Annotated in this window: 101 protein-coding genes, 2 tRNA genes, 6 pseudogenes and 1 riboswitch (1 of these 110 only partly in view); of the genes and pseudogenes, 83 read left to right on the forward strand and 26 right to left on the reverse strand. The window is 38.4% G+C overall.

Features of this window, described 5'->3' with window-relative positions; all coding sequences use genetic code 11:
• Positions 1–347: 347 nt before the first annotated feature.
• Positions 348–947 (reverse strand): YhcN/YlaJ family sporulation lipoprotein, encoded by a 600-nt coding sequence (locus NSQ84_RS07730; RefSeq protein ID WP_063389657.1) that lies wholly within the window; start codon positions 945–947, stop codon positions 348–350.
• Between the two features lie 271 nt (positions 948–1,218).
• Between NSQ84_RS07730 and NSQ84_RS07735 the strand changes: the two genes are divergently transcribed.
• Positions 1,219–2,547, forward strand: a complete 1,329-nt coding sequence (locus NSQ84_RS07735; protein ID WP_066250245.1) for a PhoH family protein — start codon at positions 1,219–1,221, stop codon at positions 2,545–2,547.
• 284 nt (positions 2,548–2,831) lie between these two features.
• Here NSQ84_RS07735 and NSQ84_RS07740 read toward each other — a convergent pair whose 3' ends face one another.
• Positions 2,832–3,329: a hypothetical protein gene (locus tag NSQ84_RS07740; protein WP_063389659.1), complete on the reverse strand. Its 498-nt coding sequence runs from the start codon at positions 3,327–3,329 to the stop codon at positions 2,832–2,834.
• Between the two features lie 280 nt (positions 3,330–3,609).
• Here NSQ84_RS07740 and NSQ84_RS07745 point away from each other — a divergent pair, with 280 nt between their 5' ends.
• The 5 genes from NSQ84_RS07745 (at position 3,610) to NSQ84_RS07765 (ending at position 13,187) form a co-directional block, all read left to right on the forward strand.
• Positions 3,610–3,894 (forward strand): YlaN family protein, encoded by a 285-nt coding sequence (locus tag NSQ84_RS07745; RefSeq protein ID WP_063389660.1) that lies wholly within the window; start codon positions 3,610–3,612, stop codon positions 3,892–3,894.
• Between the two features lie 227 nt (positions 3,895–4,121).
• A complete protein-coding gene (locus NSQ84_RS07750) occupies positions 4,122–5,294 on the forward strand; it encodes an FtsW/RodA/SpoVE family cell cycle protein (RefSeq protein WP_130158289.1) in 1,173 nt (390 codons plus the stop codon).
• Positions 5,295–5,363: 69 nt separating this feature from the next.
• The gene (pyc, locus tag NSQ84_RS07755) at positions 5,364–8,807 is read left to right on the forward strand and encodes a pyruvate carboxylase (RefSeq protein ID WP_063389662.1); all 3,444 of its coding nucleotides are present in this window, start codon (positions 5,364–5,366) and stop codon (positions 8,805–8,807) included.
• Between the two features lie 443 nt (positions 8,808–9,250).
• The gene (locus NSQ84_RS07760; protein ID WP_339211403.1) at positions 9,251–12,856 is read left to right on the forward strand and encodes a dynamin family protein; all 3,606 of its coding nucleotides are present in this window, start codon (positions 9,251–9,253) and stop codon (positions 12,854–12,856) included.
• A gap of 64 nt (positions 12,857–12,920) precedes the next feature.
• On the forward strand, positions 12,921–13,187 hold the full coding sequence (locus tag NSQ84_RS07765; RefSeq protein ID WP_063389664.1) for a YpbS family protein: 267 nt from the start codon (positions 12,921–12,923) through the stop codon (positions 13,185–13,187).
• Between the two features lie 303 nt (positions 13,188–13,490).
• On the opposite strand, the gene NSQ84_RS07770 is transcribed toward NSQ84_RS07765, so the two are convergent.
• Together NSQ84_RS07770 and NSQ84_RS07775 are read right to left on the reverse strand one after the other, a co-directional pair.
• Entirely contained in the window at positions 13,491–13,658 is a 168-nt protein-coding gene (locus NSQ84_RS07770) for a hypothetical protein (protein WP_157727946.1), read from the reverse strand.
• The gene (locus NSQ84_RS07775; RefSeq protein ID WP_339211405.1) at positions 13,636–14,055 is read right to left on the reverse strand and encodes a reverse transcriptase-like protein; all 420 of its coding nucleotides are present in this window, start codon (positions 14,053–14,055) and stop codon (positions 13,636–13,638) included. The genes NSQ84_RS07770 and NSQ84_RS07775 overlap by 23 nt, the downstream gene beginning before the upstream one ends.
• Positions 14,056–14,408: 353 nt before the next feature.
• Between NSQ84_RS07775 and NSQ84_RS07780 the strand changes: the two genes are divergently transcribed.
• Positions 14,409–14,627, forward strand: coding sequence for a zinc-finger domain-containing protein (locus tag NSQ84_RS07780; RefSeq protein ID WP_339211407.1), 219 nt, complete (start codon positions 14,409–14,411; stop codon positions 14,625–14,627).
• Positions 14,628–14,697: 70 nt separating this feature from the next.
• On the opposite strand, the gene cspD is transcribed toward NSQ84_RS07780, so the two are convergent.
• The 3 genes from cspD to metA all read right to left on the reverse strand — a co-directional run bounded on the left by cspD (position 14,698) and on the right by metA (position 17,388).
• Entirely contained in the window at positions 14,698–14,901 is a 204-nt protein-coding gene (gene cspD, locus NSQ84_RS07785) for a cold-shock protein CspD (protein WP_063389667.1), read from the reverse strand.
• Positions 14,902–15,279: 378 nt separating this feature from the next.
• The gene (locus NSQ84_RS07790) at positions 15,280–16,419 is read right to left on the reverse strand and encodes a diglucosyl diacylglycerol synthase (RefSeq protein ID WP_063389668.1); all 1,140 of its coding nucleotides are present in this window, start codon (positions 16,417–16,419) and stop codon (positions 15,280–15,282) included.
• Between the two features lie 60 nt (positions 16,420–16,479).
• Positions 16,480–17,388 (reverse strand): homoserine O-succinyltransferase, encoded by a 909-nt coding sequence (gene metA / locus NSQ84_RS07795; protein ID WP_063389669.1) that lies wholly within the window; start codon positions 17,386–17,388, stop codon positions 16,480–16,482.
• Positions 17,389–17,569: 181 nt separating this feature from the next.
• Between metA and NSQ84_RS07800 the strand changes: the two genes are divergently transcribed.
• From NSQ84_RS07800 to NSQ84_RS07860, 13 genes are all read left to right on the forward strand, one after another.
• Entirely contained in the window at positions 17,570–18,043 is a 474-nt protein-coding gene (locus tag NSQ84_RS07800; RefSeq protein WP_063389670.1) for a glutathione peroxidase, read from the forward strand.
• 97 nt (positions 18,044–18,140) lie between these two features.
• On the forward strand, positions 18,141–19,265 hold the full coding sequence (locus tag NSQ84_RS07805) for a conserved virulence factor C family protein (protein ID WP_066250259.1): 1,125 nt from the start codon (positions 18,141–18,143) through the stop codon (positions 19,263–19,265).
• Between the two features lie 59 nt (positions 19,266–19,324).
• Positions 19,325–19,759, forward strand: coding sequence for a BrxA/BrxB family bacilliredoxin (locus NSQ84_RS07810; RefSeq protein WP_063389672.1), 435 nt, complete (start codon positions 19,325–19,327; stop codon positions 19,757–19,759).
• 373 nt (positions 19,760–20,132) lie between these two features.
• Complete coding sequence (locus NSQ84_RS07815) at positions 20,133–20,714, forward strand: YpjP family protein (protein WP_339211409.1); 582 nt, start codon at positions 20,133–20,135, stop codon at positions 20,712–20,714.
• Positions 20,715–20,729: 15 nt separating this feature from the next.
• Positions 20,730–21,245 (forward strand): phosphatidylglycerophosphatase A, encoded by a 516-nt coding sequence (locus tag NSQ84_RS07820; protein ID WP_063389674.1) that lies wholly within the window; start codon positions 20,730–20,732, stop codon positions 21,243–21,245.
• Between the two features lie 207 nt (positions 21,246–21,452).
• Positions 21,453–22,247 carry a thymidylate synthase gene (locus NSQ84_RS07825; RefSeq protein ID WP_066250264.1) on the forward strand — a complete coding sequence of 265 codons (795 nt, stop codon included), beginning with the start codon at positions 21,453–21,455 and terminating at the stop codon, positions 22,245–22,247.
• Positions 22,244–22,735, forward strand: a complete 492-nt coding sequence (locus tag NSQ84_RS07830) for a dihydrofolate reductase (RefSeq protein WP_094245658.1) — start codon at positions 22,244–22,246, stop codon at positions 22,733–22,735. The genes NSQ84_RS07825 and NSQ84_RS07830 overlap by 4 nt, the downstream gene beginning before the upstream one ends.
• A gap of 269 nt (positions 22,736–23,004) precedes the next feature.
• Entirely contained in the window at positions 23,005–24,273 is a 1,269-nt protein-coding gene (ilvA, locus tag NSQ84_RS07835) for a threonine ammonia-lyase IlvA (protein WP_063389677.1), read from the forward strand.
• Positions 24,274–24,360: 87 nt separating this feature from the next.
• The gene (locus tag NSQ84_RS07840) at positions 24,361–24,612 is read left to right on the forward strand and encodes a DUF2535 family protein (protein ID WP_063389678.1); all 252 of its coding nucleotides are present in this window, start codon (positions 24,361–24,363) and stop codon (positions 24,610–24,612) included.
• 213 nt (positions 24,613–24,825) lie between these two features.
• Positions 24,826–25,674, forward strand: coding sequence for a DegV family protein (locus tag NSQ84_RS07845; protein ID WP_144596977.1), 849 nt, complete (start codon positions 24,826–24,828; stop codon positions 25,672–25,674).
• A 107-nt stretch (positions 25,675–25,781) separates the two neighbouring features.
• The gene (locus NSQ84_RS07850; protein ID WP_094245660.1) at positions 25,782–26,354 is read left to right on the forward strand and encodes an SCO family protein; all 573 of its coding nucleotides are present in this window, start codon (positions 25,782–25,784) and stop codon (positions 26,352–26,354) included.
• Between the two features lie 131 nt (positions 26,355–26,485).
• The gene (locus NSQ84_RS07855; RefSeq protein WP_144596979.1) at positions 26,486–27,313 is read left to right on the forward strand and encodes an SGNH/GDSL hydrolase family protein; all 828 of its coding nucleotides are present in this window, start codon (positions 26,486–26,488) and stop codon (positions 27,311–27,313) included.
• A 5-nt stretch (positions 27,314–27,318) separates the two neighbouring features.
• The gene (locus NSQ84_RS07860) at positions 27,319–27,897 is read left to right on the forward strand and encodes a YpmS family protein (protein ID WP_066250274.1); all 579 of its coding nucleotides are present in this window, start codon (positions 27,319–27,321) and stop codon (positions 27,895–27,897) included.
• 32 nt (positions 27,898–27,929) lie between these two features.
• On the opposite strand, the gene NSQ84_RS07865 is transcribed toward NSQ84_RS07860, so the two are convergent.
• Positions 27,930–29,309, reverse strand: a complete 1,380-nt coding sequence (locus NSQ84_RS07865) for an RsmF rRNA methyltransferase first C-terminal domain-containing protein (protein ID WP_130157591.1) — start codon at positions 29,307–29,309, stop codon at positions 27,930–27,932.
• Between the two features lie 172 nt (positions 29,310–29,481).
• Between NSQ84_RS07865 and ypmT the strand changes: the two genes are divergently transcribed.
• The 16 genes from ypmT (at position 29,482) to NSQ84_RS07945 (ending at position 43,649) form a co-directional block, all read left to right on the forward strand.
• Complete coding sequence (ypmT, locus tag NSQ84_RS07870; protein WP_063389739.1) at positions 29,482–29,676, forward strand: protein YpmT; 195 nt, start codon at positions 29,482–29,484, stop codon at positions 29,674–29,676.
• Between the two features lie 151 nt (positions 29,677–29,827).
• Complete coding sequence (locus NSQ84_RS07875; RefSeq protein ID WP_130157589.1) at positions 29,828–31,033, forward strand: MFS transporter; 1,206 nt, start codon at positions 29,828–29,830, stop codon at positions 31,031–31,033.
• A gap of 165 nt (positions 31,034–31,198) precedes the next feature.
• Positions 31,199–32,170: a peptide-methionine (R)-S-oxide reductase MsrB gene (gene msrB / locus NSQ84_RS07880; protein WP_063389685.1), complete on the forward strand. Its 972-nt coding sequence runs from the start codon at positions 31,199–31,201 to the stop codon at positions 32,168–32,170.
• 293 nt (positions 32,171–32,463) lie between these two features.
• Positions 32,464–33,402: a magnesium transporter CorA family protein gene (locus tag NSQ84_RS07885; RefSeq protein WP_063389686.1), complete on the forward strand. Its 939-nt coding sequence runs from the start codon at positions 32,464–32,466 to the stop codon at positions 33,400–33,402.
• Positions 33,403–33,767: 365 nt separating this feature from the next.
• Complete coding sequence (locus NSQ84_RS07890) at positions 33,768–33,917, forward strand: YjcZ family sporulation protein (protein ID WP_082829556.1); 150 nt, start codon at positions 33,768–33,770, stop codon at positions 33,915–33,917.
• Between the two features lie 124 nt (positions 33,918–34,041).
• Positions 34,042–35,040, forward strand: a complete 999-nt coding sequence (gene bioB / locus NSQ84_RS07895; RefSeq protein WP_117016921.1) for a biotin synthase BioB — start codon at positions 34,042–34,044, stop codon at positions 35,038–35,040.
• A gap of 218 nt (positions 35,041–35,258) precedes the next feature.
• A complete protein-coding gene (locus NSQ84_RS07900) occupies positions 35,259–35,486 on the forward strand; it encodes a YozE family protein (protein WP_063389688.1) in 228 nt (75 codons plus the stop codon).
• 148 nt (positions 35,487–35,634) lie between these two features.
• Positions 35,635–36,249: a hypothetical protein gene (locus NSQ84_RS07905; RefSeq protein ID WP_235600520.1), complete on the forward strand. Its 615-nt coding sequence runs from the start codon at positions 35,635–35,637 to the stop codon at positions 36,247–36,249.
• Positions 36,250–36,424: 175 nt separating this feature from the next.
• On the forward strand, positions 36,425–36,613 hold the full coding sequence (locus NSQ84_RS07910) for a hypothetical protein (RefSeq protein ID WP_063389690.1): 189 nt from the start codon (positions 36,425–36,427) through the stop codon (positions 36,611–36,613).
• 2 nt (positions 36,614–36,615) lie between these two features.
• Complete coding sequence (locus NSQ84_RS07915) at positions 36,616–37,425, forward strand: protein kinase (protein ID WP_063389691.1); 810 nt, start codon at positions 36,616–36,618, stop codon at positions 37,423–37,425.
• Entirely contained in the window at positions 37,426–38,196 is a 771-nt protein-coding gene (locus tag NSQ84_RS07920; protein ID WP_327855927.1) for a sporulation protein, read from the forward strand. It abuts the gene before it with no gap.
• 1,293 nt (positions 38,197–39,489) lie between these two features.
• Entirely contained in the window at positions 39,490–39,813 is a 324-nt protein-coding gene (locus tag NSQ84_RS07925; RefSeq protein WP_158640156.1) for a phosphatase PAP2 family protein, read from the forward strand.
• A 73-nt stretch (positions 39,814–39,886) separates the two neighbouring features.
• Positions 39,887–40,201, forward strand: a complete 315-nt coding sequence (locus NSQ84_RS07930; RefSeq protein WP_066250298.1) for a YodL domain-containing protein — start codon at positions 39,887–39,889, stop codon at positions 40,199–40,201.
• A 98-nt stretch (positions 40,202–40,299) separates the two neighbouring features.
• Positions 40,300–41,004, forward strand: coding sequence for a purine-nucleoside phosphorylase (gene deoD, locus NSQ84_RS07935; RefSeq protein WP_066250301.1), 705 nt, complete (start codon positions 40,300–40,302; stop codon positions 41,002–41,004).
• A 236-nt stretch (positions 41,005–41,240) separates the two neighbouring features.
• Positions 41,241–42,080 (forward strand): M15 family metallopeptidase, encoded by an 840-nt coding sequence (locus NSQ84_RS07940; RefSeq protein WP_130157584.1) that lies wholly within the window; start codon positions 41,241–41,243, stop codon positions 42,078–42,080.
• 225 nt (positions 42,081–42,305) lie between these two features.
• Positions 42,306–43,649 carry a S41 family peptidase gene (locus NSQ84_RS07945; protein WP_232515754.1) on the forward strand — a complete coding sequence of 448 codons (1,344 nt, stop codon included), beginning with the start codon at positions 42,306–42,308 and terminating at the stop codon, positions 43,647–43,649.
• A gap of 537 nt (positions 43,650–44,186) precedes the next feature.
• Here the strand turns inward: NSQ84_RS07945 and NSQ84_RS07950 are convergent.
• Entirely contained in the window at positions 44,187–44,600 is a 414-nt protein-coding gene (locus NSQ84_RS07950; protein WP_063389698.1) for an Hsp20/alpha crystallin family protein, read from the reverse strand.
• 138 nt (positions 44,601–44,738) lie between these two features.
• Here NSQ84_RS07950 and rarD point away from each other — a divergent pair, with 138 nt between their 5' ends.
• The 13 genes and pseudogenes from rarD (at position 44,739) to NSQ84_RS08015 (ending at position 61,227) form a co-directional block, all read left to right on the forward strand.
• Complete coding sequence (gene rarD / locus NSQ84_RS07955; RefSeq protein WP_339212576.1) at positions 44,739–45,638, forward strand: EamA family transporter RarD; 900 nt, start codon at positions 44,739–44,741, stop codon at positions 45,636–45,638.
• Positions 45,639–45,672: 34 nt separating this feature from the next.
• Positions 45,673–45,939 (forward strand): hypothetical protein, encoded by a 267-nt coding sequence (locus NSQ84_RS07960; protein WP_063389700.1) that lies wholly within the window; start codon positions 45,673–45,675, stop codon positions 45,937–45,939.
• 14 nt (positions 45,940–45,953) lie between these two features.
• Positions 45,954–46,301 (forward strand): YojF family protein, encoded by a 348-nt coding sequence (locus NSQ84_RS07965; RefSeq protein ID WP_063389701.1) that lies wholly within the window; start codon positions 45,954–45,956, stop codon positions 46,299–46,301.
• Positions 46,302–46,318: 17 nt separating this feature from the next.
• Positions 46,319–46,987 (forward strand): bacillithiol biosynthesis deacetylase BshB2, encoded by a 669-nt coding sequence (bshB2, locus tag NSQ84_RS07970; protein WP_063389702.1) that lies wholly within the window; start codon positions 46,319–46,321, stop codon positions 46,985–46,987.
• A 183-nt stretch (positions 46,988–47,170) separates the two neighbouring features.
• The gene (locus NSQ84_RS07975; protein WP_311067245.1) at positions 47,171–48,253 is read left to right on the forward strand and encodes a LysM peptidoglycan-binding domain-containing protein; all 1,083 of its coding nucleotides are present in this window, start codon (positions 47,171–47,173) and stop codon (positions 48,251–48,253) included.
• 977 nt (positions 48,254–49,230) lie between these two features.
• A riboswitch (Lysine riboswitch) is annotated at positions 49,231–49,423 on the forward strand.
• Between the two features lie 138 nt (positions 49,424–49,561).
• Positions 49,562–49,865, forward strand: a pseudogene (locus tag NSQ84_RS07980) (group II intron maturase-specific domain-containing protein); the annotation flags it as partial.
• A gap of 119 nt (positions 49,866–49,984) precedes the next feature.
• Positions 49,985–51,451, forward strand: coding sequence for an amino acid permease (locus tag NSQ84_RS07985; RefSeq protein ID WP_130157596.1), 1,467 nt, complete (start codon positions 49,985–49,987; stop codon positions 51,449–51,451).
• Positions 51,452–52,275: 824 nt separating this feature from the next.
• The gene (locus tag NSQ84_RS07990; RefSeq protein WP_066250323.1) at positions 52,276–53,157 is read left to right on the forward strand and encodes a MoxR family ATPase; all 882 of its coding nucleotides are present in this window, start codon (positions 52,276–52,278) and stop codon (positions 53,155–53,157) included.
• A gap of 10 nt (positions 53,158–53,167) precedes the next feature.
• A complete protein-coding gene (locus NSQ84_RS07995) occupies positions 53,168–55,084 on the forward strand; it encodes a hypothetical protein (protein ID WP_339212577.1) in 1,917 nt (638 codons plus the stop codon).
• Between the two features lie 250 nt (positions 55,085–55,334).
• The gene (gene sucA / locus NSQ84_RS08000) at positions 55,335–58,178 is read left to right on the forward strand and encodes a 2-oxoglutarate dehydrogenase E1 component (RefSeq protein WP_063389707.1); all 2,844 of its coding nucleotides are present in this window, start codon (positions 55,335–55,337) and stop codon (positions 58,176–58,178) included.
• Between the two features lie 16 nt (positions 58,179–58,194).
• On the forward strand, positions 58,195–59,454 hold the full coding sequence (odhB, locus tag NSQ84_RS08005; protein ID WP_130157576.1) for a 2-oxoglutarate dehydrogenase complex dihydrolipoyllysine-residue succinyltransferase: 1,260 nt from the start codon (positions 58,195–58,197) through the stop codon (positions 59,452–59,454).
• Positions 59,455–59,528: 74 nt separating this feature from the next.
• Entirely contained in the window at positions 59,529–59,735 is a 207-nt protein-coding gene (locus NSQ84_RS08010) for a DUF6501 family protein (RefSeq protein WP_063389709.1), read from the forward strand.
• A 49-nt stretch (positions 59,736–59,784) separates the two neighbouring features.
• Entirely contained in the window at positions 59,785–61,227 is a 1,443-nt protein-coding gene (locus NSQ84_RS08015; RefSeq protein WP_130158013.1) for an NAD(P)H-hydrate dehydratase, read from the forward strand.
• Between the two features lie 5 nt (positions 61,228–61,232).
• On the opposite strand, the gene NSQ84_RS08020 is transcribed toward NSQ84_RS08015, so the two are convergent.
• Both NSQ84_RS08020 and NSQ84_RS08025 read right to left on the reverse strand, forming a co-directional pair.
• Positions 61,233–62,090, reverse strand: coding sequence for a superoxide dismutase (locus NSQ84_RS08020; protein WP_339212759.1), 858 nt, complete (start codon positions 62,088–62,090; stop codon positions 61,233–61,235).
• Between the two features lie 1,460 nt (positions 62,091–63,550).
• Positions 63,551–65,035 carry an aldehyde dehydrogenase family protein gene (locus NSQ84_RS08025; protein ID WP_130158011.1) on the reverse strand — a complete coding sequence of 495 codons (1,485 nt, stop codon included), beginning with the start codon at positions 65,033–65,035 and terminating at the stop codon, positions 63,551–63,553.
• Positions 65,036–65,274: 239 nt separating this feature from the next.
• Between NSQ84_RS08025 and NSQ84_RS08030 the strand changes: the two genes are divergently transcribed.
• The 4 genes and pseudogenes from NSQ84_RS08030 to NSQ84_RS08045 all read left to right on the forward strand — a co-directional run.
• The gene (locus NSQ84_RS08030; RefSeq protein ID WP_063389713.1) at positions 65,275–65,514 is read left to right on the forward strand and encodes a spore coat associated protein CotJA; all 240 of its coding nucleotides are present in this window, start codon (positions 65,275–65,277) and stop codon (positions 65,512–65,514) included.
• 5 nt (positions 65,515–65,519) lie between these two features.
• Positions 65,520–65,780 carry a spore coat protein CotJB gene (locus tag NSQ84_RS08035; protein ID WP_063389714.1) on the forward strand — a complete coding sequence of 87 codons (261 nt, stop codon included), beginning with the start codon at positions 65,520–65,522 and terminating at the stop codon, positions 65,778–65,780.
• Between the two features lie 45 nt (positions 65,781–65,825).
• Positions 65,826–66,395: a spore coat protein CotJC gene (gene cotJC, locus NSQ84_RS08040; RefSeq protein WP_063389715.1), complete on the forward strand. Its 570-nt coding sequence runs from the start codon at positions 65,826–65,828 to the stop codon at positions 66,393–66,395.
• 831 nt (positions 66,396–67,226) lie between these two features.
• Positions 67,227–67,580, forward strand: a pseudogene (locus NSQ84_RS08045) (transposase); the annotation flags it as partial.
• Between the two features lie 347 nt (positions 67,581–67,927).
• On the opposite strand, the gene NSQ84_RS08050 reads toward NSQ84_RS08045, so the two are convergent.
• The 3 genes from NSQ84_RS08050 to NSQ84_RS08060 all read right to left on the reverse strand — a co-directional run bounded on the left by NSQ84_RS08050 (position 67,928) and on the right by NSQ84_RS08060 (position 70,585).
• Positions 67,928–68,599 (reverse strand): ATP-binding cassette domain-containing protein, encoded by a 672-nt coding sequence (locus NSQ84_RS08050; RefSeq protein ID WP_144597000.1) that lies wholly within the window; start codon positions 68,597–68,599, stop codon positions 67,928–67,930.
• Between the two features lie 3 nt (positions 68,600–68,602).
• The gene (locus NSQ84_RS08055; RefSeq protein WP_144597002.1) at positions 68,603–69,889 is read right to left on the reverse strand and encodes a sugar transporter; all 1,287 of its coding nucleotides are present in this window, start codon (positions 69,887–69,889) and stop codon (positions 68,603–68,605) included.
• A 138-nt stretch (positions 69,890–70,027) separates the two neighbouring features.
• Complete coding sequence (locus NSQ84_RS08060; protein WP_063389719.1) at positions 70,028–70,585, reverse strand: hypothetical protein; 558 nt, start codon at positions 70,583–70,585, stop codon at positions 70,028–70,030.
• 919 nt (positions 70,586–71,504) lie between these two features.
• On the opposite strand from NSQ84_RS08060, the gene NSQ84_RS08065 reads away from it, so the two are divergent.
• Together NSQ84_RS08065 and NSQ84_RS08070 are read left to right on the forward strand one after the other, a co-directional pair.
• Positions 71,505–71,873, forward strand: a complete 369-nt coding sequence (locus NSQ84_RS08065; RefSeq protein ID WP_063389720.1) for a helix-turn-helix transcriptional regulator — start codon at positions 71,505–71,507, stop codon at positions 71,871–71,873.
• 15 nt (positions 71,874–71,888) lie between these two features.
• Positions 71,889–73,586: an ABC-ATPase domain-containing protein gene (locus NSQ84_RS08070; protein ID WP_063389721.1), complete on the forward strand. Its 1,698-nt coding sequence runs from the start codon at positions 71,889–71,891 to the stop codon at positions 73,584–73,586.
• A 185-nt stretch (positions 73,587–73,771) separates the two neighbouring features.
• Here NSQ84_RS08070 and NSQ84_RS08075 read toward each other — a convergent pair whose 3' ends face one another.
• Together NSQ84_RS08075 and NSQ84_RS08080 are read right to left on the reverse strand one after the other, a co-directional pair.
• Positions 73,772–75,007 carry an MFS transporter gene (locus NSQ84_RS08075; RefSeq protein ID WP_339212580.1) on the reverse strand — a complete coding sequence of 412 codons (1,236 nt, stop codon included), beginning with the start codon at positions 75,005–75,007 and terminating at the stop codon, positions 73,772–73,774.
• Between the two features lie 258 nt (positions 75,008–75,265).
• Positions 75,266–75,484 carry a hypothetical protein gene (locus tag NSQ84_RS08080; RefSeq protein ID WP_063389723.1) on the reverse strand — a complete coding sequence of 73 codons (219 nt, stop codon included), beginning with the start codon at positions 75,482–75,484 and terminating at the stop codon, positions 75,266–75,268.
• 164 nt (positions 75,485–75,648) lie between these two features.
• Between NSQ84_RS08080 and yunB the strand changes: the two genes are divergently transcribed.
• From yunB to NSQ84_RS08125, 9 genes are all read left to right on the forward strand, one after another.
• Entirely contained in the window at positions 75,649–76,395 is a 747-nt protein-coding gene (gene yunB, locus NSQ84_RS08085) for a sporulation protein YunB (RefSeq protein ID WP_063389724.1), read from the forward strand.
• A gap of 100 nt (positions 76,396–76,495) precedes the next feature.
• Positions 76,496–76,702 carry a DUF1657 domain-containing protein gene (locus tag NSQ84_RS08090; protein ID WP_063389725.1) on the forward strand — a complete coding sequence of 69 codons (207 nt, stop codon included), beginning with the start codon at positions 76,496–76,498 and terminating at the stop codon, positions 76,700–76,702.
• Positions 76,703–76,758: 56 nt separating this feature from the next.
• Complete coding sequence (locus NSQ84_RS08095; RefSeq protein ID WP_063389726.1) at positions 76,759–77,205, forward strand: YhcN/YlaJ family sporulation lipoprotein; 447 nt, start codon at positions 76,759–76,761, stop codon at positions 77,203–77,205.
• A 13-nt stretch (positions 77,206–77,218) separates the two neighbouring features.
• Positions 77,219–77,698: a stage V sporulation protein AC gene (gene spoVAC, locus NSQ84_RS08100; protein ID WP_063389727.1), complete on the forward strand. Its 480-nt coding sequence runs from the start codon at positions 77,219–77,221 to the stop codon at positions 77,696–77,698.
• A 1-nt stretch (position 77,699) separates the two neighbouring features.
• On the forward strand, positions 77,700–78,707 hold the full coding sequence (gene spoVAD, locus NSQ84_RS08105) for a stage V sporulation protein AD (protein WP_063389728.1): 1,008 nt from the start codon (positions 77,700–77,702) through the stop codon (positions 78,705–78,707).
• Positions 78,708–78,712: 5 nt separating this feature from the next.
• On the forward strand, positions 78,713–79,069 hold the full coding sequence (gene spoVAE / locus NSQ84_RS08110) for a stage V sporulation protein AE (protein ID WP_063389729.1): 357 nt from the start codon (positions 78,713–78,715) through the stop codon (positions 79,067–79,069).
• A 5-nt stretch (positions 79,070–79,074) separates the two neighbouring features.
• Positions 79,075–79,281 carry a DUF1657 domain-containing protein gene (locus NSQ84_RS08115; protein ID WP_063389730.1) on the forward strand — a complete coding sequence of 69 codons (207 nt, stop codon included), beginning with the start codon at positions 79,075–79,077 and terminating at the stop codon, positions 79,279–79,281.
• 14 nt (positions 79,282–79,295) lie between these two features.
• A complete protein-coding gene (locus NSQ84_RS08120; RefSeq protein ID WP_063389731.1) occupies positions 79,296–80,156 on the forward strand; it encodes a DUF421 domain-containing protein in 861 nt (286 codons plus the stop codon).
• Positions 80,157–80,232: 76 nt separating this feature from the next.
• Complete coding sequence (locus tag NSQ84_RS08125) at positions 80,233–81,084, forward strand: NAD(P)/FAD-dependent oxidoreductase (protein ID WP_063389743.1); 852 nt, start codon at positions 80,233–80,235, stop codon at positions 81,082–81,084.
• A 490-nt stretch (positions 81,085–81,574) separates the two neighbouring features.
• Here NSQ84_RS08125 and NSQ84_RS08130 read toward each other — a convergent pair.
• Positions 81,575–82,469, reverse strand: a pseudogene (locus NSQ84_RS08130) (DMT family transporter).
• 741 nt (positions 82,470–83,210) lie between these two features.
• Between NSQ84_RS08130 and NSQ84_RS08135 the strand changes: the two are divergent.
• Positions 83,211–83,990: a TIGR00266 family protein gene (locus NSQ84_RS08135; protein WP_063389744.1), complete on the forward strand. Its 780-nt coding sequence runs from the start codon at positions 83,211–83,213 to the stop codon at positions 83,988–83,990.
• A gap of 163 nt (positions 83,991–84,153) precedes the next feature.
• Entirely contained in the window at positions 84,154–85,830 is a 1,677-nt protein-coding gene (gene ilvD, locus NSQ84_RS08140) for a dihydroxy-acid dehydratase (RefSeq protein WP_063389594.1), read from the forward strand.
• 481 nt (positions 85,831–86,311) lie between these two features.
• On the opposite strand, the gene NSQ84_RS08145 is transcribed toward ilvD, so the two are convergent.
• The 4 genes from NSQ84_RS08145 to NSQ84_RS08160 all read right to left on the reverse strand — a co-directional run bounded on the left by NSQ84_RS08145 (position 86,312) and on the right by NSQ84_RS08160 (position 89,382).
• Complete coding sequence (locus NSQ84_RS08145) at positions 86,312–87,850, reverse strand: cation acetate symporter (protein WP_094245693.1); 1,539 nt, start codon at positions 87,848–87,850, stop codon at positions 86,312–86,314.
• A gap of 20 nt (positions 87,851–87,870) precedes the next feature.
• The gene (locus NSQ84_RS08150) at positions 87,871–88,203 is read right to left on the reverse strand and encodes a DUF485 domain-containing protein (RefSeq protein WP_063389591.1); all 333 of its coding nucleotides are present in this window, start codon (positions 88,201–88,203) and stop codon (positions 87,871–87,873) included.
• A 276-nt stretch (positions 88,204–88,479) separates the two neighbouring features.
• Complete coding sequence (msrA, locus tag NSQ84_RS08155) at positions 88,480–88,956, reverse strand: peptide-methionine (S)-S-oxide reductase MsrA (protein WP_232515756.1); 477 nt, start codon at positions 88,954–88,956, stop codon at positions 88,480–88,482.
• Positions 88,957–89,061: 105 nt separating this feature from the next.
• Positions 89,062–89,382 carry a hypothetical protein gene (locus NSQ84_RS08160; RefSeq protein WP_130157230.1) on the reverse strand — a complete coding sequence of 107 codons (321 nt, stop codon included), beginning with the start codon at positions 89,380–89,382 and terminating at the stop codon, positions 89,062–89,064.
• A 552-nt stretch (positions 89,383–89,934) separates the two neighbouring features.
• Between NSQ84_RS08160 and NSQ84_RS08165 the strand changes: the two genes are divergently transcribed.
• Both NSQ84_RS08165 and NSQ84_RS08170 read left to right on the forward strand, forming a co-directional pair.
• Positions 89,935–90,669, forward strand: coding sequence for a glucose 1-dehydrogenase (locus NSQ84_RS08165; RefSeq protein ID WP_066246619.1), 735 nt, complete (start codon positions 89,935–89,937; stop codon positions 90,667–90,669).
• A 147-nt stretch (positions 90,670–90,816) separates the two neighbouring features.
• Complete coding sequence (locus NSQ84_RS08170; RefSeq protein ID WP_339212584.1) at positions 90,817–92,157, forward strand: MATE family efflux transporter; 1,341 nt, start codon at positions 90,817–90,819, stop codon at positions 92,155–92,157.
• Between the two features lie 24 nt (positions 92,158–92,181).
• On the opposite strand, the gene NSQ84_RS08175 is transcribed toward NSQ84_RS08170, so the two are convergent.
• Positions 92,182–92,811: a CoA pyrophosphatase gene (locus NSQ84_RS08175; protein ID WP_339212587.1), complete on the reverse strand. Its 630-nt coding sequence runs from the start codon at positions 92,809–92,811 to the stop codon at positions 92,182–92,184.
• 151 nt (positions 92,812–92,962) lie between these two features.
• Between NSQ84_RS08175 and NSQ84_RS08180 the strand changes: the two genes are divergently transcribed.
• Complete coding sequence (locus tag NSQ84_RS08180; protein WP_165381921.1) at positions 92,963–93,106, forward strand: hypothetical protein; 144 nt, start codon at positions 92,963–92,965, stop codon at positions 93,104–93,106.
• A 317-nt stretch (positions 93,107–93,423) separates the two neighbouring features.
• A pseudogene (locus NSQ84_RS08185) lies at positions 93,424–94,613 on the forward strand (MFS transporter).
• A 36-nt stretch (positions 94,614–94,649) separates the two neighbouring features.
• On the opposite strand, the gene NSQ84_RS08190 reads toward NSQ84_RS08185, so the two are convergent.
• Positions 94,650–95,507 carry a TetR/AcrR family transcriptional regulator gene (locus tag NSQ84_RS08190; protein ID WP_130157236.1) on the reverse strand — a complete coding sequence of 286 codons (858 nt, stop codon included), beginning with the start codon at positions 95,505–95,507 and terminating at the stop codon, positions 94,650–94,652.
• A 149-nt stretch (positions 95,508–95,656) separates the two neighbouring features.
• On the opposite strand from NSQ84_RS08190, the gene NSQ84_RS08195 reads away from it, so the two are divergent.
• Positions 95,657–98,803, forward strand: coding sequence for an efflux RND transporter permease subunit (locus tag NSQ84_RS08195; protein WP_063389585.1), 3,147 nt, complete (start codon positions 95,657–95,659; stop codon positions 98,801–98,803).
• Positions 98,804–98,972: 169 nt separating this feature from the next.
• On the opposite strand, the gene NSQ84_RS08200 is transcribed toward NSQ84_RS08195, so the two are convergent.
• Positions 98,973–99,060: transfer RNA gene (locus NSQ84_RS08200), tRNA-Ser, on the reverse strand.
• A 1-nt stretch (position 99,061) separates the two neighbouring features.
• Positions 99,062–99,138, reverse strand: a tRNA-Pro gene (locus tag NSQ84_RS08205).
• 147 nt (positions 99,139–99,285) lie between these two features.
• Between NSQ84_RS08205 and NSQ84_RS08210 the strand changes: the two genes are divergently transcribed.
• From NSQ84_RS08210 to NSQ84_RS08220, 3 genes and pseudogenes are all read left to right on the forward strand, one after another.
• A complete protein-coding gene (locus NSQ84_RS08210; protein ID WP_311067257.1) occupies positions 99,286–100,248 on the forward strand; it encodes an MBL fold metallo-hydrolase in 963 nt (320 codons plus the stop codon).
• A gap of 61 nt (positions 100,249–100,309) precedes the next feature.
• Positions 100,310–100,987 (forward strand): annotated as a pseudogene (locus tag NSQ84_RS08215) (pirin family protein).
• A gap of 304 nt (positions 100,988–101,291) precedes the next feature.
• A complete protein-coding gene (locus NSQ84_RS08220; protein WP_339212762.1) occupies positions 101,292–102,671 on the forward strand; it encodes a methyl-accepting chemotaxis protein in 1,380 nt (459 codons plus the stop codon).
• A gap of 600 nt (positions 102,672–103,271) precedes the next feature.
• Here NSQ84_RS08220 and NSQ84_RS08225 read toward each other — a convergent pair.
• Positions 103,272–103,547: a hypothetical protein gene (locus tag NSQ84_RS08225; protein ID WP_063389581.1), complete on the reverse strand. Its 276-nt coding sequence runs from the start codon at positions 103,545–103,547 to the stop codon at positions 103,272–103,274.
• Positions 103,548–103,684: 137 nt separating this feature from the next.
• On the opposite strand from NSQ84_RS08225, the gene NSQ84_RS08230 reads away from it, so the two are divergent.
• The 9 genes and pseudogenes from NSQ84_RS08230 to NSQ84_RS08270 all read left to right on the forward strand — a co-directional run.
• Complete coding sequence (locus tag NSQ84_RS08230; protein WP_063389580.1) at positions 103,685–104,002, forward strand: helix-turn-helix transcriptional regulator; 318 nt, start codon at positions 103,685–103,687, stop codon at positions 104,000–104,002.
• A gap of 652 nt (positions 104,003–104,654) precedes the next feature.
• The gene (locus NSQ84_RS08235) at positions 104,655–106,115 is read left to right on the forward strand and encodes an aldehyde dehydrogenase family protein (protein ID WP_339212592.1); all 1,461 of its coding nucleotides are present in this window, start codon (positions 104,655–104,657) and stop codon (positions 106,113–106,115) included.
• Positions 106,116–106,515: 400 nt separating this feature from the next.
• Positions 106,516–106,791: a metal-sensing transcriptional repressor gene (locus tag NSQ84_RS08240; protein ID WP_063389602.1), complete on the forward strand. Its 276-nt coding sequence runs from the start codon at positions 106,516–106,518 to the stop codon at positions 106,789–106,791.
• A gap of 12 nt (positions 106,792–106,803) precedes the next feature.
• Positions 106,804–109,200 carry a heavy metal translocating P-type ATPase gene (locus NSQ84_RS08245; RefSeq protein WP_339212595.1) on the forward strand — a complete coding sequence of 799 codons (2,397 nt, stop codon included), beginning with the start codon at positions 106,804–106,806 and terminating at the stop codon, positions 109,198–109,200.
• 57 nt (positions 109,201–109,257) lie between these two features.
• Complete coding sequence (gene copZ / locus NSQ84_RS08250; RefSeq protein ID WP_094245704.1) at positions 109,258–109,461, forward strand: copper chaperone CopZ; 204 nt, start codon at positions 109,258–109,260, stop codon at positions 109,459–109,461.
• A gap of 698 nt (positions 109,462–110,159) precedes the next feature.
• Positions 110,160–110,609 (forward strand): DinB family protein, encoded by a 450-nt coding sequence (locus NSQ84_RS08255; RefSeq protein WP_063389576.1) that lies wholly within the window; start codon positions 110,160–110,162, stop codon positions 110,607–110,609.
• 69 nt (positions 110,610–110,678) lie between these two features.
• A pseudogene (locus NSQ84_RS08260) lies at positions 110,679–111,043 on the forward strand (PH domain-containing protein).
• Between the two features lie 444 nt (positions 111,044–111,487).
• Complete coding sequence (locus NSQ84_RS08265; protein WP_311067259.1) at positions 111,488–114,073, forward strand: PAS domain S-box protein; 2,586 nt, start codon at positions 111,488–111,490, stop codon at positions 114,071–114,073.
• A gap of 738 nt (positions 114,074–114,811) precedes the next feature.
• Positions 114,812–115,343: the 5' portion of an EAL domain-containing protein gene (locus NSQ84_RS08270; RefSeq protein ID WP_066246638.1), read on the forward strand. It continues 197 nt past the right edge of the window; 532 of the gene's 729 nt are visible here — the first part of the coding sequence; its start codon is at positions 114,812–114,814; the stop codon falls past the right edge of the window.

Below are 115,343 nucleotides of genomic sequence, written 5' to 3' on the forward strand. Positions count from 1 at the left end.
ATAGGACTTACACACAATACAATTTCTATAAGAAAAGACAGAAAAATAAGCTATTGAGCCACTTTCGAGCATTGCAAAAAACATTGTGAGACAGGTCAATACTCTTTATCCAAACCAGAGCCATTTGCATTTCCGTTCCGACTTGGGATCGTGAATCATCCGGCGATAGTCAAGCTATTATTAAAATGAATAGACATACTGATCTTCAGCCGAGCAGGTCGATAGTGAAACAATGTTTTATGAGTTGTTATTTTATTAAATATGACAAAATATCATCGGATTTTGACTAAAAGGTGTTGAAAGCAATGAAAAACGCTTAAGCTTCGGACTTAAGCGTTTTAATGTCTTTATTGTTGTTTTTGGTTTGATTGATCACGCTGTTCTTTATTCAGCTCTTGATTTTTTGACTTCGGAAGCTGATCTTTTTCATTCATCGGCTGCTTTTGTTGATTGTCTGTCGCGTCACCAGGAAGATCCGGCATCAATCTTCCGACAATTTGAGCGAGCTCATCTAGAATGCCGCCAATGGGCCGGCCGTTTTGAATTTCCTCTCCAATTTGGCGGATTCGTTCATTTGTGTCTGGATCGGCAATAACTACAGCATAAGCCCCGTAAGGATCGTTTTTTAATGATTCTGCAACGGAATACTTAATCGATTCAACTTTTGAACGATCCAGCTTTTTGTCGACATCAATTCCGACGACTGCATAATTTCCAAGAACAACTGCAGTTGCATCATTTACATCTGGAACATTTTCGGCTATTTTTGCCAAGCGGCGGGCGATTTCCTGGCCGGATTTGCGATCAACATTTTCCCGCACGGAATCTTTGACAGTAATTGTTCTTGAATAGTTTTCACCACGATTTTCCTCTCGTGCATTTTCGTTTGTGGAACAACCGTTTAAAATAAAGCCGACAAGCAAAATAAACATCAAAAAGCTGCGCATGCTATCACTCCTTTTCTTACAAGTAAGGTGTAAAGTAATCCATTACTTATTTCGTGCTTCCGTCTTTGACGAATAACATTGGTTCTAGTTACAAAACTTATAAAGAAGCCTGAATCTTTCGGAGTTAACTCCCGACTGGATTGTAGAAGACATCGGCTTAGGCAGCATCTTTCTTTATTTATTGTTTAATAAACCTTCTATCTTTATTCATAAAGACATATATTTTAGCTAAGGAAGCCTCCAATAATTTCGGATGAGGGAGGAAGAAAGATTGGGCAAGATATATGTGCTGGATACGAATGTTTTGTTGCAGGATCCGAATTCCATTTTTTCCTTTGATGAGCACGAAGTTGTAATACCTGCCGTTGTTCTTGAAGAGGTGGATTCCAAAAAAAGATATATGGATGAAGTTGGACGAAATGCGCGCCAAGTTTCAAAAATCATTGATCAGTTGAGGGAACAAGGGAAATTGCACGAAAAAATTCCTCTGCCAAACGGCGGATCTTTAAGAATTGAATTAAATCATCGTTCGTTTCATGATCTGCAGGAGATTTTCGTGGAAAAAACAAATGATAACCGAATTTTGGCAGTAGCCAAAAATTTATCATTGGAAGAGCAATCAAAGAAAGATGGAAAATCGGTAATTTTAGTCAGCAAAGATGCTTTAGTGAGAGTGAAGGCAGATGCGATTGGACTTCATACTGAAGATTTTCTGAGCGATCGTGTAGTAGAAATTGACCATATCTATACAGGGTTTCTTGACCTTTACATAAGTATGGAAAACTTAAACCGATTTTATGAGAAAAATGAGCTGCTGCTGTCGGAAATAACCAATCATCCTTTTTATCCGAATCAATTTATTTTGCTGAAGGATGCTTTAGGAGGCAAATCATCTGCCATTGGGATTGTCGATAAAACAGGGAAAAGATTGAAAAAGCTTGTTTTTCAGCATGACCATGTTTGGGGAATTCAGCCGAGAAATGTTCAACAAACGATGGCATTCGAACTATTAATGAGACACGATATTCAGCTCGTGACTTTGATCGGCAAAGCAGGTACAGGAAAAACGCTTTTGGCTTTAGCGGCCGGGCTGATGCAAACAGAAGACATGGAATCATATAAAAAGCTTCTTGTCGCCAGACCAATTGTTCCAATGGGAAAAGATATCGGTTTTTTGCCGGGAGAAAAAGAAGAAAAACTGAGGCCTTGGATGCAGCCGATATGGGATAATTTAGAATATTTATTTAATACGAAAAAAGCTGGCGAGCTTGATGCGATTTTAGCAGGTATGAATTCGATCGAGGTGGAGGCGCTGACTTATATTCGCGGCAGGAGCATCCCGGAACAATTTATCATCATCGATGAAGCGCAAAATTTGACGAAACATGAAGTGAAGACGATTTTAACAAGAGTTGGCGAAAAAAGCAAAATTGTGTTGATGGGGGATCCAGGACAAATTGATCATCCTTATTTAGACGAATATAACAATGGGTTGACCTATGTAGTGGAAAAATTTAAAGATCAAGCAATTGCGGGACATGTAAAATTACTGAAAGGCGAACGATCCCAATTGGCGCAAATAGCAGCAGATTTGTTATGAAAAAGTGAGATGTTGTAGTTTCAAAAGCCTCAGGGGTCAGAGATAAAAGTGTGAGCTTTGCAGAAGCTGATTTATCTTAGGCTCTTTGCAGCATCCAAAAAGATTTTTTGCGCTAACATTTGCGATTCTACTCAAATTGTGAGCGATGGAAAAAAAGGGACTGTCCAGAAAGTCAAATCGCCATTGAAAACAAAAAATCATAAACACCGATATATCAACGTTTCTAAAACATTAATGGGGGCGTCAATAAGCCGTAAAAACGACTTATTAGACACCCCAAAAAATTATTTTACGATTATTGCTCTCACCTTTTTAATTGGATCATTGCGGTTCGAGCCATCTCCGTAAATGATGTGGACAGGGCCGTCTTCTTTTAGCGGTTTTCCTTCCTTGCTAAATGCCAAAATGCATTCTTCTGCTTTTTCAATCGGCATTTCGACTTCGCCGTTTTCGGTTTCAAAAACGACCGTTTTGGCGTTCGTTAACGGTTCAGCATTTGATAAAAACGGTTTAAGCGGCATGCCAAAAGTCCCGGTAAGCACCTTTTCTTTTTCAAATTTTTGTTCCGTTTTTAAAGTAGGCGGAAATACAGCTCCCTCCTGAATCTCCCGTTGCCATTGATTTGCTGTTTTTTTCACATAGTCCTCTTCTATGTTTTCCTCTTTGCGGCCTTGATCAAAATATGTATTTAAATCAATGCGGCGGTCATCAAAGATCCAAACACCTGGGTCCAAAGTAATTGGAAATTTTACATTCCCTTTTATTTGAATAATATCGCTCATGAGCATCCCTCCACGTTAAAGTATAAGCGCTTTTATGGATTTTGTCACATTCCGTTGTCCATTTCAGTTCAAAAAGGCGACAGTCAGGCGGCTGAGTCCAGACGCGGCAAATCAATCAGACAAATTCTTCTAGCATTTTTTTGGAAGGTTCATACATATATATGAACAACTTTAAAATTATTAGGGAAGGAGGGTGCGTGTTTCCTTGCAATTTTCCTTTATAACATTTAATATTAATAGATAGAATAGGGATTCCTTAATGGGGAACGGAGGGATTCAGATGGCATCATTTGAAATGGTTCTTAGTCACCGGGAAAAGGCTCTTTCGCTTTTAAAGGCGGATGCAGATAAAATCATGAAATTGATTAAAGTACAAATGGACAATTTGACAATGCCTCAATGTCCTCTTTATGAAGAGGTTTTAGATACGCAAATGTTCGGATTATCTCGGGAAATTGACTTTGCTGTCAGACTAGGACTGATTGAAGAACGCGAGGGAAAAGCTCTGCTTGATGAGCTTGAGCGTGAGCTGTCAGCTCTGCACGAGGCATTTGTACGAAAATAAAAAGCTTGCTCAAACCGGTAAAAAAAAGGTTTGGGCTTTTATTTTATCTTTTCCATTTCTCATATCGACCTTCCACAATAGGTGTTCCTTCGTAATTTTTATTTTGCCATTGAGAAAATGAATTGTTCAAAGTATAATAGAAAATAAATTTTCTTTACACTTATGAAAACAATGACTGTGTATTTATTTTGCAACAAGAAGAGCAGCAAGTCGTAAGGAAGATGAACATGTTGAAACGAATTTTAAAATCATATGATTATTCGCTTATTTTAGCAGTTTTCTTATTATGCGGTTTCGGCTTGGTCATGGTGTACAGTTCAAGTATGATCATGGCAGTCACGAGGTATTATACGGAAAGCGATTATTTTTTTCGCAAGCAATTGTCCTCGCTCCTGCTTGCAACGATAGCCTTTCTAGTTATGATGTTTTTTCCGTACCGCGCTCTGCTGAACGGAAAATTTATAAGAATTTTGTTTTTTGGATCGATTGCTGTTCTCGGGCTGTTATTTATTTTTGGACATGTTGCCGGCGGTGCGCAAAGCTGGTTTAAAGTTGCCGGAAGAGCCATTCAGCCGGGAGAATTTGTCAAGCTTTCCGCCATTATTTATTTATCAGCTGTATACGAAAAAAAGCAATCGTACATATGGCACTTCGGAAAGGGAGCATTGCCTCCGGTAATCTTTACCGTATTGATTTGCGTTTTTGTTATGCTTCAGCCTGACATTGGGACATCATTCATTATTGGAATGATAGCCTTGTCTATTATTTTATGTTCAGGTATGGGCATCAAAAACATGTTAAAGTTAGTATTGCTTGCTTTATTTTTCTTATTGCTGCTAAGTCCGCTCATTTTATTTAAGGCCGATGATATTTTTAGTAAAGAACGTCTTTCCCGCTTTACAGGGTATACGGATCCATTTGAACATGAAGACGGAGCAGGTTATCAGCTCGTCAATTCATATATTGCGATCGGATCCGGAGGTCTTACTGGACTGGGACTGGGGGAAAGCGTGCAAAAATACGGATATTTGCCGGAAGCGCACACTGATTTTATTATGGCCGTTGTAGCGGAAGAGCTAGGTATTTTCGGTGTATTATTTGTTCTTACGCTTTTGGCGTTTATCGTTTTAAAAGGCCTCTATATTGCAAGAAAATGCACCGACCCGTTTGGTACATTGATTGCTGTAGGAGTTTCAAGCATGATCGCTATTCAAACGGCCGTCAACTTGGGAGGAGTGACAGGGCTGATCCCGATCACTGGTGTTACATTGCCGTTTGTCAGCTATGGAGGCTCATCGTTATTAGTACTATTAATATCGATGGGATTGTTAGTGAATGTTTCAATGTTTGTCAATTACCGGGAGCAATATAAAAAAGAAAAAGAAATTGCAAGCATGTAATCGTTCCGCCATATGCTGCTCTAGTTTTATTTTCTTGAAAATCTAATATACACTGCAAGGGGGATTTATATGACGAACAGAAAAATTGAAAAAATCTTAGTAGCAAATCGTGGAGAAATCGCGATTCGGGTATTTCGAGCTTGCAATGAATTGAATATCCGAACCGTTGCAATTTATTCCAGGGAAGATTCAGGTTCTTATCATCGATATAAAGCAGATGAAGCTTATTTAGTTGGCGAAGGAAAAAAACCGATCGAAGCATATCTCGATATTGACGGTATCATTGAAATTGCAAAAGCTCATGACGTGGATGCTATTCATCCCGGATACGGTTTTTTATCTGAAAATATCGAATTTGCTAGAAAATGCGAAGAAGCCGGAATCATTTTTATCGGCCCTAGAACAGAGCACTTAGATATGTTTGGCGATAAAGTGAAAGCTAGACATCAGGCGGAAAAGGCCGGAATTCCAGTCATTCCAGGCAGCAACGGTCCAGTCAAAAGCTTGGATGAAGTGATTCAGTTTGGTGAAGAATACGGGTATCCGTTTATCATTAAAGCTGCTCTTGGCGGCGGAGGCCGGGGAATGCGCATAGTCCGTTCAAAGGCTGGAGTAAAGGATTCTTATGAACGGGCTAAATCGGAAGCAAAAGCAGCATTCGGCAGCGACGAAGTGTATGTAGAAAAGCTGATCGAAAATCCGAAGCATATTGAAGTGCAAATCATTGGTGACCACGATGGAAACATTGTTCATCTTTATGAGAGGGACTGTTCTGTTCAACGTCGTCATCAAAAAGTCGTGGAAGTTGCTCCAAGCGTTTCTTTAAAGCAGGAATTAAGGGATAAAATTTGCGAAGCGGCTGTACGGTTAATGAAAAATGTCAACTATGTCAATGCAGGTACGGTGGAATTTTTAGTTTCCGGCGATGACTTTTATTTCATCGAAGTAAATCCGCGTGTTCAAGTAGAACATACAATTACTGAAATGATTACGGGGATAGATATCGTTCAAACACAAATTCTTGTGGCAGAAGGCCACTCAATTCACAGCCCGGAAGTTGGAATTCCAAGACAGGAAGACATTAAAACATGGGGATATGCTATTCAAGCAAGGGTGACGACGGAAGATCCGCTGAACAATTTCATGCCGGACACTGGAAAAATTATGGCGTATCGTTCCGGAGGCGGCTTTGGCGTTCGATTGGATACCGGAAACAGCTTCCAAGGCGCTGTTATTACACCTTATTATGATTCATTGCTTGTAAAAGTATCGACATGGGCGCTATCGTTTGAGCAAGCTGCCAGAAAAATGATTCGAAATTTAAGAGAATTTCGAGTTCGCGGAATAAAAACAAATATTCCTTTTTTGGAAAATGTCATTAAACATGAGAAATTTTTATCTGGAGAATATGATACGTCCTTTATTGATTCGTCGCCTGAGCTGTTCGTTTTCCCGAAACAACGAGATCGGGGAACAAAAATGCTCACATATATTGGGAATGTGACGGTGAACGGTTTTCCAGGCATCGGGAAAAAGAAAAAACCAGTATTTGATGAGCCACCGATTCCGCACGTAAAATTATCGGAGCCTATTCCAGAAGGAACGAAACAAATTTTAGAGAAAGAAGGAGTCGACGGCCTTGTTAAATGGGTAAAAGAACAAAAACAAGTGCTGTTGACGGATACGACTTTCCGAGATGCTCATCAATCATTGCTGGCAACTCGCGTGCGTACAAATGACATTAAAAAGATTGCTGAACCTACTGCGAGATTGCTTCCAAACCTGTTTTCGCTTGAGATGTGGGGAGGAGCAACGTTTGATGTTGCCTATCGCTTTTTAAAAGAAGATCCGTGGGAAAGACTTCAAATTGTCAGAAAGCATGTGCCAAACTTGCTTCTGCAAATGCTTTTGCGCGCATCGAATGCTGTCGGATATAAAAACTATCCAGATAATGTAATTAAAGAATTTGTCGAAAGATCAGCGGAAGCAGGCATTGATGTGTTCAGAATCTTTGACAGCTTAAACTGGGTAAAAGGGATGACCCTTGCCATCGATGCTGTCCGAAAAACCGGAAAAATTGCCGAAGCAGCCATCTGTTATACAGGGGATATTCTCGATCCAACAAGAAGAAAATATGATTTGAATTATTACAAACAGATGGCAAAAGAATTGGAAGCATCAGGCGCACAAATTTTAGGCATTAAAGATATGGCAGGATTGTTGAAGCCACAGGCGGCATATGAGCTTATTTCAGTGTTAAAAGAAACGGTCGATCTGCCAATTCATTTGCATACACATGATACGAGCGGAAACGGCATTTACACATATGCCAAAGCGATCGAAGCAGGGGTCGATATTATAGATACGGCGTTGAGCTCAATGGCCGGTTTAACTTCTCAGCCAAGTGCCAATTCTTTATATTATGCGCTTGAAGGTTCGGAAAGAAGACCGAATGTTAACATTCAATCATTGGAAAAGCTGTCTCAATATTGGGAAGAAGTGCGCAAATATTATCAAGACTTTGAGAGCGGCATGAAAGCTCCTCATTCAGAAGTTTATGTACATGAAATGCCTGGCGGACAATACAGCAATTTGCAGCAGCAGGCGAAGGCTGTAGGTTTGGGTGACCGCTGGGAGGAAGTGAAAGAAATGTACAGCCGCGTCAACCAAATGTTTGGTGATATTGTCAAAGTAACTCCGTCATCAAAAGTTGTTGGTGACATGGCGCTCTTTATGGTTCAGAACAATTTAACGGAAGAAGACGTATATGAGCGTGGAGAATCGCTTGACTTCCCAGATTCAGTCATTGAATTTTTTGCCGGATATCTCGGCCAGCCGTACGGAGGCTTTCCGAAAGAGCTCCAGCGCGTGATTTTAAAAGGCCGTGAGCCGATTACAGTTAGACCTGGTGAGCTATTGGAGCCGGTTAATTTCCAAGCATTAAAAGAAGAGCTGGAGCAGCTGCTCCATCGTGAGCCGACGCCTTACGAGACGATCGCTTATGCACTGTATCCAAAAGTGTTCACGGAATATTTGAAAACATATGAACAATATGGAAACATTTCTGTTTTAGATACACCGACATTCTTCTACGGAATGCGTTTAGGCGAAGAAATTGAAGTGGAAATTGAAAAAGGAAAAACGCTGATTGTGAAGCTAGTTTCCATTGGCCAACCGCAGCCTGATGGAACGCGGATCGTGTACTTTGAATTAAACGGCCAGCCGCGTGAGGTTGTCATTAAAGACGAGAGCATCAAATCAACTGTTCAGCAAAGAGTCAAAGCAGATCCGCAAAACCCTGAACATATTGGAGCATCTATGCCTGGAACAGTAATTAAAGTCTTGGTAGAAAAAGGCGAAAAAGTAAATAAAGGCGATCATTTAATGATCACTGAATCAATGAAAATGGAAACGACTGTTCAAGCTCCGTTTGCAGGTGTTATTAAAGATATTTATGTGAAGAGCGGAGAAGCTATTCAAACAGGTGATTTGTTAATCGAAATCACTAAATAATAAATTTTGTGCCAGCCATTTTTGGCTGGTTTTTTTATGTAAAATTTTAAAATTTAAAACTTCGTTTCGAAAAAACTATTGAAAATGATTTTCACTCATGTTATTCTTTAATTAATGATGAAAATCATTCTCAAGAAAGGCTGTGACGACATGACAATGCTTTTTGTCGGTAGTACGGTTTTGATTTATAGCATTTTAATCGGATATGTTTTGAAGCGAGTCGATTCAAATTCATAAATAAATTTTTCATATATTACATAGCGGGGATTGGCAAAAAACAGTCAATCTCTTTTTTATGGGAAAACTGAGCTTTTTAACAGTCGCTTGGGAGGAAGCGAAGCGGGTTTTTTCTTGTCCAGGCTCCTGAAAATAATTTTTTTGCCTTCATTTACGGGCAATATGGTAAAATCAACATGAGGAATTGACGAAAAGGAGCCTGAGGTATGGGAAATGTAGTTGAGCAAGAACGAATCAGCAGCTTGATTCAAATATTTGAAAAGCTTCCTAAAGAAGTCAAAGCTTCCTATAAACAAAAATGGAAAGAATTAATTGAAAAAGAAATGCAGGATCAAATCCAAATTGCATTTATGGGCCATTTTTCGGCAGGAAAATCATCGCTGTTAAACAAGCTTGCAAACGGAACCATTTTGCCTTCGAGTCCGCTTCCGACCAGCTCCAATATCGTCATGCTGGCGAAAGGCGAACGTTTGACCCGTGTGCATCTGTTTAATGGCAAAATGTATGAATCGAAAGACGATTTGGATAATGAGCTGATCAGCAAGCTGTGCAAACAAGAAAATGAAATTGAAAAAGTATTTATTCAACGGCCTTATTTTACGATTCGTGAACATCTGATTTTAACAGATTCGCCGGGAATTGATTCGACGGATGACGATCATCGCAAAAGAACAGAATCGGCGCTCCATTTAGCGGATTACATCGTATATGTGACGGATTATCATCACGTTCAGTCGGAGCTGAATTTTTCTTTCTTGTCAAAGCTGAGGGGGATGAATAAACCGATCATCGTCATCATCAACCAAATTGATAAGCATCAAGAAGATGAAATACCTTTTTCAACGTTTAAAACAAACATTGAAGCCTCGCTGACAGCTATCGGAATTGAAAAGGAAAATATTTATTATACGACAACGAAATCGCCTGAGCATCCTTTAAACGAATTTAAGCAGTTAGAGGAGCGGTTAAATGGGCTAGTCGATAATAAAAAGCATTTAGTGCGAAAAAATGTATTGGAGCAGGCAAAAATTTTGCTTCAACAAATGAAGGAGGATTTGTCTAAAGAGAAAGCGGAGAGCCTTCATCTCTCATTGGATGAATGGAATCAGCTTGATCAGCTGCTTCAAAACAGCCAGCAAAAATTGTCGGAAATAGAACAGAAGCTCAAACTGATAGATGAAGACATTAAACAGTTTGAAGCAGCATTTGATCAAGAACTTGATGGTTTGTTGAGAAACGCCAATCTTATGCCTTATGATACAAGGGAAAAAGCGGCAAAATTAATTGAAACCCAGAAAAAAGATTTTAAAGTTGGTTTGTTTTTCTCAAAAAAGAAAACAGAAGAGGCAAAACGAAATGCACTTATTCAATTTTATGAAGAGCTGGCCAAAAATGTGGAATCGCAAATTGTATGGCACATCATCAATATGGCGAAAAAATATTACGAAAAGCATCATATCGACCAACCTTCTCTTTTACAGCAAATACTAAGCTTTTCGATCGAATTTGATGAAAATATGCTGCTTGACGTGATCAAACCAGGGGCTGAATTAAACGGTCAATATGTGCTCCAGTATGGGAAAGATGTTTCAAATGCTGTACAGCAATTGTGCAAACGAGAAGCTCAAAGCTTGCGCGATCACATGATCAAAGCGTTACACAAGATGAATCAAACAGAAAGAGAACGGATGAAGCAGGAGCGGGAACAGCTTACAGTCAAACTGATGCAAATGTCTAAAGCGATTGATGAGAAAGAACAATTTATGAATGAGTTTAAACAGCTTTCCGACATATTAAATGGTCAAGGAACTGTTGACAATATTGATATCGAGCGATGGAAAGCCGAACATCTGCAAAAACAAATCATGGAATGGAATTCTCTTCAATTCCTTATTTCGAATGAAAAGCAAAGAAAAGATAAAAAAATAGAGAAAAAAGAAACCGAACGAAAACATGAAGCGGCGAAGAAAGATCAAATGATAAATAAGCTGCAAAAAGGGATTGAAATTTTAAATGAGACTGGGCTGGAGCATTCAGCCAACCGCTTAAAAGAAAAACTTTCTCAAATTGAGAACCGCTCCTTTCAAATTGCAATTTTTGGCGCGTTTAGTGCAGGAAAATCGAGCTTTTTAAATGCCTTGATTGGTGAAAAAATTTTCCCTTCCTCGCCAACTCCAACAACCGCTGTTATCAATAAATTAACCGGTGTTAAAGATGGCAAAAAACACGGGGATGTGGAAGTAGTCTTTAAAAATGAGCAGCAAATTTTAGAAGAAATTAATGAATTGCTAGCACCGCTTTCTCTTAAGGCGGAGCGATTTTCCGGTTTGCGCGAAGCGATGCTTCAAGCAATGAAACGAACGGAAGATGAAATGGTTCAACGAAGGCTGAACACCTTTTTAGAAGGAATCTCATTTTATGAAAAAGAAGATCAAAAAGTGAAATGGATCAAGGCAGATGAGCTTGAGTCATTTGTTGCAAAAGAAGAACGGTCATGTATGATTCAGGATGTAACGATTTATTATGATTGTGATCTGACTAGAAAAGGGATTACTCTTGTTGATACTCCAGGTGCGAGTTCATTTCACGGCCGGCATACAGAACTTGCTTTCCAATATATAAAACATGCGGATGCCATTATCTTTTTAACTTACTACAACCATCCATTTTCAAAAGGAGATCAGCAGTTTTTGGATCAGCTTGGTCTTGTAAAGGACGCCTTTACGTTAGATAAAATGTTTTTTATCATCAATGCAATTGATTTGGCGGAACATGATCAAGATGCAGAAGATGTTCGAAATTATGTCGAGCAAATGTTATTGTCCCATTCAATCCGAGAGCCGAAGCTTTTTCAAGTTTCAAGCTTACAGGCATTGGAAAAGAAAAAGATTTCAAAGGTTCGAGACGAGTTTCCGCATTTTCTTAAGTCGTTTGAACATTTTATCCATCATGAATTGATGACCGTTTTAATTCAAGCGGCTGAACATGAATTTCAACAGGCGGTCTCAGAACTTTCAGATATGATCAAGCTTTTGGAGCTTGATGAAAGCGAACGCGATCAGAAAATTCGCGAATTGAAGGATCAGCTCAATCGCATGCAGGAATTAATTCGTACGCAATCAGTTGATGAATACGTTATAACATTCCAACAGGAAACGGAAGAATTGAACTATTACGTAAAACAGCGGCTTCTTCATAAACTTCCGGAGCTGTTTAAAGAGGCGTATCATCCTGGCAAATTTACAAACAACACAAAGGGAGAAGCAGCCATTTTAATGGATTGTTTTAACGAAATGATAGAAGGACTGAATATTCAGCTCCAGCAGGAAATGAACGCTACAACACTTCGTATTGAAAATTATTTAAACGGAATATTGCAAAAAATCAATCAGAACCTTTCCGACATGGTTGCTAAACAATGTGAAGCAGTTCCGTTTTCAAATATAGAAGAGGTTCAATGGGAAGAAATCCGGATCCAAGTTTCCGTTTTCCCTTACATTCAATTTGATGTTTCAAAAGCACATAAAGTGTTCCGAAATACGAAATCATTTTTCGAGCAGAACGAAAAGCAAAAGCTGTTTGATATTTTAGAACAGAATTTGAAAGATACGATTGACATGTCGGTGAGAGCTTTTGAAGAGCATCTGGCTCGCCATTACGAAGCATTATTGAAAAAGGAAATCGAACAGCTGAAGGAAAAAATGATTCAGGAAGGGGAACAATTTATTCAAGCTAGATTAAAAACGTTGACAGCACCAAATGATGTACAATGGATGAAAGAAAAATTCAATGAATTAACATCGCTTTCATAAAGAGGGGCAGAAGCTCCTCTCTTCCTTTGAAAGTGCTCGAACTTAAAAATTAGGGGGAAAAAAGATGGCAGAAGTACATAAAGAGATAACAAAGCATTCAAACCGACAGCACGAGATCGTGAAAAGGTTTTTGCATCTAGAAGAAAAACGGGAGCAGGCAATCGATGAAGCTGTAATGCTTTGCGAAAAGGGGCTTCATTTTTCCGTGCAAACGATTAACGAAATTACAAAAGAAATGAATGAGCTGGCCAGAACCACCGGAATCGTTCCGCAGCGAAAATACGTAACGGAAGAAATGGTAAAAGAATATGTAAGTCGGAAGCAAAGCTAAAAGGAACTGGATGACCCAGTTCCTCATAAAATTTATGGAAGAGTCTTTATTTTCTGGATGCTAACAGAACGTGCAAAATGGTTTGTGGAAATGTTTTTTGCCGGGAGAAGCCGCAAAAACAAAGCTCATCCCTCTGATCAAAAAGCGGATGATCTCATGGGGCCCCGCTCTTGATGGAACGCTCATAAACGTTGTTAGTATATTGTGTTCTAATATTAAAGGTCCCGGTGAATGTTCACAAACGTTGTTAGTTTATCGCGCTAATACATTAAGGTCCCGCTGAACGCTCCGAACGTTGTTAGTTTATTGCGTGCTAATACAATAAAGGGTTCCAATGAAAGACCAGAACGTTGTTAGTTCTTCTTCAATAATATGAGTTAACACATAAAGCCCTCCGAACGATAAAAAATGCTGTTTCCAAATATAAGCAACGCGAAAAAACTTAAAATCAGCCGCTTGTTGTTCCTTCATGATCAATCCCTTTTTGAAGCTGCAATGCTTTTTTGGCTAATTCATCAGCCGTTTTGTTTTGCTTTTCGGGAATCCATTTAATAAAAAACAAATCCAATTGATCGATGAGCTTTAACGCTTCTTGAAGATGGCTGTTATAGCGTTGATTTTTTGCATAACGTTTAAGCACTGCTTGCTCCACTGCCTGTGAATCGGTTCTGAAAGAGACGATCTTATATCCTTTTTCAAGGCAGATCATAAGTCCTTTGACTAATGCAGCAAATTCAGCTTCATGATTATCCATGACGCCAAGGGGGAAAAAATATTTTTCTTGAATGTTCGATCCTTTTATATAAATACCGGCGCCGGAAAGTCCGGGATTTCCTTTTGCCGCACCATCTATGTAGACTTCTACCAATCAATTTCACTCCCTTAGAGGAATTTTTTTAAAAATGAAGAATATAACATGTCATCAAGATCATGATATGGATGAAAAAAGCTTAAAATAGATGTGAGGAACTTTTGATCTTATTAAGTAAAACATCTATTTGACTGCCTTTTTCTTTTTAAAAAAATCGATGTGATTATACCATACAATTCGATCAATGTCTGTAAAAACCCTTTTGAGTGAATCGGTTGCAAGGTTGAACAGAATATGGTATAAAAAATTAGTCTCTTCAATTGAGAATGCGAAAGATACATTTTCGAGAAAGTACAATCTCTTTTTGTGAAACAGCATAATGATAAATAAAAAACAGTGGAGATGGAATGATGAAAGATCGTGCGGCTATATTTGAAAAAGTGACTGAATTAATGGATGAATATTGCGTAAATTGTTTTTTAAAAGCTCATTTTCGAAAAGAATACGGAAAAACATATGCCCATTCATTTTGTATTAATAAATGCACGGTGGGACAGCAAATTAAAGAGCTGGGGAAAAATTTGAGGGGGACACGCAAACGCGTCGATCGAAAATTCAGTAATAAATAAAAATTCCGAAAATAAAAAATAAAAAGAGGCAAAAGCCTCTTTTTATATTTGAAGATCAAATGATCATCGATTATAATTTTACAACGTTCGCTGCTTGTGGTCCACGATTTCCTTGGACAATTTCAAAAGATACCGCTTGACCTTCTTCTAAGGTTTTGAAACCTTCGCCTTGAATTGCAGTGAAGTGGACAAAAACATCGTCTCCGCCTTCAACTTCAATAAAACCATAACCTTTTTCATTGTTAAACCATTTTACTTTACCATTTTGTTGCATATTTCGATTTCCTCCTAATACTTTCCGCACAAAGCCGTGCTTAAAAAATTTTTTATCATTTAACAGGAATATAATGCAACAAGCAAGGTCTCAAAACCTTAGGCTGCCTATATTCAGCTAAATGATATATCTACTATACACTAACCAATTATTGAAAGTCAAGTTTATTCCAATGATTCGAATTTTTGTCAAAACGCTAAGATGGAAATTGATTGGGAATAAATCAGCTTAATTGCCGGCTACATGACAAGGATGCTTTCACCGTGAAAATCGGTGCTGTTTTCTCGTAAAAAAAAGCATTTTCCAGGTAATACGAGGAAGTTAATACGATAAAGCGACATCATTTTATAAAAAAACGAATGTCTTATTGACACTCGTTTATGAAATATGTTCATGAATATATTTAGACATTCGTTCACTTTCTAACTTTATGTCGTCTAAAATGGTGTCCACAGCGTTTGGATGGTACAGTTGAAAAATATTTTTACGCATTCGTTTTAATTTATCAGGTGAATGCAATAATTTGTTCACCTCATCAATCATATCAGATACATTGTTGACGATGACCGCAGCGCCGTGTTTTGCAAAGAATTCCGCGTTTTCTTTTTCCTGCCCAGGAACCGGGTTGTATAAAACGAGAGGAACCGAAAGGGAAGAAGCTTCTGTTAACGTAATTCCTCCGGGTTTTGTAATCAACAAGGAAGCAATTCGAAACAGCTCGTCCACTCTTTCGACGTAACCCAAAACTTTCAATTGATCTCTGCTTGCTTTAGCAAGAGGGGCTAAGCGGTCTTTGAGCGCATGATTGTTTCCGCATACAACAACGGTTTGGACGTTTTCTGAATAGCGCATCGCTTCGCAAATTTCTTTCACATTTTTTAAGACGCCGTGAGCACCTGCCATAATAAGCAAAATATGTTTGTTCTCACTTAATCCATATTTGCGGTACAACGGTTCTATCTCAATATTTTCTTCAAATCGGCTGCGTATAGGAATTCCGGTAACTTTTACGTCTTTTTCGTCGATCCCTAAGCTGAGAAGTTTTTCTTTTACATCTTCACATGCAACATAATATTTATCTATGTTTTGATGCACCCAAATTTTATGTAAACAAAAATCTGTCATGACATTAAAGGTCGGAATCACGTGACCGGTGCGTCTCCGGTATTCGGGTACGACGATCATTGGAAACGTATTGATGATGATATCGGGTTTTTCAGCAGCAATCACTTGTTCGAGTTTTTTTCTGCCCATTGTGTAATAAACATTCATGACTCGTTTATTGTACATTTTATCTACACCATAATAAAACAAACGGTAAAACTGTTTTCCAAACGAAAAGCTCTTTAAATACAGGTATTTTGTGAATTCAGTAATGAGTGGATGAGACTCTTGATATAGATCGCAAACGATGACGTCCATACCCCGTTCCATACATCGCTTTTCCAGCGTCTTTGCCACTTGAATATGCCCGTTTCCGTACTTTGCTGTCAAGATCAAAATTTTCTGCTTATTCATAAACGATTTCATCACCTCAATTTCAGAACGTCGTATTTTAATCCGACCAGGTTGCTATTATTATTCCCAAATATAAGGAGTTTCTTGATATACATAATAGTTAAGCCAGTTGACAAACAGCAAATTCGCATGTGACCGCCAGCGATTGTAAGGCGATTTCGTCGGGTCGTCATTAGGGAAATAATTTTTTGGGATTTCGATGTCAAGTCCTCTCGCCAAATCTCGTTCATATTCATCTCTTAATGTTGTTGCATCATATTCAGGATGTCCGGTTAAAAAAATAAATCTCCCGTCTTTCGAAGAAATAAGACATACACCCGCTTCATCCGAATAAGACAAAATCTCTAAATCTTTTTGTTTTTTCACTTCTTCCACATCGATGTCCGTATGGCGAGAATGGGGAACGTAATAGATTTCATCGAAACCTCTTAACAGCTTGACGGAAGGATCTGATATTTTATGTTCAAAAACGCCGAAGCATTTTTTCGGCAGCATATATTTATCGATGCCGTAATGATAAAATAGGCCTGCTTGAGCACCCCAACAAATATGCAAAGTAGATGTCACATTTTCTTTCGTCCATTCAAAAATGTTTGTCAACTCTTCCCAATAATTAACAGCATTAAAAGGCATTTTTTCAACAGGAGCCCCTGTTACAATCAACCCGTCGAATTTTCGATGCTTGACTTGATCAAACGTTGTATAAAATTGTTCTAAATGCTGCTTTGCCGTTGTTTTTGGCGTATGGGTTTTCGGACGCAAAAACGTGATATTAACTTGAAGCGGAGAATTTCCTAAAAGTCTGAGAAGCTGGGTCTCCGTTTTTTCTTTTTCTGGCATTAAATTTAAAATGGCAATATTTAATGGGCGGATATCCTGAGTGTAAGCCCTTTTTTCATCCATCACGAAAATGTTTTCCTTCTCCAATATTTCTTTTGCCGGCAAATTTGCTGGTATATTAATTGGCATGTATGTGCACCTCCGGAATGTAATCGAAAAACAAAAAAATGAATCATGTGCAGAGCGAAACAGAACATGATCAGACTAAGTTTTGCTAATATTATAGATAGTTTAAAATGATATTTCAATTTTAGATTTGTTATTATTATGACTGTAATGTAAAATCAACGTAAATGGAGGGGGAGGCGTGATGACTGTTTATGACTTTGATGTAAAAACCGCAGATGGGCAAACAATATCACTATTACAGTATAAAGGAAATGTCATGCTCATTGTCAATACTGCAAGTTATTGCGGCTTTACGGAGCAATACAAAGATTTGCAAAATTTATATGAAACATACAAAGAAAAAGGATTTGTCGTACTGGCGTTTCCGTGTAATCAGTTTGGCAATCAGGAGCCGGGAACGGACGAAGAAATCCAAACATTTTGTGAAAATTATGGTGTGACATTTCCCGTCTTTTCAAAAATTGATGTGAGAGGCCCGAATGCCCATCCTTTATTTGTGTATTTGACCGAACAAATTCCAGGCGTGTTTGGAACAAAGATGATTAAATGGAATTTTACAAAATTTTTGATCGACCGCGACGGCAATCCGGTAGAGCGATTTGTTCCGCAAACAAATCCGAAAGACATCGCTCCTTATATCGAAAAGCTTTTGTAAATTCTCCATTATTTCACTGCAAGTGCTTTTGGAAAGAATTTTGCAGACTGGCATGTTAAAATGGAACTAGCTAAGAGGAAGTAGGGAGTGACATCTTGTGAACATTAAGTCGATTGAACCTACCCCAAGCCCTAATACGATGAAAGTAATTCTCGACCAAGAGCTTCCGGCAGGTAAAAGGAACAATTATAAAAAAGAAAATGCTCATGAAGCACCAAAGGAAATCCAATCCATTTTAGCAATTGAAGGGGTGAAAGGGGTTTATCATGTTGCAGATTTTATGGCCATTGAACGAAACAGCAAATATCATTGGCAGGATATTTTATCAGAAGTAAGAAGCATTTTCGGCGAGCAGGTTGAAGATAACAGCCAGGACGCCTATTCTCCTGAAGAAGGATATGGCGAAGTAAAAGTGTTTATTCAAATGTTTCACGGCCTGCCGATGCAAGTAAAGCTGACAGACGGACATGAGGAGCGCCGCTACGGGCTGCCTGAACGCTTCCGAAACATGATCATGGAAGTTCAAAAGCATGCGAACAACGTTGTTTTAGAAAGGGAATGGAAGGAGCATGGCGTCCGCTACGGAGATTTGGATGCAATCGGCCAGGAGGTTGTCGATGAAATATCAGCAGCCTATCCGGATGACAGGCTGGAACGCATAAAAAATAGAATCATTCATCAAAAGGATGAAAAGGAAACGTTTAAGCGATTCAGCTACAAAGTAACGGTTGACATGCTTGATGATCCTGATTGGCAAAAGCGGTTTGCCCATTTGGAGCAAATGGATCCAACGCTTGAAGATTTAGATGTGCTGGAAAAAGCGTTGAATGATGAGAAAGCATCGATACGAAGACTTGCAACGGTCTATTTAGGAATGCTCGAAGATCCGGCTGTCCTTCCTTTGCTCTATAAAGCGTTAAAAGATAAAAGCGTTACTGTTAGAAGAACAGCAGGTGATGCGCTATCTGACATCGGGGACAAAGCGGCTATTCCTGAAATGGCGAAAGCATTGAAGGACAAAAGTAAACTTGTTCGTTGGCGAGCAGCCATGTTTTTGTACGAAGTAGGAGATGAATCTGTTTTAAAGGAACTGAAGGAAGCGGAAGACGATCCAGAATTTGAAGTGAAAATGCAAATAAAGATGGCAATAGAAAGGATCGAAAAAGGAGAAGAAGCAAAAGGATCCGTTTGGAAGCAAATGACCGAAAGCCGGCAAAAGTAGCATATTTCTGTTTCATAAACGAATAATGTTAAATATAGTAAAAATTAGGGGGATTGAAAATGTCAATGGCTTATGAAGAGTATATGCGTCAGCTCGTTCAACCGATGAGAGATGAGTTGACAAATGCCGGATTCCGCGAATTAGTTACACCTGAAGAGGTGGATCAATTTATGGAATCAGCGGAAGGGACAACGCTCGTCTTTGTGAATTCCGTTTGCGGCTGCGCAGCGGGACTTGCAAGACCAGCGGCAACACAAGCTTTAGTAAGAAGCGAAAAAACTCCTGACCATCTCGTAACAGTTTTTGCGGGTCAAGATCGGGAAGCGACGGCAAAAATGAGGGAGTATTTTATCGGTTATGAACCGTCGTCGCCGTCAATGGCTCTTTTAAAAGGAAAAGAAGTTGTCCATTTTATCCCAAGACATGACATTGAAGGCAATACGCTGGAAGGAGTTATGGAAAATCTTCTTCAAGCATTTGAAAAGCATTGCTAATGATATTCAGCTTCTTAAAAGTAAAAGAGCTCATGGTCTTCCATGAGCTTTTAGTCTGTAAGTTCCATTACAATTAAATATGCAAGTGTAATAAAGCTACCTATTATAAACATTGCATCATACATATGTACTTTCCTCCAATCAACTAGAAAAAATTTTGCAGGATGAGTTGAACGGTCATTTTCTGCCGGTTTCCCAAATTGTCGGCTTCCGATCTGCTGCCTCCAACTTCTGATTTTTATTTTACCCTTTTTTCTCGTTTTTTTGAACCCATTTCTTTTCAGTCAAAAAACTCTATCAAATATCTATTTTGATTAAAATATGATAGAATGATAGTATCGTTTGTTCATTTGGCGGAAAGGATGTTGGGAACTTGAAAAATTGGATTCGAAAATCGCTTGTCGTTTTATTTACACTCGCAACATTCGGGCTTGTAGCGCCTCCGTCCGCCTTAACCGTCAATAAACAGGCTCCTGACGCAAACTATGCACCGGAGGCCGAAGAGAAAAAACTATTACTGCATCGTGATTCACAAGATCAGTCAGCAATAGAACAGCCAAACATTGTCGATCAATTTTTGTTTGAAGCGGAAAAACAATCATTTGAAAAATTCGGTAAAAAAATCAGCGGTGTGATAGAAGATGAGTTTCGCAACTTAGTTTTGCCGCAAATGGAAGAAGTGATCAAAACCTTCTTGGCAACGGAGAAGGAAAAATTTGCAGATTTGGCTATATCCCAAAAACCTGCGAATGGAAAAGGAGAAAAAATTTTTCACATTTATGATCGTATGAGCGGAAAAGACTTGATACGATTTCATGTTCGCGTCGATCATCCGCCAAAACAGGGCTATTGGTTTGATTTTCATTACCATACATACCATGACCACTTTCAAACCCATTATGCATTGGGGAAAATTTATTGGGACACAAACACACCTCCAAATTGGTTGCAGTAAAGGAAGTGATTGAATATGGCGTATTCACTTGAAAAGCTCCAAAAAAAAGCGATTGAATTGTTGGAAGATCGGGGAGTAACATTAAAAGACATTGGACAAATCGTGTTGGAGCTGCAAAAAAAATACATTCCCGATCTGTCTCTTGAAGAATGCACATACCATGTTGAAAAGATTTTAAGAAAACGAGAAATCATTCATGCTGTCTTGACAGGAATTGCTTTAGACAAGCTTGCGGAACAAAAATTGCTTCCTGAACCGCTTCAGCAAATTATCGAATCAGATGAACCGCTATATGGAATTGATGAAATTTTATCGTTATCGATTGTAAATGTTTATGGGTCAATTGGATTTACGAATTATGGCTATTTAGACAAAGAAAAATTTGGAATCATCAAAGAGCTGAACAATAGCCATGACGGGAAAGTCAATACATTTTTAGACGATATCGTGGCAGCCATTGCTGCAAGTGCAGCTAGCCGCATTGCTCATAATAACGAAGATGTAAATGATAAGCTGGAAGAGATAAAATAATTTCAGAAAGTGTGCAGCGGGAAATAATTGGCGATTCGCCAATTTTTCCATTTTTAAAGATGGAGATTGCAAAAATAAGCTGCATGAGACGGCTTTTTCGATCCGGATTTTGAAAAAATTTTTTCGTTTGACAAACGGTTTAATAGCAATGGGAGAACGAGCCGATTGTAAATTAAAGTAACATTTCAACTAAAGGATGTGTCATCAATGGAACAATACTTAAATTTATGCAGACATGTGCTTGAGCACGGGGTTAAAAAACAGGATCGGACGGGGACAGGAACCATCAGCACATTTGGATATCAAATGCGTTTTGATTTGGCTAAAGGGTTTCCTCTTGTTACGACGAAAAAAATTCATCTAAAATCGGTCATTTATGAGCTGTTATGGTTTTTAAAAGGTGATACAAACGTAAAATATTTACAAGAACACGGCGTCCGAATTTGGAACGAATGGGCAGATGAGAACGGCGACTTGGGCCCCATTTACGGCTACCAATGGCGTTCGTGGACAGGTGCAGACGGAAATACCATCGACCAAATCTCAAATGTAATTGAACAAATTAAAACGAATCCACATTCACGGCGATTGATTGTAAGTGCTTGGAACGTCGCTGATTTAGATAAAATGGCCCTCCCGCCGTGCCATGCGTTTTTCCAATTTTATGTTGCGGAAGGAAAGCTTTCGTGTCAGCTTTATCAACGATCCGCAGACCTTTTTTTAGGTGTGCCGTTCAATATTGCTTCCTATGCGCTTTTAACGATGATGATTGCTCAAGTTTGCGACTTGGAGCTCGGGGAGTTTATCCATACATTCGGCGATGTTCATATTTATAACAACCATATTGAGCAAGTAAAATTGCAGCTGACGAGGGAGCCGCGGCCTCTTCCGACAATGAAATTGAATAAAGAGGTAAAATCCATTTTTGATTTTACTTATGAAGATTTCACGCTGGAAGGGTATGATCCTCATCCTCACATTAAAGGTGAGGTGAGTGTATGATTTCCTTTTTGTTTGCGATGGATGAAAACCGGCTGATCGGAAAGGACAATAAGCTTCCTTGGCATCTTCCGAATGATTTAAAATATTTTAAAGAAACAACGATGAACAAAAAGATCGTCATGGGCCGTAAAACCTTTGAATCGATTGGACGGCCCCTTCCCGGAAGAGAAACGATTGTGTTAACAAAGAATGAAAAGTTTTCTTGCGAAGGCTGTCTCGTTTTTCATTCGATAAATGAATTTTTGCAATTTGCCCAAAACAATAAGGAAGAAGAAATGTTTGTAATTGGTGGAGCGAAGATTTTTGAAGCGCTGCTTCCGTTTGCCGATCGGCTCTATGTAACAGAAATTGAGGAGGAGTTTGAAGGCGACACATATTTTCCAAAAATTGATTTTTCTGAATGGAAGCTTATTTCCCAAAAAGATGGAGTAGTTGATGAAAAAAATGTTTATCCGCACCGCTTCCTTGTGTACGAGCGAAATAAATAAGAACGGTCTGAGTCAATTTGAAGTCAAGGAAGCATTGCTTCTTTCGCAGGCTTCTATAGGACATTAAAAAAGGCGCTCAAGCGTCTTTTTTAGTTGTGCCATATCTTGCAAGTAATACATATAAGAATCATATAATTTCACATGTAAAATTGGATTCAATCGGTCAAAAAAGCCGATTTCTAAATAAAAACAATAGATGTAATTTTATTTTTATTTGAATCGTGTTATAATTTAAAAATTAAGAAATTGTTTAAGGGCAGGGATGTACGATGACGAATTTGACAAAAGTTGAAGCATTCGTCCAAGTAGAAGATATATTAAAAGCGCATCAATCATTAAAGGATGTTGTGACACATACTCCATTGGAATTTAACCAAAGATTATCTGAAAAATATGGTTGCCGGGTATACTTGAAAAGGGAAGATTTGCAAGTTGTACGCTCTTTTAAAATAAGAGGAGCTTACAACAAAATGAAACATTTGACTCCTGAGGAAACGAAAAATGGAGTTGTCTGTGCAAGTGCTGGAAATCATGCGCAAGGAGTCGCATTTTCGTGCAGAGCGTTAAAAGTGCATGGAAAAATTTTTATGCCTTCCACAACTCCAAAACAAAAAATATCTCAGGTGGAATTGCACGGAAGAGAGTACATTGAAATTGTGTTGACAGGCGATACATTTGATGATGCGTATAAAAAAGCGCTTGAATGCGCCGAAAAAGAAAACCGTACGTTCATCCATCCGTTTGACGATAAAGATGTCATTGCGGGCCAAGGCACCATTGCTGTTGAAATTTTAAATGACAGCGATGAGCCAATTGATTTTTTGTTTGCTGCTATCGGCGGCGGAGGGTTAATGTCTGGCATCGGCACATACTTTCAAAGCGTATCGCCGGAAACAAAATTAATCGGCACGGAACCTTCCGGAGCACCAGCTATGGCGAAATCACTCGAAAAAGGCGAAGTAGTCGAACTGGATGAAATTGAAAAATTTGTGGATGGAGCGGCGGTCCAGCGGGTAGGAAATCAGACATTTTCCATTTGCCGGACAATTTTGGACGATCTTTTACTTGTGCCGGAAGGAAAAATTTGTACAACGATCTTGAACTTATATAATGAAAATGCAATTGTAGCAGAACCAGCAGGTGCGCTTCCAATCGCAGCGCTTGATTTTTACAAAGATCAAATAAAAGGAAAAAATGTCGTTTGCATTCTTAGCGGAGGCAATAACGATATTGAGCGCATGCAGGAAATTAAGGAGAGATCCTTAATTTATGAAGGCTTGCAGCATTATTTTATCGTTAATTTTCCGCAGCGTGCGGGTGCTTTACGTGAATTTTTAGATGAGGTATTAGGTCCGACGGATGATATCACTCGCTTTGAATACACGAAGAAAAATAATAAAGACAGCGGTCCTGCGCTTGTCGGCATCGAAGTCAAGCATCGGGAAGATTACCGCGGATTAGTCGAAAGAATGAAAAAGAAAGGTTTTCCTTTTACAGAGGTTAACAAGGACAGCAACTTATTCAATTTGTTAATTTAAAATATTTTTGTATATGACAAATTTTTGCAAAATTCGCTCCTATTTTGTTGTATAATAGAAGAAACGGGTAAAAAGAGGATTGATACTTTGCTATTTAAAAGCCTAGAGTTCAAACTTGAAAATGGACAGAAGGTGAAGATTGTTGAAATCCCAGTATTGGAGGAGGATAACTCTTACCGTTTCATGTTAAATATTCATTTGCAGCTTTTTATAGCGAACATTTGCAAAGAATCAAAGCCAAAAAGCCTTTATAATTTTCGAAGCTATTTGAAGCATGCTTTAAAGTGGAAAGATTATGAATCAATTTTTCAAGACAACCGATTAAAACATAACGCTTAAAGAAATATCCCTTGCAGATATTTGATTATCGGCAAGGGCTTTTTATTTTTTTAAGCGTTTTGGAGAAGAAGGAGAGATCTGCGAAATTGACCGTTTTTGAATTTTTAAGTTTCAAAATATGTTAGGACGGGTAAAGATTAGAGACTGTTTCTTTTCTTTTGATCAGAAACGTGATAAGGTTGAAATATTATTGTTTGATAGGAAGTGAATGTATTGACACAAAAGGTAAGGATCGTTACCGATTCAACAGCAGATTTAGATAAAAATATTTTGGAGGAATACAATATTGAAGTTGTTCCGTTAACCTATACATTGAATGGTGTATCTTATACGGACGGTATTGATTTTGAACCAGCGGAATTTATTGAAAAAATGATGGAATCAGCAGAAATACCGAAAAGTTCTCAGCCTTCTCCGATCCATTTTAAGGAAGTGTATGATCGCCTTCATGCAGAAGGTTTTCAAGTGCTATCCATTCATATGTCCGGTAAACTGAGCGGAACAGTGCGCGCCGCACAGCAGGGGGCAAGCCTGACCGGGGGAGAAGTTACGGTCATAGATTCCAACTATATATCTAGCGCTTTAGGTTTTCAAGTGATTGAAGCGGCAAAAATGGCAAAAAAGGGAGCAATGTTAGACAAAATAATCTCTCATATAGAACAAGTACGAAAAAACACTTTTCTTTATGTATCAGTAGACACTCTCGAGCATTTGGAAAAAGGGGGACGGATTGGAAAGGGAAAGGCTCTATTAGGATCGTTATTGAATATTAAACCGATCGCTTCTTTACAAGACGGGATCTTTACGCCAATCACAAAAGTTAGAAGCCATTCGCAAGTTGTTAAATTTTTTATGAAGCAATTGATTCAAGATATAAAAGATCGCGATTTGCTGAGGATTGGGGTGGCGCATGCCAATGCATTAGATTTGGCGCTGCGCTTAAAAGAGGAATTGTTGAAGATCACAACCGCCGATAAAATTGATATTTGCACAACGACACCCATCATTTCCATTCATACCGGCAAAGGAGCTTTAGGAGTTTCTTACTATGTGAAGCCATAAGTAAAAGCTAGTTTTTTGAATCTTTTATGAATCATTTTGGAATTTGTTTTCACTTGAATGAAAATTTGATACACTTTCGATGAGAATAGGTGAAAGGTGAATGATCGATGAAGAAGAAAATGTTCATTTCCTGTTTTCTGTTATTGATCTTTTTAACGGCTTGCAGTGGAAATAAAATAAAAGATCCGTTGAATTATAAAGTGGAAAATTTTGAATTTACGGATCAAAACGGACAGCCCTTTGCTTTAGCAGATTTAAAAGGGAAGGTTTGGGTAGCTGATTTTGTTTTTACAAGCTGTGAAACCGTTTGTCCGCCGATGACAGCCCATATGGCTCAATTGCAGGAAAAAGCGGAAAAAGAAGGTGTTGAAGTCGAGTTTGTATCATTCAGCGTTGATCCGGAAGTAGATACACCAGAGAAACTGAAACAATTTGCAAATCAATTTTCCGATTCTCTTGACAACTGGCATTTTTTAACCGGATACAGCCAAGAGACAATTGAAAACTTTGCAAAAAACAGTTTTAAAACGATCGTTCAAAAACCGGAAAGCGATGATCAGGTCATTCATGGAACGAGCTTTTATTTAGTGGATCAAAACGGAGTTGTTTTAAAAAGCTACAACGGTGTTGAAAATACGCCGTATGACGAAATCATCAACGATATAAAAGCTGTTCAATAAAGTTTAAAGTTGGCCTAAAGCGTCTGACAGCAGGGGGAAAGGACCCTCTGTACATGATGCCTTTGGGTCAATTTTAAACTTTTTTTCGTATGATATAATAAAAAGAAAGAGATCGTCACAAGGTGATAGGAATGCTGTCGAAAAAATTTTCTCTTCTTATTATGACTTTTTTCTTATTAACCGGATGTGTCCAAAAATCCACTGCTTCTCCTTCAAATCAAGCGAAGGCGGAAGAGGAAGAGAGCAAACCGATTGAAACTGAAATCGCTGTCGCGGGGAATGAAAGTAGGTCCAGCTCTTTTCAATTGCAAGGAGATATCAAAATTGTTGCACTTGGCGACTCCCTGACAAAAGGAGTGGGCGACCGAACAAAAGAAGGCTATGTTGGTCTCGTTTCAGATGAATTAGAAAAAAAGGAAGACATTTCATCTGTTTCAACAGTCAATTTTGCAGCGATGGGGCATTCAACGGAAAATTTGTTAAAAAAGCTTGATGAAGATCAAGTAAAAAAGGAATTGGAAGATGCCGATCTCATTTTCATGACGATTGGTGCCAATGATTTAATGAAAGTCGTGCGGGAAAATATTTTTGAATTAACAGTTGAACTTTTTCAAGAAGAACGCCTTCTTTATGAACAACGTTTAAGAGACATTATGAACAAGATCCGGTTGACAAATGAACAGGCAGTGATTGCGTTTATTGGGCTTTATAATCCGTTTGCGTGGAAATTGGCAGAATTTCCGGAAATTGATATGATTATTTCGGAATGGAACGAGCGGACGAAACAAATTTTGCTCGGAGATGGACGTGCGGTATTCGTTTCAATTCAGGATATTTTTCAAGAAGGAGAGGACAAAAACCTCTTATATACAGATGAATTCCATCCGAACGAGAACGGATATGTATTGATTGCGGCAAGGGTTATGGAAACATTGGAAAATGGAACAAAAAAGGATTGAAGTAAATGAATAAATGGAAGCTTGCATTTTTTATCTTGTTGTTTTCCAATTTTTTGATTATTCTCATCTCCTCTGGTCTTCTGCTTATGCCTGGGGAAAAACCGCCTCTGAAAAAGGAAGCGGAAGGTAGTAAAGATTTTGCTGTCTTTAAAGTGGAAACAGATAAACAGACAGTAACTAAGGTCATCAATGATTATTTAAAAAAGGAAGCCGTTCATCAGCCTCTCACATACTGGGTTGAAATTACGGATGATATTAAACTGTACGGCAGCCTTCTCGCTTTCGGCCGAGATTTGGACATGGTCATGTCTTTTGAACCGAGTGTACAGCAGGGAAACGTCATTTTAAAGGTGAAAAGCTTATCGGTTGGGAGACTTTCCGTTCCGGTCTCTTATGTGTTGAAATATATTGATTCCCAATACCACTTTCCAAAAGAAGTGCAGATTGATGCAAAAAATCGCCAGATTGTAGTCTTTCTTGATCAGCTGGCATTGGAAAACGGGTCTAAAATTCAAGCTGAAAAAATTGATTTGGAGGAAGGGGTAATTTCAGCAAATTTGTATGTTCCGCTCCCTCTCAAATAAGTAAGCGGGTATCAAAACCCGCTTTTGTTTTGTCAAAATTGAACACGAAGACCTTTTGGATAAAAGTTTTTAATGGTTCCTTTCGTTTCTTTTCCCCAACCGATCGATTCGCCGTCTATTGTCATTAATATCCATCCCCTGTCTACACCCAATGGAGATGAAATCGTTTCTCCCGTTAAATAAGCTTGCCAATCTTTTTCGTTCGTTGAGAAGGAATAACTGTATTTCACATCATTTGGTGTGAGTGACAGGGCAAGATGATGATTCGGTTCAAATCGTTTCTTTTTGATTTCTCCAAGATGGAGACCCGCCCGCAAAACGTTCAACGAAGTAATATCTGGGCATTTTTCAGGTAATACATACAGCTGTTGTTTTTTTAAGAAAAATGCCCCGGTTATTCTTTTCTTTAAAAAAGAATGTTCGAATTGCTGAAACTCAGCTAATTGCTGTTTTTTGACATTTGATTTTAAATATGAAACGCTGCTTCTCGTATTGTTTTCGCCATTTTTGATTAATTTCGCAACGAAATGCCCTTCACCTTTGATTTTATGCGGCCAAAGGCGGATGCATTTTGAAATTTCTTCAAAATTCGTTTTTGTCCATTCCACTCTTCCTCGATCAAAACCTTCACGTTTAGGAATTTCAACAAGAGACATTTCTGGATGCATGCTTACAAATGCCTCAATAACCTGTTCATTTTCTTCAGGAGAAAACGTGCAGGTGGAATAGACGAGAGTTCCGCCGGGTTTTAACATTTGAAACGCTAAAGATAACAGCTTTTTTTGCGTGTACGAGCATTTTTCAACAAGATCCTCGCTCCAAAATTCGATGGCGTTATCATCTTTTCGAAACATTCCCTCTCCAGAGCACGGGGCATCAACTAAAATTTTGTCGAAATAATTCGGAAAGTGTTGAACCAGTTTTTCGGGCCGTTCATTTATCACAATAGCGTTTTGAATTCCGAAACGTTCAATATTTTCCGATAGTGCTTTCGCTCGTTTGAAATGAATTTCATTTGAGATAAGAATTCCTTCATTTTCCATCGCCGCGGCAATTTGCGTCGATTTTCCTCCTGGCGCAGCGCACAAATCTAATATTTTTTCTCCAGGTTTTGCCTGAAGCACTTCAGCAGGAACCATAGCACTCGGTTCTTGTATATAATAGAGCCCAGCTGCATGAAAAGGGTGTTTTCCGGGCTCGTCTTGTTTTTCATCGTAATAAAATCCGTCTTCACAAAAGGGAACTGAAGAAAGAGAAAAAGGTATTTTCCGAATGAACGTTTCTTTTTCGATTTTTAGACGATTGAAGCGCAGTCCCTTGATCGGTTCATCTCGCAAAGCAGAAAAAAAATCATCTGCTTCATTTTTTAACAATTGTTTCATTTTCCGGCAAAAATCATCAGGTAATGCCATATTTCAGATCTCCTTTCCTAAAATATTATAGCGGAATATGAAACATAATGGCGAAAATTCTTTCTGGCGAATTCTTGACGGAGAGGTGAAGATAAGAGAAAATAAATTGTTAGAGATGAAACATTTTTATAGAAAAAGAAAAGCAAGGGAATTTGGTGTAGGGGTGATGTATTTGAAAAAAATATATTTAATTGCTAGCATCGTCATGTTCCTCCTTGCTGTTTATTTTGGCGGTATGGCATATAAACAATACCTTGCTGGAAACTTAGATTACAATTTAGACAAAGTTTACATAAATGTCGGTTACTGCGCCTTGTTTTTAAGCATTGCTGTATATGTACTTCATTTGCGCGAGCATAAAAGTTAAAGAAAAGCGAGATAGAAAGGGGATCCAGAAGGATGAAAAACGTCCTTTGATGGATCGCCTTCTTTCTTTCCTGTAAAAGTAAAAATTTTACATCGTAGTTGATTCTTGATACATAAAAATTTAAAGTCAAAGATATGCAGGTGAAGTTATCATGTTACGTTCAAATAAACAAAATATCTCCCTCATATTGCTGCTTTGCAATGTTTTTATCGCTTTTTTAGGAATCGGACTCGTTGTTCCGGTTTTGCCTGCTTATATGAATGAACTAAATTTATCGGGCGTTTATATGGGATATCTCATAGCAGCATTTTCAACTGCCCAGTTGTTTTCCTCGCCGGTCACGGGGATTTTTACTGACCGTTTTGGCAGAAAGATTATGATTGTCATCGGTTTAGTTTTGTTTGCTGTATCCGAATTTTTATTTGCAATAGGTTCTGCGTTCTTCTTGCTTTTGATTTCAAGAATAATTGGCGGAATCAGCGCGGCATGTATTATGCCCGCTGTTACTGCGTTTATTACAGATATCACCACTTTAGAGGACAGGCCGAAAGCGCTTGGATATTTGTCTGCCAGCATTAACGCAGGTTTTATTATCGGGCCCGGCATCGGAGGATTTGCAGCAGAATTCGGCATTCGGGTGCCGTTTTTTCTTGCGGCATTTATTGCGCTTGTCGCAGCCGTTTTTTCCATTCTCCTTTTAAAAGAACCGCTTCCAAATGATAGCATTCAACAATTAGATGAAAAACAAACTCGTCTTCAATTTTTCAGCGAATTAAGCAAATCGATCAAACCTCCGTATGTTGTACCGCTATTGATCGTGTTTGTTTTAGCATTTGGTCTTTCCGCATATGAAACGATGTTCGGTTTGTTTGTCGATAAAAAATTCGGTTTTTCACCGAAAGATATTTCCATCGTCATAACAACAGGAACGATTTTTGGACTCATCGCCCAAATCGTTTTCTTTGACAAGCTAGTGAAGTATCTTGGCGAGAAAAGGTTGATTGAAATTTGTTTATTAGGCGCTTCCGTCTTTATTTTTCTGTCAACCTTAGTTGACGGCTACTTTTTCATTATGGCTGTAACGTTTGCTGTATTTTTAGCATGCGATCTTCTTCGACCAGCTGTCACCACTCTATTATCCAATATGGCAGGAGATGAACAAGGGTTTATTGCCGGCATGAACTCTACTTATACAAGTTTAGGAAACATTGTCGGTCCTGCGATTGCAGGAATTTTGTTTGATATCGACGTCGATTTTCCATACGTTTTAGCTTCCATCGTTTTGCTTTTAGCCTTCATGATGGCAGCGTTATGGCCATTTCGTGATAACATGGAGCAAAAAAGGAAAAATTCTTAATGGAACGAATATACTAGTTTTTGCACTTCGCTATGCTTGAGTTGCAAATCAATTGTTTTGTTCTTTTTAATCGTTTTATAATGTATTGTAGGAAGAACAAGTTGATCTTTACTTTTGCGATGAGAATGAGCAGGCAGGAAAATTAGCTAAAGGGAGGGAAAAATGATGAGCAATGAAAAATATGAATTGGCTACTTTTGCGGGTGGCTGCTTCTGGTGCATGGTCCAGCCTTTTGATGAGCTTCCGGGAATTATTAAGGTTGTTTCCGGATATACGGGAGGACATAAGGAAAATCCGACATATGAAGAAGTGTGCTCGCACACGACGGGTCATGTAGAAGCTGTGCAAATTACCTTTGATCCGAACGTGTTTCCATATAAAAAGCTTCTGGATATATTTTGGCAGCAAATTGATCCGACTGATCCGGGCGGACAATTTTATGACAGGGGAGAATCTTACAAAACGGCTATTTTTTATCATTCGGAGGAACAGCGCGAGCTCGCGGAACAATCGAAAGAGCTTTTAGAAAAAAGCGGACGTTTTGAAAAACCGATTGCGACCGAAATATTGCCGGCAAAACCTTTTTACCCAGCCGAAGACTATCATCAAGATTACTACAAAAAAAATCCTTTTCACTACAAACGGTATCGTCAAGCGTCTGGACGGGATGAATTTATACGCAAGCATTGGAGCGACTGGGATAAAGAAGAGCTGAAGAAACGATTGACTCCGATGCAATATGAGGTGACGCAAAACAACGGGACGGAGCCTCCATTTCAAAATGAATATTGGGATCATAAAGAAGAAGGGATTTATGTCGACATCGTCTCGGGAAAACCGCTTTTCAGCTCGCTCGATAAATTTGATTCAGGCTGCGGATGGCCAAGTTTTACAAAACCGCTTCATCAGCATGAGATCGTCGAAAAATTAGATACATCTTACGGCATGATCCGTACAGAGGTTAGAAGCAAAACGGCGGATTCGCACCTTGGACATGTTTTCCCTGACGGTCCAGAACCGACAGGCCTTCGCTACTGCATTAACTCGGCTGCGCTTCGCTTTATCCCGAAAGATCAGCTCGAACAAGAAGGCTATGGTGAATATAAAAAACTGTTTGAAGACGATCAAACAGAGTAAAGATTATATGTAAACGAATGGGCACAAAAACATGTGCCCTTTTTTTATTAAATGTTCAAATTTATGTAAAATTCCGTTAAAACCTATATACATCGTAAAACAAAATTAGTATCATATATTAGGTTGAATTTTTATGGATGAAGGAGGGTGAAAATCGTTTATGAATAGCGGTTCTTTTTTAGATCCGGACGGACCCGAGATAGGTAAGGCAGTATGTATGCGGAAAGAGGCGCTGTTCGTAAGCGATGACACTCTTGCGCGTGCAGACTGCCTCTAGCAAAGGAGGTTAAAGCATGCTGAACATTTATATGTCAAGCGCGAACGGCCAATTGAAGGAAATTGAAGATATTCAAAACGGTTGTTGGATCAACATGGTGGCACCGACTGAGGAAGAAGTTCATTTCGTTTCAGAACGGCTGCAAATTCCAATAGACTTTTTTAAAGATGCACTGGATGATGAGGAAAGATCCCGGATTGAAAAAGAGGACCACAATGTGTTGATTATTGTTGACATTCCGGTTATCACGGTAGATGACATCGGGCAAACGTTTTATGAAACGATCCCGATCGGAATGATCATTACTGACAGTTGTTTTATTACAGTATGTTTGCAAGGAAACCCAATCTTTGAACAGTTTGCCAGAAACAAAGTTAAAGGTTTTTATACGTTTATGAAAACGCGTTTTGCTTTTCAAATTTTATATTTAACTTCAACATATTATTTGCGATATCTGAAACAAATTAATCGCAAAACGAGCGAAGTAGAAAAAGAGCTTCATCAATCGATGAAAAATAAAGAATTTTTTTCATTGCTCAGTCTGGAAAAAAGCTTAGTTTATTTTACGACATCGCTGAAATCTAATAATATTGTCATGGAAAGGCTGCTGCGATTAAATTACTTGAAAATGTATGAGGAAGATCAAGATCTTTTGCAAGATGTCATTATCGAAAACAAACAAGCAATTGAAATGACAGAGGTATATTTAAGTATTTTAAGCGGAATGATGGACGCATTTGCATCAGTCATTTCCAACAATGTCAATATTGTCATGAAATTTTTGACGGCAATTACGATCGTCATCTCTATTCCGACATTAGTAGCGAGCTTGTATGGAATGAATGTGCCGATACCGTTTCAAAATCATCATTTTGCGTTTTTTATTCCCATTTCCATTTCATTGCTCATGTCAAGTTTAACAGCTTATATTTTTTGGAAAAAAAGATATTTTTAAACTTGTACAACCATAACTGGTCAGATGACTCTGAACTAATACTAGCAGCTTATGTCGGAAAAAGACGAATTTGCCCACTCCTTTTCTTTCGTTGACCGCTGCCATGTCTATAGTAATCTCAAATAATCTAAAATTTGTAAAATTGATTTTTTAAGACAATCAAAATGCGGTCGCAGATGAAGTTCCTCCTCATGTTTCTTATAGGACGATATCATCTGCCCGCTTGCACAACTGGTGTTTCCAATTTCCAACTGCAGGGCGTTTGTTCCAAAGAATTTGGAAAAATAGGCATGTGCACATACCTGAAAGTCCAAAAAAACATAATGTAAACTGAAACCTAGATTAAAAAATGAGGAGTGGGGCAAATGCATTTTCACCATCACGATTTTCACCATTGTGGACATGGATACGGTTATCCGGTACATGGTGCCGGATATGGCTGCGGATCTTCATTCGTTTTGATCGTAGTATTATTTATACTTTTGATCATTGTCGGCTGCGCTTATGTAAAATAAAAAAATCCTGCCTGTTCGGGCAGGATTTTTATCTGCATTTTATGTAAACTTAATTCAAAAAATAGTTGACATATATCCTTTCTTTTTTTACCATTTAAGTATTACAGAAAAGGGGGATTACGAAATGAGAATCGATTGGGTTGAATTAGCCGAAAACGTACTATTTGGACATAAAATAACTTATGAGGAAGCTGCTGCAATTTTGGACTGTCCTGATGAAGAATTGCTGCTTCTTCTGCATGGTGCTTACAAGATTCGAAAAGCATTTTACGGGAATAAAGTGAAGTTAAATATGATCATGAATGTAAAATCAGGATATTGTCCTGAAAACTGTTCCTACTGTTCCCAATCTTCCGTATCAACGGCTCCGATCAACAAATACCCGCTGCTTTCAAAAGAAGCCATTTTAGAGGGGGCCAAACGGGCACAAGAGTTGAAAGCTGGAACTTTCTGCATCGTTGCAAGCGGAAGAGGGCCTACAAACCATGAGGTAGAAAAAATATGCGAATCTGTACGCGAAATAAAAGATACATACAACTTGACGGTTTGCGCATGTTTAGGAATTTTAAAAGACGAACAGGCGGAACGATTGAAGGAAGCTGGTGTCAATCGATACAATCATAACTTGAACACATCAGAAAGATATCATGAACATATAGTCACTAGTCATACATATGAAGATCGCGTAAACACAGTTGACAAAGTCAAACGTGCAGGGATTTCTCCTTGCTCCGGTGTGATTATCGGGATGGGTGAATCGAAACAAGATGTTATTGAAATGGCTGCTGCTTTAAAGAAGATCGACGCAGATTCTATTCCGGTTAATTTTCTTCATCCTATTGAAGGAACTCCGTTGCAAGGAGAAAATAATCTTAATCCTCGATATTGTTTAAAGGTGCTTGCCTTATTCCGCTACATGCTGCCGACAAAAGAAATACGCATTTCCGGAGGAAGGGAAGTAAACTTGCGCTCGCTACAGCCTTTTGGGTTATATGCGGCTAATTCTATTTTTATCGGAGACTATTTAACAACTGAAGGACAGGAAATGTCAAAAGATCACGAAATGTTAAAAGATTTAGGCTTTGAGATTGACTTAAATCCGCTTCCAGAAACCGTTCAATAAGGAAACGGTGTCTTGGCATAATGGATCGTTGTTTTTTAATCAGTGGAGAATAAATATGGTCCATTCTATAAAACAATAAAAAATCTTTTTCCAGCTGCAGCTGAAGAAAGAGCATTTTTTCTCTTTAAAACCGCTCCATAAAAAGGCGGTTTTTTTATTTTCGAAAATTTATCAAAACGTTATAATGAAACAAGCAAATTTTTTAGGAAGGTGGAAATATGAGTTCTTTTTATCATTATTTGATGACGTTCAGACATCCTAAACCGAAGGACAAAATCAGCAAGTTTGCAAACGATGCTTATCTTGACCACAGCTTTCCGAAAAATTCAACTGATTATGATGAACTCAGCAATTACTTGGAATTAAATGGATCATATTTGGAAAACATGTCTGTTTTTGATGAAGCTTGGGAAAAATATGTTCAATTGATTGAACAAAAACATTGACTGAGCCTTCAAAATAGTCCGCCCAACTCAAACAAGTTGATGATGCATATAATGTGATAATCGAAAGAGTGATGGCATTAAAGGGGGTGCCTTCATACTGAAAAGAAAAAAACCGAAGTTCAATATTGGCGATCAAGTCGTTATTACTTTGTACGGTACTTTGGGGACGATTACAAACATCCATACGATGGACGAAGAGTTTTTATATGAAATCAATTACAGTGAAATTTTATATTTTGAACATTCATTACAGTTTTTATCAGAATATGATGGGACTGTGTTTGAGTCAGAAACGGTTGAAGTGGAACTGATGTTTGGAATTGGCGATCTTGTTTATGTGAAAGGCTATGGTGATGAAATTTTCAAAATTGTCGGGTACCGGACGGAATTGTGGAGGTATAAAGACGATGCGTGGGAGGAAGTGATTTATGAATTAGTGCGGGTGCGCGACGGGGAATGGATGGAATCATCTGCGGATGAATTAAAGCTGGCCGTTTCGAAAAAAGAAGCAGATCAACATTTGCAAAATATTCATATTATCCAACATATTGCTGGGATGGGCGCACAGAAAAATGCTTCTGCTCCGATGAACAGCCAAAAAAACGAAAAGAAAACAAAGCCTATGCAGCAGGAAATCATTGATTCCCTCCTTGATCTGTATAATGATTACAAAGGTCTTTACGATTTATTTGGGGATAAAAAATATAAGGAAATGATGGACGTTGTCATTCAATATTTGAAAAAAATGAGCCGCTTACCATGATCTTTTTTTGAAAAATTTTCTAATGAAAAAACTGCAATGGATGACAAGTAATAGAAATAGAGGAATGGAAGATTACCAGGTCTTCCAATCTTTTTATTCAAAAAATTTTTTAAACTGAAACCAATGCAGAGTTTTTTCGTAAAAACAAGTAATACAAGAAGGAGGGAAAAGGTGTATGTTGAGAAAATTCATCAAATCGTTTTTAGGCCATCGCCCTTACCATTATTCCAGCAGCAGCCACTACCACAAAAAGCATTATCCTAAGTCAAAATACAAACATGATCCAACTTCTTACGGCCATCATTATTATAAAAGAAAACATCGCTCTGGGTTTGGATTCTTTTCCGGTTCGTATAGCAGCTGATGATGGAAGTTTGGAAAAAGTTTTGGAAGCCGTTTCCGCTTTGGGGTGAGCGGCTGCATAAACCAGGATCTGTTATCGAACGATACGTAGTCCAAAAATTTTTAGGAGTAGGGAGCTACGGAATCACGTATCTTGCAGAAGATTTGTCCACACATCAAAAAGTCGTTTTGAAGCAGCTCCGAAAGCGAAGAAAAACAACGGGTGAACGGCCTTTTCAAAAAGAAAGGGAAATATTGCAAAAATTAAGTCATCCTGCCGTTCCAGCTTTATATGCTGAAATCAATGATGGTAGCCATCAATATCTTGTCATGGAATACAAAGAAGGGCTAACATTTGAGCAATTAATCTTTCAATTTGGAAAAAAATATTCCGAAAAAGATGCTTTTCATTATTTAACAAAAATTCTCGAAGTTGTCCAGTATATACATGATCAAAACGTTGTCCACCGTGATTTAAGAATACCGAACATTCTTCTTTACAACGACAGTATTTCCATCATTGATTTTGGCTTGTCCCGTTTGATTACAGATGAAGAAGAGGAGAGTTTTCATAAATGGGAGCCGGAAAAGCAAAGGATGCGTAAAATTAGCTTTCAGACGGATTTTTATGCGCTGGGGCATTTCGTATTGTTTTTGCTTTATTCATCATTTGATCAAAAGGGAAAAAAAGAAAAAAGTTGGGAAGAGGAGCTAGATATTTCCGTAGAATCAAAGAATATTATAAAAAAGCTGTTTGGAATGGATGGTTCATACAGATCAGCAGAGGAGATTCTAGAGGATATTCAGAAAAATTCCGAAATAGGGGGAGAATAAATGTCTCTATTTAATAAAATTTTCGCGGGCATTGGGATTGGAGCGGCAAAAGTAGATACGAAGCTTACCTCCTCAACGTTCTATCCCGGCGAAGAGGTGAAAGGCATTGTTGTCATTAATGGAGGAAACGTTGAACAAAAAATTGACGAAATTTACTTGTCCGTTCTTACGCATTATATAAAAGAAGTAGATGAGCGTAGAGAGAAGAGGCAAGCAGAAATCGCTAAAATACAAATCAATAAACCTTTCGTCATACTGCCGAATGAAACGAAAGAAATTCCGTTTTCATTTCAGCTTCCGCTTGATACTCCAATTACTATCGGAGCATCCAAAGTATGGATTCATACCGGATTGGATATTAAAGGAGCGATCGATCCGAAAGATACGGACTATATCGACGTTGTTCCCGGCGGCTTAATGAAGGAAGTATTAAACAGTATAAACCGAATCGGATTTAAGCTCCTTCAAGTTGAAAATGAAGCAGCGCCATATCGTTTAAGAAAAAGGCTACCGTTCATTCAAGAGTTTGAATTTTATCCGACTTCCGGTCCATTTAGAGGCCGTTTAAAGGAGCTTGAAATTGTTTTCTATTCGATAGGCGAACACGATATTGAAATGATTATGGAAATTGATCGAAGAGCAAGAGGACTTTCCGGGTTTCTCGCCGAAGCGCTAGATTTGGATGAAAGCTACGTTCGAGTTCGTGTAAGCAGGCAGGACGTGCCGAATCTTGATAGCAAGCTTATCAATATCATTCGCCAATATAGCTGATAAACAAGGAGAGCCTAGTTTTTTTGTATGAAAATTTTTCAATCATGTCCAATTTAAAAGGCTGTTGTCATAAAATCCGACGGGGAATAGAATCAGTCGGTTATGGCGTAAGTAGGTGTATAACAAAGCTCTCATATTAGCGACAACGGAGAAGACTATTCCGTTTAGAAAAGCTGTCAAAGTAGCTGTGCAGTCAAATTACGCGGCATTTTTAACTAGCTAAATTTATTGTGGCCGCGATAAAATCGGACCAACCCAAAATGGGAGGAAGAGGGCGCATTAAGGCTGCGAAAATGGAAGGGGTGTTGGGCAGCACATATCGTCACCCCTCTGCTTTTGCTGCTCAGAAATAGAAGCCAGCTATCAAAAATTTATGGCGATGAAGAACTTAAAAATCAAAGCTCTCTATGTATATAAAGACGGAAGGAAATGTATCCAGTTCACACACTCTCTTGAAAAGATGAATGAACGGATTTATCAATGCGCGGCAACAGTAAACTTCTTAACTTGAATAAGAAAATACCAGCAGCACGCAAAGGAAATTCTCCTCCACCTTATTAAAAGGCGGCCATCACTACTATTTAACATCAAAAAGAAGCATCATTCTTTTATTGCTTTGCTCGGTTAATTTTACTATTGTTCATGAACCCATAAATAGTTAAGAAAACAAAAAATATACATAAGACTGTAAAAGTGATGCTATAACCTATATTATGTTCGCTGTATTTGTCATAAGCAAACATCCCCAACACGATCGAATTGATCAACAAATTTAATAGTATGAATGGATGTATTTTTTTATCCACTGTTTTCCACCACCTCCCCAACTATCATTCTATCATAGGTTTCAGCAAAAATTGTTTCGAATATCAGCGATAAAAAGAATAAGACGTTTTAAACGATTTGCGTTTTTCCTATTTTTTACTATACTAAGAAATACAACGAAACGAAGGGAGGAAAAAGCGATTACCTTTCCCACTTTCGCTAAAAAGTGGCATATCTTCGCTGCCTTAGATGAATAAAACATATATATTTTTCATCCTGCTTTTTTATTTGATAACGAGTTCCTTTGCGATTAAAAATGAGACAGTTCGCCATGTTGACGATACAATTGTTCAATCAATCGAAGGGGTTCGAAATGATCCATTTACTTCCATTATGTTCTTTTTTACAGAAATTGGTTCATATCATATTCTTCTCCCTGTCACTATTTTCATAAGTATTTATTATATATTTCGAAAAAAATGGATCACGTTCATTATTCTTTACATAAATTTATACGGAGTTCGTTGGATGAATGAAATGATAAAAGAAATGGTGAAAAGAGAGCGCCCTGATTTTGATCGACTGACCGATATTTCCGGCTACAGTTTTCCAAGCGGTCATACGATGAATTCAACAGCTGTCTACGGTTTGATCGCTTATTTAATCAGCACCCGCATAAAAAAAGGAAAGCGGGTCGTTTTTGCTGTTTCCAGTATTTTATGTCTGTTGATTGGATTAAGCAGAATTTATTTGGGAGTTCACTATTTAACAGATGTTTTGGCGGGATTTGCGGTTGGATTGTGCTGGCTTATGTTTATCTTGACAATATCAGAAAAGGTTCGACAAAAGTAGTTGACATTCGCAGCAGGAATTCCCTCCATTGACAGCAAATAAGTTTGGAAAATTGTATTTGGAGGGGACAAGGTTGGCACTGAATCTTCTTAAATTGTCTAATCCATCGACCGATTATGATGTGACGATCTTTCAAACACCAAACATCGGGGAGAAAAAAGGGTATCGGCCCGTATACCGCTTAACTGTCCGTGCAAAAAATCATCAGGAAGTGCTCAAAAAAATTTTTCGGAAATTTAATATTTCGGAAGCGATCCCTCCGGATTATAACGGACGTTATATTTGGACAGGAGACATTGTTTTTATTGATGAAGGAAAAAATGGAACAAAGTATTATAAATTAGTGACCGGTGGGTGGGAAAAAATTCACCGCATTCACGTCCGGTGATTGGAGGATGCAAAATATGCTGCACGGATTCTCATGAAAAATCTGCTATGTTATGATAATATTACTTCAATTATTTTTAAATGAAGGGGCTTGATAACATGAGCATTCATATTGGTGCGAAAAAAGACGAGATTGCTGACAAAATATTGCTTCCCGGTGATCCCCTTCGGGCCAAATATATTGCGGAAACTTTTTTAGAAAATGCTGTATGCTACAACAAAGTTCGAGGAATGTACGGTTTTACCGGAACTTACAAAGGAAAGCGCATCTCTGTCCAAGGAACAGGAATGGGGGTTCCATCGATTTCGATTTACATTCATGAACTCATGCAAGAGTACGATGTGCAAACGCTTATTCGCGTTGGCTCCTGCGGTTCCATTCAAAAAGACGTCCACATCAGAGACTGCATTTTAGCTATGAGCGCATCAACGAATTCCCAAATGAACCGCATAACGTTTGGCTCTGTTGATTATGCGCCTACCGCTAATTTTGATTTGTTGAAAAAAGCTTATGATGCTGCAGTATCAAAAGGAATCGACGTCAAAGTCGGAAGCGTGTTCACGACGGATTTATTCTATAATGATCAAGCGGAGCACGAAAAATGGGCTGAATACGGAATTTTGGCACTTGAAATGGAAACGGCTGCTCTTTATACACTTGCTGCGAAATTCGGCAGAAGAGCATTATCTGTTTTAACGGTCAGCGACCATGTCCTGACTGGGGAAGAAACATCTGCTGCCGAAAGGGAATCGACCTTTAACGAAATGGTTGAAATCGCTCTTGAAGCTGCTATACAGGAATAAAACGGCATGTGCGGCGTCATGCCGCTTTTTATTTTTTAAAACATGTTCACAAAAATTGAAGGAAACGGCTTAGCTCCATTTATTACATTCACTCTCTTGTTTTAGTTTTTGAAAGATCGTCATCTGCTCCTTTCTTTTATTGAACGTTATGATAAGTTATAATGTAAGAACCGTTTTTCTTCTGTTTGGACAAGTGTTAAAATAGGAGTGAGAGATTATACAAGGTGGGAATTTTTATGCATAAAATCATCGCAGTCACGATTCTTGCAGCTTTGATGCTTGCCGGATGCTCAATGCCATTTGATAAGCTTCCCTTTTTTCATGGAAGCGACTATGTTGAAGAGAATGAACCGCAAGCAAAAACAGTAGAAAACAAAGAACTCGTCCAAACAACGGAAAAAACCGTCCAAACAGAACAAATTGATCCGGAATTTTTGCTTGAGGAGCAATATTTTAATGTCGTACAAACGGTTAACGGTCAACCCGTTATTCAAAATCCTGACAATATTTTAGTTCTTGTCAATAAAGATTTTTTCCTTCCTGTCGACTATAAACCAAATGATTTGACAGTGCCAAATATACAGTTTTCATTCGGGGACGCGGATGTTCCGAAGCGTTATTTGCGCAAGGAAGCAGCTGCGGCACTTGAACAGCTTTTTGCAGCTGCGAAAAAAGACGGCGTGATTCTTTTCGGAGCCTCAGGCTTTCGTTCGTACGATCGGCAGGTTGAGCTGTTTGAAGCAGAAAAAAAACAAAAAGGGGAGCAAAAAGCAGTTCAAGCAGTAGCAAAACCTGGTCAAAGTGAGCATCAGACAGGGTTATCTATTGATGTGACGAGTGAAAGTGTAGATTTTCAAATTACTGAAAAATTTGGGGAAACGAAGGAAGGAAAATGGCTTCAACAAAACGCCCATAAATTTGGCTATATTATCCGCTATCCGAAAGGGAAAGAAGCGATCACAAAATATAAGTATGAGCCTTGGCATATTCGCTACGTTGGAAAGAAAGCTGCAAAAGTCATATATGAAAATAATTTAACACTTGAAGAATATTTCCAAAAAGTAAAGAAAATTTAACCGAAGCTCTCCCGCTGAAGCGGGATTGATTTTTTCATAAACAAGAGATGAAGGATGAAAGAGCGTTGATTTAACGTTTTGACTTGCCATTTCTTTGCCGACAGAAACACATAGATCGTTTGACGATATTGTAATTGTCGGACATAATGAAATGGATGGATTAAAGGGGGAGTTGTGTTGTATATTAAAAAACGAAATTTTTTCATCGCAATTGTACTGACGGTCATAATAACTTGCGGTTTTACGCTCACATTACTCAACTTTACGTCAGCATCTGAAAAAGAAAATGATAGTTTTGAGAAGCTTTATTCAGCATATGATACGTTAAAGCAAGAATATTATAAAAAAATAGATGATGAAAAATTGGTAGAAGGTGCTGTCAAAGGGATGGTAGAATCTCTCGACGACCCGTATACGTCATATATGGATTTGAAAGAATCAGAAGGATTTGAAGAAAATATATCTTCAAGCTTTGAAGGAATCGGTGCAGAAGTAACAGAGACGAACGGCTATATCATGATCGTCTCACCGATAAAAGGCTCGCCTGCCGAGAAAGCAGGGTTGAAGCCGAGAGATAAAATTTTAAAAGTTGACAATAAAAGTGTTGAAGGAATGTCTGTGAATGAAGCGGTATCTCTTATTCGTGGCGAAAAAGGAACGAAAGTAAGCCTTGAAATTGAACGGGATGGCGTCGGCACGCTGACCTTTACGATTACAAGAGATACGATTCCGATTGAAACAGTTTATAGTGAAGTAGTAGAAAATAAAATTGGAAAAATACAAATCACAAAATTTTCCGAGAACACTGGAAAAGAATTGGCAGATGCATTGACGGAGCTGAAGGAGAAAAAAGTAAAAGGAATTGTCCTCGATTTAAGACAAAATCCTGGGGGATTGATGGACCAAGCCATAACGATGTCAAATATGTTTGTTGATAAAGGCAAAAAGATTTTGCAAGTTGAAGCAAAAGACGGATCAAAGGATATTTATAAAGCGGAAAATCAACCAATCGTTGATGTTCCGGTCGTAGTCATCACAGATAATGGAACAGCCAGCGCAGCCGAAATTATGGCCGCGGCTTTGAACGAATCGGAGGGAATTCCGATTGTAGGAGAAAAAACGTTCGGAAAAGGAACCGTTCAAAGCGCTAAAACGTTTGAAGACGGTTCGTCGATGAAATATACGATTGCCAAATGGCTGACACCTTCAGGCAAATGGATTCACGAAAAAGGAATAGAACCTCAATATAAAGTGACTTTGCCTGAATATGCTCATTTACCATATTTAAATCCGGAAAAAACGTTGCAGGAAGGCGACGTTTCAACAGAAGTGAAAACAGCTGAGAAAATGCTTCAAGCTTTAGGCTATAAAACAGATGTGGACGGATATTTTGATAAAGCATTAAAAAATACTGTTGTTGCTTTCCAAAGAGACCATCAATTAAAACAAACGGGCAAAATCTCACAAGATACGACAATCAAACTGATGGATTTAGTAAGAGAAAAAATTGAAAAAAATGATACCCAAATGAAAAAAGCAATTGAAGTATTGAAATCGAAGATGGAATAAAATTGACAGCAGCGGCTTGGTCTTCCGGCCGCCTTCTTTATTTTCAGATTTGTTCAAGCATATTGTTGACATTGAAAGGACTTTATTTAAGGAAAGTCCTGTTGCAAAAGCTTTACTTAACTGATTTTTTCTATACGATAAAGCAAGAGGGAATGATTGCTAATACAACTAAGGCATCCAAATATATGTAAAGTGATCGCAAATAAAAAAGGGCAAGTGACAAATATTTTGCTTTTAAATTCTTGCCTACCTTCTCCACTTTTCATTTCATTTTAAAAAATTTAATAATCATAGACCTCCCTATCGTTCTGCCATTTTCATTTCATTTTTGTTGAGCTTTCATATAATGCGGCGAACGTTCGCTTCGATATTTTTGAATTGGTGTTAAGAAAAGGGATTAAAGTAAAATGCGGAATCGGATTTGTCTGCATTTCATCTTCAGTTTAAGGAATATGTTGAAGATCCCTTTTGGCAGTGCGGAGTTTATCCATACGAAAATTGGATGAGTGGAGGCTGGTTAACAAAACCGGCCTCATTTTACTCAGATGGGAAAAGATCAATTTCCGTATAATGATGATCTTTTAATTTCACGAATTTAATTTCAAGAATTCCGTCAGAAAAAACGGCTTTTGTCCCTTTTCTTTTCACAGGTGCAGGAAATACAAATTTTTTTTGTTGATTTTTTTCCGGATAATTCATAAGATGCAAATGGTGTTGGTTATGTTGGATTTTTATCATTTTTTTTAAATCATCATTCATCGGAAGTTTAATATAGATAAATTCATCTGTCTCATAAAATTCAGGTGAAGGAGGAGCTTCTTTATGATTCATAATAGGAAAAGGACTGGTGAATGGGAATTGCTCCGTATAGTGTGAACCAAACGCTTGCTTCATTACTTCCTGAATATATTGTTCAACATGTCCGGCATTCATGTTTTTCCAAAGATTCATTGCTCACACATCCCTCTTCGACCCTAATTGTTACATTGTAATATATGACTGCTGCGGAAAGATCGTTCAAAACAATTTCTTGGAAAAAGCGATCGAAACAGAATATAATGTGTGATATGGGAAGGAAGATGATCTAGCATGAGATCAGGAATCATGTATATTAGTCTATCTTATATTTTATGGGGGATATTCCCTATTTATTGGAAAGTATTAGACCATGTGTCATCTGAGGAAATTTTGGCTCATCGAATCATATGGTCTTTTGTTTTTGTGTTGCTGTTGCTTTTGTTCCAAAAACGATTTGCTGATTTTTTATATGAGTGCACAAAAATCGTTAAATCACCCAAGATTTTGTTAACGTTGGCTCTTTCATCCTTCTTAATCAGCGCCAATTGGTTTGTTTATATTTGGGCGGTGAATCATGACCGTGTACTTGAGACAAGTCTTGGTTATTACATAAATCCATTGGTGAGCGTACTATTAGGAATGATCTTTTTGCATGAAAAATTAAACAAAGGGCAGCAGACCGCGTTTTTGTTTGCGGCTTTCGGAGTGCTCATATCAACTGTCCATTATGGCCATGTCCCGTGGACATCGCTTATTCTTGCGAGTACATTCGGGTTTTATGGACTGGCTAAAAAAGTGATAAAATTAGATTCTGCTTTTGGTCTGGCGCTTGAAACGTTTGTTGTGTTTCCAATTGGAATCATTTATGTGCTATACTTAGAATCGTTAGGAAGCAGTGTTTTTTTTGAATGGGATGCATCGACCAACTTTCTTCTAATGGGAACAGGCGTCATCACGGCGATCCCTTTATTGCTGTTTGCGAAAGGTACGCCTAAAATTCCGATGTGTTTTCTCGGAGTCTTGCAATATATTGCGCCAACGATCACTTTTTTTCTCGGCGTTTTTCTTTACCACGAGCCGTTTACTGTTGTAGAATTGATCACCTTTGTTTGCATTTGGACAGGCATCATCATTTTTACAATGAGTGAACCTTCTTTCAAAACGATATGGAAGACTAGACTCTCAAAGTAACCTCATGCAAGCAGGTTCCTCGAGGTGAATAAATGTGAATGATAACGAACTTCTTCATGCATACAGAAAACTTTGGTCAAACCGAACTCTTTCAGTAGGGTCAGATGAGAAAAAAACGTTGGAAGAGGCGATTAAAAAAGAACTCCTCGATGAAATGACTCACCCTAGAGTAAGAAAAAGTCCAGATAAAAAATTACTAGATGCGCTGAAACGCATTATAGCAGCCGACATTTCACCGGAAGAGAAGCTTGAATTAATCAGCAAGCATATGGAGATGTATGAGAAAATCTTAACAAAATAAAGAAGGTGGAAGCTTTGAAACCGATTGATCCGATAAGGGTTCAAAAAATCATTGATTCTTTTTTACATAAAGAGGTGTATATTCATCTTGAAACGACAACCGGTGCTTATACTTCACACCACAATCAAAACAGCATGACTATTGTCGCGTTTGTCCGAAATGCAAAAATTACATTTTCACAAGGTAAAATAAAAGGAACAGGACCATACCGTGTCGGATTAAAAACAGAGGAAGGCTGGGTGTATGCTGAAGGTCTTACCGATTATACCGTTGATGAACAAAATCGCCTTCTCATGGCCGGCCACGATCGAGATGGAAAGCTTGCCATTGCATTACAAATTAGTGAAACTCCATTTTCTTAAAAAGGAGAGAGGAATAAATGGAAGAGAGGTTATTAGTGATCCTGCCTCATCCCGACGATGAATCGTTCGGAGCAGCAGGACTGATCGCTTTAAAACGGAAAGCAAACGTACCTGTCACGTATGCTTGCTGCACTTTAGGCGAAATGGGCCGCAGCATGGGAAAGCCTTTAATCGCCAATAGGGAGACATTAAAAGATATTCGAAAAAAAGAATTGGAGCAGGTCGCAAAAATTTTAAATATAAACGATTTACGAATGCTCGGCTATCGGGATAAAACATTGGAATTTGAAGATGAAGAAAAATTGGCAGACCACTTTGAACAGATCATCCGGGAAGTCAAACCGACCCTTCTTGTCACGTTTTATCCTGGTTATGCTGTTCATCCAGATCACAACGCTTGTGGCGAGGCGGTTATTCGTGCGGTGAAACGCTTGAAAAGGGAGGAGCGTCCAACCGTTTATTGCATAGCTTTTTCAAACGATCGATTTGAACATATAGGCGAGCCGGATGTAGAAATCGATATATCTGAAGTTGCAGATATAAAAATACAGGCATTGAAGGCTCATCGATCGCAAACTTATTCCATCGTAGAAAAAATAGAAGAAGGAGGAAAAGACCTCCCTCAATTTCAACAATTTTTTCATAAAGAAACGTTCTGGATTTACCCATTTGATGATGAAAAATAAACGATCGAATAGGTTGCTTTGAAAATATTTACAATACAGGTCTATCATCCTCTTTTTTGAAAAAATGATGAATTTTATCTTATAATATAGTAAAATATGAAGAAAGTTGTCGATATAATAAGTAAGAAATTTTATTGTACGATAAACGAACATAGGATGTCTCATATGAGGAGGAAAGGCTGTATGAAGAAAAAAGTGTTGGGATTAACGACATCCGCGGTTCTTGGATCTTCGGTTTTCGCAGGAGTCGCTTCCGCTGAAACGATTCGAGTAGAAGCCGGGGATACTCTTTGGGGAATCTCGCAAAGATATAATACTACTGTTGTAAAGTTAAAAGAAGCAAATAGACTTACAAGCGATACAATATACATAGGTCAGGTTTTAAATATTCCTTCAGAAGCATCGTCTTCTCCGAAAGCGAAAGTAACTACTAATAATCAAACAGAGGCGGCTCCTAAACAAACTGGTTCGACATACACAGTGAAAAAAGGTGATACGTTATGGGGCATTGCCAAAAACAACGGAACGTCTGTCAGCGAATTAAAAAGGCTGAACGGATTAACCAGCGATTTAATTTATCCTGGCCAAGTGTTAAAACTATCTGGATCCAGCCAAGCTGTATCTAGCGAAAAGGTTAGCGCCAAAGAACAGGTGCAGGCGCCCAAACAAACCTCACAAACTTCAAATAAAGCAAGTTCACAAAATACATATACCGTCCAAAAAGGCGACTCTCTATGGAAAATTGCTGTGAAATTTAAATTAACCGTCAATCAATTAAAAGCTGCGAATAACCTTTCATCTGACGTTATTTACCCCGGCCAAGTATTGAAGCTGTCAGGCTCTTCAGCTGATAGTGCACGTCAAGTGAATTCCGGTACAAAAACGAATTCTGATTCATCTACTCAAAACGGCAAAGTTTTAGTAATGATTCGAGAAGCCAAAAAATTAGTTGGAGTTCCGTACAGATGGGGCGGAAATACGCCATCTGGTTTTGACTGCAGCGGATTTGTTTACTATGTATTAAACAAAGTGACATCCGTTTCTCGGTTAAGTACAGCCGGTTATTGGAACATGATGAAACCAGTAAGTTCACCAGATGTCGGAGACTTTGTATATTTTTCAACATATAAAGAAGGTCCTTCCCACATGGGAATCTATCTTGGAAATGGGGATTTCATTCATGCCGGATCAAGTGGCGTGCAAATATCGAATTTAAACCAAAAATATTGGAACGATCGATATTTAGGAGCCAGATCTTATTTTTAAAATTATATTTTGCGAGAATGAGAAACATGAAGCAATCAGCCGTTTGTTGGCTGATTGCTTTTTTAATCGGAAGAATGATAGAATCGTCTAATTTGCCGATACATCCATCTTACTGGAGATTTTGTATATGTATGAAATTTAGGGTTGTTAAAAATGTTTCGACATTATTGACAAGAAATACAATTGTATATAAAAATTTATATTTTGCAACGAATTCAGCAAATGATATGGAATAATTTTTAGAAAATAAGGCATACTCTGTTGATCTGAAGGAGGTGCTATAGGTATTGATTAGGAGCACGGTCATACAGGATATTACAGATATTGTAAATCTGTTCGGTGGGACGGACTCTACCATGTAAATATATTCAATTAATATCTACTAACATGAGGTGAAGAAGCTATTGGAAGTTAGTGAAATTTAAAGAAAACGTGAGAATTTTGAAGAAAATTAAAGTTTATAGAGGGAGGGTGAAATGATCCCAACACCATTTTATTATTATGCTTTTAGGCTGAGAAGTGATATCCAAGCTGTAAGGAATGCTTTACTTCCCCCTAAAACATCGGTCTGCTTGAGGGTCAAATCAATCGCTTACAAATAATAAAACGAGTGACTTGCGGACGAACTGGATTATTTTTGTTAGAGAAACAGGTACTTTATCGATTGTGATAACTATTGCGAAATAACAAATATAAACTTGTTTTCAACCCTTACTCGTTTTCATAAAAAATTTCGTAAGAACCATATTTAAAATCATTTCTAAACAAAAGATCGAAGTCATCACGAGAAACCATGTCTTCTATCTACAACAATCATCTGGTAGACCGATTGATCATCCCTTGAAAGCAATGGTTGGATTTTAAAAAATTCTATACGAAAAAATCTTGTCTCAATCGAGGTGTAAATAGATATTGTTTTTGCACAAAAATTGTTTTATAATCATTATGGAATTAAATAAATAGCATCCTCATTCACCCGATGAGGTAGAGGTTGCGGCTTTTATGAGTACTGCGAACGAGATGCAGAGAACATTGAAGACTTCGCTGGAAAGGGAAAGCCGCCGAAGTTCGCACATTTCTCTGGATGTGCGGACTGGGGTTGCCACCGAACAGGGGCAGCACTGTCACGGTTTGCCTGGAGAAAAGCAGCCGTGGAGCGCTATCTTCACGGAAGGGTTGATACGGGTAATGTTTGTATTGCCGCCGAATCACCTTCGGCGGCTTTTTTGGTGCGCCCAGCATGGGTGTAATCTCTAGGGTGAAAGTCCCGAGCTGCAAAGGCAGAAGAGCAGTTAGCTTAACGCAAGGGGATGGTGCGGCTATTTTGCCTTGGCAGATACGCCAAGTAAGTTCAAAGAATTTGGCGAATGGATCAGACGAAGACTTCGAATGTGTTTATGGAAAGAGTGGAAAACGCCGAAAACAAAAATTCGGAAACTCAGAGGATTAAGTGTTCCAACGCATAAGCCATTCGAGTGGGGTAATACGCAAGAAATACTGTCGGATTGCCTGCAGTCCCATTCTACACAAAACCCTCGACAACTCCTACTGGAGTCGACAAGGGTTAAGAAGTCTATTCGAAAGATATCAATTTCTGCGTCATCTTAATTGAACCGCCGTATACTGAACGGTACGTACGGTGGTGTGAGAGGTCGGGGGTTAGTCACCCACTCCTACTCGATTATCACCCGGCTCCTTTCCATGACAAAGAAAAAAGGAGCGATGAAAACAATGGAAAGCGTTATTAAAAAGAAGGAAACAGCTACGACCGCCCATTCTTCGCCTAACCAGCTTCGACGCAAGCTAAAAACAAGGCATTTAACGATGATTTCTCTTGGTGGGACGATTGGCACTGGATTGTTTTTAGCCAGCGGTGGAGCAATTCATACTGCTGGGCCGGGCGGAGCGCTGGTAGCGTATATTGCAATTGGTATAATGGTGTATTTTTTGATGACCAGTCTTGCAGAAATGGCAGCTTATATGCCAGTTACTGGAACGTTTAGTACGTATGCAACTAAGTTTGTCGATCCTGCGCTCGGATTTGCTCTAGGATGGAATTACTGGTACAACTGGGCCATTACGATTGCCGCAGAGCTCTCTGCTGTGACTATAATTATGAAATTTTGGTTTCCTGATAGTCCTTCACTTTTATGGAGCGCTTTATGCTTAGTAATTATGTTTCTGCTTAATTATTTATCCGTTAAAGGATTTGGCGAAGCAGAATATTGGTTTTCGCTCATTAAAGTAGTAACAGTCATTATTTTTCTTATTGTCAGCTTTTTAATAATTGTAGGTATTATGGGTGGTGAAGCGGTTGGATTTAAAAACTTCACCATCGGCGACGCTCCATTCCATGGTGGTTTCATGGCGACTCTCGGCATTTTTATGGCGGCGGGTTTTTCTTTCCAAGGAACAGAGCTGCTTGGAGTTGCAGCAGGTGAAAGCGAGGATCCGAAACGTAACATTCCTCGCGCCATTCGGCAAGTATTTTGGCGCATTTTGCTATTTTATATATTGGCTATTTTAGCAATCGGACTTCTTATTCCATATACGAATGAAAATCTAGCGAATAGCGATGTTACGGTCAGCCCGTTTACTCTCGTTTTTGACAAAGCTGGCATTGCGTTCGCAGCATCCGTTATGAATGCTGTCATTTTAACAGCGGTTTTATCAGCTGGAAACTCTGGTATGTATGCGTCTACTCGGATGCTTTGGGGGCTAGCAAAAGAGGGGAAAGCGCCAAAATTTCTGGCTAAGTTGAATCGCCGGGGAGTCCCTGTTAATGCATTACTGGTTACTGCTTCATTAGGAACACTTGCTTTCTTGGCTTCGTTTTTTGGGGATGGGATCGTCTATGTATGGTTATTAAATGCTTCTGGTATGTCGGGGTTCATTGCATGGCTTGGCATTGCAATCAGTCACTATCGTTTCCGCAAAGCGTATGTTGCGCAAGGGAGAGATCTCCGTGATCTTCCTTACAAAGCAAAATGGTTTCCATTCGGACCGCTGTTCGCTCTGGTACTTTGCGCGGTCGTCATTTTGGGACAGAACTACAGGGCCTTCATGGGAGAATCAATCGACTGGTACGGTATTCTCGTTTCTTACATTGGATTGCCATTGTTTTTAGCAGTTTGGTTTGGCTATAAAATCGTGAAAAAGACAAAGGTCGTTCCTCTCGATGAATGTGAATTAGACTAAAAAGCCGCTTGAAAAGACGCATTAGTATCCAAAATCTGCACGTTCGGTGTTCAACGGATTTTGTATGCCATCACAACGACGAAAACGCTCGTATGGTGCAGGACAAGTGTAAACGAATGATGGTCCAATCAGAAAAGCCGCTCTTTCTTGATACGGAGCGGCATTCATCAGTTAAAGGGAAAGCTTCATCTTTTTTCCATCAAATGATTTGCTCTTTTTATTCCGATAATTAAGATTGTCTGTTCAGAGCTCCCAACATCCAGAGATGGGGGAATGGCGGAAAGGCGTCTTTCATTTGGTAAGATAGAAAACGATTGGATTGAATCCATTCCTCCCAATATATGTAACTTGACATGTTAACATCTGCATGGATATGTAGCTTGGACCGTTTTTCGACGGTCTGAAAATAGGTGTCTTTCTTAATGTTGCCAAAATGTTAAATGATACATTTGAATTACAAGATCTATATATATAAAATTTTAACTAAGCTACTGGTATGCGAAAGTTGGGTTCAATATAAATAAATTTCTATATAATTTATTGATTTATAGGGGCTGTCTAATAAGTCGATTTTTGGGCTTATAGACGCCCCTTTAACTTTTTTTAAAACGTTGATATATTCATGCTTATGATTTGATGGATTTTGACTTTCTGGACAATCCCAGTAGTACAAACCACGTCTATGGTTTGTGCTGTCTGTAAAAATTATAATATTTTAAATTCAAAAGAATCTTAAAAATTAATGTGTTAAAAAAGGATATGATATAGTTATGTAGTGAAACAATATAAAAAAGAACGTGATGATTAGAAAGGAAATTTTTATGATGTCTTTAGAGCTTCATTTGCCAAAAGAAATAATAAATGTAATTGAATCTCGCAAAAAGCGGGTGCATTCTGATCAAGATCAAAGATTAATTGGACAAGGCGGTTTTTTGTCTGACGATCCAGTCATTTTGTATGATGCGCTGGTGGCATTGGCCCTTGGAAAAAATGTTTTGTTAAAAGGACCGACCGGTGCTGGGAAAACGAAACTTGCTGAAACGCTGTCATCATTTTTTTCTCAGCCGATGCACAGCATTAACTGTTCAGTTGATCTTGATGCCGAAGCATTGCTTGGATATAAAACGATTGTCAATTCCAGCAATCAAACAGCCATTGAGTTTGTCGAAGGACCTGTTATTCAGGCGATGAAAAAAGGGCATTTTTTATATATAGATGAAATCAATATGGCGAAACCTGAGACATTGCCAATTTTAAATGGGGTGCTAGATTACCGGAGGCGGATCACGAATCCATTTACACAAGAGGTTGTGGCGGCGAAAGAGGGATTTGGTGTCATCGCAGCTATTAACGAAGGGTATGTAGGGACGGTTCCGTTAAACGAAGCGTTGAAAAACCGATTCGTCGTGATTGATGTTCCATATGTACAAAATGAAAAGTTAAAACAAGTGCTCACTGAGCAGTCTTCTTTAAAAGATGAAAAGCTGATAGAAAAGTTTCTCACATTATCCAGCGACATTATTACACAAGTAAAAATTGGGAAGGTTTCGGAAGAAGCAGCTTCCATCCGGGCTTTGATCGATGCCTGCGATTTGTCGGTTTATTTGCCCCCTTTAAGAGCGATTGAACGGGCCATTGCAGCAAAATTGGATGATGAGCTGGAAAAAAGAGCGATCATGAACATTGCAGAAACCGTTTTTGAGTGAGGGAAATCCGATGCATTATATAAAATTTAATGATGAAATCATAGATTCAATGTTAATGATGGAGCTGTCCGATTTAGCGCAAACATTGACAAAACGAAGAGATATCGATATCGCTTTTGCCGTTCAGTCTTACTTTCATCCAACAGAACAAAAAATTTATATCAGCCATTTTTGGAACGATCGTGCGGAAGAAGACAAGCTTGCAGGATTTAAATCAGACATTTATTTGCGCGCAATTGGCAGCTATTATTATACGGATTTTCATCAAATTGCTGCATTTCATGATCTCGTTCGGACATTACATCATCAAAAATTTGCAAAACAGCTGTTGATGCTGCTTGAAGATGTCCGGATTGAAGAACTGGTTAAACGCGATCGTCCCGGGACAAAGCGCTATTTCCGCAAGCGACTGAATATTTATAAAAAATATTACCATGATCAGCTGAAAGCAAGTCTTGATCGGGGATTTGCAACCGATGCGCTCTTTGCGGCCCTGTATGAAATGGCTACGGCCACATCACCTGTTTTGAATGTACCAGAAATAAGCGTCCAAATAGATGAATTGCTGCCTTTCGTGAAGGAACAAGTGATGAACGTATACGATGCAAATAGCACGAAAGAAGTTTCCGATATTGTCATGAAGACGATGAGGCTGTTGGATGAAGTGTTGAAAAAAGATTTGATCCATACTTATTTCATTTTGCCTGATTTATCGGAAAAAGATCTCCATACCTTGACTTTTGACGACATGAAACGAAAAGACCGGCTTCAAAATCAGGATGCACTGGATAATGTAAAAAAGGGCGATGAAGATCTTCATGATGAAAAAATGGCCATATGGCATCGTGAAACATCCACACCGACGAAAAGCTTTTTGCAATTTGATTTAGAACAAGGAACGCAAACGAATTTAATAGATGAACATGCAAGGCAAACTGAGACGGGAGATCAGGCGCTTGTGATTGTGGAAGGTTCAGCTAGACAGACTCAAAACAATTATTATGACGAAGTAAATGCTGATGAAAAGCTGCAAAAAGAAGCAGAGCAAGAAATACAACAACAACTCGGGAAGGAAAACAAGCATGCAAAAGCATATTTCCTGACGGCAAACATGCCAAAGGAAGCAGAAAAATCTGCGTATGAAAAGGAATTGCAGCAATTGATCGTGTACAAAAAACGTTTGCAGCGAATCATTCAAAAAACGCTTGAACATAAAAAGACATATCCAAAACAAGATGAACATTTCGGCAGATTGAATAAAAAGCTGTTGCGTCTATGGACGGATGAAAACCCGAAGCTTTTTTTCAAAAAAAGGAATCCTGCGAATGATCTTGACGGGGTGTTTACACTGCTCGTCGACTGCTCTGCATCCATGCACGACAAAATGGAAGAAACAAAACGAGGCATCATTTTGTTTCATGAAACGTTAAAGTCCGTTCGGGTTCCACATCAAATTGTCGGTTTTTGGGAAGACTCGGCAAACAGTACAGAAAACAACCAGCCGAACTATTTCAAAAAAGTAATCAACTTCGAAACTTCACTTAGCTCCAGCTCAGGACCAGAAATCATGCAGCTTTTGCCTGAAGAAGATAACCGCGACGGTTTTGCGATCCGGCATATGACAAACGAACTGCTTGCAAGAAAAGAGAAGCAAAAATTTCTTCTTGTTTTTTCAGACGGTGAGCCTGCTGCCTACGGATATGATCAAAACGGAATTGTCGATACACATGAAGCCGTAATGAATGCTCGAAAGCACGGTATAGAGGTGCTGAACATATTTTTATCCGCCGGAGCAGTTGAAGAAAGCAAAAGAAAGGTAATGAAAACGATTTATGGAAAACACAGCATCATGGTGCAAAATATCACAGAACTCCCGGACGTCTTGTTCCCGCTTTTGAAAAAATTGCTGCAAAAAACAATCGAATAAACCGCCAAAACATGGCAGAATACAACATGTATTCAAAAAATCAAGAAAATTATTATATAAAGATGCTAATTTTTAAGTAAATACTATTGGTCAATCTGATGAATAGTGTTAAAATAGCGGTGGAAGCGGTTATTTAAAAAAATATAGCTTGCTTCTTGTGGGATGGTGATGAGAATTTAAAAAAATTTTTTGTGGGGAAACAAAGCAGAAGAATTCTAATGATTAGTGATCATTGGGGGTTTTTAAGAAAATGGAAGAAACTTCGTCAAATTTAAAAATCGCATGGCGTGATTTTCACGGACCTAATTTAGGGTATGTCATGGACTTATATGAACAATATTTAGAAGATCCGAATTCTGTTGATGAAGAATTAAGAAACATGTTTGATGCTTGGGGGGCTCCTGAGGCTCTAACTGAACAATCTTATGTAAACTCCTCATCCACTGTAAGCAGAAATTTGTCTTATACGTTTGAAAAGCTGCAAAAAGTAGCAGCTGCTGTAAGGTTTGCAGAGGATATTCGGACATTTGGACATTTGGATGCTTCTATTTATCCTATGGGGATAAAACATAACGAAGAAGATGTTTTGAATGAATCAAGATACGGTCTGACGAAAGAGGACTTAATTGAAATACCGGCCAAATTGTTGAGTCCGTATACTCCTGATCATGTACACAACGGGTACGAAGCGATCCAATATTTAAAAGATGTTTATTCAAAATCGATTGCATTTGAATTTCAGCATGTCCACAATTTTGAAGAGCATGAATGGCTCAACGAAATGGTGGAATCTGGGAAAATTTTCAAAACACTTTCAAAAGAGAAACGCATTTCTCTTTTGAAGCGATTAACAGAAGTTGAAGGATTTGAATCTTTTCTCCATAAAACATTTGTCGGCCAAAAGAGATTCTCCATTGAAGGTGTTGATATGCTCGTTCCGATGCTTGATGAGCTGATTTCTGAAGCTGTGAAAAGCGGAACGACAAATATAAACATCGGAATGGCGCATCGGGGCCGACTAAGCGTGTTGGCTCATGTGTTAGGAAAGCCATTTGAGCTTATTTTCTCTGAGTTCCAGCATGCACCGAACAAAGAATTGGTTCCGTCTGAAGGTTCAATCGGAATCAACTACGGCTGGACCGGAGATGTGAAATATCATTTAGGTGCGGACAGAAAAATTAAAGATCATAATGTTGTTCGTGCACGGCTCACGCTAGCGAACAACCCTAGCCATCTAGAGTTTGTGGATCCGATTGTGGAAGGGTATACACGTGCAGCCCAAGATAATCGTAATGTGCGCGGATATCCTGAACAAGATATTCACAAATCCATGGCTGTGCTGATTCACGGCGATGCAGCATTCCCTGGCGAGGGAGTCGTGGCAGAGACTCTTAACCTTAGTCAGTTAAACGGTTACAAAACCGGAGGAACAATCCACATTATCGCCAATAATATGATCGGATTTACGACGGAAAGCCATGATTCTCGATCAACAAAATATGCCAGCGACCTAGCCAAGGGCTTCGAAATTCCGATCGTTCATGTGAATGCGGATGATCCAGAAGCATGTTTGGCAGCTGTTTATATTGCCATTTTGTATCGCAATAAATTCCATAAAGATTTCTTAATTGATTTAATCGGATACCGCCGTTACGGGCATAACGAAATGGATGAGCCGATGGCGACAAATCCGTTGCTTTATGAAAAAATTAAGAAACATGAAACAATTTGCAAATTATATGCTAAACAGCTTGAAAGCGATGGAATTATTTCCTTAGAAGACGCAAGAAAGTTTGAACAAGAAGTGCAGGATCGGCTGAAAAAAGCATACGATAAAGTTCCAAAAAACGAACACCAAGAAGAGGAAATTCATATTCCAGAAACGGTCAGCCATGGTCTGCCCAAAATCGACACGACTGTGCCGGTGGATGTCCTTGACAAAATTAACAAGGAATTAATTACGTTCCCAGAAGGATTCACCGTTTTTAATAAATTGCAAAAAATTCTAGAACGCAGGGCAAAAGTATATGAAGAAGAAAGAAAAGTAGATTGGTCGCTTGCAGAAGCGTTCGCTTTTGCGACAATCTTGAGAGATGGAACTCCGCTTAGAATTACTGGACAAGATTCGGAACGCGGGACTTTTGCTCATAGACATTTAGTCTTGCACGATGTGAAAACAGGCAAAACCTTCTCGCCGCTGCATCGTTTGTCGGATGTTCAAGCATCGTTTGCGATTCATAACAGCCCGTTGTCTGAAGTTTCTGTATTGGGATTTGAATACGGATATAACGTATTTTCTCCGGAAACGCTTGTCATTTGGGAAGCACAATTCGGTGATTTTGCAAACGTTGCACAAGTCATATTCGATCAATTTATTTCAGCCGGCAGGGCAAAATGGGGACAAAAATCTGGACTCGTCATGTTGCTGCCGCATGGATATGAAGGCCAGGGACCGGAACATTCCAGCGGGCGTTTGGAACGGTACTTGACCCTTGCTGCAGAAAACAATTGGACGGTGGCAAATGTAACGACTGCTGCTCAATATTTTCATTTGCTAAGAAGACAAGCAGCGATTTTAACAAAAGAAGAAGTGCGTCCGCTCATCATTATGACACCAAAAAGCTTGCTGCGTAATCCAAATACGGTTTCCGACGTTACAGAGCTGACTGAAGGTCAATTTCAACCGGTTATTGAACAGCCTGGTTTAGGTCAAAATAAAGAAAAAGTAAAACGTTTAATTTTGTGCACTGGCAAAATATCGATAGAATTGGCGAATGGTCTGCAAAAATTAGATCAAAAAGATTTTCTTCATATTGTACGGGTGGAGGAAATTTATCCGTTCCCTGAAGAAGAAATTAAAGAGATTATAGAAAGATACCCTAACTTGCAGGAAATCGTCTGGGTGCAAGAAGAGCCGAAGAATATGGGATCGTGGATTTTCACATATCCGCAATTAAAATCTATTGTGGGTGATAAGCTCGCTGTTAAATATATTGGACGTCCAAGACGGTCAAGCCCTGCAGAAGGAGACCCGACAATTCACAAAAAAGAGCAGAGCCGAATCATAACAGAAGCGCTTACATGGAATGAATGAGGAGGAAATTTAAAAAATGGCTGAAATTAAAGTTCCAGAACTAGCAGAATCCATTTTAGAAGGTACAATTTCTCAATGGTTGAAAAAACCTGGCGATAAAATTGAAAAAGGCGAATACATTCTTGAGCTGGAAACCGATAAGGTCAATGTTGAAATTACTGCTGAACATGCTGGTGTTTTAAAAGAAGTATTTAAAAATGAGGGCGATGTTGTCGAAGTTGGCGAAGTCATCGGAATCATCGATGAAGGCGCAAGTGAAGCTCCACAGGCAAGCAGCCCTCAGCCAGAACAAAAAGTAGAAGCCGCTCCAGAGCAAAATCTAGAGGAGCAAACAGTTCAAGTGGAATCGGAAGAACAGTCTGCAGGCAAACCGCGCCCAATCGCAACACCTGCAGCAAGAAAGCTTGCACGTGAAAAAGGAATCGACTTATCGGCCGTGCCGACGGCTGATCCGCTCGGTCGTGTTCGCAAACAAGATATTGCATATTATGAAGCGCCAAAAGCGGAAGAAAAAGCCCCTAATAAACCAAAACCAGAACCGCAAGAAACACAAAAGGCAACGGTTGCAGATCAGAAGCCTGTGGAACGGATCAGAATGTCCCGCAGAAGACAAACCATTGCCAAACGTCTAAAAGAAGTTCAAAATACAGCAGCTATGCTGACAACCTTTAATGAAGTGGATATGACAGCAGTTATGAACATCCGCAAACGGAGAAAAGATCAATTTTTTGAGGAGCATGATGTTCGTTTAGGCTTTATGTCCTTCTTTACAAAAGCAGTTGTCGCAGCCTTGAAAAAATTCCCTCTACTGAATGCGGAAATTCAAGGCGATGAAATTGTGTTGAAAAAATATTATGATATTGGAGTAGCTGTTTCTACAGATGAAGGTTTGGTTGTTCCTGTTGTAAGAGATGCAGATCGTTTAACATTTGCTCAAATCGAGCAAGAAATTGCCGATCTTGCAGCAAAAGCGAGAGCAAATAAACTTGCGCTTTCGGATCTGCAAGGAGGAACATTTACGATAACTAACGGCGGTATTTTCGGATCTTTATTGTCAACACCGATTTTAAATGGACCTCAAGTCGGTATTTTAGGGATGCATAAAATCCAGCTTCGCCCAGTTGCGATTGACGAAGAGCGCATTGAAAACCGTCCGATGATGTATATTGCTTTATCATATGACCACCGTATTATTGACGGAAAAGAAGCTGTCAGCTTCTTGGCAACTGTCAAAAAGCTGTTGGAGGATCCAGAGCAGCTGCTGCTGGAAGGGTAAATCACTAATGAAGGAAGAACGCATTCCGCGTTCTTCTTTTCATATGAAAACGAGCGATTGAAGGAGTGGAAAACATGAATCATCTATCATGGAAAAACAAAAAAGCGAATAAAAAAGTTGTATGTTTACATACAAATGCAAAAAAGTATATGGTAAATAATGTATTGACACCTGGACAAACTTATGATGTCTTGAACGAAACGGAAGAGTATTATTTTATTATCGACAATTCCGGAAAAGTAGGCGGGTTTTACAAAGAATATTTTGAAGAAGCAAAATAGCTAATCATCCCTTTATTTTTTCTTTCCTTTTTGAGAGGAGGTGTTGTTCGTGTTCGTTTATACTGAAGAGGATATTCGCAACATTGACAATCTGGCAGAAAAAAATGGCCTTTCTTCTATTGTGTTGATGGAAAACGCCGGGCGCTCTTTATTTCAAAAGCTTGTTTCGTACGTAAAAAAAGATGATCGCATTTTAATATTGTCCGGTAAAGGCAACAACGGCGGAGATGGAATTGTTTTGGCCAGATATTTAAAACAAAACGGCTACCATGCCGATCTTTCTTTTCCGCTTGGGGCACCGAAAAGTGAAGCAGCGAAGCATCATTTCGCTTTTTATAAAAACAGCGGTTTTCTCGAAACAGCCGAATATGAACAAAATCATTACCAAGTCATCGTTGACGCTTTGCTGGGGGTCGGTGCAAGGCATCCGCTAAGAGATGATGTGAAAAACCTCATTGAATGGATTAATGGACAAAACGCTTTTGTCGTTTCCGTTGATGTTCCTTCAGGAGTTTTATCCGACTCCGGAGAAGCGCCGATAGCGGTTAAAGCAAACGTCACCATCAGCATCCACGGATATAAGCGATCAGCCTTTTTGCTGCCTTCTTCATCTTTTTACGGAAAAAAGGAAGTTGTGTCCATCGGCCTGAAGGAAGAAGGGAAATGGAAGGTCTGGACAGAAAAAGATGTGAAGCAAACATGGCCGAACCATCCGTCTTTTTCCCATAAAGGCACTTTTGGAACAGGCTATTTAATTGCTGGCTCCGACGAAATGCCGGGAAGTGTGCTTCTTGCTGCGAAGGGAGCTATGAGGGCAGGAATTGGCAAGCTTGTGATCGGCACAACACCATTTGTAGCCGGTGCCATCGCCGGGCAAATTCCTGAAGCAACTTATTTTTTTGAAGGTCTTATAAAAGCAGGAGATGGTGAATTCCCGGAAAAGCTGTCAGTATGTGCAATTGGACCAGGTATCGTTCCTGGAGAAGAGACCGAAAAAGCCATTCAATCCATCTTACAAAACGATTGGCCTGTTGTGCTGGATGCCGGTGCGTTACATAAACGCACATATCCGAAAAATAGACAACATCCTATTGTGTTAACACCGCATCCGGGTGAATTTAGCCGTTTAATCGATCAGCCGATCAGCTATATACAAAAGAACAGAATCGAAGCTGCTTCTAAATTTGCCGTTGAAGAAAATGTCATTGTTGTTTTAAAAGGCCAATATACAGTGATTGCATTTCCGGATGGAACAGGAATGATCAATCCAACTGGAAACATTGCTTTGGGCAAAGGCGGAAGCGGAGATGCATTAACGGGAATCATCGCTGCTTTTTTGTCCTATTATGAGAACAAAAAAGCAGCTGTGGCAAATGCAGTCTATTTACACGGTTTATGTGCAGATCTGTTTGTAAAAACGAAAGGTGTAAGATCAATGCTTGCGGGCGATATTCCAGACATTTTGCCGGAAGTGATGAAACGATTCGAATAGCCTTATCAATATGGCTTCCAAATGACTTTTTTTGCAGTTTGAAATCTTTGTTCCACTTCTGGCCAGTTGACGATTTTCCAAAAATTATCGATATATTTTTGCCGATCGTTTTTATATTGCAAGTAGTATGCATGCTCCCAAACATCTAATACAAGAAGAGGAATGACATCCCATTGGCTTAAGTTTTGATGCTTTTCCGCCTGCAATATTTCCAATCTTCTTGAACGGGGGGACCATACTAATATCGCCCAGCCTCCGCCTTCGACTGCTTTTGCAGCTTCGCTGAAATGCTTTTTAAATGCTTGAAAGCTTCCGAATGAATTTTTGATCGCTTCCTTTAATTCACCTTTCGGCTCGCCCCCGCCTTTTGGGTTCATGACATTCCAAAAAATTGTATGCAAATAGTGGCCTGCCCCATTGAAAGCTGCTTCCCGTTCCCAATGTTTAATCAATGAAAAATCTCCTGTTCTCCGTGCTTTTTCCATTTCGATTTCCGCCTTGTTTAAACCGTCTACATAGCTTTGATGGTGTTTCAAATGGTGAAGCCTCATGATTTCTTCTGAAATATACGGCTCAAGCGCATTGTATCGATAGGGAAGAGGAGGAAGCTTATGTTGTCCTATCGGCACAGCCAAAGACCGGTCATCTTCACCTTCAATAAATGATCTGAATTCATCATACAATTGATTCGCCTGTTCATAAAGTTCGCTTTCTGAAACGGACTCGGCTTTGTCCAGCTCTGTTTTGAAACGGATTATTTTTTCCTCGAATTCGCTTGCAAAAGGGTGTTCTGAAATGATGTTTCCATAAAGATCATCACACCATTTTTTTAATTCATTAATATACGATTCACTCAAGACAATAAAACCCTCCTTTTCATTCAATCGTCCAGAATACTATATGAAGCAATTTGAAAAAGGGTGAACTAAAAGAAGCGCGTCTTTTAGATGGAAGAGGGGAGCTCCTTAAAGCGGTTTTTCACCAATTAAAAACGGATGATTTTTTGAAGACGTGCATTTTTTTTGTGAGAGGAGAGGCTGGATGGGAAGAAATATGTTTGTAAATACTCGGTCTTGTTATTAAAAAAGAGCAGCTGCCTGAATTATGTATGAAAAATGCCATGCATATCAATGCAAAATAAGATCAGGGGATTGTCCCAAAAGGATACATCCATTGGAATTCAATAATCAAGAAATGCTGATATATCAGCATTACTGAACATGAAAAGGGGGATCCAATACCGTGAAATCAACTATTGGACAGCCCCTTAAGTCAATCTGCCCAAACATCGTTCATTGAACAGTATACTTTTCATCTTTTAAAATAAGCACGTCAGCTTCTTTAGCTTTTTTGGGAACTAATAGACAAACTCTATTTTATGACAGAAGTAAGTACATTCAAATTTCATTTTAACAACAAATACTATGTAACTTCTTGATTAGATCTGCCATCATAACAAAAATTTTATCATCATACGCATTTTCATCCTGCTTTAAAATGTCGTCTATATATCTTGGTATTCCTTTATAAAAGCTTTAACAAAGTCCGTGAAATGACAATCCAGTACTTTTTGTTTGCTTGAATCATAATACAACAATCAATAAACAGACGATTTTGGGATTTTTTTAATGTAATATTTTAAAGCATTCTCATAGCTTCTACGGTCCCTTGAACTATTTTTCATTACTGAATTTGATCAAGTAATCTCCGATATCTAATAAAAGACCATCACGGAATGTTGTTTTTGTCCCTTTTCAACAATATACATATATAATCTTTGGTAGAAATAAAAGGATAGCTCAAAAGGAGCATCTTTTGTATCCTCATATTCTTCAATCTCAAATAATAGCTTCATCTGTCTATACACCCTTTAAATTCATTTTGTTTACTATTTGTACAGATTTCATATATAAAATTACTTGATTTATCCCGTTACTTGGTTTTCCTTTAAAGATTTCATAATCTTCTTCATTTCTGTTTTTGAAAGATTTTTAGAAACAATGTTCATTTTATATCGCGATTTTCCCTGTAATTCCTTTTTGATGCTGTGCGTCCTTTAATTTGTAAAAAGCAGAGAAGACAACGCTTTTTTTAATTTAAAGCCGAACAGGGAAGGGGTGTTCTGCTGTATTATGGACAATTACTGTTTCTGTTGTTTTTCACAGAGGAAATGCCCGAGCTTTTCTCAATGCAGAAAGTACTAAAGCAGGCGGAACTCAACCTTTTAGGAGAAGTTCTCGACAACTGGAAAGCCCCACAGAAATCATTTTCTGTGGGGCCTAGATATTGTTTTTTAGACAGGCGCTATTCTGAATTATATATTTTAATTTAAGCTAATCCACACGCTTTTTACTTCTGTATAGTTGTTCAAAGCATATGAACCCATTTCGCGACCGATACCTGATTGTTTGTATCCGCCAAACGGAGAAGCTGCGTCAAATACATTATAACAGTTGACCCAAACAGTTCCTGCTCTCAAGCGATTGGCGACATAGTGAGCGTTGGCCACATCTCTCGTCCATAAACCGGCAGCTAAGCCGTATTCGCTGTTGTTTGCCCGATCAATAACTTCATCTAAATCTTCAAAAGGCAATGCAGCAATGACCGGACCGAATATTTCCTCTTTGGCAATTGTCATTTTATCTTCAACATCAGCAAAAATTGTAGGAGTGACAAAATACCCTTTTTCAGATGGCGTAGATCCGCCGGTCACAACTTCTGCGCCTTCTTCAATTCCTTTTTCAATATAATTCAACACTCTTGACTGCTGCTCTTCAGATACGAGCGGCCCCATTTCTGTTTCCGGATTCAGACCAAAGCCTTGGCGGATATTTTGGGCATGGGAGGCCATATCTGCTAATACATTATCGTAATGTTTTTTCTGAATAAACACACGAGAACCTGCACAGCATACTTGACCTTGATTAAACATTACACCGTTTAATGCACCTGGAATCGCTTTTGACAGATCAGCATCCGGCAAAATAATATTCGGCGATTTGCCTCCTAATTCCAGCGTAACTCGCTTCAGTGAACGTGCGGCATTTTTCATTATCAGCTTGCCAACTTCCGTCGATCCGGTAAAAGCAATTTTATCTACCAGAGGATGATCAACAATCGCTTGCCCAGCTGTTTCCCCAAAGCCCGGTACTATGTTGATAACCCCAGGTGGGAAACCTGCTTCTTCAATAAGCTCTGCTAAATAAAGGGCTGAAAGTGGAGTTTGTTCTGCAGGCTTCAAAACGACTGTACAACCAGTTGCAAGAGCGGCACCAAGTTTCCACATTGCCATTAGAAGCGGGAAGTTCCATGGAATAATCTGGCCGACAACACCAACAGGTTCATGTCTTGTATAATTGAAAAATGGTCCGTTGACAGGAATGGTCTGCCCGACTATTTTTGTAGACCATCCGGCATAGTAACGCAAGTGTTCAATGGCTAACGGAATATCTGCATTTCTAGTTTCCCGGATCGGTTTTCCGTTATCCAGCGTTTCCAGCTGAGCTAGTTCTTCTTTGTTTTCTTCCAGTAAATCCGCCAGTTTGTACAATAATCGGCTTCGTTCAGCAGCTGATATTTTGGACCATGGCCCGCTGTCAAAAGCAGCTCTTGCCGCACGGACAGCACGGTCAATATCTTCTTTGTCCGCTTCATAAACCGTTGCAAGAGTTTCTCCAGTTGCTGGATTAGGAGTGTCAAACGTTTTGCCGGAAACGCTTTCGACAAATTCACCATTAATGTACAACTTTTTTTTCCCTTTTAGAAACTCCGCTACTTTCCCTTCAACATTAGCGATTAATTGACTCATCGATCATCCTCCTAATTTTTTTTTTCGTTGTGTAAACTCTGGATGAACGAAATACAGTTTTATAATAAAGGAAAATTCAGAATATTTCAACCCATTTTTTAAAATTACCAAAAATCTCCTGACCAACAACTGCTGGATGGCCGCAGAAAACTTAAGAAAACAACTTTATTTCAGTCATCAAGACAAACTATTTAAGAATAATCGTATAAAGAGAAATGAACTTCAAAGAGGTGATGACAATGAATGAGAAGCATCAAAAATCTTTTACGACCGTAAAATCATATCGTCCTTTTCATAGCAGATATGATCCATGTAAACCAATCGGTGTCAAATACTATTCCACACCGCCAAACCTTTTCCTCGGTTTTCAGCCGCCGAACTTGCAGCAATTTTCCGCAAAAGAAGCATTAAAAAAAGGGACTCTTTGGCGATTTTTTTATGACTATTACGAAAATCCGTATGAGAAAAAAGGGAGGTAGCCAAAATGAAGGAGCTTCCTCAAGAGTACTATCAGCTCCTTGAAGAAATTCAAGCGGCTGATTTCGTGCTTGTTGAATTATCGCTTTATCTAGACACTCATCCAAATGATATAGAAGCAATCCAGCAATTTAACCAATATGCCCAATACTCAAAACAATTGAAGCAAATGTTTGAATCAAAATTCGGTGCGCTGCAGCAATTTGGAAACAGCTTTTCAGACGCGAACTGGAGCTGGGGAACGATGCCGTGGCCATGGCAAGTATAGCTTTAATCTGTTTAACTATACTCATACGATGAAAGGAGAAAGAACATGTGGTTTTATGAAAAAAAACTACAATATCCTGTCAGGGTGAGTACGTGCAACCCAAAACTTGCAAAATATTTAATTGAACAATACGGCGGAGCAGATGGAGAACTTGCTGCCGCCCTTCGCTATTTGAATCAAAGATACACGATCCCCGACAAAGTAGTAGGACTTTTAACGGATATTGGAACAGAAGAATTTGCTCATTTGGAGATGATCGCAACAATGGTGTATAAATTGACGAAAGATGCGACACCGGAACAATTAAAGGAAGCAGGACTAGGCGAGCATTATGTCAATCATGACAGCGCCTTGTTTTATAACAACGCTGCTGGAACTCCGTGGACTGCGACTTATATTCAAGCAAAAGGGGATCCGATAGCTGATTTGTATGAGGATATAGCTGCCGAGGAAAAAGCAAGAGCTACTTATCAATGGATTATCGATATGTCAGATGATCCAGACTTAAATGACGGATTAAGATTTTTGCGCCAAAGAGAAATTGTTCATTCGCAACGTTTTCGGGAGGCGGTGGAAATTTTAAAAGAAGAACGTGATCGTAAAAAGTTTTTTTAAGAAGTTCAAGGAGCATCCAATCAGACGTACTTTCATCTATTGGATGCTCCTTTTATGTTTCAGGCAGAACATTGTTGGTAATATCCAAGATTGACAGCATTGATCGAATTTTTTTACTCTCTTTCTTTTAAAATAATACAAACAGCTGTACAATCGATCAATTGAAGCTGTTCACGTACAAAAATAGTGTATTTTGCATTACTTAATCCATTTTCTTTAGCCCATGAATAAAATTCAAAATCATATCCTCCTCCTTAATATTTATGAAGACATAGTATTTTCTACTTCTACTATGTCTATCCCAATTTTATCCTTGATATATCATCTAGGTTAGAAAAGAATGGCACACCCTAAAAATAAAAATGCAACAAAAAAGGATAAAAGTAACTCTCCTCCTTGAAAAATGGACACATTACTTAAATGGTTATTTATAACATACTGTATGGAAAATACACAGCTATCTATGCAAAAGAAAACTCAAAAATGTAAGTGATCCAGTTAGGTATTATGAGCGATGCTGCGAGTCCTTTAATAATTACCATAAATCTGAGCATATAAACGAGTGCTACTGCACTTACCAATAAAGAAAAATGTATAAGTCTGACCGAGAGCTATAATTTACATAGTCTCCTAAGAAATGATTAACTCCTAAAGAAACAAAGTAAATGATTAGGCTAGGAACAGCCATAGCAAAGAATAAACAAAAGCCTATAAGGAACATTCCTGTTAGAAGTTTTTTCGGGGACTTGAATAAAAAAGCCCTCTTGGTATGATTCGGGGGTGTCAATCGGATTAATTGCCCCCTAATTTGGATACCAAGGAGGACTATACATGAGTTCTATCTCAAACAAGAAGATTAATCAAGTCACCGATCAAACGCTCATCGTTGGCATGGATATCGCGAAAAAGAAGCATTATGCCTGCTTTGTGGATGAGCGAGGGAGGGTGTTAAAAAAGCCGTTTCCCGTTCTGCAATCGAAAGAAGGATTGGAATGGTTGTACCAGTGCATCGTGAAAGCGATGGAGGAAGTTGAAAAAACGGAAGTGATCGTTGGCATCGAGCCAACGGGACATTATTGGCTCAATCTCGCTTACTTTCTTGACGAGAAGGGCATTCCTCTCGTGATGACAAACCCGATGCACGTGAAGCGCTCCAAAGAGCTAGACAACAATCTTCCAACCAAGGCTTTATAAGTCCAAGACACTGCCCCTTGAGTTTGAAAATCTCCATTAACATTAGCGACTGTTCTAGCAGGGTCAATTTTTATAGAGATTGATTGGTTTTGAATAGCTTTTGGACTCCTTTATGAACTGTTTCATCAGGCTTTGACTACTATTTACTCGAGCTATCCTCGTAAATGCTGTTTTTTTAGGAATTTTTTTGTTTTTCATTCTGCTATATGAAAGAATGATTCAAACAGTATTTGTATGTTAGTAAAATCGCGGAAAAAGAAGGCTGGAAATCAAGGTGAAACTGTTCCTTAGAAAGCCCAAAAAGAAAAATGAACTTCCTATAACCGAGCATACAAAATTTATGCTTCACGGCTGCCGCACTCTAAAACTACTGTATTCAGTTGTTCATTCCTTTTTAAAATGATCTTTTGATTTGAAAAATCAGTTAAATCAGCATCCGTTGAATGAGTGGCATAAATTAAAATTGCCTTGTTTTGCATGACGTAATTTTTCAAATAATCGAGAATAACTTTTCTTGACCTAATATCGAAATTGACAAAAGGTTCATCAAGGAGAATCAAATTAGGCGAAGATAGAAGTGCTAAAATTAAAGATAGTTTTTGTTTCGTTCCTAAAGACAGTTCGCGTGTAAGGGTATTTTTATATTTGTAGAGTCCAATTTTTTCTATAAGACCTTCTAGAGACGAATCTAATCTTTCCCCATTCAGGAAGGATAAGATCATATCAATTGTTTCAGCCGTTGTTAAATAATCGTATAAAAATGGTGTATTGCCAATTAAGGAGACTCCTTTTATATACTTTTGAAAATCGTCCTTTAATGAAATATTGTTTAACTTGATGTCCCCATCGAATGTTGTCATTCCACCGATGATATTCAACAACGTTGATTTGCCAATTCCATTTTCACCAAGTAATTCAACAATGCTCATGTTATCTATTTTTAAGTTAATACCGTCAAAAATGTAGGCTGATTCACCATATCTTTTTTTTATATTGATCAATTCAAGCATGTTTTACCTCTCTTTTGTCAGAAAATTATATAATAATAAAAAATGTGAATAAACAATAAAGAAAAAGAGTATAGGATATATACTGCCGAATTTCATTGAATAAAAAGCTACAACGCTGCATGTAATAGAAGGCAACCCTAAAACGAATAAATCTTCTAAAGGATTAAAAAAATATACAAAAAAATTGTTTTTAATATCTTCTATTGATAATTTTTGAAAGCGATAGACTCTTTTTGAAATGATTTTTATTGTGTAGAAGTAAATGATTGTTGAACATAAAACAGTGACAGCTGAAAATAATGAAAATCCATAAAGGAGGAATACACCAGCATAATAACTGATTAGGATTACGATGAGCCTTCTTGACAGAAATTTAGAAAGCGAATTCTCATAATAAGTTTTTTGATCAAACTTCTTTATATAATAAAAATCGCTTAAATTACAGTCGTTTAACAGTTTTGAGCTATTTATGATTCCTTGAGATATCATACTAATCATTGCGCTTTCAATTCCTAAATAAACCGAAATGATAATCAATTTATGAATATTAAAATAAAAATGAATCATACATATCAGAACTAAAGAAGCAGCTGCAAACAAATAAGTATACAATATATATAAGTAGTAAGTTCTATTTTGACAAGATCGGGATAAAGCCGCTTGATACTGATCTAAATGCAGGTCATTTTTATACCGGATGAAATGTTCTTTCTTTTTCGTAGCGTTCGGCCCGTGAATAAATAAAAAGACAATCTGAGGATTGCTCCATAAAAATTTTACAATAATAGTAAAAAAAACAGCTATTAAGAAGAAAATCTCGTATAAAAGAATGGTTATGTAACTAAAATGAAATTCTCTCATAAAAATCAACATAAAAAAACAATAAGACAAAATGTTTGTTCCAAATGTTAACAGCAATTTTTTAATAATCAGTAATTGAAATTTAATTTTGTGAGCTTTATACATCCATTGAGAAATATTCTCCAGTTCCACATGATCGTAATCATCATTATTAATATCAGTGAACAAAAGCGTTATAAAAAAATAGATAGTGGCGATATAAAAAGGATTTATATTTATAAAGGAATGAAAAAAATAAATGAGCAAATAGACAAAAATCGGTGCTAACATCGAAGCGAAAGTAATGACTGCATTTACGTTATAGAGAAAGACCAGCAGCAATTTTTTATCGCCGCCAGCAAACTTATTTAGAAAATTCCCAAATAAAATCTCGAAATTTGCTAATGCTTTTCTTTTTTTCATTAACCGCTTGTATTTGAAGTATTTCATCTTCTTCAATTCCCCAACATTTTCGTAACAATTTTTACCAGATTAAAAATTCCTACTAAAAAAACGATTATCGAGATTACGAACAATATTCTCATTTTAGCCTTAAATTTTTTTTCCATATTATGCACCTTCCTAAGATCATTGAAATTGCACAACAGTCATGAACGTTTGAATGATAAGCGTCAAACCATAAGTGGTCGAAAATATTATTGTACACAGTCTTATTTTTAGGCTGATGGAAGTGGAACTGTCTAAATATGATAAATATAAGTAGAAAAAAACAACCAATAGGATTTGCGAACCTGGAAACCAGCCCAGCCATTGAATATCTTGCAGTTGATTAAAGCCAGCCAGTGAAATGATCGTCATATTTAATAAAATGGAAACAAGATTCGCAAAAATGATGGCTGATAAAAAGTTACTAAATGTAAACTTTTTATTCGTCATGACATTTGTAATATAAGTAACAAATATTGTTTCGATTATGATCACGGTAATTCCCGCAATCAATTGTATTAAAATTAACAAAGCAGCAACAAACGAATGTGCAAACAATGGAAAGCTCGCTTGCAGTTTATCAAATTGCTCAATCACTTGAAACTGTTTAATGGAAAAAAATGAATTCGCCACAACTGCTAGCACTAACAGGCAAAAAGAAAGTAAATTTATTATTCTTTCATTTTTTAATTTGAGCATATTTATCCCCTTTATAAGAAAAGGTGTTCCGCCTTATTACAAAAATTAAAACAGCAGGAGGCTAAAGGCTATTACAGTTAGAGTCAATCACCATGAAACATAAGAAATTTCATTGAGAGAGACCATCAAGAATAATTCCGGCAGCAGTCAGATTAAATTCATAACTTATCCTCTCAAAATTGCTTTAATTTCACACAAATAATATTCTTTCCTCGTTTAAAATTGCAACTGAATGGGCTGTACTTAGTTGGTCAAAAATTTTTAGTTCAAGTAGACTATAAACAACAAATCATGCAATTGTACTAAAGCGGGAAGCCAAATTGTAATCAACCGAACTTGCATAGCTAAGCAGCCCGTGAATTCTTATGTGATGAAACCCGAAAACAAAGTCATGTAATTTCTTTTAAACTAGTATTTCCGAATGAGGATTTTGGCAATTTATAGAAATATTATAATGAAGGTTGGATCCCTTGGTCAAGCTGCTCCTAAATTTTTCTAATGGTTTTCAAAAGGTGGCATGTTAGGAATAATGATTTTAAGTAATCCATCCCATTAATCTACGTTTTTTCAGACAGAATCATCTTGTTTGTAACACTCATTATTGCGTGAATAAAAAATGTTCATGCCCGATGCTTCCGAGATGCAATCTAAATTTTAAAAAGGTCAAGATTCGGTGGTAGAGGAAAAGACTTTCGAATTAACCAACAGCCGAATGCCATTCCACTTTATGCTTAAACAAATATTTTAACAAATAGCATGGAGGTCTTGTCATATTGTGTGACAATTCATTTTGCAAACAATGTTCTAAATGAAAAAAAGATATATTTTTATATGAACTTATATTATGATTAAAATAAAAGGATCGGAAAACTATAAGTTTACATAATTATATTATTGTAAAAAGGAGATGGATGGAGAGATGACGGAAAAAAGAAAACCTAGCGGCTTTTTATTGAAGCAGCGCGCTTTTTTAAAATTATATTTAATCACGATGACGGAAAAGAAGCGGCTGTATGGTTTTAAAATATTGGATGAACTGCGGGAAGAGTTTCGCCCGTATGGCTACCGTCCGAATCATTCTGAGCTGTACAAAGCGCTTCATGATTTAATAAAAGACGGCATTTTAAAACAAATTAAACGAAAAAAAGAAGGAGCCGAGTTTCAAGAGGTTGTCTATTATCAGTTTGTCGATTATGAAAAAGCAAAACAATATAAAAGACAACTAAAAGCAGAGCTGGACCGCTCAAAAGCAATTATTGAAAAAGCTATACGAGACAATTTTGCATAAATATGGAGGAGTATTATGATCAATCTTGCAAAAAAGCTGGAACAAATCGATGGCAAAGGATATAAAGCGTACAAACAGATTCAAGGCTCGTACAAGTTTCCTGATTTTGAATTGTTGATCGATTATGTACAGGGCGATCCGTTTGCGAGTCCTTCGAAAATCAGAATATTGATCGCTAGAAGCAAAACGGCTTTTTTACAAAAATGGACAAACAGCCGGCAAAGAAAGATAAGATGTGAAGATATGATTGTCCGCGAAGTATTTCAAGCTATTTCTAATTTGAAAAATAACGTACGCGGCTCTGGAAAAAGCGGGCTGATCATGATTGACAAACCGGGGCAGAAGGTGTTAGAACGGACAGCTGTTCAGATAGGAGAAAACGATATTACAGTTTGTCTTTCAATCGGTCTTCCGGCTCAAGGGAGAACAATATTAGGCAAGGAAGCCAAAAAAATATTTTTTCAACTACTTCCCGAAATTTTGCGGCATTCTGTCTTTTCTGTGAAGGGGAAAGATATTGAGAGCGCGATTCAGCTTTGCGATCAGCAAATGGCGATCCGCTCCTATATGAAAGAGAGAGGAATAATAGCGTTTATTGCAAATAATTCAATTTTGCCGCGTGCAAGCGGCGTAAGTGATCAGCCGTTGAAGGGCGCTGTTCCTTTTCAAAGTCCAAAGGAAATGGAAGTCTCAATTCCTGTTCCGCATCGGCAAGAACCGTTGAAGGGCATGGCTATATACAAAGGCATCACCTTGATCGTTGGAGGAGGTTATCATGGAAAAAGCACTTTATTAAAGGCGCTCGAGCATGGTGTTTATGACCATATTGAAGGGGACGGCCGTGAATTTGTTTTGACGGACCGTTCAGCATGCAAAATACGTGCCGAAGATGGCCGCAGTATAAAGAAGGTGGATATTTCCGCTTTTATTAACAATCTGCCGTTTCAAAAAAGCACAAAATCCTTCTCTACGGAAAATGCAAGCGGCAGTACATCGCAGGCAGCCAATATAATGGAAATGCTAGAAGCAGGAGCAAAAACATTATTGATCGACGAGGATACAAGTGCAACAAACTTTATGATTCGGGACGCCAGAATGCAAGCATTAATTCATAAAGAGCATGAGCCCATTACTCCATTTATCGATAAAGTTTTACAATTGAAGCAGGATTTTGATGTCTCAACAATTTTAGTTATGGGCGGATCGGGAGATTACTTTTCCGTTGCGGATCGCGTAATTAAAATGGATCATTATAAGCCTTATGACGTCACACATGAAGCAAAACAGATTGCCTGTCAAATTAAAACCGGAAGAAAGCATGAAGGAGGGGAGAAATTTGGAGAATGGAAGCTTCGTATTCCGGAATCAGGCAGCTTGAACAGCAGAAAAGGGAAAAAATCTAAAATTGCTTGCCGGCTTTCTGAAATTCAATATGGACTAGAAAAAATTGATTTATCTTATGTAGAACAGCTGGTCGACGAAAGCCAGACAAGAATGATTGGAGAAATATTATCGTATATCGAACGGACAAACCTTTTTGACAGACGCTTAACAGTATCACAATTGCTTGATTTCGTAGAAAATAAGATCAATCAGGACGGTCTCCAAAGTTTTTCGGCCCATCATGGTCATCAAGGTGAATTGGCGTATGTAAGAAGATTTGAATTAGCGGCAGCCTTGAATCGGATTAGGGCGTTAAAAATTCGGGAATGAAGAAAAGACTTTCTTCCATAAAAAATTTTTCTATCATCATCAACGAACTGACGGGTGCCCCAATTTTGACAGCGCAAAGAAAGCGAGAGACTCCGAGCATTTCTTTTGCTTAGACGGCCTCGACCGCAAGCTTGCCGGCGCGAAACGGGCGCGGGAGTCGCAAGCTTTGAATCTGTCAATGCTCGTTACGAAAACGATTTGGCATGAACTTGCTGGTTTTCCCGCTTGTCCGTTTTCTTTTTCTCTTTTAAATAATCAATTAAAACTAGCAGAATAACAATGAAAAAACAAATGCTTGATAATTGAAAAATCGTTCCTAAATCAACATAGGATGATAAGAAGCCTAGAAAAACCGCACTTATTCCTATTCCTCCATCCAATGCTGAATAATACATTCCGTTTGCGACTCCTCTCCGATCGGCAGGTGTTTTAGAAAGCACCCATGATTGCAAAACAGGAAGCAGTGACCCAAAACCGGCGCCAAATAAAATACCAGCTAAAACAAGCATTCCGACTGAGTATGTGAAAGATAAAACCCAAAAGGCGATAAATGTTAAGAATGAGCAAACAATGGCAAGAAGCCAAGGACCGCTTCGATCAAACCACCTTCCTGAAATTGGTCGTACAGCAGTTGCCGCCAACGCATTACATAAGTAGTATAAGAAGATTTGATCGATCCCTCTTTCTTGGCCGAATATGACGATAAACGTGACAATTCCCCCATAACCGAAAGCTGATAATAATGTAATCAGTGCAGGAAACGCCCCATGTTTATCAATGAGTGAGCGAAAAAAAGAAAAATCCTTTACATGTATTGATTTTTCTAAAACAGACTTTGGCGTTTTGTATTGAACTAATGAAAGGGCGATAATCGATATGACACCGAAAATGGCGGAACCGATGATGAGCGGCTGGAATCCTAAATGTTGAAAAAGCAAAATGCCAAAACTAGGAGCGATGATCATCCCAATGGTGATAGATAAACCATAATAGCCCATTCCTTCTCCGAGGCGTTTCGTTGGAACCAATTCAACAGCTGCCGTTCCATTTGCTGTTGTTGACCAGCCCCAGGCAAAACCGTGAAGGAGGCGGACAATTAAAAATAAAAAAACAATCGATGTAAGCGAGTATGAAAGGGTTAAAAAGAGTAAGCCTACAGCTCCAGTTATAACGAGCCATTTTCGTTTCGCTGATTCAAGAAGAAAACCAATGAGCGGTCGAATGACAACAGCAGCGATGGAAAAAAGGGTTGTAACAAGCCCGATTTCAATGTCCGATGCTCCAATTGCTTTCGCTTGCGGCGGCAAAGTAGGCAAAAGCATTTGAAAGCTCATAAAAATAAATAAATTTCCGATAATTAACAAAATGAATGATTTTGTCCAAAGCGGCGGCTTGGCGGTATGAACGGCAGAATCCTTCATGGATTTGATGGCACCTCCTGCATTGTAAAAACAAAAATATTTAGATACTCGAACAATTACCAACTACTCTATTATACAAATTTTTCAAAGGAACTCAATGGATTGGTTGCCTTTTCTTTTTAATAGAAGCTGGAGGAGAAAATTCACAAATCGATGGAAATCTAGAACAGCGATGGGGTGAAAAAGTTTCAACTGACACATATTACAAAAAAAGCCGATTTTCTTTCAAACATGAGAAAGAAAATCGGCCGTTTTCTTTTATCGGTTTGGCATGATTTGTTGAATTTGACTGTTTGCAAATTTTTGTTGCAGCGGTTTGATGATGTTAGCGAATAAGTTTTGTCGTCTGCCAAATCCGTATAATGCTGCAGCCCCCAAACCGACTAAAGAAATCCACATCATGCTGTTTCTTTGCCGGTTCTTAGGAAACATGGAGCCTTTTTTTCCCATTTTGAAGAGGGACCCCATTTTTCTCATTATAAAAGCACCTCTTCCTAAGTTGTGTTTGGAAGAACATCTTCCAACAGTTATAGTATTGTTTTTTCACGATTCTTTATTAGTTACAGTTGATTCCAATTTTATTTTAGCTTCTAATCAGCTTTCTTTTCTACATATATTGGTACAAAGGGAGGGAAATTCTTTTGTACCGAAAATTCAGAAGACGACGAAGACGCGGCCCTCTGCCGGCTAAATATGTTTTTTTAATTACATTTGTCATTTTCAATGTTTTGACAGCATACAGCTTATGGCTGATCAATGCCATTATTGAACCGACATTGGTCAGAATAGCGGAAACAAAGACGAGGCAAATTGCCGAACATGCAATTCATGATGCTGTTTCGAAAAAAATAGCAGAAAAACTTGATATGAAGGAATTGATCATTATTCATGAAAAGAAATCAGACGAAACGGCGACTTACAGCTTTAATTCCCAAATTTATAACCGTCTTATTTCAGATGCGACCGTTTATATTCAGCAATATTTAGATGGGAATGTGGAGGTTGAATCGGAAGACGGCATCCCCGTCAATCAAAACCCAGATGGAAAAGGCCTGGTTTATCATATTCCACTCGGATTAATAACGAACAATGCGCTCATCTCCCATTTAGGTCCCGAAGTTCCCGTACGCTTTGAACTTATTGGTTCAGTTAATTCAGAAATTAGCACAAAATATAAGGAAATTGGCATTAATAACGCTTATTTAGAAATATATATGGACATTTTAGTTAAAATTAACGTCATTATTCCTTCGATTTCAAAAGATATGGAAATAGAAAATTCAGTGAAAATTGGTGATTTATTTATTGAAGGAAAAGTTCCGCAGTTTTACAACAGCGGCGGGACTGGTTCGGCACCTGCTGTCATTATGCCTGAAAAATCAAAATAATAATGCGGAATAAAATGGATATAAGGGAAGAACATCCCTCTTTTACTTTTGGGCATTTAGGAAATATTAAACTTGTAACAACAAAAAGGAGGAATTGACATTGACAGTTTCAACTCAAGTTCAACAAACATTAGCAGGATTAAAAAGTGCTCAAGCAAGCTTTGAAACGTTTGCACTGCAAACGGAAAACAAGCAAGCAAAACAGATTTATCAACAGGCTGCGCAGCAAACACAGTCAATCGTTGATTTGATTAATACTCGCTTGCAGCAAATCCAGAATGAAGAGCCTCAATATAGACAACAGTAAAGGTTGGTATTTACCAACCTTTTCAACACATCACAAATAAGAGTGAGCTGGTCAGGATGAAACATTTTATATTCTTTTTCACTTTCCTTTTTGTTTTCTCAGCATGCCAACAGAACGATATGGTCGATCCGACTTTAGAACAACCGACAAAAATCAATTATTCGACGAAGAACGCTCCTTTTAATCAAAAGGTCGCGAAAAAGGCGGAGGAAATTGCGGAAAGCTATGATGGAGTTCCCAAAGCCATAAGCGTCAATACAGACCGCAAGCTATTGCTTGCTTTTCAATTAGATCATATGAAACGGTTTCAATTAAAACAAAAGGAAAAAACAATTGAAAAAAAATTAAAAAAATCTTTCCGAGATTATGATGTCACCGTTTCAAGCGACATGAAAATTTATTGGGAAACAGAAAAATTAATTAACAAACTGGAAAATCTGGACAAGCGTGAAATGAACAAGAAAGTGGAAAACATTATTCAATTGAGCAGAGAAGAAACATAAGAAGGTGTTTTCGATGGCGAATGAGCAAAGAAAACTTCAAACGAAAATCATGCAGGAATACTATCAATTGGAGAAAAAAAATGAAACGAAAAGACCTGTTGTCCAAAACTGTTTACGAGCCTTTTTAGTCGGTGGAATTATTTGCTCCATCGGACAAGCGATACAGTTTTTTTACATGTACTTTTTTCATTTTACTCAACAAACCGCTGGAAATCCGACTGTTGCCACGATGATTTTTTTATCTATGCTTTTGACCGGATTTGGTGTTTACGACCGGATTGCTCAATTTGGCGGTGCCGGAAGCGCTGTACCAGTCACAGGGTTCGGAAATGCTGTTATTTCTGCAGCGATTGAGCATCGAACAGAAGGATTTGTCCTCGGTGTAGGCGGGAACATGTTTAAATTGGCCGGATCTGTTATTTTATTTGGAACATTTTCTGCATTTGTAGTTGCTTTAATCAAAACGATTTTAATTAAATGGGGTGGTTTTTGAAATGCTGAAAGGACATCGCACTTGGGTATTTCATAATCAACCCGTGATCATTTCAACCGCTACCGTTGGCGGGCCGTTTGAAGCAAATGGCAGACTAGCCGACGATTTTGATCTTCTTCACGAAGATTTGTGGTTGGGTGAGGACTCTTATGAAAAAGCTCATAAAGTGCTTTTTGAAGAAGCGTTTTACAAAGCAATAGAAAAAGGAAACATTGAAAAAGAACAGGTGGAATTTATTATTTCCGGAGATTTAGTGAATCAAATCACCCCGTCCAGCTTTGCAGCAAGAACGTTCGGCGTTCCTTATCTCGGCATTTTCGGCGCTTGTTCTACGTCGATGGAAGGGCTGGCATTAAGCGCATTTATCGTCAATTACGGCGGAGCAAAATATTTACTGACTGGTGCGGCCAGCCATAATACGGCAATCGAAAAACAATTTCGCTATCCGACCGAGTACGGTGGGCAAAAGCCACCGACTGCACAGTGGACAGTCACGGGTGCAGGAGCTGCTTTGTTAAGCAATGAAGGGAAAGGACCTGCCGTGACCTCGGCAACGATTGGCAGAGTGGTCGATTTAGGCATGTCTGATCCGTTTAATATGGGCGGTGCGATGGCGCCGGCAGCAGTTGATACGATAGAAGCGCATTTCCGCGATTTAAATATTGATGCGGACTACTATGATTTAATTGTAACAGGCGACTTAGGAAAAATCGGACGCAACGTCGCTCTTGAATTATTTGAAAAAAATGGAGTTCAAATGGATGAGGAAAAATTTCAGGATTGCGGTTTAATGATTTATCGGGAAGGACAACCAGTTTTATCCGGTGCAAGCGGGGCGGGCTGCTCGGCAATTGTCGTATACGGCCATTTATTAAATCGGATGAAAAAAGGCGAGCTGAAGCGAATTCTCGCTGTCGCAACTGGGGCGCTGCTTTCTCCGCTAACGTTCCAGCAAAATGAAACCATTCCGTGCATTGCACACGCTGTGTCCATTGAATTCAGGGGGTGAAACATTTGGTTGCGTCATTTTTTTGGGCGTTTGTCATAGGCGGATTAATTTGTGTAATTGGACAGATCATGTTTGATGTGTTTCATTTAACACCTGCTCATACATTAAGTACGTTTGTCGTGATTGGAGCCATCTTGGACGGTTTCGGGCTTTATGAACCATTTATCGATTTTGCGGGTGCAGGTGCAACCATTCCGATTACAAGCTTCGGAAATTCTCTCGTTCATGGAGCGTTGCAAGAAGCAGAAAAACATGGATTGATCGGCGTTTTAACAGGTATGTTTGAAGTGACTAGCTCCGGTATTTCAGCAGCTATTATTTTTGGTTTTATCGGAGCGCTTTTATTTAAACCGAAGGGGTGATTGAATTGACAGTAGCATCACAGGTCAAGCAAACGCTGGCCAGTTTAAAAAGCATTCATGCGGGATTGCAAAACTTGGCCATTACGTCAACTGATGAAGAAACGAAACGAGTTTTTCACGAAAACATGTTAATATCTGAAGAAATTATCAATGATGTAAAGTCTCGAATTGGAGAGCTGGAGTTTGAGGAACCTGAGTATAAAGGCTTTTGAAAAGAGGGATGAACATGCCAGAGTGGGTTGAAGTCATTATTCGTTCACTTGCCATAATAGCTGGATTATTTTTCATTTCCAAACTATTGGGAAAAAAACAGCTTTCCAAGCTTTCCTTTTTTGAATACGTCGTCGGCATTACCATTGGTGACATTGCCGGGACACTGTCAATGGATACGAATTTAAATTTAACAAACGGTATTATCAGCATTGCCATATGGGTGATGATTCCGGTTATTATTTCATTCATTTCCATGAAAAGTCCGTCGTTTCAGCAATTTATTGAAGGAAAACCGACCGTTTTTATTAAAAACGGAAAAATCATGGAGGAAAATTTAAAGAAAGAAAAATATCCTTTGGCCGCTTTGTTGGAACAATTGAGGAAAAATAATGTCCATCATGCCAGTGATGTGGAATTTGCTATTTTGGAAACTACTGGTGAACTGAGTATTTTGCTAAAAAAAGAAAAACAGCCTATAACGGTAGGAGATATCAAAACGAACGTTGCCCCTGTTAAAGAACCGCAAACCGTCATAATGGACGGAAAAATTATGGACGAAGCTCTTTCAACGACCGGTTTGAATCGAAGATGGCTGAAAGAAAAACTCGATCAATTAGGAGTCGCCGTCGAGAATGTTTTTTTAGCCCAAGTCGATTCATATGGACAACTCACTGTTGATTTATATGATGATAAAGTAAAAGTGCCTGAACCTGTTGAAAAACAGCTTCTACTTTCATCCCTTAAAAAAGTGGAGGCAGATTTTGAATTATACGCTCTGCAAACTGAAAATACGGAAGCAAAAAACATGTATGTAAGAAATAGAAAAAAAATAGCTGAAATGATCAAAACATTAACGCCTTTTTTGCAAGGTTGACTGAAAGGGTGGAAAAGTGAAAACATACGATTGCATCATTGTTGGCGGCGGGATCGCCGGTTTATCTGCGGCCATTATGCTTGGAAGGTATAAACATAATGTTTTAGTCATCGACAAGATGAACGGAAGATCGACGCTATGCAGAAGCTATCATAATTTGTTAGGGTGGCCTGACGGGGTAAGCGGACAGACACTGCGTACTCTTGGAAGAGAACATGCAGAAAAATACGGAGTAAAATTTTTGAAAAAGCTGGCAGCAAAAGTCGAAAAGCAAGGAAAAGATTTCCTTATCGAAACGGACGATCGCAGCATATACAAAACAAAAAAATTGCTGATTGCAACAGGGGTTACCGACCGCATACCAGAAGTGCTGTCAGAAATAAAGCATTGTTTAGGCATTTCGGTATATGTTTGCCCTGATTGCGATGGATATGAAGTAGATGGGAAATCGGTCATTGTAATGGGGGCAGGAAAAGCAGGAGCGAAGCTGGCTCTCTCACTAACGTACTGGACGAAAGACATTCATTACGTGAATCATGATGGAGAAGAAATTAATGCTGCATTAAAAAATGAACTTTCTAATAAAAATATCGAATACATAAAAGAACGGTTAACGAAAGTGATGAGAGACGGTGAATGGTTTAAGGGAGTTGAATTGGAAAGCGGAAGACGCCTTTTCGCGGATAGAGGCTTCCTCGGATTTGGCGGCAATCGCGTTCATTCAGATCTTGCCGCTCAGCTCGGCGCCGAGCGATTAGAAAATAAGCATCTAGTCATCCATGCACGGACGAAAGAAACGAGCGTCCAAAATGTTTGGGCAGCCGGAGACGTTGCGGCTCACTCGGAACAAGCTGCAATCGCAATGGGGGATGGAATCCAAGCAGCGATTTGGATTCATAAACGGCTTTTAGAGGAACAACGGACTTGATGTTGATTGATAGATCTGAAAATTCCGAGCTGTTCAGGGCTCCATTATTTTGCCGATTTTACGACCGTAAAAGTTATCGACAAAGAATGACGAGCAATTTAGGAGCGAATGCTCGGATTTGTCTTGAATTAGTAGAATTAGTATTGGAAAAAGTTGACTGAACATAAAGCTAGGAGGGGGAGGACATCAATTGTTTTGAGCGCTGGAAGTTTCGATGCCCTCCTTTGTGTTGACATGAAGATATTTATGATTACAGCCTTTCACGGCTGCAGAGAAAGTAAATGTGATCAAATAAGTGAGAATCCGAAAATGGAAGTTCTGCACATGATAGGGATTGAGCATTTGTTTTTGGCGAAAAAGCTCTCTTCAATCTTTAATTTTTTTACGATGAAGGCTCAGATGTTTTCAACTAAAGCCCCGAATTGTTGAAGTGTATGTTTCACATACTATTCTCCAGCTTTACATAGGAATTTTTATCAAAGACAAGAAATCATTCTATATTATTTGCACGATAAGATTCATTTGCAGCTGCTTTCCTTTGTTGAAGTAAAAATAAAAATACACCTAATAAAACAAAGAAGCCGCCTGCAATCTGCAAACCGACAACAGTTTCACCTAATAGGATTGCTGCTAAAATTGTAGCTCCTATAGGTTCAAATAAAACACTCATCGAGATAGTGGCTGAGTTTACATACTTTAATAAAAAATTATATATTACATGAGCGATTGTAGGGACTATTGCCAGCAACAAAAAAATTCCCCATTCCTTTGAATCATAACCGCTGATGGGTACATTCGCAAAAAGGTTTAAATCGTTAAAGTAACTGCAGCAAAAAAATACACAAAAACTGTAAATCCAATGAGAAATCAGCTTTACCGTATTTTGTCCGATTAATAAATAACAAACAATTGCCAAACACTTAAAAAGGATAAAATATCACCAATAATGACTGATTGGCGATTAAGCCCAAAATCACCCCAACCAACCATAACTACTCCTATAATTGAAATCACGATAGCGATTAAAGTTGAAATAGTTGTTCTATCTTTGCAAATTAAAAATCCTCCTAACAAAGCGACTATAGAACTGCAAAAAAAGTATTATCGTCGAACTGGCCACAGTTGTCAGTTTCAAAGATTCAAACCACAAAGCAAAATGTAAGGCTAAAAAAACACCTGCAGCTAATAAAATCAGCCATTCCTTTTTGGAAATCTTACTAAATATTTCCTATTTACATAGATCATTGGCAACAATAATATAGAGGCTAAATACATGCGATACATACTTAGTATAGTTGCCGGTGCTTCCGACCATTTGACGAAGATTGCTGCAAAGTTACAGAAATGATCAGCAGAAATCCAACCGTTTTTTCATTTTTCCTCATTTGGGTTCAATGCACATTCTCATACGATTACGATACTGTAGAAACCCGCTTAATACCTAATAAAATCACGGGCAACAGTATACCTATGAAGTAGAAACTGTTTAACGGTATTATCTATAATTTCTCAAATTGCTTCTGCGAAATTATTTCAGCAGCGATCCAGAACGAATATTCCATATCCAGTGATGTTAGTTTATTCGAAAATCTATTACTCAGATAATTTCATCAATTAACTTTTTATATTATCTTTATAAACTGGTCAGCCCTGTATTAACTGTTCGAGCTGTACCAATACCTCATTAGTTTTTTCGGATTTAGAGGCTGATTTTCTCGCTCCTAAATCGATAAAATTCGATCAAATTCTGTTTTGCTTTTTTAAAGGATAAATCCTATATAAACAGGATGTTTGATCAAACTTTCAATTTTATATAAGACGATTATTTATCAAACTTTATTTTACATCTGCATTTTGCAAATGAAGTAGATATATCGTTTAACTGAGCAGCCGTTAATCCTTTGGCTTTTTTGCTGCAAGCAATTCTTTTTCCTTGCCTAGGACAAAACATTCATATTGCACCGAAGCCCGATTGAAAAAAGAAATCGAACGGATTGCTCAAAGTGGTATTATGCACTGGTTCTATGGTCATAGAGATTCTTAAAAAAATTATGGCAATATGGATGAAAAAGAGCTATGATGAGTATATTACATATTCAAAAAATTACAATTATTGGGGTGAAACTATGGTCGCTCATGAAATTGAATACAAACTTCATGGAGACGATATGCAATTTGTCGAAATTGAACTTGATCCTGGCGAAAGCGCCATAGCAGAAGCCGGCGCCATGATGATGATGGACGATGGTATTGAAATGGAAACAGTATTTGGTGACGGAAGTAATCAATCAAAAGGTTTATTAGGTAAACTTGTTGGCGCAGGGAAGCGTTTGATTACTGGAGAAAGCTTATTTATGACAGTGTTTACAAATCATCAGATGGAAAAAAAACATGTTTCCTTTGCCGCTCCGTATCCCGGAAAAATTATTCCGCTTGATTTAAAGGAATTCGGCGGGAAGGTCATTTGTCAAAAGGATTCATTTCTTTGCGCTGCAAAAGGGGTTTCCGTCGGAGTTGAATTTCAACGGAAATTAGGGACAGGATTTTTCGGCGGTGAAGGGTTTATTATGCAGAAGCTTGAGGGAGATGGATTAGCTTTTCTTCATGCAGGCGGAACGATTATCCAGAAGGATTTGCTCCCAGGAGAAAAACTTAAAATTGATACAGGCTGTTTAGTAGCAATGACAAAAGATGTTGATTACAATATCGAATTTGTCGGCAAAGTGAAAACGGCATTCTTTGGCGGCGAAGGTCTGTTTTTCGCAACCGTACGTGGACCGGGTTCTGTTTGGGTGCAATCATTGCCCTTCAGCCGTTTAGCTGACAGAGTTTTGGCCGCGCAAAGTGGAGGCAAAGATGAAGGCAGCATTTTAGGCGGAATTGGGGATTTGTTTGATGGAGATTGATTATTTGCAATGACAAGAGGAAGCGGCGCATACGATTCCTCTTTTTTTTAATGAAAAAGGCCATAATAAAAACCTTTGTGAAAAAAATAAAATAGTAGTATAATATTTAAATATTAAAATTAATTGAAAATTAAAAAAGGAATTAAAAGCGGGGGGATTTATTTTGGCGCAATTACGCAGCAACATGATCAAGAAAGGGTTTGACCGTGCACCGCATCGAAGCTTGTTGCGCGCAGCTGGTGTAAAAGAAGAAGATTTTGATAAACCGTTTATTGCGGTTGTTAATTCATATGTGGACATTATTCCAGGCCATGTTCACTTACAAGAATTTGGAAAGCTTGTAAAAGAAGCGATTCGCGAAGCTGGCGGCGTGCCATTTGAATTTAATACGATCGGTGTCGATGACGGAATTGCAATGGGGCATATCGGCATGCGCTATTCACTGCCAAGCCGAGAAATTATTGCTGATTCTGTTGAAACAGTCGTCAATGCACACTGGTTTGACGGCATGGTCTGCATTCCGAACTGCGACAAAATTACGCCTGGTATGTTGATGGCAGCTATGAGGATTAACATTCCGACGATTTTTGTCAGCGGAGGACCGATGGCTGCCGGAAGAACAAGCGACGGCCGGAAAATTTCCCTATCTTCAGTTTTTGAAGGAGTAGGAGCTTATCAATCAGGAAAAATAGATGAAAACGGATTAAAAGAACTTGAAATGTACGGCTGTCCGACTTGCGGATCTTGTTCAGGCATGTTTACAGCAAACTCAATGAACTGTTTGTCTGAAGCATTAGGTTTGGCCCTGCCTGGGAACGGAACGATTTTAGCTGTTTCGCCTGAACGGAAAGAACTTGTCAAACAAACGGCAAAACAATTAATGAAATTGATCGAAATGGATTTAAAACCTCGTGATATTGTGACGGAAAAAGCAATTGATAACGCATTTGCTTTAGATATGGCGTTAGGCGGTTCGACCAACACGGTCTTGCATACTTTAGCCCTTGCCAATGAAGCAGGCGTTGATTATCCGCTTGAACGGATCAATGAAGTGGCGGAAAGAGTGCCTCATTTAGCAAAGCTTGCGCCGGCATCTGATGTTCATATTGAAGATTTACATGCAGCTGGAGGAGTTTCCGCCGTATTAAATGAGTTGACGAAAAAAGAAGGAACTCTTCATTTAGACTGCATGACGGTAACAGGAAAAACGCTCGGTGAAAATATTGCCGGATGCGAAGTAAAAGATTACAACGTTATTCGCCCAATTGATAATCCGTTTTCTGAAAAAGGCGGACTTGCCGTATTATTTGGAAGCCTAGCTCCAGATGGCGCTATCATTAAAACAGGCGGCGTTCAAGGAGGAATCACTCATTTTGACGGCCCTGCCGTAATTTTTGATTCTCAAGAGGAAGCGCTTGAAGGAATTGCGAAAGGAAAAGTAAAAGAAGGGGATGTTGTCATCATTCGCTACGAAGGTCCTAAAGGAGGCCCGGGAATGCCTGAAATGCTTGCGCCGACATCACAAATTGTTGGGATGGGTCTTGGACCGAAAGTTGCTCTCATCACGGATGGACGTTTCTCCGGTGCATCCCGCGGTTTATCGATTGGCCACGTATCACCTGAAGCTGCGGAAGGCGGACCGATTGCCTTTGTAAAAGAAGGAGACCGTATTGTGATCGATATTGAAAAACGGACGATTGATGTGCATGTTAAAGAAGAGGAATGGAACAAACGAAAAGCGGAATGGAAAGGCTTTGAGCCAAAAGTGAAAACCGGTTACTTAGCTCGCTATTCCAAACTGGTTACATCTGCTAGCACAGGCGGCATTATGAAAATTTGACGTCACTAACCGCCCCCTTTTTCAAAAAATTAAAAATTGGACAGATTTTCCTATATTATTCATAGCTGCACATATTTCTAGAAAGACGCGACTGCCGCGTCTTGCTAGCATTTTTCAGATGATCTCACTTGATTTGGCGAATTTTTCTGATCCAATACTGCTGGAAAGATGAGGGGAAGCAACATACAGAAAGTGTGAAACAAAGATCTGCTCATCTCGTTTTGACGCATATAAAACAGAGAAAGGATTCAGAAGAAGCACGAGAACGGATTGTTTTTTTCATTATGAAATTATGAAAGCCCATTTTTTAATGATTTCAAATGGGCTTTTTCATGTTTTAAAGTTGAAGGGGGCTGTCCAGAAAGTCAAATCGCCATTGAAAACAACACCGATATATCAACGTTTCTAAAACATTAATGGGGGCGTCAATAAGCCGTAAAAACGACTTATCAGACACCCCCTTCATCTATTTTTCAAGCGCTTACATTTCGGCTTCTTTATATCCAGTATTGGCTTTAAACGTCACTTCAGCATATTTTTTCTCATCCCGCTTGGCGGAAACAAGCGTACCAATCAAACCACCGATAAAACCTGCTGGTACTGATATGAGCGCTGGGTTTGTCAGCGGGAAAATAGGATCGCCGACAAAAAAGGCTTTTCCAGCTTCAGGATGAATGACATTTGGGCTGATTGACACTAATACAATCGCTGTAATTAAACCAGCCAGCATGGCAGTGACCGCTCCGGCAGTGTTAAATTTTTTCCAATAAATCGTATAAACAATGACGGGCAAATTAGCGCTTGCTGCTACACAAAACGCAAGAGACACAAGAAATGCAACATTTAATGATTGAGCGCCAAGGGCTAGCAGGATTGAAAATGCGGCAACGCCTACAGAAGCCCATCTTGCAGCTAACACTTGCTGTCTTTCCGTAGCTTTTCCTTTTTTAATGATCTGTCCATAAATGTCGTGCGCGAATGCGGACGCACCAGACAAAACTAAACCTGCAACAACAGCTAATATTGTTGCAAAAGCTACTGCAGAAACAAAGGACATTAAGAAATCTCCTCCAAGTGCTTTCGCAAGCAGCGGCGCCGCCATATTTCCAGCAGGATTTTCGGCTATAATCGTTTCTGAACCGACAAATTTGGCTGCACCGAATCCTAAGAAGATTGTCATGACATAAAAGATTCCGACAACCCAAGTTGCATTAACTACTGACGCACGTGCAGTTTGTGCATCTTTAACGGTAAAAAAGCGCATTAATATGTGAGGAAGCCCTGCCGTTCCCAACACTAAGGCAAGCATCATTGAAAGTAAATCGAGCGGATTTTTAAATACAATTCCTGAATGTAAATAGTTTTCACCGTGTGGAGTCGCTTGTGACATCTCGTTAAACATGCCAACGATATTAAAGTTAAATTTCAATAAAACAAGGAATGAAATAATGACCGTTCCTGCCATAAGCAATACAGCCTTTATGATTTGCACCCAGCTAGTTGCAGTCATTCCACCAAATAATACGTAAATGGTCATCATGACTCCAACGATCAATACGGCGATCCAATACTCAATCCCCAATAACAATTTAATGAGTGCACCTGCACCAACAAGCTGTGCGATCATATAAAATATAACAATTGTGATGGAACTAAGAGCAGCTGTTGCACGGACTTTTCTTTCACTGAATCTTGAGTTGATCATATCTGCGAGTGTATATTTTCCTAAATTTCTGAGAGGCTCTGCAACGATGAATAGAACGAAGAGATATGCGGTTAAATAGCCGATGCTGTAGTAGAAACCATCAAATCCATTCAATGCGATGGCGCCTGCGATACCAAGAAATGATGCGGCTGATAAATAGTCTCCAGCTATCGCAAGTCCATTTTGCCACCCAGTCAAGCCTCCGCCGGCTGTATAAAATTCGTTTGCGGTTTTTGTTCTTTTTGCAGCCCAATACGTGATATATAACGTGACTAAAAGGATGATTAAAAACAGAATAAATGCTGGTACACTCATGAAAGTGCAGCCCCCTTATTTTATTTTATATTTTCTTCAATAATTTCTTCCGCCAATTGGTCAAATGTTTCCGCTTTTTTTACATACATCGTAGCGAACACCCAAACCATGACAAAAAGACCAAGCGAATAGAGCCACGTCCATGTAATCCATCCGATTGCTTTATGCTCCAAGATGGATGTATAACCCGTGAGAATCGGCAATAAAAAGTAAGTGATGAGAAAAACGATTATAATGGGTACAATAAAATTCCGCTTTTTTTGAATCAACTGTTGAAATTTGCTCGTTGCAACAATTTTCTCATAATCGAGAATGCGCTCCCCCTGTTCTTTCTCCTTTCCGAATGTTTCCATTGTACCATCCCCTTTCTTTGGTAATATTCGTAATTTTTTGTCAATTACAATAATAAGTTATGCTAAAAAAATAGTCAATCATTTTTGTAAAACGTTTTCAAAATTTCGTTTGTAACATTTTGGAAGTGAGAGGCTGCATTGACACACAAAATGGAATCGTTTACACAAATGCGTTTGGATGTCCGGAAATCAGGAAGCTGAATGAATGCATAATCAGTGATGGCCATTCAAAAAAACAGTAAAATCTATTGTAAGATTTTACTGTTTCAATCATTTTTATTTCCAATGCTTTCGCAAAAATTCATCCCGTCCGGAAATTTCCCGATCTTTTTTGTATGCTTCTGGATTTTTTTGATAAAAATTTTGATGATATTCTTCTGCTGGGTAAAATGGCGCAGCCGGTAAAATTTTGGTTACGATCGGTTTATTGAATTTTCCGCTTTTGGCTAAGGCGAGTTTAGATTGTTCTGCCAGCGTTTTTTGCTCATTTGAATGATAGAAAATGGCTGTCCTGTACTGACTGCCTCTGTCGTGGAATTGTCCGCCGTCATCGGTCGGATCGATTTGCTGCCAATAAATTTCAAGGAGCTTATCATATGGGAACACCGTTGGGTCAAATTCGATTTGTACCGCTTCATAATGCCCAGTTGTCCCTGTTTTGACCTGTTCATAAGTAGGATTTTCAACATGCCCGCCCGTATAACCAGAAATGACTTTCTCAATGCCGTCCCACTGGTCAAAAGGTTTTACCATGCACCAAAAACAGCCTCCGGCGAATGTTGCTTTCTCTAGCTTCTTCTCCAATTTCTTCACTCCTGGTCCAGTTAGAATGAGTTAAAGTTTAATAATATCATAAAGTTAATGGCAAATCCCGAGATTAAACAGTAAAATTTTAAATTGCCCAGCGATAATAGCTATCCATAAAATGGAGGCTATAGAATAGATCGTGGTTCGTTTTCTAAAATTTTTATATTTCAAGATAAAAAATGCCGCTACTGATACGATGGAAAAGAAAACAGTTAAACCTAACATTCCGACAAATGGAGTAGACCAATAATAATTGTTAAAAATCGGGATGATGATTGTTGGTGTGTAAAACTTTGACAGCGAATAGATGCCAAACAGCCATGAGATAATCATGAAAACAAAGATGGAAACAGTTGTCAATTTAATTGCCAAAGGTATCTCCTTTCTGACTTTTATTCCGATCTGTTTAATTGTATTTTATGTATGCTGCACGTTGTTGTCAATTGATTAAGTTTATAAATGATATAATAAATGAGTGAGCTATCTAAAAGCGACTAAATTGAAGAAATGTAAAAATCTGTAGCCGAAAAAAGGCAATACAAAAAAATTAATTCGCTTCCGTTTAGGCGAGTAGAGTCGATCTTTTTATATCAGGCTGCGTGTCTTCTGAGCTAACAGTCAATCTTTTTCAAGGGGGACTCTTTTTTCGATTTAGGGGAGGGGAAGGTTGCAAGCTTCCAGCTTTGCAGCCAGATTGAACTAGTAGCTCGAACACAAGATGGTGAAACCAACCTTTTAAGCAGCCGAAGCTAAAAGGAGGGAAAAAGCTTGCATAAAAGATCTTTAGACGGTTTCTGCGTTCAACGAAAAAAGTCTATCTTTAAATGAAAATTTTCAATATTGTGGGGCTGACCCTGTTATTTCCAACGGAAGTAATCGAAAACAAGAGCAGGATTTTAAAAAACGATAAGAGGAGGAATCGACATGGTCTTTGCAGGAAAAACAGTCATTATAACCGGCGGTGCACAAGGGATCGGGAAAGCGATCGTTTCCGCCTATGCAAAAGAAGGAGCAACAGTTGTGATAGCGGATGTGAATGAACAAAAAGGAAAGGAAACAGCTGAGGAATATGGAGCGACGTTTATCAAAACGGATGTCAAAAATCATAAGGACGTCATCAAATTAATAGAAACGGTCAAACATACAACGGGAAGAATCGATATTGTGATTAACAATGCAGGTGTTTCAAGATTTAAATCTCTTTATGAGCTAACGGTTGAAGAATGGGATGACATATTACAAACAAATCTTCGCAGCGTATTTTTATTTGCAAAGGAATCTGCAAAATATATGCGAGAAAATGAAAGGGGAGGTTCGATCATTAATATTGCTTCAACAAGAGCGTTCATGTCTGAAAAAGATTCGGAAGCGTACGCTGCGTCTAAAGGCGGCATCGTTGCTTTAACACACGCTTTAGCTATTTCATTGGGGGAAGACAAAATTAGAGTCAATTGTATAAGCCCCGGCTGGATTGAAACGAACAACTATGAACTGCTTACTGAGCGCGATCATCTACAGCATCCTGCAAAGCGAGTCGGAAAACCGGATGATATTGCCAGAGCGTGTTTGTTTTTAACTCATCCCGACAACGATTTTATTACGGGAGAAAATATTATTATTGACGGCGGCATGACGAAAAAAATGATATATGAAGAATAAATCTTGATAAAAGGTAAGGAAGCAAGAGAGCCCCATTCGTTCAAAAAAAGCTCTCAGCAGGACGTGGTCGTAAATCCTTCAACGAGGGGCACTTTGCTTATTCGAAGGCTGCGTCAATGTAAGATGAAAGAAAAAGGTGATTCTTGGATGAAACAGACGGATTACTCAGAAGGAAATATTTTAAAGCAGCTCATCACTTTTTCCTCGCCTATTTTATTAACGAACTTGCTTCAAGTTTCGTATCAAATAATTGACAGTTTATGGGTTGGAAACTTGCTGGGGGCTCGTGCATTAGGGGTAGTGTCTCTCTCTGGAACTGTCATTTTCACAATTCTTTCTTTCATTATCGGGATCAACCAAGCAACATCAACGATTTTGTCCCAATTAAAAGGAAAACGCGATGAACAAGGGTTGAAACGGTATGTGAATGCCTTTGTTGTCACGCTGTTTATATTATCGATTTTGCTTGGAGTTTTTGGATTTATTTTTGCTGAACGGATTTTATTTTTGCTTGGAACACCTGACAGTTTAATTGCAGATGCATCCTTATACTTGCGAATTAATTTTCTTGGAATTATTTTCTTATTCGGCTACAATTTTGTGGCGACATTGATGCGTGCACTTGGAGAAAGCAAAGCCCCGGTTTATTTTGTTGTTTTGGCTGTTCTTTTAAATGCCGCTTTAGATCCATTATTTATTTCTGGATTTCAATTCGGCATAGCCGGAGCGGCTTATGCAACAGTAATTTCCCAAGGGATCGCCTTTTTATTCGGAATATATTTGGCGATTCATTACAAATTAGTTCCTTTTACATGGCCGCGTATGCCGAAAAAAGAAGAAGTTTCTCTTATTTTAAAAATCGGGGTTCCGTCCGGCATGCAAATGATGGTCATTTCCGCTGGAGTGACGGCGATCATGAGCGTTGTAGCTAGTTTTGGCGAAGACGCGCTGGCCGGATTCGGCGCTGCTCAGAGGCTCGATAATATTATCTTGCTTCCCGCAATGGCCCTCGGAACTGCTGTCAACAGCTTGGCAGGCATAAACATCGGTGCCAATCGATGGGATCGAGTTTATAAAATTGCTCAATATGGATTGATGTATAATTTAGCTATTATGGTTTTGATATCATTGCTAATTCTCTTTTTCGCCCGTTTTGGTGTGGAATTATTTATCCAGGAGGAAGAAGCGGTGCAATTTGGTGTGAATTATTTAAAAATCGTCGCTTTCTTCTATCCGTTTCTTGGCATCAATTTTGTGTTAAACGGTGTTGTTCGTGGATCTGGTGCGATGATGCAAGTCTTAATTTTAAACATCATCTCGTTTTGGGTGCTGCGTTACCCGCTCACATACCTTTTTTCCAATTGGATCGGCGAAGACGGCATCGGTGTCGGAATGGGCGTCAGCTTTGTTATTTCCAGCTTATTCGCCTTTTTATATTTTAGGCTCGGCGGGTGGAGGAAAAAAGAATTGTTTCACGGTACAGCTTAAATAAACAGCCATCCCATAAAACTATTATAGGGATGGCTCGCTCTTTAGCATATCGATAAAATAGTAGATCATCCGGGCTGTCAGCCCCCAAATCACTTTATCTTTATAATAATAAAAATGTTCTTCTATTTTCGGTGAATTCCATTTATATTTTTTTCCCCCGATGATGCTTTCATAAGGAAAATTTTCTTCAGGCTCTGCCCGAAAATGAACTTCATAAATTTCTGGTTTCGTTTCTAAAAAGAATTGAAAAGGAACTGTAAATACTTCGCCGACTTCGTCTTTGTTTGGCTCTAACGAAGCGTCAGGATCGATCATGCCAACAAAAGGATAAACAACCGTTCCGTAGGCAGTCATCACATAATCAAGCGGATATACATGCTGAATCATATCGGCTGAAATACCTAGCTCTTCTGATGTTTCGCGAATAGCTGTATGTTTTGCATCGTGATCGGTCGGCTCAACTTTCCCACCTGGAAAACAAATCTCGCCGGGCTGCCTTTTTAATTTTTTGGCGCGTACTTCAAACAACAAATGAACTTCATCATTTATTCGCATAAACGGAAGCAATACCGCAAATTTTACTAAACGATCCATCCCAATTATCGTCGGAGTATGATTTTTAACCTTCTTTATAATATCTTCGATCTCCATACTGTCACCTTCAATCTAACATAATCGATTAATTTCATTATAAATGAAAAAAAGAACTGGTTGGCGAGTGGCATGCATATTTTCGAATAAACGTAAAAAATTTCGCAACAATAAATAAGAAGATGATGATATATATGAGAGGTGAGCAAGAATGAAGTGGTTTAAAAACAAAAAACGTACACATGAACAAACGGAACTCGAAAGAAGAACGGATGTACATGACTTATATGAACCGTCCCGTGAAGCATATGGTCAAGCCTATACCGTAGAAGATGGGACAAAAAACAAAAAATAAAAATTTTATAGACAAAATGCTGTCTCCTATTCCTTTTTAAATGGCGAAGATCTACAGAATATATAAATGATTTCTGTGGATCTTTTTTAGTTGTTAAGGATTTTTCTGAAAGTAGAAATTTCAAGGAATTGTACCTTTTGCAATAAATGAAACGCTGCAAAGATGGTCTGAAATTGCGATTATAGGATTCATATGCCGGTGGCACAATATTATGTTTCGTTTATAAAACAAAAAACATGACAATTATGTAAAATATGATATAGTTTACATATAACAAAACATATGTAAAGACATCAGAAAGAGGTGAAGTTGACAAGATGAAAGAGATGTCAACAAAAAAGCTATTAGGCATTGCGGGACTCGCATGGCTTTTTGATGCAATGGATGTCGGCATTTTATCTTTTATCATTGCCGCGTTAAAAGAAGATTGGAATTTGACGGCAGAACAAATGAGCTGGATCGGGAGCATCAACTCGATCGGCATGGCTGTAGGGGCATTTTTCTTCGGTCTCTTGTCAGACAAAATTGGCAGAAAAACTGTCTTTATTATCACATTATTGTTATTTTCGATCGGCAGCGGCCTGTCGGCTTTTACAACCACATTAGCAGTATTTTTGCTGTTAAGATTTTTTATCGGCATGGGGCTGGGGGGGAATTGCCAGTAGCATCAACGCTAGTATCAGAAAGCTCGCCGACAAAGGATCGGGGAAGAATGGTCGTGCTGCTTGAAAGTTTTTGGGCTGCAGGATGGTTGATCGCGGCAATTATATCTTATTTTGTTATCCCTCAATTTGGCTGGCGTCTCGCCCTTATTTTAACAGCTCTTCCGGCTTTTTATGCGATTTATTTGCGCATGAAGCTTCCGGATTCAAAAAAATTCAAATCGATACAAACAAAATCAAATGTATGGAAAAATATCGCAGCTGTCTGGTCAAAAAAATATGTGAAACAAACAGCTGTACTTTGGGTGTTGTGGTTTTCTGTTGTTTTTTCTTATTACGGGATGTTTTTATGGCTTCCAAGCGTTGTGATGATGAAAGGCTACAGTTTAGTGCAAAGCTTTGAGTATGTTCTTATTATGACGATTGCACAGCTTCCGGGATACTTTAGTGCGGCGTGGCTCATTGAACGAATCGGTAGAAAATTTGTTCTTTCTCTTTATTTATTTGGCACTGCACTGAGCGCATTCTTTTTCGGATTTTCCGATACAACGGCAGAGCTTTTAATATCTGGAATCTTTTTATCATTTTTTAACTTAGGGGCTTGGGGAGCGCTTTATGCTTATACACCTGAGCTTTATCCAACAGAAATTCGCGGGACAGGTGCGGGAATGGCCGCATCGTTCGGAAGAATTGGTGGCATTTTCGGGCCTTTATTAGTTGGTTATTTAGCCGCTCTCAAAGTTTCCATGGTAGCCATTTTTACAATTTTTTGCGCTGCCATTATTATTGGAGCACTAGCTGTTCTATTGTTTGGACAAGAAACAAAAGCGTTGGAGCTGGAGTAAAAATACAGCCTCTAAAGGAATTAACCCTTTAGAGGCTCATTTAATTTGAAAATAATCAGCTAGTTGATTGGCCAAGTAGCGTAGTTCAGGATATTCATGGAGATTTGACAACATTCCTTTAATGACCGGAGTTCTTGGCTTTTCAGCCGTTATTTCAGCTTCTAACACTTCAATCGTAATGTTTAACTGTCCATCATCGATTATAGAACGGCTCATTTCTTTTATCTCATTTAAAATGTTCAACGGATGGCTGGGGGATTGAGGATGATTGAACATTTTGGTCATGATCTCAGCTGGAATGATGGGGTCATTTTGTTTTGCCAGCATTCCTTTGACTAAATCATCTGCTGTTTGCAAAATGTATTTTGCCAATTTTTCCTCATCTACTCTCACCCTATTTTCAAATATGAGGAACTGAATGAATGAAAAAAAGATTCCTTGAACGATAATGTTTACATCTGCTATATACTTATCAATTGACTTGCCGTAAATGTTTTTCAGATTGTTTGTTAAAAAATGAAAAAAATCGTTTCTTAGGTTTTGTAACAACGAATCAATTTTTTCATTATTTTCTTTTAAATTTTCATGCATCTGCGTAATAAATATTTCTTTATGCGCCAAAAATTCTTTTAATTGAACAGACAATTGTTTAATAAACCGCTCTTTTGGATCTTCGTAATTTGCCCCGATTTGCTCCGTTTTTTTCTTTAACTGACTAAAAAACTGCTCCAAAATTTTAATTAACAGCTCGTCTTTTGACTTGAAATAAAAATAAAACGAACCTTTCGGAATGCCACATGCATTGGTAATTTCTTGGATGGAGGTGGAAGAAACGCCTTTTCGAGCAAATAGCTTCATCGCAGCTTCAATGATTAAACGTTCTTTTTCTTTCACATGAACATCCCCTTATTGTCGGAAAAAATTTTATTAGTTTAGTTGACTACTAGTTAACCGGTCAATTATAATGACTATATAGTCAACTCACTATAAGTATGTATAAAAAAAGGAGAATTGTCAAATCTTCATGAAAGGAATGGGACTTGGTGGAGAACATTATTAAATTTTCGCTCCGTAATAAACTGGCTATTTGGATTTTAACTATCATTGCAATTTTTGCGGGACTATTTTCTGGATTTAATATGAAGCTGGAGACGATCCCGGACATAAACACTCCCATCATAAGTGTTACGACTACATATCCAGGTGCAACCCCTGAAGAAGTACAAGAGAAAGTGACGGTTCCTATTGAAGAAGCTGTTCGCAATTTGAACGGGGTGGAAATCGTCAGCTCTAATTCGTTTGAAAATGCATCTTCTATTCAAATCGAATACAAATTTGAAAAAGATATGGAACGAGCAGAAGAGGAAGCTGAAAAGGCAATCGAACAAGTCGAACTTCCGGATGGAGCAGGAGAGCCTAAAATTGCAAGATTTAGCATGAACGCTTTCCCTGTTTATACAGTGAGCTTTTTTGATGAAGGAAAAACACTTCCTGAATTAACTGAACTGGTTGAAGACATCATTGTTCCTGAATTGAAAGGAATCGATGGAGTAGAAAGCATTGTAACTTCTGGACAGCAGGTAGAAGAGGGGCGGCTTGTTTTTCATCAAGACAAATTAAAAGAGCTCGGGCTAAATGAGGAAACAATAAAAGATTATATTCAAGGTGCGGATCTCCGTGCGCCATTAGGTCTTTATACATTTAAAGACACGGAAAAGTCTGTTGTTGTTGACGGAAATATTACGACAATTGACGATTTGAAAAAGCTTAAAATCCCAGTCACTGGATCAGCACAAGGGCAGCAAGCTGGAGAGGCGCAAATGAGCCAAGTGCCAAACGGTTTGTCTGGAGCAAATGGTGCAGCGCCAAATCAGGCGATCCAGCAGCAAAGCATTGAATTGCCAACAGTCGAATTAGGAGAAATTGCCGATATCGAAATCGTCGGAAAAGCTGAATCCGTATCAAGAACGAATGGAAAAGAAGCAATCGGACTGCAAATTGTAAAAGCTACTGATGCGAATACAGTTGAAGTTGTGAATGAAGTAAAAGAAAAATTGGATGAATTAAAAGACGAATATAAAGGCCTCGGAGTCGTTTCAACGCTGGACCAAGCGGAACCGATTGAAAAATCTGTTGAAACAATGCTGAATAAAGCGCTGTTCGGTTCGATTTTTGCAGTTATTGTCATTTTGCTGTTTTTGCGCAACATTCGTTCAACGTTGATTTCCGTGGTGTCAATTCCGCTTTCCATATTAATTGCATTAATCATTTTGCGTGAAATGGACATCACGTTGAACATGATGACGCTTGGAGCTATCACAATGGCGATCGGCCGCGTCATTGACGATTCGATTGTCGTCATTGAAAATATTTACAGACGGATGACATTAAAAGGGGAGCCGTTAAAAGGGAAAGAGCTGATTATTGCAGCGACAAAAGAAATGTTTATTCCTATTATGTCCTCAACCATTGTGACGATTGCGGTTTTCTTGCCGCTCGCATTTGTCGAAGGGATGGTCGGACAGCTATTTATGCCGTTTGCCCTTACGATTGTATTCTCGCTTTTAGCGTCCCTTTTAGTGGCGATTACTATTGTGCCGGCACTTGCTCACGTTTTATTTAAAAAAGGAGTAAAACGGAAAGGCGAAAAAGAAAAGGAAGCTGGCTTTTTGGTTACTAACTATAAAAAAATATTAAATTGGTCTTTGAACCATAAATGGATAACATCATTGATTGCGATCCTGCTTCTTGTCTCCAGTCTGTTTTTAATTCCTGTCATCGGTGTAAGCTTTTTGCCGAATGAACAAGAAAAGCAAGTTATCGTAACGTATGATCCGGATCCAGGGCAAACGCTGGAAGAAGTAGAAGATATCGCATTGAAGGCAGAAGATTTCCTTGTCGACCGTGATCATGTAAAAACGATTCAATTGTCTGTCGGAAGCGAAAATCCGATGAATCCTGGAAATCGAAATCAGGCCATTTTCTTTATTATGTATGAAGATGACACACCGAATTTTGAAAAAGAAAAGGAGAAAATTGTTAAAGACTTAAATGAATTAACGAACGAAAAAGGCGATTGGGGCACCATTGACATGATGATGGCAAGCAATGAGTACACATTGCATGTGTTTGGCGATTCGATGGAAGATATTGAGCCTGTCGCCCAAAAAGTGCAAAAAATCTTGGAAGATGAAAAAAACTTGAAAAATGTCGAATCAGGTTTATCGAAAACTTATGATGAGTTCACGTTTGTTGTTGATCAAGAAAAGATGAGCAAGCTAGGATTGACCGCTGGGCAAATTGCGATGGCATTAAGCCAACAGCATGAACGGCCGGTTTTAACAACAATCCAAAAAGAAGGTCAAGACATTGAAGTTTATATTGAAGGGGAAGAGCAAACATTTGATTCGATTGATGAGATGAAAAAGAAAACCATTCAGTCCCCTCTTGGCATGAATGTGAAAATTGGAGATGTAGCGAAAGTAAAAGAAGGCGAAACATCCAATACGATTACTAGACGCGACGGAAAATTTGCAGTTTCGGTCAGCGGAGAGATTACTACTAATGACGTTAGCCAAGTAAATGCAAACATTCAAAAGAAAATAGATGGTTTAGAATTGCCGCCTGGTGTGAACATTGAAACAGGTGGAGTGTCCGAACAGATCAATGAGTCGTTTTCACAATTAGGATTGGCTATGCTCGCTGCCATCGCTGTTGTCTACTTTGTGCTGGTGGTTACGTTTAGTCAAGGACTTGCGCCTTTTGCCATTCTATTTTCACTTCCATTTACCGTCATCGGCGGATTTGTAGCGCTATGGCTTGGGGGAGAAACATTGAGCGTTTCAGCTTTGATCGGCGCGCTCATGTTAATCGGCATTGTTGTGACGAATGCGATTGTGTTAATTGACCGTGTCATTCATAAAGAGCGTGAAGGACTTTCTACAAGAGATGCGCTCATTGAAGCAGGGGCAACTCGTCTAAGACCGATTTTAATGACTGCGCTGGCAACAGTTGGAGCATTGCTTCCTCTCGCATTAGGTTATGAAGGAGATGGAGGCATGATCTCGAGAGGACTTGGTTTAACCGTCATAGGCGGATTGACCAGCTCGACTTTGCTGACTCTCATCATTGTTCCGATCGTCTATGAAGTATTAAGCAAATTTAGAAGAAAAGCTCCAATCGAGGAATGATAAGAAAAAACCTGAAAAGCACTGAATAGGCTTTTCAGGTTTTTTGCATAACTTGCTGAAACAGTTTTTATGAAAATAAGAATATCAATTGTTTTGAAAAATTTTTAAAAGGGTCAATTATTCAAATTCCGGCAATAAAAAAACGCGCTAAAAAGCGCGTTTTTTTAAACGGAGAAGGTGAGATTCGAACTCACGCGGCGGTTGCCCGCCCTAACGCATTTCGAGTGCGTCCCCTTCAACCACTTGGGTACTTCTCCATGGTCGGGAAGACAGGATTTGAACCTGCGACCCCCACGTCCCGAACGTGGTGCTCTGCCAAGCTGAGCTACTTCCCGAAAAACGTCAGCATTGATATTATATATTAAAATAAAAAATTTGTCATCAAAAAATTTTAACCAATCAACAAAAAGTTTGGAAAAGGAAATTAATCTTTTTTTGTTGAATTATGTAGTAGGCAAATAAAAGAAAGGAGTCACATAACATTGAAGGTACAAAACATTGGCGATGACATCACATTAATTGATCTTTTTGACTTAGGATTAGAAAACAGAACAGGGGCTTACGTTCTTCACGAAAAAGAGCTGACCATCATCGAAACAAGCGCGAGCCCGTCTGTCCCATATTTATTAAAAGGTCTTGAAAGTTTAGGAATTGATCCGAAGGATGTTAAAAACATCATTGTTACGCACATTCATTTAGATCATTCGGGAGGTGTCGGGCTTTTTCTTGAACATTGCCCAAAAGCAAAAGTGTTCGTCCACCCCCGCGGGAAACGTCATTTGCAAGATCCATCGAGATTAATTGCCAGCGCCAAAACGGTGTATGGAGAGGAGCAATTTCAAAAATTGTTTGACCCGATTTTGCCCGTGCCAGAAGACCAGCTAGTTGTAAAAGAAGATTTGGAAACGCTTCAAGTAGGCGATGATCGCGTGCTGACATTTTATCACACACCAGGTCATGCGAATCACCATTTTTGTATACATGATTCCAAAAGTAACGGCATCTTTACCGGCGACACGATCGGGGTTTTTTATTCAATGCTCTTAGATTCAGACTTAGAGTTTTATTTGCCGTCTACTTCTCCTAACCAGTTCGATCCGGATAAAATGCTTGAATCATGCGAAAGAATCGAAGCATTAAACGTTTCGAAAATATTTTTCGGTCATTTTGGCATGAGCGAGCATCCAGAGGAAGTTTATAAACAGCTAAAATATTGGCTGGACATTTTTGTAGATCAAGGCAAAGCGGTTGTAAAAGAGCATGGAAGCTTGCCGTTTGAAGAAAAATCAAAGCTTCTATCTGATAGATTGTACAGCACGTTGCAAGATTACTTAAAGAAAAAACATATTTCCGAAGATCATCAAGTGCACGAGTATATAAAAATCGATATGGGCATTTGTGCGCAAGGGATTATTGATTACTTGCAAAAAGCAGAAAATAGATAAGGCTTGTATGGAAAGAGATATACGCAAAATTAAAAATGTTGCGTTACAATCGAATCATCCGATGGGTTTGTGTTAGAACCTGGCTTGCGGAGGATATTTTTCAGCAAGGGACGTTTGACCTTCATCCCCATCGGGGAATCGAAACTGTCACATATGTAATTGACGGGATTTTGGAGCATTTTGATAACAAAAATGGATATGGCAAGCAAAGCCGGGGATGTTCAATGGATGACTGCTGGAAGAGGAGTAATCCATCAAGAAGATCCTGCACCTGGATCTACCGTTCACAGTCTGCAGCTGTGGGTTAATTTGCCGAGTTCAAAAAAACTGACCGCTCCCCGCTATCAAAATTTGAAAAGTGCTGACATGCCAGTTAGAAAAGAAAAAGGAGCGTTGATTCGGATTTTTTCTGGTTCGTCAAAAGGTATTCAAGCGCCGACTAAAAAATTGCGTTCCTGTCACGATGGTGGAAATGATTCTGGAACCTGATGCGTCCGTTCATCAAGATCTTCCGGGAAGCTATAATGGTTTTCTTTATATTTTAGAAGGAAAAGGCTTGTTTGGTGCGTCTAAAACAAAAGGGGAAAAAGGGCAAGTGCTGTTTTTAACAAAGGGTGCTGAGGGAGAGGAAAGCTACATAACCGTCACAGCGACAGACAAACTCCGGCTGCTTCTATATGCGGGAGAACCTCTCCATGAACCTGTCACAGCTTACGGTCCGTTTGTTATGAACACGTAAGAAGAAATACGGCAAGCAATCGTCGACTATCAAACAGGAAAGTTTGAATGAAAGAGAATAACAGTTTGATAAACTCTCCGACTTTTATGCACGGAAGGAGAGTATTTTTTTGTAAATAAAAATTATTTCTCGGGAAAGCGCAAAATTCAACAATGACAAAGAAAAAACGAGAAAAAAGGTAGCATCTGTCGAATGGTTGTATATTGAAATGTTTTGTGTCAGATTATGTGACATAAATTATGTTTCGTTCTTGTTCGGCTTGTTACAATAAAGAGTAAATTAGTGGAGACAGTAGGTGATAAATATGCTGTTTTTAAAAAAATGGAATCGAGCAGCGGATCATGAAGAAGATAGACAAAAAAAACAGATGGAGGATTCGTTTGCGGCACAGGTGGAAGTTGCTGCGGATCAATTAAAAGGCGTCATTGAGCAAATGAAATTAACCGCTGTTTCCCTTGATGAACGATCTTCCTCGAGTAAAAAAAGCACGTTTCAGCTATTAGAGCATATTGAGCAGACCGCGCAAGACACAAATAACGTTTCAGAAAAGATGCGTAAAATTGAAGAGGCAGCTGTAAAAATCACAGCATCTTCCCAAGAGATACATTCCTCAAGTATATTATTTTATGAACAGCTCGTAAAATCGAAAACGCAGCTGCAAAAAATACAAGAAGAAACGGAACAGCTGCGGCAAAATCATTTGAAAATTCTTGATCAAATGGATCGGCTCGTTTCTTTTTCCAAACAAATGGATCACATTCTTTCTTCGATTGGAGCGATTTCCCAAAAAACAAAAATACTTGCATTAAATGCAAATATCGAATCGGCAAGAGCCGGAATACATGGGAAAAGCTTCTCGGTCGTTGCAAATGAAATTGGAAATTTAGCAAACCAAACGCATGATGCGGTTGAAGAAACACATCAAATTCTTTCTTCGATTCAATCAGAAATTGAGTTTTCGACCAAAATGGTAAAATCGGAAAACGATCAGATGAAAAAGAATGTGGCTGAATTACTATCTTTAATTGATGTTATCCATTCCTTTCAAACATCGTTGGGCAAAATCACATCAATGGTATCGGATTCGAAAGACGCTGTCGAATTGCAGTGTGATCATGTACAGGAAATTACTACGGTGCTCAAGCAAATATCAGATATGGCTCATGAAAATAAAACATATGCACTGAGAGTTTCAAAAGATATGGATAAGCAGCACCAGCATATTGAAGAGATGATTGCCATCAGCGAGACATTGGATCAAACCTCTAAAGAGCTGCAAACGTTAGTCAAAAGGGATCAGCTTCAACAAATTACAGAAATAGATTTGGCAAAAATCAACGAAATGAAAGAAAAAGTGATGAATCTTTTAACACAATTTCCACTGTATGAACTAGATGCGGATGTTCATAAAAAAGCATTGGATCAATTTTTTGAGGAGAACGAGCATATCGAAGCTATTTGGTCGAATCGACTGGACGGTACATTCGTTTATTCCAACCCTCCTGCAGGCTTAATAAATGCAAAAGCCCGTCCTTGGTTTATCGAAGCTAGTAAAAATAAAATCTTTATATCAAGCATCTATACATCTGCTGTTACAAAAAAACCGTGCATCACCATTTCCTTCCCCATTCATAAGAACGGAGACATCGTCGGGGTTATCGGTGTCGATTTAATAGTAAAATAAGCAAATGGTTTCAATCCTTTTTGAAACGATATAATTTTCGCCCTTTTATTTAAAAATGCGGTTTCACAACCGCGTTTTTCTTTTCTCTCAAACAAGAAAATTAAAAAAAAGAGAATGAATACTCAAAAAATTTTCAGAAAGATTAGCCTGTTTTTCTGCTCGATCCATCCGCTTCTCTTTAACTCCGCAACACAATGCTTAAAGCATTTTTTTAATGATGGATAAGAACATGTCTTTTTCCTCGCTTCCATTACGAGCCGCAAAATTTCCCCTTCGTTAAAGCCGTTTCTCTTGTTTATATGGAGCAAATAAAAACAAGTCAATAAAATCCAGACACACACTTCAGACAAATTTCCTTTGGCAAATTCTTTAAAAACGAATTCCGGGACTTGAAAATACCTATTTTTTACATTTTTATGTAGATGCTGTTCAATAATTGATTCATGATGGTCTTTTTTATACTCATTATTAAATATGTAGAGAGGCAGTGAAAAATATTTACGATGTTCATAGAAAGAAGGATTTAATTCATTTGTCAACATCTTGACCCCCAAAAACCCTTTTGATCAGCATGAACGGGAAATATTTTCGTAGAATTGTTTATTTTTGGCCGGTGCCCGCTTTTGTTTCTTCCAGTTTGATAAGAAAGGAAATGACATCTGCAAGTGCTTGCCTATAAACTAGCAAATTTTGAGTATCCATCAAACAATAGATGGTTCCTTTTAAATCATCGCAATCGTTTTTGGCTATGCCCAGCTTTTTAAGCTTTTCTTCAAGCTCGTTGTATAGAGCTTTGAGCTCACGGTTTTGTCGATTTAACAAAGCTTGCTCAATTCGATTATAAGCGAATTCATTGAAAGCTTGCTCAAAGTTCATCTATGCTCACCCAACCCTTTGAAGATAAAAATGAATAAAAAATATTCATTTTTATAGTAATACAAAACGAATTGAAAGTAAAATAGGAAAACGTTAAACTATATTATAGATGAAGTAGCAAAGAAGGAATGTAACAGATGGAAATCAATAAAAAAATCGGAGAACAAATAAGAGAAGTGCGAAAAAAGTATAATATATCGATGGTTCAACTGGCCGAGGATTTGGAAATTTCTCAGCCAAGGCTTTCCAGAATCGAAAATGGTGAACAAGAAATTCCTATTAGCCTCATTCAAAAGTTTTGCCAAAGATTTAATATACCGATGGGAAGCTTTTTTAAAATGATCGATAACGAGGACATATCCCTTGTTGATGATCAAGTAGAACATATTCTTTCTACTTTAAATGATGAGCAAAAGAAAGCATTATATGTTTTTTTATCTTCTTTTCAAAAATAACCCTCCATCCCTTGATCCCTTCATGAATTCGTGACGAAAGGCAGACCGAAAATAAACGAACAAATGTTCCTTTTTATTTTACCATGTTTTGATAGTTTTTGGAAGCGGTGAGAATCCTCTTTATTTTATTTTTATGGAGAGTTGAATCACCGCTTTTTAGATCCAGGCAAGTAACTGCCGTATTATATGCACAGTAAAAATGGAACATGCTGATGCATCGGCTTAAAATATTTTGCTAGAATGTAAGAAGCCAAAAAGTATGTTTGAACAAAACTATATACAGTTGATCCACTTTTCAAAAGCACAATCAAATGGAACTTCTGAACCATTTCAATAAAAATGACTCGAAAATCATTTAAACATTGTCGTAATAAAGCGAGAAATATTTGGGATTTGAGTTGGAATGGAAGTCGGCAGCGAAACATATTTATCTATAAAACGGAGCATAACTGCTATGTTGATGCAGCTTCCTAGAAAATCTTACAGTTCTCAATGAAAGGTTTTTTAGAAGCTCGCTAATTTCATGGCGGGCCAAGCAAATTGATACAATGACAGCAGGACGAAAAATATGAAATGATGCTTAATGATTGACAGCCGCGCCATAAACTAATAAAATTGGATTGAAAATTCGGAATTTTTAGGAGGGGACCAAATGGAGAAATTTGAGAACTACAATAAAAGCTATATTAACGGACAATGGGTTGAAGGAAAAAGCGAAAGCATATTTGAAGATGTTAATCCTTACGATAATTCCCTCATCACAAAAGTGCGTTTAGCAACAAGAGAACAAGTGCAAGAAGCATTTGAAATCGCTCAACAGGCACAAAAAAAATGGGCGAAATCGTCTGTTGAAGAAAGAAAGGAAGTTATTCGAAAAGCAGCAGAATATTTAAAGTCTCATCAGGATGAAATTGTAAGCGTTATCACTAGTGAGACAGGCGGAACTGTTTTAAAGGCGAATGTAGAATTGCACTTGACGCTGGAGGTTCTCGAAGAAGCCTTGAACTATGCAGGAGCCATACATGAAGTCAGGGAAGTCCCAAGTGCAATTGAAGGGAAAGTGAACAAAATTTACCGTCTTCCGCTCGGAGTGATTTCATCAATATCACCGTTCAATTTCCCGATGAATTTATCGATGAGAACAATCGCTCCTGCGATTGCATTAGGAAACAGCGTTGTCCATAAACCGGATATACAGGTAGGTCTTGTTGGAGGCTCGATCATTGCGAAAGCATTTGAATATGCCGGACTTCCAAAAGGAGTCTTCAACATGATTTTAACCGATATTCCTGAAATCGGTGATGAAATGTTGACAAATCCGATTCCGCGCTTAATTAGTTTTACCGGCTCCACCGCCGTTGGCAGACATATCGGTGAAATTGCTGGCCGCAATTTGAAACGGGTTGCGCTGGAGCTTGGAGGCAACAGTCCGTTTGTCGTGCTGTCGGATGCCGACGTAGACCAGGCAGTGAACGCCGCTGTTTTCGGCAAGTTTATCCACCAAGGACAAATTTGTATGATCGTCAATCGCTTTATCGTTCATAAAGATCATTACGATGAATTTGTGGAAAAATTTGTTTCCAAAGCAAAATCTCTTCCTTATGGGAACCCTTCCGATCCCAATACGGTCATTGGACCATTAATCAATGAAACGCAGCTGAAAAAAGCTTTAAGCTACATTGAAGAAGCTAAGAAGGAAGGCGCAACACTTGTCTTAGAAGGGAAAAGAGAAGGAAACGTCCTCACTCCATTTGTCTTTACGAATGTCAAAAATTCAAGCAAGCTCGCGCAAACAGAAGTTTTTGCGCCCATAGCGACAATCATTAAGGCTGAATCAGATGAAGAAGCGATTGAAATGGCAAATGACACCGAATATGGTTTAAGTTCTTCTATTTTCACCAGCGACTTGAATAGAGGGGAACAGCTTGCGTTGTCCATTGATTCAGGCATGACCCATATCAATGACCAAACAGTCAATGATGCTCCAAATATTCCATTCGGCGGAAACAAAGGAAGCGGTTTAGGACGTTTCGGAAATCCATGGGTTGTCGACGAATTTACCGTGACAAAATGGGTTTCAGTTCAAGAAAAAGAGCGTCAATTTCCGTTTTAATGATGACAACTCCCTATACATTGTGTAGGGAGTGATTTATTGTAAGAGGAATTTTGGACGAGGAAATTCCTTTTGGGGAATAAGCGATAGTTCTAGAGAAAAATATAAAAATACATCCTCTTTATAAACGAAAACAATTTCATGAAGGCACCTCTCATGCTATCTGATTTTTTATTAAAACGAATCTTACCAATTTTTGAATTTTATTGTCCACTCTTAAGTATGCGGTCAGCTTTTGAAGAAAATTGTGTTTCACGACTTGATAGAGTTGAATCTTTGTAAAAAAAACTAGAAAGATGAATCATTTGCTTTTTATACCTATAACGGGTATAATGTATACAAACGAAAGGAGGGAGGGGTGTCAGTGACAGAAAATGAAAAACATGATCACGAGAAAATAATGGTTCCTAGAACTTCTGATGAAATAGACAAGCTTTTAAAGAGGCTGAAACGGATTGAAGGGCAGGTTCGCGGGGTACAAAAAATGATTGAGGACAATCGTTATTGCATTGATATTTTAGTCCAAATTTCAGCCATTCAAGCTGCGCTGCAAAAAGTAGGTTTCAACCTGTTGGAGCGGCATGCCAGCCATTGTGTTGCGAAAGCGATCAAAGAAGGAAGCGGTGATGAGTCGATTCGTGAGCTGATGGATGTGATCAAACAGTTTTCTAAATAAGAGGTGGAACAAATGAGCGAACAGAAGCTTGTCACATTAAACATTACCGGCATGACATGTGCTGCATGTTCCGCGCGCATTGAGAAAGTGCTGAATAAAATGGACGGAGTAGAGGCAACTGTCAATTTAGCGATGGAAAAAGCAACTATTCATTATAACCCTTCGAAACAAAATCTTTTAGACATCCAGCGGAAAATTGAACAGTTAGGTTACGGCGTCGAATCGGAAAAAGTAACATTGGATATTGAAGGCATGACGTGTGCCGCATGCAGCGCACGTATTGAAAAAGGGCTGAAAAGAACGGAAGGCGTTGTAAATGCGACTGTCAATTTAGCGACAAACAGCGCTGTTGTGGAATATAGGGAAGGCGTTGTTTCTGTTGAAGATCTTTTAGAGAAAATAAAAAAGCTTGGTTATAAAGGACAAGTTCGGGACGAGACTACCCATCAATCGGATCGAAAAAAAGAACAATTGCATCATAAAAGAAGAAAGCTTATTGTTTCTATTTTATTATCACTTCCTTTATTGTATACAATGATCGCCCATTTACCGTTTGAAACGGGGCTTGCGGTGCCGGATCTGTTTATGAATCCGTGGTTTCAGCTGTTGCTGGCAACACCTGTTCAATTTTATATCGGCGGCTCATTTTACACAGGAGCTTACCGGGCTTTAAGAAACAAAAGCGCAAACATGGACGTGCTCGTGGCGCTCGGCACATCAGCAGCCTACTTTTATAGTTTGTACGAAGCGATCAAAACAATTGGCCGTTCCGATCATATGCCGCATCTATATTTTGAAACGAGCGCAATCTTGATCACCCTAGTGCTCGTTGGAAAATATTTTGAAGCGATTGCAAAAGGTAGAACGACAGAAGCTATTTCCAAGCTGTTAAGCCTGCAAGCGAAGGACGCGCTGGTCATCCGCGACGGGAAGGAAGAATGGATCCCGCTGGAGCAAGTAAAAGTAGGGGATGAGATAATCGTAAAGCCCGGAGAAAAAATTCCAGTCGATGGAACGGTCATTTCTGGAATGTCTTCTGTCGATGAATCGATGATCACAGGTGAATCTATCCCGGTTGAGAAAAAAGTCGGGGATGCAGTAATTGGCTCCACAATCAATACAAACGGCCTTTTAACAATACGGGCAGAAAAGGTTGGGAAGGATACCGCTCTTGCCAACATCATTAAAATTGTTGAAGAAGCGCAAGGATCGAAAGCGCCAATACAGCGAATGGCCGATGTCATATCCGGTATATTCGTTCCTATTGTTGTAGGCGTTGCGATCGTGATGTTTGCTGTTTGGTATTTGTTCATAACGCCATATGATATGGCAAGAGCGTTAGAAGTAGCGATTTCTATTCTTGTCATCGCCTGTCCTTGTGCACTCGGATTGGCAACGCCGACATCCATCATGGTCGGATCAGGAAAAGGAGCAGAAAACGGGATTTTATTTAAAGGGGGAGAGCATCTAGAAGAAACACATAAAATCAATGCGGTCCTCCTTGACAAAACGGGAACGGTAACAAAAGGAAAACCGGAAGTGACCGATTGTATTGAATTAAAAACAGGCATGCTTTATTATGCCGCTTCTGCGGAGAGCGCTTCTGAACATCCGCTTGCCCAAGCAATTGTGGAATTCGGTAAAGCACGTTCCATCAACATACAAAAGCCGGAGCATTTTAAAGCCGTGACTGGACATGGCATCGAAGCCAAAGTAGATGGAAAACATATACTTGTTGGCACAAGAAAGCTGATGAAAGAACGGTCGATTGCAACTTCAGCCCATGAAGAGAAAATGGTGAAGCTTGAATCAGAAGGAAAAACAGCTATGCTAGTTGCAATTGATGGGGAGCTTTCCGGCATCATCGCTGTCGCTGATACTATTAAAGAAAGCTCAAAAAAAGCCATTCAAACATTAAAGGAAATGGGAATCAACATATTTATGGCAACGGGAGACAATAAAAGAACAGCGGAAACAGTAGCGAAGGAAGCGGGGATCGGGCAAGTATATGCTGAAGTGCTTCCGGAGGAAAAAGCGAAAATCGTGGAGGATCTACAAAAGCAAGGATATCGTGTAGCAATGGTTGGAGACGGAATGAATGACGCACCCGCTCTAGCAGTTGCCGACATCGGCATGGCGATCGGAACCGGGACAGATGTCGCCATCGAAACGGCTGACGTCACCTTGGTCGGAGGCGATTTAACACACATTCCAAAAGCGATTTCCTTGAGCCAAAAAACGATGAAAAACATTCGGCAAAACTTATTTTGGGCTCTTTTCTACAATTCAATCGGCATACCAGTTGCCGCCCTTGGCCTCTTGGAGCCTTGGATCGCCGGAGCAGCGATGGCACTCAGTTCAGTTTCCGTTGTCACAAACGCGCTGCGTCTAAAACGAATTAAACTGTAAAGTATTTGCAACGATTTAATCTGAATATCTTAAAATCATACTAAGGAGGAAATGAAAATGAATCTTACATTTCAAGTAGAAGGAATGTCTTGCAATCACTGCAAAATGGCTGTTACAAACGCTCTAAAAGAGCTGGACGGAGTCGAAAAGGTCGAAGTATCACTTGAAAAAGGGACTGTTGAGGTAGAATATGACGACAAAAAAGTAACAATTGAAAAAATGAAAAACGCCATTGAAGATCAAGGCTACGATGTCAAGTAACCATCCTCTCCTAAAAGGGGATGGTTTTCCTTTTGCTAGTTCTATATGAAAGCTTCATGCCTCAAAAGGTTGAAAAGAAGAGTCAGGCTATTACAACCTCTTTCCTTCTATAGATATAAATATTAACTATTTGTCGTTTGATGTCAGCATGCCCCTTTCCTTCTTCTATTATTAAATACTAACTGATAGAAAGTAAACTATTGATTGCTTGATCTGTCAAGCAAGCATATGATCTATCCGACTTTTAAAGTTTGCGAAATGATTGAACGAATCAATGAGAAAATCGGCTGTCAAGCAGGTATATTGAATATGTAATTTTGCATAATATTTGACAGAAGTTGGATTAATAATAGAGAGCTTAATTATGCTCGCAGACTGAAAAAATGTTTAAATTTTTAAGCGAACTCATGTTATAATTGTTTCAACACTTGTCATTTTGCGAGGCAGAATGCAAAACTCTGAACAATCTTTGGAGTTTCTTTCCCAAAAAGTTTTAAAAGGTTGGATATCTCCCAATTTGATAAAACAGTCAAAAACAGGAATTCATAATCAGCTTGCCAACAATAAATTATTAGAATATTCGGAAGATATACCGTGTATTTGACGAACTTTTATACGATAAAACCTAATCATTGTCAGTTAACTCAAAGGAACAGCATTTGCTGCATACATAGTAAAGTAAAGAAGGAGGATTTTTATTGGAAACGATTCAAAAGATGTTTGAGCACTTGCATTGGGCGAACGAGCGTATATTAGACACTTTGCAAAAGATTGAAGGGGAAAATAATGGAGCACTGCGCTTGTTTTCGCATATTCTTTTAACTGAAAAACTATGGTTTACAAGATTACAAGGATTGGACAGCTCACACATTGCGATTTGGGAGGATGTACATATAGATGCCTGTGCAGAACTTGCAAAACAAAATGAACAGAGCATTACATCGTTTTTGAAAAATTTGACGAATCGTGATTTAGACAACATTGTCACTTACAAAAACAGTAAAGGAATCGAGTTTCAAAATACATTAAGGGAAATTTTAACTCATGTCGCTTTGCACGGACATTACCATCGAGGACAGATCAACTTGAGACTGCGATCTGAACGGCATGAACCAGTGAACGTTGATTTTATCACATTTGTAAGATAAGCTCCAAGACAGTTTGCCAAAATTATGTTTATTGTTCATAAATGAAGCAAATAGGGGATGAAATCAGGTATGGCAAATGAAGGTTCTATTATGACTTGGACGTTTTATGAAGAGACAGATGTTCCAAAAGAAGTGGAGGAAATTTTAATTGAAGGGGAAACTGCGGAAGCTGCGTATAAAACGGTTCGAGATGTTGCGGTCGTGACGAACAAAAGAATAATCATTGCCGATCGTCAAGGAATTACAGGTAAAAAATGGAAATCTACACCATTCCATTTAAATCGATTGTCATGTATTCTTCTGAAAATGGAGGAAAGATTGACCTTAATGCAGAACTCGAACTATGGGCTAGGGCAGGGAAATTCAAATTATTATTAAATAAAAAAGTGAATATTCGGAAGCTTGATCGAATTATTGCAAGTCATATTCTGTAGTTGTACTCTTTAAATCAAAAGAATTTTTATATTTTACAAAAATAAATAAATATAACATTTACAATGCTGCACTAAGAGATTTTTGAATCAATAGGTGCAATAAAATGCAAAGATTGTTAAGAACATTTAAAATTGCTTCTATGAAATTTTTCATATAGAATGATTGTTTGAGAGCAATAGCACCTATAAAATTTCTTAAATCTCGGTGCTTTTTTTGTTTTTTCAATACTAGGATGACGCTTTAAATTCCGCTTTTTAATAAAAGTATCCCGCTTATCTGCAAAGTTCTTTGGCATATTACTCCACCGTCTTCAAAAAACAGTTTTAATATTTTACTAAAAAAACTGTTCCGTTCTGTTCAAAATGGTTCCACAGAGTAAAAATAATTGTCTAACCTTCTTTATTTGTTTATGATGTAAGCAAATAAGATAAGGTGTGTGAAACATGGAAGCTTTGTTTAATTGGGAGTTAGTGATTTCATCTGTCGTCATGGCAATCATTGCTTCTTTTTTTTCTGTTCACATGATTCAGAACATACAGGTGTCTACTGAAAAGGATAAGTGGTTATACATAATGTTAGGAACGATATGGGTAGGGTTAGGAATTTGGTCGATGCAATTTATTGACATGCTCGGTGATGATTTATATTTGATTGCAACGTATTACACCGTCTGTACGTTATTATCTTTTTTGCTAGGGATCATTGCATCATTCGCTGCTTTTTCCATGAAAGATAAACAAAAAAATGTTTCTAATGCAGCGGCGATTTCGATTGTAGTGGGTTTAAGTATTTTTGTAATATATTATATTGGTATAAAATCATTGAAAGGGAATGAATATGACGGATTTTATTCCGTTCTTTCTAACTTAATCGCTTTTGTTTTAGCGGGAGCAGTGATTGCCTTTTTCCATCACAATAAGCGATCTCAAAAGCTTCAAATGAAAGCGATCATAATACCTTCAATTGTTTTGGGATTGGGTATTTTCATTTTTCAATACACGGTAATGAATGAAATAAAAAAAGCTGGATTATTCATATATGAGCAGATTTATTCGGTTTCTACATTGCTGGCAAATCAACTTCTCCTTTCAATCATCATGATTTTTATGATTTTTGCATTTGTTCAAAAAGAAAAAAACAAGCTAGAAAGAAAGTTTGAAACAACAAATCTATATTACGAGTCATTGATTTCGTATAATCCGTATATCGTTTTCATCATTAATATCGACGGAATGATTACGAATATAAATCCTAAAGGATTAGAAATCTTAAAAGCAAAAAAAGAACAAATGATTCATCAATCGATTTTTTCGTTTTTGCCTCAAGACGATGCCGAAAGGGTAAAACAGAAAATGAATCGTTTGTTGGAGCATAACGAAAATGAAATAGAAGTTTCGTTTAAAAATAGTAAAGGTGAATGGATTCCTTTACTTTTAACGTTTGTCCCTATGATCGTTGAAGGAAAAAATGAAGGTTTTTTCGTCATCGCCAAAGATATGAAAGAATTAAAACAATATCAAAAACGACTTCGAAAAATGCAGAAAGATTTAATGAATACATTAGAACGCCAGCAAGGAATGACATTTAAGTTCGTCAAAATAAACGATCAGTTTATCCATACGTTATGTGCAGGGGAATTGCTCTATAAACTTGGCTATTCTCCCCATGAGATTATTGGAAAGGATTTGCGGGATTTTTTGCCGAAAGAAGTCGCTGAAGGGCAGCTTCGAGCTTATCAGAAAGCCTGGAATGGCGAGATTGTCCATTTTGAGGGAAAGCTGAACGGATATGATTACTTGGCTGTGTTAAGTCCGGTTATAGAAAATGGAAAAGTTGTTGAAGTCATCGGTTCTTGTGTAGACATAACCGTCAGAAAAGAGCAGGAAATGAAATTAAATGAGTCGAATGCACTAAGACGGACGATTATTGACAATCTGCCAATCGGAATTGTTGTGATTGATCATGAAATGAAGATTATCGCCTTAAATAAGACGATATTGAAAATTTTTCAAATCAATGAGCCAATAAAACAGCTGATTGGGAAAAACATCACAAATTATTTTCCAGCCGTTGGCCGAAATGTTGAAGAGAACACAGGGGAAGTATCAAAGATTTTCACTCCCTATAAGCATTTCTCTGATGAAGTGAACATCAAAAATAGTAAAATCTTGAAAAGAAGTTATTTTCCTTTTTATATGGACGGGAAACTGAAAGGCCATTTATGGACGTTTGAAGATATAACAGAACAAAAGAAGATGGAAAACAGCATTATTCAGGCGAAAGAAGAAGCCGTCAAAGCCAATATGGCGAAATCGGAATTTTTATCGAAAATGAGTCATGAATTAAGAACGCCGTTAAATGGAATCCTTGGTTTTTCTCATTTGTTGGAACTAGATAAAACGTTAACGGAGCAGCAGCAAGCATTTGTGGAAGAAATTTTAAAAGGAGGCCGCCATTTATTAAATTTGATTAATGAAATTTTAGATCTTTCCAGAATTGAAACAGGAAAAATAAAAATTTCAAATGACGAAGTACAAATTGATTCGGTCATATGTGAATGTATAGCATTGATGAAGCCAGCGGCAAACAAAAAAAGGATCAAAATCATCAAAAGCATTGATCAGTGTGTGGATCAAATGATCCACATTGATTCGTTAAGATTAAAACAAGTCATTTTAAATTTGTTAGATAACGCGATTAAATATAATGTTGAAGGTGGACAGATCCATATAACCTGTAAATGTCAAAACGGATTTCTAGTTATTCACATAATTGATACCGGAATCGGGATATGCGAAGAAGAATTGAAAAAAATATATGAACCTTTTTATCGTATTCAACATGTGCAAGTTGAAGGAACCGGTCTCGGACTTTCACTTGTAAAACAACTGATAGAGCTGATGAACGGGGAATTTGGGGTTGTTAGCAAAATAGGAGAAGGAAGTGACTTTTGGATTAAACTGCCTATGTTGAATCGAGAAACGAATCATGCTGTTAAGAAAGATCTAGAACACAGGCAGCACCATTAATATATATATATAAACTGTTTTCTATGTTTACGGAAAATGCCGCATGAGTTATGGGAAAAATGTTATTTTGTTCAAATAGGTTAAAAGAGTTCCGTTTAATGTTGGAATTTAATGACTGATCGTTCAGTTGCCTTGTTACAAAGTGTTTTGCAATATTCAATATGCAAAAGTAAAAGGTTTGATGAAAATCAAAGCTTTTTTCATTCCAGTGATAATGAAAACCTTTTCTTAAGCAAAAGATACCATCTTGTGGAAATACAGGAAATGAGAATTATAAAAAACTTTATTAGACGAACACGTCAAACTTGCCGGCAATGTCGAAAAAGCAGAAGAATTTCATACTTGAACAGGAGGCTTGCTAATCATAGCAGCTTCTTTTTTTCATAAATACAATTTCCTAGTTACAAAATCATGAATACAAGACAATGACGATTCTGAAGCTTTTCCTTCTGGATTCAAACTTCTGCTAAAAAAAATGAAATAATTTTAGTATGATTATTTAGTCATAGGTCTTTTTTGCTATTGTTTTTAGTTCAAAAGAACTATTTGGGCAATATTTGTAAGTTTGAATAAAAAAGTCGTAAAATGTCGGATTTTTGACATATTCTGTCCTCTATCATTTTTCTTAAGTCAAAATACGTTCCTCTCATGCTGGAGGCTGGTTAGACAATAAGTTGGAATACAGTTACATTGAACATAGAACAAAAATATCATAAAACATGGCAAGGGAGGGAAAAGATGAGAAACAGTGCAGCCAATAAAATGGAATCAGTTTATCAACCGATTTGGGATTTAAATAATTGGAATGTATTTGGATATGAGGCATTTTTAACCTTTCCAGATGGCCAAATGGACATAGAAAAAATATATGAACTGGCACGGGGAAAAGGATGTCTTTATGAACTGAACATAAAGGCGATATTAAATGCGATTACGTGTTTTCCGATTGAACGTTTGGATGATTCATTAATATTCGTCAATCTTTTCCCTTCCACACTCATTCATCATCAATTCGAAAAATTTGTCGAGCGGTTATTGAAACAATATCCTCAAATACAAGAAAAAGTTGTATTTCAAATAAATCATACACCAAGTGAAAAGCATATATGGGACTTGCCAGATTTAAAAGATAAAATAAACATGTTAAAGAAAAACGGTTTTGATGTAGCATTATATGGCGTTGGAAATGGAACGGCTGTTTTACAACAAATTGTTGATTTTTCAGCAAGCTATATTAAACTTGATCGGCATTTTACTAAAGAATTATATC

This window comes from Aeribacillus sp. FSL K6-3256, from assembly GCF_037965805.1.
Taxonomy (GTDB): Bacteria; Bacillota; Bacilli; order Bacillales; family Aeribacillaceae; genus Aeribacillus; species Aeribacillus composti.

Bases quoted from the DNA above. Each gene is read 5' to 3' on its own strand.
- NSQ84_RS07940 (WP_130157584.1), top strand. From the start codon at position 41,241: ATGCATAAAATCATCGCAGTCACGATTCTTGCAGCTTTGATGCTTGCC.
- NSQ84_RS07830 (WP_094245658.1), top strand. From the start codon at position 22,244: ATGATTTCCTTTTTGTTTGCGATGGATGAAAACCGGCTGATCGGAAAG.
- NSQ84_RS08145 (WP_094245693.1), bottom strand. From the start codon at position 87,850: ATGAGTGTACCAGCATTTATTCTGTTTTTAATCATCCTTTTAGTCACG.
- NSQ84_RS07750 (WP_130158289.1), top strand. From the start codon at position 4,122: ATGTTGAAACGAATTTTAAAATCATATGATTATTCGCTTATTTTAGCA.
- NSQ84_RS07790 (WP_063389668.1), bottom strand. From the start codon at position 16,419: ATGAATAAGCAGAAAATTTTGATCTTGACAGCAAAGTACGGAAACGGG.
- NSQ84_RS07950 (WP_063389698.1), bottom strand. From the start codon at position 44,600: ATGAATCTTTGGAAAAACATGAATGCCGGACATGTTGAACAATATATT.
- NSQ84_RS07920 (WP_327855927.1), top strand. From the start codon at position 37,426: ATGTCTCTATTTAATAAAATTTTCGCGGGCATTGGGATTGGAGCGGCA.
- NSQ84_RS07890 (WP_082829556.1), top strand. From the start codon at position 33,768: ATGCATTTTCACCATCACGATTTTCACCATTGTGGACATGGATACGGT.
- sucA (WP_063389707.1), top strand. From the start codon at position 55,335: ATGGAAGAAACTTCGTCAAATTTAAAAATCGCATGGCGTGATTTTCAC.
- NSQ84_RS08075 (WP_339212580.1), bottom strand. From the start codon at position 75,007: ATGAAGGATTCTGCCGTTCATACCGCCAAGCCGCCGCTTTGGACAAAA.
- NSQ84_RS08080 (WP_063389723.1), bottom strand. From the start codon at position 75,484: ATGAGAAAAATGGGGTCCCTCTTCAAAATGGGAAAAAAAGGCTCCATG.
- NSQ84_RS07850 (WP_094245660.1), top strand. From the start codon at position 25,782: ATGAAGAAGAAAATGTTCATTTCCTGTTTTCTGTTATTGATCTTTTTA.
- NSQ84_RS07885 (WP_063389686.1), top strand. From the start codon at position 32,464: ATGCTGAACATTTATATGTCAAGCGCGAACGGCCAATTGAAGGAAATT.
- rarD (WP_339212576.1), top strand. From the start codon at position 44,739: ATGAGATCAGGAATCATGTATATTAGTCTATCTTATATTTTATGGGGG.
- NSQ84_RS07825 (WP_066250264.1), top strand. From the start codon at position 21,453: ATGGAACAATACTTAAATTTATGCAGACATGTGCTTGAGCACGGGGTT.
- ilvA (WP_063389677.1), top strand. From the start codon at position 23,005: ATGACGAATTTGACAAAAGTTGAAGCATTCGTCCAAGTAGAAGATATA.
- NSQ84_RS08070 (WP_063389721.1), top strand. From the start codon at position 71,889: ATGATCAATCTTGCAAAAAAGCTGGAACAAATCGATGGCAAAGGATAT.
- NSQ84_RS07730 (WP_063389657.1), bottom strand. From the start codon at position 947: ATGCGCAGCTTTTTGATGTTTATTTTGCTTGTCGGCTTTATTTTAAAC.
- odhB (WP_130157576.1), top strand. From the start codon at position 58,195: ATGGCTGAAATTAAAGTTCCAGAACTAGCAGAATCCATTTTAGAAGGT.
- NSQ84_RS08125 (WP_063389743.1), top strand. From the start codon at position 80,233: ATGCTTGGAAGGTATAAACATAATGTTTTAGTCATCGACAAGATGAAC.
- spoVAC (WP_063389727.1), top strand. From the start codon at position 77,219: ATGGCGAATGAGCAAAGAAAACTTCAAACGAAAATCATGCAGGAATAC.
- NSQ84_RS08165 (WP_066246619.1), top strand. From the start codon at position 89,935: ATGGTCTTTGCAGGAAAAACAGTCATTATAACCGGCGGTGCACAAGGG.
- NSQ84_RS07740 (WP_063389659.1), bottom strand. From the start codon at position 3,329: ATGAGCGATATTATTCAAATAAAAGGGAATGTAAAATTTCCAATTACT.
- NSQ84_RS07985 (WP_130157596.1), top strand. From the start codon at position 49,985: ATGGAAAGCGTTATTAAAAAGAAGGAAACAGCTACGACCGCCCATTCT.
- copZ (WP_094245704.1), top strand. From the start codon at position 109,258: ATGAATCTTACATTTCAAGTAGAAGGAATGTCTTGCAATCACTGCAAA.
- NSQ84_RS07900 (WP_063389688.1), top strand. From the start codon at position 35,259: ATGAGTTCTTTTTATCATTATTTGATGACGTTCAGACATCCTAAACCG.
- msrA (WP_232515756.1), bottom strand. From the start codon at position 88,956: ATGGTAAAACCTTTTGACCAGTGGGACGGCATTGAGAAAGTCATTTCT.
- NSQ84_RS07780 (WP_339211407.1), top strand. From the start codon at position 14,409: ATGAAAGATCGTGCGGCTATATTTGAAAAAGTGACTGAATTAATGGAT.
- NSQ84_RS08065 (WP_063389720.1), top strand. From the start codon at position 71,505: ATGACGGAAAAAAGAAAACCTAGCGGCTTTTTATTGAAGCAGCGCGCT.
- NSQ84_RS08055 (WP_144597002.1), bottom strand. From the start codon at position 69,889: ATGAAATACTTCAAATACAAGCGGTTAATGAAAAAAAGAAAAGCATTA.
- NSQ84_RS07875 (WP_130157589.1), top strand. From the start codon at position 29,828: ATGTTACGTTCAAATAAACAAAATATCTCCCTCATATTGCTGCTTTGC.
- NSQ84_RS08035 (WP_063389714.1), top strand. From the start codon at position 65,520: ATGAAGGAGCTTCCTCAAGAGTACTATCAGCTCCTTGAAGAAATTCAA.
- NSQ84_RS07810 (WP_063389672.1), top strand. From the start codon at position 19,325: ATGTCAATGGCTTATGAAGAGTATATGCGTCAGCTCGTTCAACCGATG.
- spoVAD (WP_063389728.1), top strand. From the start codon at position 77,700: ATGCTGAAAGGACATCGCACTTGGGTATTTCATAATCAACCCGTGATC.
- NSQ84_RS08235 (WP_339212592.1), top strand. From the start codon at position 104,655: ATGGAGAAATTTGAGAACTACAATAAAAGCTATATTAACGGACAATGG.
- NSQ84_RS08245 (WP_339212595.1), top strand. From the start codon at position 106,804: ATGAGCGAACAGAAGCTTGTCACATTAAACATTACCGGCATGACATGT.
- NSQ84_RS07770 (WP_157727946.1), bottom strand. From the start codon at position 13,658: ATGAAGGAACAACAAGCGGCTGATTTTAAGTTTTTTCGCGTTGCTTAT.
- NSQ84_RS08120 (WP_063389731.1), top strand. From the start codon at position 79,296: ATGCCAGAGTGGGTTGAAGTCATTATTCGTTCACTTGCCATAATAGCT.
- NSQ84_RS07860 (WP_066250274.1), top strand. From the start codon at position 27,319: ATGAATAAATGGAAGCTTGCATTTTTTATCTTGTTGTTTTCCAATTTT.
- NSQ84_RS07820 (WP_063389674.1), top strand. From the start codon at position 20,730: ATGGCGTATTCACTTGAAAAGCTCCAAAAAAAAGCGATTGAATTGTTG.
- NSQ84_RS08135 (WP_063389744.1), top strand. From the start codon at position 83,211: ATGGTCGCTCATGAAATTGAATACAAACTTCATGGAGACGATATGCAA.
- metA (WP_063389669.1), bottom strand. From the start codon at position 17,388: ATGCCAATTAATATACCAGCAAATTTGCCGGCAAAAGAAATATTGGAG.
- NSQ84_RS07995 (WP_339212577.1), top strand. From the start codon at position 53,168: ATGCATTATATAAAATTTAATGATGAAATCATAGATTCAATGTTAATG.
- pyc (WP_063389662.1), top strand. From the start codon at position 5,364: ATGACGAACAGAAAAATTGAAAAAATCTTAGTAGCAAATCGTGGAGAA.
- NSQ84_RS08175 (WP_339212587.1), bottom strand. From the start codon at position 92,811: ATGGAGATCGAAGATATTATAAAGAAGGTTAAAAATCATACTCCGACG.
- msrB (WP_063389685.1), top strand. From the start codon at position 31,199: ATGAGCAATGAAAAATATGAATTGGCTACTTTTGCGGGTGGCTGCTTC.
- NSQ84_RS08050 (WP_144597000.1), bottom strand. From the start codon at position 68,599: ATGCTTGAATTGATCAATATAAAAAAAAGATATGGTGAATCAGCCTAC.
- NSQ84_RS08220 (WP_339212762.1), top strand. From the start codon at position 101,292: ATGCTGTTTTTAAAAAAATGGAATCGAGCAGCGGATCATGAAGAAGAT.
- NSQ84_RS08030 (WP_063389713.1), top strand. From the start codon at position 65,275: ATGAATGAGAAGCATCAAAAATCTTTTACGACCGTAAAATCATATCGT.
- NSQ84_RS07760 (WP_339211403.1), top strand. From the start codon at position 9,251: ATGGGAAATGTAGTTGAGCAAGAACGAATCAGCAGCTTGATTCAAATA.
- NSQ84_RS08225 (WP_063389581.1), bottom strand. From the start codon at position 103,547: ATGAACTTTGAGCAAGCTTTCAATGAATTCGCTTATAATCGAATTGAG.
- NSQ84_RS08060 (WP_063389719.1), bottom strand. From the start codon at position 70,585: ATGCTCAAATTAAAAAATGAAAGAATAATAAATTTACTTTCTTTTTGC.
- NSQ84_RS08150 (WP_063389591.1), bottom strand. From the start codon at position 88,203: ATGGAAACATTCGGAAAGGAGAAAGAACAGGGGGAGCGCATTCTCGAT.
- NSQ84_RS08010 (WP_063389709.1), top strand. From the start codon at position 59,529: ATGAATCATCTATCATGGAAAAACAAAAAAGCGAATAAAAAAGTTGTA.
- NSQ84_RS07925 (WP_158640156.1), top strand. From the start codon at position 39,490: ATGAATGAAATGATAAAAGAAATGGTGAAAAGAGAGCGCCCTGATTTT.
- bshB2 (WP_063389702.1), top strand. From the start codon at position 46,319: ATGGAAGAGAGGTTATTAGTGATCCTGCCTCATCCCGACGATGAATCG.
- NSQ84_RS07915 (WP_063389691.1), top strand. From the start codon at position 36,616: ATGGAAGTTTGGAAAAAGTTTTGGAAGCCGTTTCCGCTTTGGGGTGAG.
- NSQ84_RS07990 (WP_066250323.1), top strand. From the start codon at position 52,276: ATGTCTTTAGAGCTTCATTTGCCAAAAGAAATAATAAATGTAATTGAA.
- NSQ84_RS08265 (WP_311067259.1), top strand. From the start codon at position 111,488: ATGGAAGCTTTGTTTAATTGGGAGTTAGTGATTTCATCTGTCGTCATG.
- NSQ84_RS07745 (WP_063389660.1), top strand. From the start codon at position 3,610: ATGGCATCATTTGAAATGGTTCTTAGTCACCGGGAAAAGGCTCTTTCG.
- NSQ84_RS07800 (WP_063389670.1), top strand. From the start codon at position 17,570: ATGACTGTTTATGACTTTGATGTAAAAACCGCAGATGGGCAAACAATA.
- NSQ84_RS07910 (WP_063389690.1), top strand. From the start codon at position 36,425: ATGTTGAGAAAATTCATCAAATCGTTTTTAGGCCATCGCCCTTACCAT.
- deoD (WP_066250301.1), top strand. From the start codon at position 40,300: ATGAGCATTCATATTGGTGCGAAAAAAGACGAGATTGCTGACAAAATA.
- bioB (WP_117016921.1), top strand. From the start codon at position 34,042: ATGAGAATCGATTGGGTTGAATTAGCCGAAAACGTACTATTTGGACAT.
- cotJC (WP_063389715.1), top strand. From the start codon at position 65,826: ATGTGGTTTTATGAAAAAAAACTACAATATCCTGTCAGGGTGAGTACG.
- NSQ84_RS07865 (WP_130157591.1), bottom strand. From the start codon at position 29,309: ATGGCATTACCTGATGATTTTTGCCGGAAAATGAAACAATTGTTAAAA.
- NSQ84_RS07975 (WP_311067245.1), top strand. From the start codon at position 47,171: ATGAAGAAAAAAGTGTTGGGATTAACGACATCCGCGGTTCTTGGATCT.
- NSQ84_RS08095 (WP_063389726.1), top strand. From the start codon at position 76,759: ATGAAACATTTTATATTCTTTTTCACTTTCCTTTTTGTTTTCTCAGCA.
- NSQ84_RS08230 (WP_063389580.1), top strand. From the start codon at position 103,685: ATGGAAATCAATAAAAAAATCGGAGAACAAATAAGAGAAGTGCGAAAA.
- NSQ84_RS08170 (WP_339212584.1), top strand. From the start codon at position 90,817: ATGAAACAGACGGATTACTCAGAAGGAAATATTTTAAAGCAGCTCATC.
- NSQ84_RS08180 (WP_165381921.1), top strand. From the start codon at position 92,963: ATGAAGTGGTTTAAAAACAAAAAACGTACACATGAACAAACGGAACTC.
- NSQ84_RS08240 (WP_063389602.1), top strand. From the start codon at position 106,516: ATGGTTCCTAGAACTTCTGATGAAATAGACAAGCTTTTAAAGAGGCTG.
- NSQ84_RS08025 (WP_130158011.1), bottom strand. From the start codon at position 65,035: ATGAGTCAATTAATCGCTAATGTTGAAGGGAAAGTAGCGGAGTTTCTA.
- NSQ84_RS07765 (WP_063389664.1), top strand. From the start codon at position 12,921: ATGGCAGAAGTACATAAAGAGATAACAAAGCATTCAAACCGACAGCAC.
- NSQ84_RS07855 (WP_144596979.1), top strand. From the start codon at position 26,486: ATGCTGTCGAAAAAATTTTCTCTTCTTATTATGACTTTTTTCTTATTA.
- cspD (WP_063389667.1), bottom strand. From the start codon at position 14,901: ATGCAACAAAATGGTAAAGTAAAATGGTTTAACAATGAAAAAGGTTAT.